Source organism: Cellulomonas sp. P4_A2 (assembly GCF_056402515.1).
Genome location: NZ_JBFUHG010000005.1, coordinates 119,767 through 235,109 on the forward strand (window position 1 = coordinate 119,767; position 115,343 = coordinate 235,109).

Annotated in this window: 105 protein-coding genes, 1 other RNA gene and 1 pseudogene (1 of these 107 running past the window's edge); 68 read left to right on the forward strand and 39 right to left on the reverse strand. The window is 70.4% G+C overall.

Annotation, left to right across the window (positions count from 1 at the left end):
• Positions 1–59: 59 nt before the first annotated feature.
• Positions 60–224, reverse strand: coding sequence for a hypothetical protein (locus tag AC1DUE_RS06835; protein WP_477038649.1), 165 nt, complete (start codon positions 222–224; stop codon positions 60–62).
• A 94-nt stretch (positions 225–318) separates the two neighbouring features.
• On the opposite strand from AC1DUE_RS06835, the gene AC1DUE_RS06840 reads away from it, so the two are divergent.
• Positions 319–1,275, forward strand: a complete 957-nt coding sequence (locus tag AC1DUE_RS06840) for a GlxA family transcriptional regulator (protein ID WP_477038650.1) — start codon at positions 319–321, stop codon at positions 1,273–1,275.
• A gap of 53 nt (positions 1,276–1,328) precedes the next feature.
• Here the strand turns inward: AC1DUE_RS06840 and AC1DUE_RS06845 are convergent, their stop codons facing one another.
• From AC1DUE_RS06845 to AC1DUE_RS06855, 3 genes are all read right to left on the reverse strand, one after another.
• Entirely contained in the window at positions 1,329–5,150 is a 3,822-nt protein-coding gene (locus AC1DUE_RS06845) for a multifunctional oxoglutarate decarboxylase/oxoglutarate dehydrogenase thiamine pyrophosphate-binding subunit/dihydrolipoyllysine-residue succinyltransferase subunit (RefSeq protein ID WP_477038651.1), read from the reverse strand.
• 258 nt (positions 5,151–5,408) lie between these two features.
• Positions 5,409–6,479, reverse strand: a complete 1,071-nt coding sequence (locus AC1DUE_RS06850) for a HAMP domain-containing sensor histidine kinase (protein WP_477038652.1) — start codon at positions 6,477–6,479, stop codon at positions 5,409–5,411.
• Positions 6,476–7,267 carry a response regulator transcription factor gene (locus AC1DUE_RS06855; protein ID WP_477038653.1) on the reverse strand — a complete coding sequence of 264 codons (792 nt, stop codon included), beginning with the start codon at positions 7,265–7,267 and terminating at the stop codon, positions 6,476–6,478. The genes AC1DUE_RS06850 and AC1DUE_RS06855 overlap by 4 nt, the downstream gene beginning before the upstream one ends.
• A gap of 235 nt (positions 7,268–7,502) precedes the next feature.
• Here AC1DUE_RS06855 and AC1DUE_RS06860 point away from each other — a divergent pair, with 235 nt between their 5' ends.
• The 3 genes from AC1DUE_RS06860 (at position 7,503) to AC1DUE_RS06870 (ending at position 11,884) form a co-directional block, all read left to right on the forward strand.
• A complete protein-coding gene (locus tag AC1DUE_RS06860) occupies positions 7,503–8,825 on the forward strand; it encodes a hemolysin family protein (RefSeq protein ID WP_477038654.1) in 1,323 nt (440 codons plus the stop codon).
• Positions 8,822–9,865, forward strand: coding sequence for a hemolysin family protein (locus tag AC1DUE_RS06865; RefSeq protein ID WP_477038655.1), 1,044 nt, complete (start codon positions 8,822–8,824; stop codon positions 9,863–9,865). Before AC1DUE_RS06860 ends, AC1DUE_RS06865 begins: the two co-directional genes overlap by 4 nt.
• A 177-nt stretch (positions 9,866–10,042) precedes the next feature.
• Positions 10,043–11,884 carry a M15 family metallopeptidase gene (locus AC1DUE_RS06870; protein WP_477038656.1) on the forward strand — a complete coding sequence of 614 codons (1,842 nt, stop codon included), beginning with the start codon at positions 10,043–10,045 and terminating at the stop codon, positions 11,882–11,884.
• Between the two features lie 35 nt (positions 11,885–11,919).
• Here AC1DUE_RS06870 and AC1DUE_RS06875 read toward each other — a convergent pair whose 3' ends face one another.
• Complete coding sequence (locus AC1DUE_RS06875) at positions 11,920–12,840, reverse strand: aldose 1-epimerase family protein (protein WP_477038657.1); 921 nt, start codon at positions 12,838–12,840, stop codon at positions 11,920–11,922.
• Positions 12,841–13,021: 181 nt separating this feature from the next.
• Here AC1DUE_RS06875 and AC1DUE_RS06880 point away from each other — a divergent pair, with 181 nt between their 5' ends.
• The 3 genes from AC1DUE_RS06880 to AC1DUE_RS06890 are packed head-to-tail and all read left to right on the forward strand — an operon-like array spanning position 13,022 to position 16,043.
• Positions 13,022–14,248, forward strand: a complete 1,227-nt coding sequence (locus tag AC1DUE_RS06880) for a CpaF family protein (RefSeq protein ID WP_477038658.1) — start codon at positions 13,022–13,024, stop codon at positions 14,246–14,248.
• Positions 14,248–15,114 carry a type II secretion system F family protein gene (locus AC1DUE_RS06885; protein ID WP_477038659.1) on the forward strand — a complete coding sequence of 289 codons (867 nt, stop codon included), beginning with the start codon at positions 14,248–14,250 and terminating at the stop codon, positions 15,112–15,114. Before AC1DUE_RS06880 ends, AC1DUE_RS06885 begins: the two co-directional genes overlap by 1 nt.
• Complete coding sequence (locus tag AC1DUE_RS06890) at positions 15,111–16,043, forward strand: type II secretion system F family protein (RefSeq protein WP_477038660.1); 933 nt, start codon at positions 15,111–15,113, stop codon at positions 16,041–16,043. Before AC1DUE_RS06885 ends, AC1DUE_RS06890 begins: the two co-directional genes overlap by 4 nt.
• 283 nt (positions 16,044–16,326) lie before the next feature.
• Here AC1DUE_RS06890 and AC1DUE_RS06895 read toward each other — a convergent pair whose 3' ends face one another.
• Positions 16,327–16,899: a hypothetical protein gene (locus AC1DUE_RS06895; protein ID WP_477038661.1), complete on the reverse strand. Its 573-nt coding sequence runs from the start codon at positions 16,897–16,899 to the stop codon at positions 16,327–16,329.
• 329 nt (positions 16,900–17,228) lie between these two features.
• Here AC1DUE_RS06895 and AC1DUE_RS06900 point away from each other — a divergent pair, with 329 nt between their 5' ends.
• Positions 17,229–17,519, forward strand: a complete 291-nt coding sequence (locus AC1DUE_RS06900) for a hypothetical protein (protein WP_477038662.1) — start codon at positions 17,229–17,231, stop codon at positions 17,517–17,519.
• Between the two features lie 9 nt (positions 17,520–17,528).
• Here AC1DUE_RS06900 and AC1DUE_RS06905 read toward each other — a convergent pair whose 3' ends face one another.
• The 3 genes from AC1DUE_RS06905 to AC1DUE_RS06915 are packed head-to-tail and all read right to left on the reverse strand — an operon-like array spanning position 17,529 to position 19,250.
• A complete protein-coding gene (locus AC1DUE_RS06905) occupies positions 17,529–18,464 on the reverse strand; it encodes a hypothetical protein (RefSeq protein ID WP_477038663.1) in 936 nt (311 codons plus the stop codon).
• The gene (locus AC1DUE_RS06910; RefSeq protein WP_477038664.1) at positions 18,461–18,847 is read right to left on the reverse strand and encodes a hypothetical protein; all 387 of its coding nucleotides are present in this window, start codon (positions 18,845–18,847) and stop codon (positions 18,461–18,463) included. Before AC1DUE_RS06910 ends, AC1DUE_RS06905 begins: the two co-directional genes overlap by 4 nt.
• A 13-nt stretch (positions 18,848–18,860) precedes the next feature.
• A complete protein-coding gene (locus AC1DUE_RS06915; protein WP_477038665.1) occupies positions 18,861–19,250 on the reverse strand; it encodes a hypothetical protein in 390 nt (129 codons plus the stop codon).
• Positions 19,251–19,485: 235 nt separating this feature from the next.
• On the opposite strand from AC1DUE_RS06915, the gene AC1DUE_RS06920 reads away from it, so the two are divergent.
• Together AC1DUE_RS06920 and AC1DUE_RS06925 are read left to right on the forward strand one after the other, a co-directional pair.
• On the forward strand, positions 19,486–19,725 hold the full coding sequence (locus AC1DUE_RS06920) for a hypothetical protein (RefSeq protein ID WP_477038666.1): 240 nt from the start codon (positions 19,486–19,488) through the stop codon (positions 19,723–19,725).
• A gap of 199 nt (positions 19,726–19,924) precedes the next feature.
• Positions 19,925–20,209, forward strand: coding sequence for a hypothetical protein (locus AC1DUE_RS06925; protein WP_477038667.1), 285 nt, complete (start codon positions 19,925–19,927; stop codon positions 20,207–20,209).
• 120 nt (positions 20,210–20,329) lie between these two features.
• On the opposite strand, the gene AC1DUE_RS06930 is transcribed toward AC1DUE_RS06925, so the two are convergent.
• The 5 genes from AC1DUE_RS06930 to AC1DUE_RS06950 form a co-directional block, all read right to left on the reverse strand.
• The gene (locus AC1DUE_RS06930) at positions 20,330–21,139 is read right to left on the reverse strand and encodes a hypothetical protein (protein ID WP_477038668.1); all 810 of its coding nucleotides are present in this window, start codon (positions 21,137–21,139) and stop codon (positions 20,330–20,332) included.
• A 260-nt stretch (positions 21,140–21,399) separates the two neighbouring features.
• Positions 21,400–21,585 carry a hypothetical protein gene (locus tag AC1DUE_RS06935; protein ID WP_477038669.1) on the reverse strand — a complete coding sequence of 62 codons (186 nt, stop codon included), beginning with the start codon at positions 21,583–21,585 and terminating at the stop codon, positions 21,400–21,402.
• Positions 21,582–21,845: a hypothetical protein gene (locus tag AC1DUE_RS06940; protein ID WP_477038670.1), complete on the reverse strand. Its 264-nt coding sequence runs from the start codon at positions 21,843–21,845 to the stop codon at positions 21,582–21,584. The genes AC1DUE_RS06935 and AC1DUE_RS06940 overlap by 4 nt, the downstream gene beginning before the upstream one ends.
• Positions 21,846–22,091: 246 nt before the next feature.
• Positions 22,092–22,298, reverse strand: coding sequence for a hypothetical protein (locus AC1DUE_RS06945; protein WP_477038671.1), 207 nt, complete (start codon positions 22,296–22,298; stop codon positions 22,092–22,094).
• Positions 22,298–23,698 carry a recombinase family protein gene (locus AC1DUE_RS06950; RefSeq protein WP_477038672.1) on the reverse strand — a complete coding sequence of 467 codons (1,401 nt, stop codon included), beginning with the start codon at positions 23,696–23,698 and terminating at the stop codon, positions 22,298–22,300. Before AC1DUE_RS06950 ends, AC1DUE_RS06945 begins: the two co-directional genes overlap by 1 nt.
• Before the next feature lie 238 nt (positions 23,699–23,936).
• Here AC1DUE_RS06950 and AC1DUE_RS06955 point away from each other — a divergent pair, with 238 nt between their 5' ends.
• From AC1DUE_RS06955 to AC1DUE_RS07025, 15 genes are all read left to right on the forward strand, one after another.
• On the forward strand, positions 23,937–24,287 hold the full coding sequence (locus AC1DUE_RS06955; RefSeq protein ID WP_477038830.1) for a TadE family protein: 351 nt from the start codon (positions 23,937–23,939) through the stop codon (positions 24,285–24,287).
• Positions 24,284–24,724 (forward strand): pilus assembly protein, encoded by a 441-nt coding sequence (locus tag AC1DUE_RS06960; RefSeq protein ID WP_477038673.1) that lies wholly within the window; start codon positions 24,284–24,286, stop codon positions 24,722–24,724. Before AC1DUE_RS06955 ends, AC1DUE_RS06960 begins: the two co-directional genes overlap by 4 nt.
• Entirely contained in the window at positions 24,721–25,167 is a 447-nt protein-coding gene (locus AC1DUE_RS06965) for a pilus assembly protein TadG-related protein (RefSeq protein WP_477038674.1), read from the forward strand. Before AC1DUE_RS06960 ends, AC1DUE_RS06965 begins: the two co-directional genes overlap by 4 nt.
• Positions 25,168–25,190: 23 nt before the next feature.
• Positions 25,191–26,306: a peptide chain release factor 2 gene (prfB, locus tag AC1DUE_RS06970; protein ID WP_477038675.1), complete on the forward strand. Its 1,116-nt coding sequence runs from the start codon at positions 25,191–25,193 to the stop codon at positions 26,304–26,306.
• 246 nt (positions 26,307–26,552) lie between these two features.
• Entirely contained in the window at positions 26,553–27,665 is a 1,113-nt protein-coding gene (locus AC1DUE_RS06975) for a sugar ABC transporter substrate-binding protein (protein WP_477038676.1), read from the forward strand.
• Positions 27,666–27,822: 157 nt separating this feature from the next.
• A complete protein-coding gene (locus AC1DUE_RS06980; RefSeq protein ID WP_477038677.1) occupies positions 27,823–28,659 on the forward strand; it encodes an ATP-binding cassette domain-containing protein in 837 nt (278 codons plus the stop codon).
• Positions 28,656–29,942 (forward strand): sugar ABC transporter permease, encoded by a 1,287-nt coding sequence (locus AC1DUE_RS06985; RefSeq protein ID WP_477038678.1) that lies wholly within the window; start codon positions 28,656–28,658, stop codon positions 29,940–29,942. Before AC1DUE_RS06980 ends, AC1DUE_RS06985 begins: the two co-directional genes overlap by 4 nt.
• Positions 29,943–29,968: 26 nt before the next feature.
• A complete protein-coding gene (locus AC1DUE_RS06990) occupies positions 29,969–31,246 on the forward strand; it encodes an ROK family protein (protein WP_477038679.1) in 1,278 nt (425 codons plus the stop codon).
• A gap of 164 nt (positions 31,247–31,410) precedes the next feature.
• Positions 31,411–32,100: a cell division ATP-binding protein FtsE gene (ftsE, locus tag AC1DUE_RS06995; RefSeq protein WP_477038680.1), complete on the forward strand. Its 690-nt coding sequence runs from the start codon at positions 31,411–31,413 to the stop codon at positions 32,098–32,100.
• Positions 32,100–33,014, forward strand: a complete 915-nt coding sequence (gene ftsX, locus AC1DUE_RS07000) for a permease-like cell division protein FtsX (RefSeq protein ID WP_477038681.1) — start codon at positions 32,100–32,102, stop codon at positions 33,012–33,014. Before ftsE ends, ftsX begins: the two co-directional genes overlap by 1 nt.
• Before the next feature lies 1 nt (position 33,015).
• On the forward strand, positions 33,016–34,311 hold the full coding sequence (locus AC1DUE_RS07005) for a peptidoglycan DD-metalloendopeptidase family protein (protein ID WP_477038682.1): 1,296 nt from the start codon (positions 33,016–33,018) through the stop codon (positions 34,309–34,311).
• A 17-nt stretch (positions 34,312–34,328) separates the two neighbouring features.
• The gene (locus AC1DUE_RS07010) at positions 34,329–35,030 is read left to right on the forward strand and encodes a phosphatase PAP2 family protein (RefSeq protein WP_477038683.1); all 702 of its coding nucleotides are present in this window, start codon (positions 34,329–34,331) and stop codon (positions 35,028–35,030) included.
• 59 nt (positions 35,031–35,089) lie between these two features.
• Positions 35,090–35,560, forward strand: coding sequence for an SsrA-binding protein SmpB (smpB, locus tag AC1DUE_RS07015; protein ID WP_028047638.1), 471 nt, complete (start codon positions 35,090–35,092; stop codon positions 35,558–35,560).
• The gene (locus AC1DUE_RS07020; RefSeq protein WP_477038684.1) at positions 35,557–37,410 is read left to right on the forward strand and encodes a DUF2207 domain-containing protein; all 1,854 of its coding nucleotides are present in this window, start codon (positions 35,557–35,559) and stop codon (positions 37,408–37,410) included. The genes smpB and AC1DUE_RS07020 overlap by 4 nt, the downstream gene beginning before the upstream one ends.
• Before the next feature lie 11 nt (positions 37,411–37,421).
• The gene (locus tag AC1DUE_RS07025; RefSeq protein WP_477038685.1) at positions 37,422–38,477 is read left to right on the forward strand and encodes an ATP-dependent DNA ligase; all 1,056 of its coding nucleotides are present in this window, start codon (positions 37,422–37,424) and stop codon (positions 38,475–38,477) included.
• Here the strand turns inward: AC1DUE_RS07025 and AC1DUE_RS07030 are convergent.
• A complete protein-coding gene (locus tag AC1DUE_RS07030; RefSeq protein WP_477038686.1) occupies positions 38,444–39,094 on the reverse strand; it encodes a TetR/AcrR family transcriptional regulator in 651 nt (216 codons plus the stop codon). The two genes, AC1DUE_RS07025 and AC1DUE_RS07030, sit on opposite strands and share 34 nt — an antisense overlap.
• Before the next feature lie 95 nt (positions 39,095–39,189).
• Between AC1DUE_RS07030 and AC1DUE_RS07035 the strand changes: the two genes are divergently transcribed.
• From AC1DUE_RS07035 to ssrA, 3 genes are all read left to right on the forward strand, one after another.
• Positions 39,190–39,768 carry a TIGR03086 family metal-binding protein gene (locus AC1DUE_RS07035; protein WP_477038687.1) on the forward strand — a complete coding sequence of 193 codons (579 nt, stop codon included), beginning with the start codon at positions 39,190–39,192 and terminating at the stop codon, positions 39,766–39,768.
• Positions 39,769–39,872: 104 nt separating this feature from the next.
• On the forward strand, positions 39,873–41,039 hold the full coding sequence (locus AC1DUE_RS07040) for a S1C family serine protease (RefSeq protein ID WP_477038688.1): 1,167 nt from the start codon (positions 39,873–39,875) through the stop codon (positions 41,037–41,039).
• 82 nt (positions 41,040–41,121) lie between these two features.
• Positions 41,122–41,489: a transfer-messenger RNA gene (gene ssrA / locus AC1DUE_RS07045) on the forward strand.
• Between the two features lie 158 nt (positions 41,490–41,647).
• On the opposite strand, the gene AC1DUE_RS07050 is transcribed toward ssrA, so the two are convergent.
• Entirely contained in the window at positions 41,648–42,487 is an 840-nt protein-coding gene (locus AC1DUE_RS07050) for a hypothetical protein (RefSeq protein ID WP_477038689.1), read from the reverse strand.
• Positions 42,488–43,084: 597 nt separating this feature from the next.
• Positions 43,085–43,513 carry a hypothetical protein gene (locus AC1DUE_RS07055; RefSeq protein WP_477038690.1) on the reverse strand — a complete coding sequence of 143 codons (429 nt, stop codon included), beginning with the start codon at positions 43,511–43,513 and terminating at the stop codon, positions 43,085–43,087.
• Positions 43,514–44,176: 663 nt separating this feature from the next.
• Between AC1DUE_RS07055 and AC1DUE_RS07060 the strand changes: the two genes are divergently transcribed.
• From AC1DUE_RS07060 to AC1DUE_RS07085, 6 genes are all read left to right on the forward strand, one after another.
• Complete coding sequence (locus AC1DUE_RS07060; RefSeq protein WP_477038691.1) at positions 44,177–44,494, forward strand: hypothetical protein; 318 nt, start codon at positions 44,177–44,179, stop codon at positions 44,492–44,494.
• Positions 44,495–44,608: 114 nt separating this feature from the next.
• The gene (locus tag AC1DUE_RS07065) at positions 44,609–44,737 is read left to right on the forward strand and encodes a zinc finger domain-containing protein (RefSeq protein WP_477038692.1); all 129 of its coding nucleotides are present in this window, start codon (positions 44,609–44,611) and stop codon (positions 44,735–44,737) included.
• 686 nt (positions 44,738–45,423) lie between these two features.
• A complete protein-coding gene (locus AC1DUE_RS07070) occupies positions 45,424–46,134 on the forward strand; it encodes a vWA domain-containing protein (protein ID WP_477038693.1) in 711 nt (236 codons plus the stop codon).
• Positions 46,135–46,148: 14 nt separating this feature from the next.
• Positions 46,149–47,174, forward strand: coding sequence for a PP2C family serine/threonine-protein phosphatase (locus AC1DUE_RS07075; RefSeq protein ID WP_477038694.1), 1,026 nt, complete (start codon positions 46,149–46,151; stop codon positions 47,172–47,174).
• 122 nt (positions 47,175–47,296) lie between these two features.
• The gene (locus tag AC1DUE_RS07080; protein ID WP_477038695.1) at positions 47,297–47,737 is read left to right on the forward strand and encodes a hypothetical protein; all 441 of its coding nucleotides are present in this window, start codon (positions 47,297–47,299) and stop codon (positions 47,735–47,737) included.
• A 3-nt stretch (positions 47,738–47,740) separates the two neighbouring features.
• Complete coding sequence (locus AC1DUE_RS07085) at positions 47,741–49,237, forward strand: type IV secretory system conjugative DNA transfer family protein (RefSeq protein WP_477038696.1); 1,497 nt, start codon at positions 47,741–47,743, stop codon at positions 49,235–49,237.
• A gap of 13 nt (positions 49,238–49,250) precedes the next feature.
• Here the strand turns inward: AC1DUE_RS07085 and AC1DUE_RS07090 are convergent, their stop codons facing one another.
• Entirely contained in the window at positions 49,251–50,525 is a 1,275-nt protein-coding gene (locus tag AC1DUE_RS07090) for a hypothetical protein (protein WP_477038697.1), read from the reverse strand.
• 64 nt (positions 50,526–50,589) lie between these two features.
• The gene (locus AC1DUE_RS07095; RefSeq protein ID WP_477038698.1) at positions 50,590–51,900 is read right to left on the reverse strand and encodes a hypothetical protein; all 1,311 of its coding nucleotides are present in this window, start codon (positions 51,898–51,900) and stop codon (positions 50,590–50,592) included.
• 229 nt (positions 51,901–52,129) lie between these two features.
• On the opposite strand from AC1DUE_RS07095, the gene AC1DUE_RS07100 reads away from it, so the two are divergent.
• From AC1DUE_RS07100 to AC1DUE_RS07115, 4 genes and pseudogenes are all read left to right on the forward strand, one after another.
• Positions 52,130–53,110 carry a hypothetical protein gene (locus AC1DUE_RS07100; protein ID WP_477038699.1) on the forward strand — a complete coding sequence of 327 codons (981 nt, stop codon included), beginning with the start codon at positions 52,130–52,132 and terminating at the stop codon, positions 53,108–53,110.
• Positions 53,111–53,288: 178 nt separating this feature from the next.
• Positions 53,289–53,516, forward strand: a pseudogene (locus AC1DUE_RS07105) (transposase); the annotation flags it as partial.
• Between the two features lie 821 nt (positions 53,517–54,337).
• Positions 54,338–55,090 carry a DUF2625 family protein gene (locus AC1DUE_RS07110; protein ID WP_477038700.1) on the forward strand — a complete coding sequence of 251 codons (753 nt, stop codon included), beginning with the start codon at positions 54,338–54,340 and terminating at the stop codon, positions 55,088–55,090.
• Between the two features lie 850 nt (positions 55,091–55,940).
• On the forward strand, positions 55,941–56,120 hold the full coding sequence (locus AC1DUE_RS07115; protein ID WP_477038701.1) for a hypothetical protein: 180 nt from the start codon (positions 55,941–55,943) through the stop codon (positions 56,118–56,120).
• Between the two features lie 522 nt (positions 56,121–56,642).
• Here AC1DUE_RS07115 and AC1DUE_RS07120 read toward each other — a convergent pair.
• A complete protein-coding gene (locus tag AC1DUE_RS07120; RefSeq protein ID WP_477038702.1) occupies positions 56,643–57,002 on the reverse strand; it encodes a hypothetical protein in 360 nt (119 codons plus the stop codon).
• 1,516 nt (positions 57,003–58,518) lie between these two features.
• Here AC1DUE_RS07120 and AC1DUE_RS07125 point away from each other — a divergent pair.
• On the forward strand, positions 58,519–59,292 hold the full coding sequence (locus AC1DUE_RS07125; RefSeq protein WP_477038703.1) for a hypothetical protein: 774 nt from the start codon (positions 58,519–58,521) through the stop codon (positions 59,290–59,292).
• A gap of 85 nt (positions 59,293–59,377) precedes the next feature.
• Positions 59,378–59,992: a hypothetical protein gene (locus tag AC1DUE_RS07130; protein ID WP_477038704.1), complete on the forward strand. Its 615-nt coding sequence runs from the start codon at positions 59,378–59,380 to the stop codon at positions 59,990–59,992.
• A 712-nt stretch (positions 59,993–60,704) separates the two neighbouring features.
• Here the strand turns inward: AC1DUE_RS07130 and AC1DUE_RS07135 are convergent.
• Both AC1DUE_RS07135 and AC1DUE_RS07140 read right to left on the reverse strand, forming a co-directional pair.
• Positions 60,705–61,937: a helix-turn-helix domain-containing protein gene (locus AC1DUE_RS07135; protein WP_477038705.1), complete on the reverse strand. Its 1,233-nt coding sequence runs from the start codon at positions 61,935–61,937 to the stop codon at positions 60,705–60,707.
• A gap of 1,185 nt (positions 61,938–63,122) precedes the next feature.
• Positions 63,123–64,061: a hypothetical protein gene (locus tag AC1DUE_RS07140; protein WP_477038706.1), complete on the reverse strand. Its 939-nt coding sequence runs from the start codon at positions 64,059–64,061 to the stop codon at positions 63,123–63,125.
• A 712-nt stretch (positions 64,062–64,773) separates the two neighbouring features.
• Here AC1DUE_RS07140 and AC1DUE_RS07145 point away from each other — a divergent pair.
• On the forward strand, positions 64,774–67,119 hold the full coding sequence (locus tag AC1DUE_RS07145) for an RICIN domain-containing protein (protein WP_477038707.1): 2,346 nt from the start codon (positions 64,774–64,776) through the stop codon (positions 67,117–67,119).
• Between the two features lie 693 nt (positions 67,120–67,812).
• On the opposite strand, the gene AC1DUE_RS07150 is transcribed toward AC1DUE_RS07145, so the two are convergent.
• The 4 genes from AC1DUE_RS07150 to AC1DUE_RS07165 form a co-directional block, all read right to left on the reverse strand.
• Positions 67,813–69,378, reverse strand: coding sequence for an HD domain-containing phosphohydrolase (locus tag AC1DUE_RS07150; protein ID WP_477038708.1), 1,566 nt, complete (start codon positions 69,376–69,378; stop codon positions 67,813–67,815).
• Positions 69,379–69,406: 28 nt separating this feature from the next.
• Positions 69,407–70,165, reverse strand: a complete 759-nt coding sequence (locus AC1DUE_RS07155) for a hypothetical protein (protein ID WP_477038709.1) — start codon at positions 70,163–70,165, stop codon at positions 69,407–69,409.
• Positions 70,165–70,419 (reverse strand): DUF4242 domain-containing protein, encoded by a 255-nt coding sequence (locus AC1DUE_RS07160; protein WP_477038710.1) that lies wholly within the window; start codon positions 70,417–70,419, stop codon positions 70,165–70,167. Before AC1DUE_RS07160 ends, AC1DUE_RS07155 begins: the two co-directional genes overlap by 1 nt.
• A gap of 216 nt (positions 70,420–70,635) precedes the next feature.
• Entirely contained in the window at positions 70,636–71,133 is a 498-nt protein-coding gene (locus AC1DUE_RS07165; protein WP_477038711.1) for a GNAT family N-acetyltransferase, read from the reverse strand.
• A 522-nt stretch (positions 71,134–71,655) separates the two neighbouring features.
• Between AC1DUE_RS07165 and AC1DUE_RS07170 the strand changes: the two genes are divergently transcribed.
• The 7 genes from AC1DUE_RS07170 (at position 71,656) to AC1DUE_RS07200 (ending at position 77,899) form a co-directional block, all read left to right on the forward strand.
• A complete protein-coding gene (locus tag AC1DUE_RS07170) occupies positions 71,656–72,846 on the forward strand; it encodes a family 1 glycosylhydrolase (protein WP_477038712.1) in 1,191 nt (396 codons plus the stop codon).
• A complete protein-coding gene (locus AC1DUE_RS07175) occupies positions 72,843–73,895 on the forward strand; it encodes an alpha/beta hydrolase (protein WP_477038713.1) in 1,053 nt (350 codons plus the stop codon). The genes AC1DUE_RS07170 and AC1DUE_RS07175 overlap by 4 nt, the downstream gene beginning before the upstream one ends.
• Before the next feature lie 100 nt (positions 73,896–73,995).
• Positions 73,996–74,784, forward strand: a complete 789-nt coding sequence (locus tag AC1DUE_RS07180; protein WP_477038714.1) for an SGNH/GDSL hydrolase family protein — start codon at positions 73,996–73,998, stop codon at positions 74,782–74,784.
• A gap of 134 nt (positions 74,785–74,918) precedes the next feature.
• A complete protein-coding gene (locus AC1DUE_RS07185; RefSeq protein ID WP_477038715.1) occupies positions 74,919–75,530 on the forward strand; it encodes a TetR/AcrR family transcriptional regulator in 612 nt (203 codons plus the stop codon).
• A gap of 26 nt (positions 75,531–75,556) precedes the next feature.
• On the forward strand, positions 75,557–76,414 hold the full coding sequence (locus AC1DUE_RS07190) for an alpha/beta fold hydrolase (RefSeq protein ID WP_477038716.1): 858 nt from the start codon (positions 75,557–75,559) through the stop codon (positions 76,412–76,414).
• A gap of 84 nt (positions 76,415–76,498) precedes the next feature.
• A complete protein-coding gene (locus AC1DUE_RS07195) occupies positions 76,499–77,353 on the forward strand; it encodes a helix-turn-helix domain-containing protein (RefSeq protein ID WP_477038717.1) in 855 nt (284 codons plus the stop codon).
• A 30-nt stretch (positions 77,354–77,383) separates the two neighbouring features.
• Entirely contained in the window at positions 77,384–77,899 is a 516-nt protein-coding gene (locus AC1DUE_RS07200; protein ID WP_477038718.1) for an MmyB family transcriptional regulator, read from the forward strand.
• A gap of 24 nt (positions 77,900–77,923) precedes the next feature.
• Here the strand turns inward: AC1DUE_RS07200 and AC1DUE_RS07205 are convergent, their stop codons facing one another.
• Positions 77,924–78,745: an alpha/beta fold hydrolase gene (locus AC1DUE_RS07205; protein ID WP_477038719.1), complete on the reverse strand. Its 822-nt coding sequence runs from the start codon at positions 78,743–78,745 to the stop codon at positions 77,924–77,926.
• A gap of 155 nt (positions 78,746–78,900) precedes the next feature.
• Between AC1DUE_RS07205 and AC1DUE_RS07210 the strand changes: the two genes are divergently transcribed.
• Together AC1DUE_RS07210 and AC1DUE_RS07215 are read left to right on the forward strand one after the other, a co-directional pair.
• A complete protein-coding gene (locus AC1DUE_RS07210; RefSeq protein ID WP_477038720.1) occupies positions 78,901–79,377 on the forward strand; it encodes a DUF6841 family protein in 477 nt (158 codons plus the stop codon).
• A gap of 402 nt (positions 79,378–79,779) precedes the next feature.
• On the forward strand, positions 79,780–80,187 hold the full coding sequence (locus AC1DUE_RS07215; RefSeq protein WP_477038721.1) for a VOC family protein: 408 nt from the start codon (positions 79,780–79,782) through the stop codon (positions 80,185–80,187).
• Between the two features lie 77 nt (positions 80,188–80,264).
• Here AC1DUE_RS07215 and AC1DUE_RS07220 read toward each other — a convergent pair whose 3' ends face one another.
• Complete coding sequence (locus AC1DUE_RS07220) at positions 80,265–80,741, reverse strand: winged helix-turn-helix transcriptional regulator (RefSeq protein WP_477038722.1); 477 nt, start codon at positions 80,739–80,741, stop codon at positions 80,265–80,267.
• An 85-nt stretch (positions 80,742–80,826) separates the two neighbouring features.
• On the opposite strand from AC1DUE_RS07220, the gene AC1DUE_RS07225 reads away from it, so the two are divergent.
• Both AC1DUE_RS07225 and AC1DUE_RS07230 read left to right on the forward strand, forming a co-directional pair.
• Positions 80,827–82,044 carry an MFS transporter gene (locus tag AC1DUE_RS07225; protein ID WP_477038723.1) on the forward strand — a complete coding sequence of 406 codons (1,218 nt, stop codon included), beginning with the start codon at positions 80,827–80,829 and terminating at the stop codon, positions 82,042–82,044.
• Positions 82,041–82,739, forward strand: coding sequence for an SDR family oxidoreductase (locus AC1DUE_RS07230; RefSeq protein WP_477038724.1), 699 nt, complete (start codon positions 82,041–82,043; stop codon positions 82,737–82,739). The genes AC1DUE_RS07225 and AC1DUE_RS07230 overlap by 4 nt, the downstream gene beginning before the upstream one ends.
• On the opposite strand, the gene AC1DUE_RS07235 is transcribed toward AC1DUE_RS07230, so the two are convergent.
• Positions 82,736–85,411: a galactose-binding domain-containing protein gene (locus AC1DUE_RS07235; RefSeq protein ID WP_477038725.1), complete on the reverse strand. Its 2,676-nt coding sequence runs from the start codon at positions 85,409–85,411 to the stop codon at positions 82,736–82,738. The genes AC1DUE_RS07230 and AC1DUE_RS07235 overlap by 4 nt on opposite strands.
• A gap of 282 nt (positions 85,412–85,693) precedes the next feature.
• Positions 85,694–86,155: a hypothetical protein gene (locus AC1DUE_RS07240; protein WP_477038726.1), complete on the reverse strand. Its 462-nt coding sequence runs from the start codon at positions 86,153–86,155 to the stop codon at positions 85,694–85,696.
• Between the two features lie 124 nt (positions 86,156–86,279).
• Between AC1DUE_RS07240 and AC1DUE_RS07245 the strand changes: the two genes are divergently transcribed.
• From AC1DUE_RS07245 to AC1DUE_RS07255, 3 genes are all read left to right on the forward strand, one after another.
• Positions 86,280–87,665, forward strand: coding sequence for a MoxR family ATPase (locus AC1DUE_RS07245; RefSeq protein WP_477038727.1), 1,386 nt, complete (start codon positions 86,280–86,282; stop codon positions 87,663–87,665).
• A complete protein-coding gene (locus AC1DUE_RS07250) occupies positions 87,658–89,667 on the forward strand; it encodes a vWA domain-containing protein (protein WP_477038728.1) in 2,010 nt (669 codons plus the stop codon). The genes AC1DUE_RS07245 and AC1DUE_RS07250 overlap by 8 nt, the downstream gene beginning before the upstream one ends.
• 66 nt (positions 89,668–89,733) lie before the next feature.
• Positions 89,734–90,630 carry an SDR family oxidoreductase gene (locus AC1DUE_RS07255; protein WP_477038729.1) on the forward strand — a complete coding sequence of 299 codons (897 nt, stop codon included), beginning with the start codon at positions 89,734–89,736 and terminating at the stop codon, positions 90,628–90,630.
• A gap of 15 nt (positions 90,631–90,645) precedes the next feature.
• Here AC1DUE_RS07255 and AC1DUE_RS07260 read toward each other — a convergent pair whose 3' ends face one another.
• Genes AC1DUE_RS07260 through AC1DUE_RS07280 form a run of 5 tightly spaced genes read right to left on the reverse strand, consistent with a single transcriptional unit; the run spans position 90,646 to position 93,940 of the window.
• Positions 90,646–91,419 (reverse strand): SCO1664 family protein, encoded by a 774-nt coding sequence (locus tag AC1DUE_RS07260; RefSeq protein WP_477038730.1) that lies wholly within the window; start codon positions 91,417–91,419, stop codon positions 90,646–90,648.
• Entirely contained in the window at positions 91,416–91,958 is a 543-nt protein-coding gene (locus AC1DUE_RS07265) for a DUF3090 domain-containing protein (RefSeq protein ID WP_477038731.1), read from the reverse strand. The genes AC1DUE_RS07260 and AC1DUE_RS07265 overlap by 4 nt, the downstream gene beginning before the upstream one ends.
• A gap of 1 nt (position 91,959) precedes the next feature.
• Complete coding sequence (locus AC1DUE_RS07270; RefSeq protein WP_477038732.1) at positions 91,960–92,649, reverse strand: histidine phosphatase family protein; 690 nt, start codon at positions 92,647–92,649, stop codon at positions 91,960–91,962.
• A gap of 50 nt (positions 92,650–92,699) precedes the next feature.
• Positions 92,700–93,164: a phage tail protein gene (locus AC1DUE_RS07275; protein ID WP_477038733.1), complete on the reverse strand. Its 465-nt coding sequence runs from the start codon at positions 93,162–93,164 to the stop codon at positions 92,700–92,702.
• 41 nt (positions 93,165–93,205) lie between these two features.
• Positions 93,206–93,940 carry an IclR family transcriptional regulator gene (locus tag AC1DUE_RS07280; protein ID WP_477038734.1) on the reverse strand — a complete coding sequence of 245 codons (735 nt, stop codon included), beginning with the start codon at positions 93,938–93,940 and terminating at the stop codon, positions 93,206–93,208.
• Between the two features lie 84 nt (positions 93,941–94,024).
• Here AC1DUE_RS07280 and hutH point away from each other — a divergent pair, with 84 nt between their 5' ends.
• From hutH to AC1DUE_RS07325, 9 genes are all read left to right on the forward strand, one after another.
• Positions 94,025–95,566, forward strand: coding sequence for a histidine ammonia-lyase (hutH, locus tag AC1DUE_RS07285; protein ID WP_477038735.1), 1,542 nt, complete (start codon positions 94,025–94,027; stop codon positions 95,564–95,566).
• Positions 95,563–97,227, forward strand: a complete 1,665-nt coding sequence (gene hutU, locus AC1DUE_RS07290) for a urocanate hydratase (RefSeq protein ID WP_477038736.1) — start codon at positions 95,563–95,565, stop codon at positions 97,225–97,227. The genes hutH and hutU overlap by 4 nt, the downstream gene beginning before the upstream one ends.
• Before the next feature lie 11 nt (positions 97,228–97,238).
• Positions 97,239–98,387 carry an allantoate amidohydrolase gene (locus AC1DUE_RS07295; RefSeq protein WP_477038831.1) on the forward strand — a complete coding sequence of 383 codons (1,149 nt, stop codon included), beginning with the start codon at positions 97,239–97,241 and terminating at the stop codon, positions 98,385–98,387.
• On the forward strand, positions 98,384–99,700 hold the full coding sequence (locus AC1DUE_RS07300; protein ID WP_477038737.1) for a formimidoylglutamate deiminase: 1,317 nt from the start codon (positions 98,384–98,386) through the stop codon (positions 99,698–99,700). The genes AC1DUE_RS07295 and AC1DUE_RS07300 overlap by 4 nt, the downstream gene beginning before the upstream one ends.
• Positions 99,697–100,839, forward strand: coding sequence for an imidazolonepropionase (gene hutI, locus AC1DUE_RS07305; RefSeq protein ID WP_477038738.1), 1,143 nt, complete (start codon positions 99,697–99,699; stop codon positions 100,837–100,839). Before AC1DUE_RS07300 ends, hutI begins: the two co-directional genes overlap by 4 nt.
• Before the next feature lie 24 nt (positions 100,840–100,863).
• A complete protein-coding gene (locus AC1DUE_RS07310) occupies positions 100,864–101,616 on the forward strand; it encodes a M15 family metallopeptidase (RefSeq protein WP_477038739.1) in 753 nt (250 codons plus the stop codon).
• A 112-nt stretch (positions 101,617–101,728) separates the two neighbouring features.
• Positions 101,729–103,153 carry a glycoside hydrolase family 18 protein gene (locus tag AC1DUE_RS07315; protein WP_477038740.1) on the forward strand — a complete coding sequence of 475 codons (1,425 nt, stop codon included), beginning with the start codon at positions 101,729–101,731 and terminating at the stop codon, positions 103,151–103,153.
• Between the two features lie 278 nt (positions 103,154–103,431).
• Complete coding sequence (locus tag AC1DUE_RS07320; RefSeq protein WP_477038741.1) at positions 103,432–104,262, forward strand: hypothetical protein; 831 nt, start codon at positions 103,432–103,434, stop codon at positions 104,260–104,262.
• 377 nt (positions 104,263–104,639) lie between these two features.
• On the forward strand, positions 104,640–106,319 hold the full coding sequence (locus tag AC1DUE_RS07325) for a hypothetical protein (protein ID WP_477038742.1): 1,680 nt from the start codon (positions 104,640–104,642) through the stop codon (positions 106,317–106,319).
• A gap of 115 nt (positions 106,320–106,434) precedes the next feature.
• On the opposite strand, the gene AC1DUE_RS07330 is transcribed toward AC1DUE_RS07325, so the two are convergent.
• Together AC1DUE_RS07330 and AC1DUE_RS07335 are read right to left on the reverse strand one after the other, a co-directional pair.
• Complete coding sequence (locus AC1DUE_RS07330) at positions 106,435–108,081, reverse strand: phospholipase D family protein (protein ID WP_477038743.1); 1,647 nt, start codon at positions 108,079–108,081, stop codon at positions 106,435–106,437.
• A gap of 80 nt (positions 108,082–108,161) precedes the next feature.
• Complete coding sequence (locus tag AC1DUE_RS07335) at positions 108,162–108,686, reverse strand: hypothetical protein (RefSeq protein ID WP_477038744.1); 525 nt, start codon at positions 108,684–108,686, stop codon at positions 108,162–108,164.
• A 239-nt stretch (positions 108,687–108,925) separates the two neighbouring features.
• On the opposite strand from AC1DUE_RS07335, the gene AC1DUE_RS07340 reads away from it, so the two are divergent.
• A complete protein-coding gene (locus AC1DUE_RS07340; protein WP_477038745.1) occupies positions 108,926–110,392 on the forward strand; it encodes an amino acid permease in 1,467 nt (488 codons plus the stop codon).
• Between the two features lie 2 nt (positions 110,393–110,394).
• On the opposite strand, the gene AC1DUE_RS07345 is transcribed toward AC1DUE_RS07340, so the two are convergent.
• Both AC1DUE_RS07345 and AC1DUE_RS07350 read right to left on the reverse strand, forming a co-directional pair.
• A complete protein-coding gene (locus tag AC1DUE_RS07345; RefSeq protein ID WP_477038746.1) occupies positions 110,395–110,832 on the reverse strand; it encodes a hypothetical protein in 438 nt (145 codons plus the stop codon).
• On the reverse strand, positions 110,829–111,971 hold the full coding sequence (locus AC1DUE_RS07350) for a serine/threonine-protein kinase (RefSeq protein WP_477038747.1): 1,143 nt from the start codon (positions 111,969–111,971) through the stop codon (positions 110,829–110,831). The genes AC1DUE_RS07345 and AC1DUE_RS07350 overlap by 4 nt, the downstream gene beginning before the upstream one ends.
• 173 nt (positions 111,972–112,144) lie before the next feature.
• Here AC1DUE_RS07350 and pdhA point away from each other — a divergent pair, with 173 nt between their 5' ends.
• The 3 genes in view from pdhA to AC1DUE_RS07365 are tightly spaced (each overlapping or abutting the next) and all read left to right on the forward strand, a layout consistent with a single transcriptional unit that may run on beyond the window.
• Positions 112,145–113,272, forward strand: a complete 1,128-nt coding sequence (gene pdhA / locus AC1DUE_RS07355; protein ID WP_477038748.1) for a pyruvate dehydrogenase (acetyl-transferring) E1 component subunit alpha — start codon at positions 112,145–112,147, stop codon at positions 113,270–113,272.
• Complete coding sequence (locus tag AC1DUE_RS07360) at positions 113,272–114,279, forward strand: alpha-ketoacid dehydrogenase subunit beta (RefSeq protein ID WP_477038749.1); 1,008 nt, start codon at positions 113,272–113,274, stop codon at positions 114,277–114,279. The genes pdhA and AC1DUE_RS07360 overlap by 1 nt, the downstream gene beginning before the upstream one ends.
• On the forward strand, positions 114,276–115,343 hold the 5' portion of the coding sequence (locus tag AC1DUE_RS07365; RefSeq protein ID WP_477038750.1) for a dihydrolipoamide acetyltransferase family protein. Its footprint extends 348 nt past the window's final position; only the first 1,068 of its 1,416 coding nucleotides appear in the window; the start codon lies at positions 114,276–114,278; its stop codon lies beyond the right edge, outside the window. The genes AC1DUE_RS07360 and AC1DUE_RS07365 overlap by 4 nt, the downstream gene beginning before the upstream one ends.

Consider the following 115,343-nt stretch of genomic DNA (forward strand, 5'->3'; position numbering starts at 1 on the left):
CCCCCTGCTACGGGCGCCGTCGCGGCGGCCGGGCGCCGTCGACGGTCGAGGCGACCGGGTCAGCCTGCGGTGCGGAACGGGTGGCTCGGGAGGTCCGTCGACCAGTCGGTGTGGGACGACGGCGGCGGGGTGGTGCCGAGGCCGTCGTGACGGAGGGCGACGACGAGGCGGGCGACCAGGACGGCCGCGACGGTGAGTGCGAGGACGATCCAGAAAGTGGTCATGGCAGAAAGTCTGCGCCCAGGCACATCGCGCCACGAGTGGCAGAAGTGCCGTAGACCGTTGACTTTCTGCCACGCGGCTCAGCATGCTGGGGACATGCTCCGATCCGTCGCCGCCATCGCCCTGCCCAACGTCGCACCGTTCGAGCTGGGCGTCGCCTGCGAGGTGTTCGGCATCGACCGTCGCGACACCGGCGGACCGGTCTTCGACTTCGTCGTCTGCGCCAACGAGCCCGGCATCATCCCCTCGAAGGGCAACGGCTACTCGATCGTCGTCGAGCACGGCCTGGAGGCCACGCAGGACGTCGACCTGGTCATCGTCCCGGCGTACGGCGACGTCGGACCCGTGCCGGAACCGGTGCTCGAGGCGCTGCGTGCGGCCCACGCGCGCGGCGCCTGGGTGCTGAGCATCTGCAGCGGCTCCTACGCGCTCGGCGAGGCCGGTCTGCTCGACGGGCGCCGCTGCACCACGCACTGGATGCACGCGAGCGGCCTGGCCCAGCGGTTCCCGGAGGCCCGCGTCGACCCGACCGTGCTCTACGTCGACGACGACCGCGTCATCACCAGCGCCGGCACGGCCGCCGGCATCGACGCGTGCCTGCACCTCGTGCGCCGCGAGCTCGGCGCCGCGATGGCCTCGGCGGTCGCCCGCCGGATGGTCGTCCCGCCGCACCGCGACGGCGGCCAGGCGCAGTTCGTCGACACCCCGCTGCCGTGCGACGCCGACACGCTCGCGCCGCTGCTCGCCTGGATGATGGACAACCTCGAGACCGACCTCACCGTGCCCGACCTGGCCGCCCGGGCGTTCGTCTCCGAGCGCACGTTCGCCCGCCGGTTCCGCGCGGAGACCGGTACGACGCCGGCCGCGTGGGTCACCCGGCAGCGCGTCGTGCGCGCGCAGGAGATGCTCGAGCGGTCCGACGCGAGCATCGAGGAGATCGCCCGGCTGTGCGGCTTCGGCACCGCGGCGGTGCTGCGGCACCACTTCGCCCGCACCCTGGGCACGAGCCCGCAGGCCTACCGGCGCACGTTCGCGCTGAGCCCGGTCGGCTGAGGCCCGCACGACGAAGGCCGCACCCCGAGGGGCGCGGCCTTCGTCGCAGGGCGTCAGCGCTGGAAGGCGGTCTCCACCAGGGAGGCCTGCTGCGCCTGGTGCTTCTTGGCGGACCCGATGGCCGGCGACGCGGACTCGGGGCGCGAGACGACCCGCAGCGTGCGGCCGAGCAGCTGCGGCAGGTGCATGGACAGGAACGTCCACGGCCCCTGGTTGCGCGGCTCGTCCTGCACCCAGAGCAGCTCGGCGCCGTCGAACGGTGCGATCGCCGCACGGGCGGCGTCGCCGTCGAGCGGGTAGAGCTGCTCGACCCGGACGATCGCCGTGCGCTCGTCGCCGGACTTCACGCGCTCGGCGAGCAGGTCCCAGTAGACCTTGCCCGAGCAGAGCAGCACGCGGTCGACCTGCCCGGCCTTCGCGGCGGCGAGGTCGTCGCCGATGACCGTCCGGAACGTCCCCGTGGTGAAGTCCTCGATCGCCGACGACGCGGCCTTGAGGCGCAGCATCGACTTGGGGGTGAACACCACCAGCGGCTTGCGGGGGCGGTCGTACGCCTGGCGGCGCAGCAGGTGGAAGTGCGACGCGGGCGTCGACGGCTGCGCGATCACCATGTTGTCCTCGGCCGCGAGCTGCAGGAACCGCTCGATACGGGCCGACGAGTGGTCGGGCCCCTGGCCCTCGTAGCCGTGCGGCAGGAGCAGGACGACCGACGAGCTCTGCGCCCACTTCTGCTCGGCCGCCGAGATGAACTCGTCGATGATCGTCTGGGCGCCGTTGACGAAGTCGCCGAACTGGGCCTCCCAGAGGACCAGCGCGTCGGGACGCTCGACCGAGTAGCCGTACTCGAAGCCGAGGCAGGCGTACTCGGACAGGGACGAGTCGTAGACCCAGAACTTGGCCTGGTCGGCCGAGAGGTAGAGCAGCGGCGTCCACTCGGCGCCCGTCTCGCGGTCGTGCATGACGGCGTGGCGCTGGACGAAGGTGCCGCGGCGCGAGTCCTGCCCGGCGAGCCGGACGGGCGTGCCCTCGACGAGGAGCGAGCCGAACGCGAGCAGCTCGCCGTAGCCCCAGTCGATGCCACCCTCGCGGGTCATCTGCTCGCGCTTGGCCAGCAGCTGCGCCAGCTTCGGGTGGACCGTGAAGCCCTCCGGCGGACGCACGTGCGCCCGGCCGATCTTCTCGAGCGTGCCGGCGTCGACGGCGGTCTTCCAGCCGACCATCACGCCAGCGTCCTCGAGCTGCGACTCCGGCCGCTCCAGACCCCTGACCGCCTCGGCGGGCGGGGCGTAGCCGTCGTCGCGGGTCTCGGCGAACACGCGCTCCAGCTGGTTCTGGTAGTCCTGCAGCGCCTGCTCGGCGTCGGAGATCGTGAGGTCCCCGCGCGCCACCAGCGTCTCGGTGTACAGCTTGCGCACCGACCGCTTCGCCTCGATCAGGTTGTACATGAGCGGCTGCGTCATCGAGGGGTCGTCGCCCTCGTTGTGACCGCGGCGGCGGTAGCAGACCATGTCGATGATGACATCGCGGTCGAACTGCTCGCGGTACTCGAACGCGAGCTCGGCCACGCGCACGCACGCCTCGGGGTCGTCGCCGTTCACGTGGAAGATCGGCACCTGCAGGCCCTTGGCCACGTCGGTCGCGTACTGCGAGGAGCGCGACGACGACGGACCGGTGGTGAAGCCGACCTGGTTGTTGATGATCACGTGGATGGTGCCGCCGGTGCGGTAGCCGCGCAGCTGCGCCAGGTTGAGCGTCTCGAACACGACGCCCTGGCCCGCGAAGGCCGCGTCGCCGTGGATGAGGATCGGCAGCACGGAGAAGCCGTCGCCGCCCAGGTCGATGCGGTCCTGCTTGGCGCGGACGATGCCCTCGAGCACCGGGTTCACGGCCTCGAGGTGCGACGGGTTCGCGGCCAGGTAGACCGAGGTCGTCGCGCCGGACTCGGCGGTGAACGTGCCCTCCGTGCCCAGGTGGTACTTCACGTCGCCCGAGCCCTGGACCGACTTGGGGTCCTGGTTGCCCTCGAACTCGCGGAAGATCTGCGCGTAGGACTTGCCGGCGATGTTGGCCAGCACGTTGAGCCGCCCGCGGTGGGCCATGCCGATGCCGACCTCGTCGAGACCGTTGTCGGCCGCCTTGGACAGGATCGCGTCGAGCAGGGCGATGACGGACTCGCCGCCCTCGAGGGAGAAGCGCTTCTGGCCGACGTACTTGGTCTGCAGGAACGTCTCGAACGCCTCGGCGGCGTTGAGGCGGCGCAGGATCCGCAGCTGGTCCTCACGCGGGGTGCGCGTGTACCCCGACTCCAGGCGCTCCTGCAGCCAGCGGCGCTGACGCGGGTCCTGCAGGTGCATGTACTCGCTGCCCACCGTCCGGCAGTAGGAGTCGCGCAGCAGGCCGAGCACCTCGCGGAGCTTGGCGCGGGGCTTGCCGCCGAAGCCTCCGACCGGGAACGTGCGGTCCAGGTCCCAGAGCGTCAGGCCGTGCGTCTGCACGTCCAGGTCCGGGTGCTTGCGCTGGCGGTAGGCCAGCGGGTCGGTGTCGGCCATGAGGTGGCCGCGCGAGCGGTAGGAGTGGATCAGCTCGGCGATGCGGGCGGGCTTGATGGCCTCCGCGTCGGGGTCGGCCGACTCGCGGACCCAGCGCACCGGCTCGTACGGCACGCGCAGGGCGGCGAACACGCGGTCGTAGAACCCGTCCTCGCCGAGCAGCTTGCGGCCGATGATCCGCAGGAAGTCGCCCGACTGCGCGCCCTGGATGATCCGGTGGTCGTACGTCGAGGTGAGCGTCAGCACCTTGGAGACGCCCATCTTGTTCAGCGCCTCCTCGGAGGTGCCCGCGAACTCCGCCGGGTAGTCCATGGCGCCGACGCCGACGATCGTGCCCTGGCCCTGCATCAGGCGGGGGACCGAGTGGACGGTGCCGATGGTGCCGGGGTTGGTCAGCGAGATCGTCGTGCCCGCGAAGTCGTCGACCGTCAGCTTGTTGCCGCGCGCACGGCGCACGACGTCCTCGTACGCGGTCCAGAAACCGGCGAAGTCGAGGGTCTCGCACTTCTTGATCGACGGGACGAGCAGCTGGCGCGTGCCGTCCGGCTTCGCCAGGTCGATCGCGATGCCGACGTTGACGTGCGCCGGCGTCAGGATGCTCGGCTTCTCGTCGGCCAGGATGTAGGACGCGTTCATCGCCGGCATCTCAGCCAGCGCCTCGACCATCGCGAACCCGATGAGGTGTGTGAAGGAGATCTTGCCGCCGCGCCCGCGAGCGAGGTGGTTGTTGATGACGATGCGGTTGTCGACCATCAGCTTGGCGGGCACGGCCCGCACGGAGGTGGCCGTCGGGACCTCGAGCGAGGCCTCCATGTTGGTGACGACGCGAGCGGCCGGGCCGCGCAGCTTCCGGATGTCGTCGGTGGCCTCGTCGGCCGCGTCCTCGTGCGGGGCGCGCTGGGCGACCTGCGCGTACGGCGCGGTCGAAGGCTGGGCGGTCGCGATCGGGGACGTCGTCGTGGGCGGCTCGACGAAGGTGGGTGCGGGGGCGACGTGCGCGCCCTGGGCCCGCACCGGCGGCGGGATCTGCGCGGGGGCGACGAGCGGCGTCGCCTTGGTGGTCGCGGGAGCCACGGCGGGGACAGCTGTGCCGTTGGTCGGAGGCGGTGCGCTCGTCGTGGTCGCCGCCGTGCCGTTCGAGCCGGACGAGGTGGTGGCCGCGCCGTTCGTGGTGGACTCCTCGGGCTTGTAGCCCTCGAAGAAGTCCCACCACGCGGGGTCCACCGCGTTCTTGTCCTTGAGGTACTGCTCGTACAGCTCGTCCACGAGCCACTCGTTCGCACCGAAGACGGCGCGCGCCGAGTCGGGATCGGCCTTCTGGGTCACGCTGGGATCGCCCACTTCCGCTGCGGTCCGAGACCGCGTCGCTGCTGGTTCTGTTGATGACAACACTACGGCCTGGACGCCTCCCGACCTGCCTCAGGACGCCTCATCGGACGGGATCCGCGCGTGTCTTCACCTTGCCGACACAGCCGGGTCAACGCGGGGCAACGGGGCAGTTCGGCGGACCTCAAGGCGAGGTTGTCGGCGGCCCTGCGAGGTCATGGTTGTGCACGATCGTGCGAAGGGGGTGAACCGGGCGATTCACCCCTGCTTGGCGGGCAGCGTGACGCGCATGATGCAGCCGACGTCGGAGTCCGCGACCTCGATGCGGCCGCCGTGCAGGTCGACCGCCCAGCGGACGATCGCGAGGCCCAGCCCGGTGCCCCCGGTAGACCCCTGGCCCGTAAGCGCGGGGCTGTTCCCGCGCACGAACCGCTCGAACACGTGCGCCCGCTGGTCGCGCGCGATGCCGGGCCCGTGGTCGACGACGTCGATCCGCACGTCACCGCCGACGACCGACGCCTCCAGGCGGACCTCGTCGTCGTCGGGGGAGTGCCGGACCGCGTTGTGCAACAGGTTGGCGATCACCTGGTGCAGCCGGTCGGGGTCGGCCGGCACCGTGAGGTCCTCGGGCACGACGACCACCGGGAACCGGAGGCGCTTGGCGGCGCCCACGAGCATCGCGCCCTCGGCGGCCTCCTCCAGGAAGTCGCTCAGGCGCAGGTCGCTGATCTCGAGGTTGACGTCGCCGGCCTCGAGGCGCGAGAGGTCGAGCAGGTACGTCACGAGCCGGCCCAGCCGCTCGGTCTGCGCGAGCGCGGCCTGCATGGTCACGGGGTCGGGCTCGCTGACCCCGTCGACGATGTTCTCCAGCTGGGCCTGCAGCGCGGTCACCGGCGTGCGCAGCTCGTGCGAGACGTTCGCGACGAGCTCGCGGCGGAACGTGTCCGCCTGCTCGAGGTCGTCGGCCATCGTGTTGAAGGCGCTGGCCAGCTGGCCGACCTCGTCGAGGCTCGTGGCCTGGACCCGCTGGCTGTAGTCGCCGGACGCCATCCGCCGCGCGGCGGACGTCATCTCTCGCAGCGGGGAGGTCATGCCGCGGGCCAGGACCTGGGTCACGACGAGGGACCCGATGATCGCGATCGGCAGCGTGCGCGTGGGACCGAGGTGGAAGTACGTCAGACCGATCCAGGTGATGAAGGCCGCGGCGACCACCGTGGCCGCCACCAGGATCCCGAGCTTGATCTTGATCGAGCGGAAGCGGTCGAGCGGTCGCACGTCCGGGATCCGCGGGCGGGCGAGCTCGCCACGGACGTGCCGGGGTGCGTTCACGCGCCCTGGGTCGCCGGGCCGTCGGAGACCGGGTCGCCGGATCCCTGCTCGATGGGCTCGAACGCGTAGCCCACGCCGTGCACCGTGCGGATCAGGTCGGGACCGAGCTTGCGACGCAGGGCCTTGATGTGCGAGTCGACCGTGCGGGTCCCGCTGGCGTCCACCCAGTCCCACACCTCGGCGAGAAGGCGCTCGCGCGTCAGGACGGTGCGCGGGGAGGCCGCCAGGGCGAGCAGGAGGTCGAACTCGGTCGGCGTCAGGTGGACCTCGGTGTCACCGCGCGTCACGCGGCGCTGCGCGCGGTCCACGGTGACGTCCCCGAACACCAGCGGCGGGTCGGGCTGCTCGGCGGCGGCCATCTCGACGGCGCGCGCGGCCCGCTCGGTGCGGCGCAGCAGAGCCTTGGTGCGCGCGACGAGCTCGCGCATGGAGAACGGCTTCGTCATGTAGTCGTCGGCGCCGACGCCCAGGCCGATCAGCATGTCGGTCTCGTCGTCGCGCGCCGTGAGCATAAGCACCGGGACGGGCCGCTCGGCCTGGATCCGCCGGCACACCTCGAGCCCGTCGATCCCGGGCAGCATCACGTCGAGCACCACCACGTCGGGGCGCAGCCGGCTCGCGGCCGCCACCCCCGCCAGCCCGTCGCCCGCAGACTCGACCGACCAGCCCTCCGCGGAGAGCCGGTGCACGATCGCCTGCGCGATCGCCGGCTCGTCCTCCACGACGAGGACGGTCGTGGAGCCGCCGGCTCCGGGTGCCGACGTCGGCCCACCGTTCACGTTCGCCATGCCGTCAGCGTGGCACACGGTGCGAGGAATGACGCTGCCACCTCGCCGTCAGACCCTGCGCCGCGACCGCGGGCCCCCGTATGATGTGGCGCACCATGAGCAGCTCAAGTAGCTGCCGGCGTCCCCATCGGTTCAGACCCGACGGAGGCAGTGCCGGCCACATCCAGTTCCTTCTTCGTGTTCCCTCCCACGCCGACCTGCGGGTCGGCGTCGCTCTTCGACCGAAGGCGACCGAGTGATCGCCGAGTGGCTCCTCGTCGCGCTGGGCGTCGTGCTCACGCTCGGTACGGCTGTGTTCGTCGCCAGTGAGTTCTCCCTGGTCACGCTCGACCCGGGCGTCGTCGAGAAGCAGACGTCGCCCGACGACCGCCGCAGCCAGTCCGTCCTCAAGGCGCTGCGGCGCCTGTCCACCGAGCTCTCGGGCGCCCAGGTCGGCATCACGCTGACCACCGTCCTGCTCGGCTACACCACCCAGCCCGCCGTCGTCCGGCTGCTGCGGATCCCCCTGGAGGACTCCGCGCTCGGACAGGTGGTGGGCGGCGTCGTCGCGGCGCTGATCGCGATCGTGCTGGTCAACGGCTTCTCGATGGTCGTCGGCGAGCTGATCCCCAAGAACCTCGCCATCAGCCGGCCGCTGGGCACCGCGCGCGCGGTCGCGCCGTTGCAGCGGGCGTTCACCACTGCGCTGCGGCCGCTGATCACCTTCTTCAACGGCAGCGCCAACGCCCTGCTGCGCCGCGTCGGCGTCGAGCCGCGCGAGGAGCTGTCCGGGGGCAGGTCGCCGCAGGAGCTCGCCGCCCTGGTCCGGCGCTCCGCGGAGGTCGGCACGCTCGACGAGTCGACCGCGACGCTGCTGACCAACTCCATCGACTTCACCGAGCTCACCGCGGTCGACGTGATGACCGACCGGCTGCGGCTGGTCGTCGTCGGTCGGGGCGACTCGGCCGCCGACGTGATCGCGCTGGCCCGCCAGACCGGCCACTCGCGCTTCCCGGTGATCGGCGACGACAGTGACGACATCGTCGGCCTGGTCCACCTGCGACGCGCGATCGGCGTGCCGTACGAGCGTCGTGCCGACGTGCCCGCGGGCGCGCTCATGGTCGAGGCGCCGCAGGTCCCGGAGACGGTGCACCTCGGCCCGCTGCTGGTGGGGCTGCGCGAGCAGGGCCTGCAGATGGCCGTCGTCGTCGACGAGTACGGCGGCACCTCGGGGGTCGTGACGCTCGAGGACGTCATCGAGGAGCTGGTCGGGGAGGTGTCCGACGAGCACGACCGACGCCGTGCGCCGGCCGCCCGCACCGAGGACGGCTCCTGGCTGCTGCCGGGCGTCCTGCGTCCCGACGAGCTCGCGGAGACCACCGGGCTGGAGGTCCCCTCGGACGGGCCGTACGAGACGCTCGGCGGGCTGCTGATGTTCGAGCTCGGCCGGATCCCCGTCGAGGGTGACGAGATCACCGTCGACCGGGTCCGGCTCCGGGTCGACGCGATGGACGGGCGCCGCGTCGAGCGGGTCGCCGTGTCCGAGGTCGCCGTGCCCGACGAGGAGGCCGACCGATGAGCGCGGGTCTCGCCTTCTCGCTCGCGGTCCTGCTGCTGGCCGCCAACGCGTTCTTCGTCGGCGCCGAGTTCGCGATCATCTCCGCGCGACGCTCGTCGATCGAGCCGCTCGCCCGTGCGGGTGACCGTCGGGCTGCCACCGTGCTGTGGGCGATGGAGCACGTGTCGCTCATGCTCGCGTGCGCCCAGCTCGGCATCACGGTCTGCTCGACGAGCCTCGGCGTGGTCGCCGAGCCGGCGATCGCGCACCTCATCGCTGACCCGCTCGAGTCGTGGGGCGTGAGCGAGCAGATGACGCACGTCATCGCGTTCGTCGTCGCGCTCGCGATCGTCGTCTACCTGCACGTGGTGCTCGGCGAGATGGTGCCCAAGAACCTCGCGGTCGCTGGCCCGGACCGTGCCGTGCTCATGTTCGGCCCGCCGCTGGTGTGGGTCGCCCGCCTGGTCCGGCCCGTGATCTCGGTGCTCAACTGGATCGCCAACCACACCCTGCGCGCGTTCGGCGTCGAGCCCAAGGACGAGGTCGCGTCCGCGTTCACCGCCCAGGAGGTGCACTCGATCGTCGAGCGGTCGCAGGCGGAGGGCCTTCTCGACGACGAGCAGGGTCTGCTCACGGGTGCGATCGAGTTCTCCGTCAAGACCGCCGCCGACGTGATGATCGCGCCCGACGAGCTGGTCACCGTCGGCGCCGGGAGCACGCCCGAGGACATCGAGCGCCTCGTCGCCAAGACCGGGTTCAGCCGGTTCCCGGTGCTCGACGACGCCGGCGTGCCCACCGGCTACCTGCACCTCAAGGACGTCCTGTACGCCGAGGCGGCCGACCGGTCCGAGCCCGTACCCGGGTGGCGTGTCCGGCGGCTGGCCGTGGTCGGTCCGGAGGATGAAGTCGAGGAGGCACTGGCCGCGATGCAGCGCTCCGGATCGCACCTCGCTCGGGTCGACTCCGAGGGTTCGACGGTGGGTGTCGTGTTCCTGGAGGACATCCTCGAGGAGCTCGTCGGAGAGGTCCGCGACGCCATGCAGCGGGAGCAGATGTCCTGATCGCGGGCATTTTCTGGCGTGTCGCGCAGCGTGTTGTCCGGGATTGTCCCGATCTCTGGACTGGACACCCGTCCAGGGACTTGGATGCCTCGCTCTCACCCGTTATGGTTTCGTGACCGCGGTCGCACTCACATTCTCGCGACACGGACAGACAACGCACGGTGGACGGGAGGTGTCGTGGGATCGCACAGCGTCGAGCCTGAATCCGCTCCGCTGACGCGCCGCCGCCTCCGAGAGGTCGAGCGCACCACAGATCCCACGCCCGAGGTCTCCGCCGCCTCCGGCCCGCGGACCGACCCGCACTCTCCGGTCTCCGTGCGCAGCGGCCCGACGCCGGCCGTCGCTCCCCGTACGCCCGCCCCGACGTCCCCGCGCAGCATCGCGGCCGGTCCGGACTCGACCTCCGCCTCCGGTGCCCGCGGCGTGCAGAACCCGCCCGCGCAGGTCACGCGGTACGTCTCGCGTCCGTCGGCCGAGCCCGCCGTCGCGACGACGGTGCGCCCGATGCTCTCCCAGCCGTCGCCCGTCGTGCAGGCGCCTCCTGCCGCGTCGCCCCAGCCCGCCGCGTCGGACGGTCCGGCGACGCCGCCGACCGGACGGCGTGCCGCCCGCGCCGCTGCCGCACCCTCGACCGAGGCCGACGCCCTCGCTCCGGTCACCACGTCGGCCCCCGTGTCGACCGCCGGCTCCCGTCGTGCGGCACGCGCCAGCACCCCCGCCGACGACTCGTCGGCGCCGGTGCGTCGTGCGCGGCCCCGGGCCCAGTCCTCCGTCGCGATCCCGGTCCTGCCGGACCGCGTGACGCCGACGACCGTGAGCGCTCCCGCGCGACCGCAGAGCGTCCTGGTGACGCAGCCCGCGGACGTCACGCAGGTCCTGCGGGCGACGCCGGCCGTGGACGCCACACAGACGATCGACGTCGTCCCCGCCGACCTCCTTCCGGGCCCGCACGCCCCGCTTCCGGCCCCGCACGTCTCGCTTCCATCCCCGCACGTCTCGCCGAACTCGGGCTCGGTGCCCGCCACGGACCCGGCTCCGGTCGCGGACCGGGCGCCCGCCACCGACTCGGCTCCCACCGCCGTCGTCGCGACGAAGCCCGAGGCGGCTGCGATCGTCGCGACGGACCCTGCGCCGCACCGGCCGAGCCGCGTGGTGCGGACCGCCAGCCCCGCCGAGGAGACCGCGATCGTCCCGGCGATCCTGGCGACCGAGCAGGAACCGTGGGAGCTCGCGGACACGGGCGAGGTCGCCACGACCCAGGCGCCCGAGGCGGCCCCTCACACGGTCACCCGCCGGTCGGGACGCTCGACCCGCGTGGCCGCGCGGCTGGGTGTGCTCAGCGTCCTCGCGGGCATCACGGTGATCATCCCCGTGAGCCAAGGCCTCGTTCCCGCACCCGTCGCCTTCGGGTCGGACGCGCTCGCGGACTCCACGCTGCCCAGCACGGTCACGGCGCTCGCCGGTTCACAGCTCTCCGACCTGCCGCCCGCGTCGCTGGTCTCGGCCGACGGGGCCCTCGCGAGCCGCGAGGTGACCGGTGCCAGCCGCAACGACATCCGCTCCAGCCTCCCGGGCTGCGAGGGCTCGGTGCGCGAGGCGGGTCAGAACGGCCTTCTCAAGGAGGCCGACCTCTGCACGCTCTGGGACAACCACACCCAGCTGCGCGCTGACGCCGCCGTCTCGCTCGCCGACTTCAACCAGGCGTTCGCGGCGCGGTTCGGGGCCGACCTGTGCCTCAGCTCCGGCTACCGGACGCTCGCCGAGCAGCGCGCGGTCAAGGCCCAGAAGGGCGGCCTCGCGGCGGCCCCGGGCAAGAGCAACCACGGCTGGGGCCTGGCCGTCGACCTCTGCCAGGACCAGACGTCCGGCGCCAAGTGGGCCTGGCTCAACGAGAACGGTCCGGCCTACGGCTGGGCCAACCCCGAGTGGGCGCAGCCCGGTGGCAGCGGCCCGCACGAGCGTTGGCACTGGGAGTACGTCAAGGGCGTCCAGGCCGACGGCGAGTACTACGACGGCTGACGGCCCGCTGCGCTGCGGACCGCCGCGCCTCGTCGTCAGAGGAGCTGGAGACCCCAGGTGAGCTCGCGGCTCTCGCCGGGCGCCAGCTCGATGAGGTTGTCGCCCGTGCGGAACGCGTCCGCGATGCAGGTCATCGGCTCCACGGCCACCCCGCGACGCTTGATCGCCGCGACGAAGTCTCCCGTGCACACCTGCCACGCCTGGAAGCTCGCGTCGGCCCACATCGCCACGGTGCGCCCGTCGGAGCCGCCGAAGCGGACCCAGGTGAGCGCGTCCTCGTCGCGGATCGGCTCCAGCCACGCGTCGTCGAGCGCGATCCCGCGCAGGTTCGTCTCGGCGCGCAGGTCGAAGCGACCCGTGAGGGCCTCGGTGCCGGTGGGCAGGAGCCGCGTGTCGACCGTGACGTGCCGCGCGGCGTCGACCTGCAGCGTCGCCTCGTCGACCGTGCCCTCGCCGGGGGAGAGCCACGGGTGGAAGCCGAGCCCGAACGGGGCGGTCGACGAGCCCAGGTTGGTCACGTCGGTGCGCACGGTCAGGCCGGCATCGGTGAGGCTGAACGTCACGACGAGGCGCACGGGCCACGGGTAGCCGTGCGTCGGCACCACGACGTGCTCGAGCGTCACCGAGTCGACGCTCTCGTCGAGGGTCGTGAACGTCGTGTAGGAGACGAACCCGTGCAGCGCGGTCTGCCGGTCGTGCTCGTTGAGCGGCACGTCGTAGTTGACGCCCTCGAACCGGTACAGGCCGTCGCGCAGGCGGTTCGGCCACGGCGCGAGCACAGTTCCGGAGAACGCCGGCGCCATCGCGTCCTCGGGATACGGCAGGACGACATCTCGTCCGCCGACCGTGTACTCGCGCAGGCTGGCACCGACGGCGGCCACGACGGCTCGCTGGTCACCGAGCTCGAGGATGTGCTGGCGACCAGTCGGCAAGGGGGTGGTCAGGTTCGAAGTCACCGGTCCACGCTAGTCCGCCCGGGCCTCGATCGGGGCAAGGTCCGCTCCCGGACGGGTGAACGGGTCTGGTCTGTGGACAACGGGCTGCGCGATGCGTGTCGCTTCCCCTATCGTTCCGCGGACACGTATTCGGACAATGACGGATGAATCGGGCACAGTGACTGGGGTCGAGGGGCGCACCGTGGACAGTGTGGCGATCCTTGAGACCGAGGTCCGGGAGCTGATCCGGCGCCGAGGGATGGACCCGGTCCGGGACCGGCCGGGGGTCGTGGCGCTGGTGGCGGACGTGATCGCCGACTACGACGAGCGGTCCGTGGTCGGTGCCGTGCCGCCGCTGATCGACCCTGCCGCGGCGCACAAGGCGGTGCTCGACGCGGTGGCCGGGCTGGGTCCGCTGCAGCGCTACCTCGACGATCCCGAGGTCGAGGAGATCTGGATCAACAGCCCCACCGAGGTCTTCGTCGCGCGGCGCGGGGAGCCCGAGCTCACCACGACGATCCTCACGGACGGGCAGGTGCGGGACCTGGTCGAGCAGATGCTCAAGGTCAGCGGTCGCCGGCTCGACCTCAGCAGCCCGTTCGTGGATGCGTCGCTGCCCGGCGGTGAGCGCCTGCACGCGGTGATCCCGGACGTCACGCGGCGGCACTGGTCGGTGAACATCCGCAAGTACGTGGTGCGCGCGACGAACCTCGACGACCTCGTCGCGCTGGGGTCGGTCACGCCGCACGCGGCCGCGTTCCTGCACGCAGCGGTCCGGGCAGGCCTGAACGTGCTGGTCTCGGGGGCGACGCAGGCGGGCAAGACGACGATGCTCAACGCGCTGGCCGGGGCGATCCCCGCGCGCGAGCGGATCATCACGTGCGAGGAGGTGTTCGAGCTGCGGCTCGTCGCCCGCGACTGGGTCGCCATGCAGTGTCGCCAGCCGAGCCTCGAGGGCACGGGCGAGATCCCACTGCGTCGGCTGGTCAAGGAGGCGCTGCGCATGCGGCCCAGCCGGCTGCTGGTCGGCGAGGTGCGCGAGGCCGAGGCGCTCGACCTGCTGATCGCCCTGAACGCGGGCGTGCCGGCGATGGCCACGATCCACGCCAACTCCGCGCGCGAGGCGCTGACCAAGCTCTGCACCCTTCCGCTGCTGGCGGGCGAGAACATCTCCGACCGGTTCGTCGTCCCGACGGTCGCGTCGGCGGTCGACCTCGTCGTGCACCTCGACATCGACGCGATCGGGCGGCGCGTGCTGCGCGAGGTCGTCGCGGTGCCCGGCCGGGTCGAGCAGGGGATCGTCGAGACGGCCGACATCTTCGCGACGCGCAACGGGCACCTGGTCCGCGGCGACGGGTTCCCGCCGCACGCCGAGCGGTTCGTCCGCACCGGCACCGACCTCGCGGCGCTGCTGCGCGGGCGCGGCTGATGGGCGTCGTCGTCGGGCTCCTGCTGGGTGCGGGCGTGGCGTGCGTCTGGTGGTCGTTCTGGGCGCAGCAGGCCGGTTCCGGGTCCGGACGCGGCCGCGACGGCTGGTACGCGCGGACCCAGGACATGCTCGTGCAGGCCGGCGTGACCGGTGCCACGCCCGGCGGGCTCGTCGCTGCGTGCGCGCTCGTCGGCCTGCTCGTCCTCGTCGCGGCGCTCGCACTCACGCGCACCCCGACGATCGCCGTCTGCTTCGCCGCGTTCGCGGCCGCCGGGCCGTGGGCACTGGTGCGCGGTCGCGCCCGGCGACGCCGCGCCCGGCTGCGACAGCTGTGGCCCGAGGTCGTCGATCACCTCGGCTCCGGCATCCGCGCCGGGCTCGCGCTGCCCGAGGCTGTCGCCCAGATCGGGGAGCGCGGCCCGGTCGAGCTGCGGCCGGCGTTCGCGGCCTTCGCGGAGGACTACCGCGCGACCGGGCGGTTCGGCGACTGCCTCGATGCCCTCAAGGCACGGCTCGCCGACCCCGTCGCGGACCGGATCATCGAGGCACTGCGGCTGACGCGGGACGTCGGCGGCACGGACCTGGGCAAGCTCCTGCGGACCCTGGCCAGCTTCCTGCGCGAGGACGTCCGCACCCGTGGCGAGCTGGAGGCGCGGCAGAGCTGGACCGTCAACGCCGCCCGGCTGGCCGTCGCCGCGCCGTGGATCGTGCTCGCGCTGCTGTCCACCCGCCCGGAGGCGGCCGCCGCCTACAACACGCCCGCCGGCTTCGCGGTCCTGCTCGGCGGTGCCGCGTGCACCGTCGTCGCCTATCTGCTCATGCTGCGGATCGCCCGGCTCCCCGACGACCCGCGGGTCCTGCGATGAGCCCGGTGCTGCAGGGCGCGCTGATCGGGCTCCTCGGCGGGCTCGGTCTGCTGCTCGTGCTCGTGCGGCTGCGCACGCGGCGCGTGAGCCTGGACGACCGGCTGGCGCCGTACCTGCGACCGCAGCGGACCTCGTCGGGGCTCCTGCGCTCGCCGACCGTCCGCGGGCCGTTCGCGACGATCGAGCGGCTCGTCGCGCCGCTGATGTCCGACGCCGTCCGGCTGGTGACCCGGCTCGGCTCGCCGACCGCCGAGCTGCGTCGACGACTCGTGCGCGCGGGCCGCTCCGAGTCCGTCGAGCAGTTCCGGGCCGGGCAGGTGGTCTGGGGTGTCCTGTCGCTCGCGGCCGGGCTGGCCCTGGCGCTCGTGGTCGCGACGACGCGCGGCGGGAGCCCGGTCGTGCTCGTCCTCCTGGTCGCGCTGTGCGGGCTGTCCGGCGTCCTGGTCCGCGACTGGTTGCTCTCGCGCGAGATCAGGGCACGCGAGTCCCGGATGATGGCCGAGCTGCCGACGGTCGCGGAGCTGCTGGCGCTCGCGGTCGGCGCGGGCGAGGGCGCGACCGGGGCGCTGGAGCGGGTCGTGCGCACCACCCGCGGGGAGCTGACCGGCGAGCTGGCGCAGACGCTCGCGGACGCCCGCGCCGGGATGCCCCTCACGATCGCGCTCGACGGGCTCGCGGACCGCACCGGCCTGACCGCCCTCGCACGGTTCGCGGAGGGCGTCGCCGTGGCGGTGGAACGGGGTACGCCGCTGGCCGACGTCCTGCGAGCGCAGGCGCAGGACGTGCGCGAGGAGGGGCGCCGCGAGCTGATGGAGACGGGCGGCCGGAAGGAGGTCGCGATGATGATTCCGGTGGTGTTCCTGCTGTTGCCGATCACCGTCGTCTTCGCCGTCTTCCCGAGCATGGTGGTGCTGCGGGTCGGCCTGTGAGCCGCTCGCACCGAGACATCCGCACGGAAGGGCCGGCGCGGACAGGAACCGACGAGAGGAACGCGGATGAGGACCATCGCAGGGGGCTGGCGGCATCGCGTCGTGGGGACGCTGCTGCAGCGGGTCGGGGACGACGACCGCGAGCGTGGGGACGTGCCGGGCTGGGTGCTGGTGACGCTGATGACGGCCGGGCTACTGACCGTATCGCTACGAGACTCACAGGTACGTCACCCCACGTCAGCCGCGTGAACTGACCGCGAGTCCGTGACGTGCCAGCCACGTCTCAGCGGCGGGATGCCGCGGTTGCGGGACCGCCCGCTCCAAGATCGGCGCGCAGGGCCACCAGAGCCGCGCTCAGCGCTGCGTCCGCCCTGTCGAACGCCTGGTCCCGCTCCTCGTCGTCTGCGTCGTCGATTGGGCCGAGCCTCTTGCGAAACGCCCACTCGAAGGTGGAGACGGCGTCGACCGCTCGGCCCACCACCTCGCGCACACCGTCGGGCGCGAGGAGGTCGAACTCGCCCAGCGTCTCCTCGATCTCCGCCCACTCGGCCTGGACCTGCGCCAGCCGCTCCGGCTCGGCGGGATCCGCGCGGCCGATCAGCGTCCGTGAGGCGCTGAGGCGCGCGAGGGCACGGCTCTGCGCGGTCAGCGCGCCGAGCACCTTCGCGTAGATCAGCCGCTTCTCGGCCAGCCACCGTCGGTCCAGGTCGTCGTCCCGCGCGCGATCCTCACGTGCTTTCGCGTCGGCGCGGTCCTGAGCGTTGCGCGCGTTCATGTCGCGGCGGTTCACGATGAACTGGGCGACGGCCGCGATGCCGAACGCCCACGCAGCCAACGTCCCTGCCTCTATCGCCATGCTCGGACCGTAGCGGCGCAGGTCAGCGCGGCGGGGGCACCTCGCCGCTCAGCGCTGCATCCGTGCTGAGACGGATTGAAACGGCAAAGCGGACGGCAGCCCCTGGCCGGTCCCACAGGCGTGGCACACTTCGGCCCGAGCCGTTTCAGATACCGATGCAGGAGTGCCCCCAGATGACCGACGCCAGCCCCGCCGCGAGCAAGCCCTGGTACATGAAGTGGTGGGTCTGGCTCATCGCAGCCGTCCTCGTGATCGGCGCGATTGGCAATGCTCTCGGCGGCGGTGACGACGACTCGACGGCCTCGCCCTCCGCTACCGAGACTGCGGCGGTGGTTGCGACCGAAGAGCCGACCGAGGAGGCCGAGACTCCGAGCCCGGAGCCCACCGAGCCAGCCGAGCCAGCAGCGCCCGCGCGGCACGAGGTTCCGTGGGGCGACTACTCGCCGACCGTGCAGACCGGCATCGACGACCTCACCGCTGCGGGCGACTGCGCCGGGCTCCAGGAGCAGTTCGACATCGCCGACGCCAACAACGAGGCGACGATGACCAGGACCGGCCACAACAACGCCGACCTCATGGCCTACATCGGCGAGTCCCTCGAACTGGCTGGCTGCTCCTAGGAGCCACCGCTACCGCAGCGCGTCGGCCGTGAGGGGACTCAGGTCGAGGTGGTCCCACGGCGTGCCCGAGGGAGCCGGTCGTCCGGGTGCGACGGCCCACGCCACGAGCCCCTCGATCTCCACCGGCGCGTAGCCGTCCGAGGTGAGGCCCACGTGCGCCAGCACGGCCCGCTCCATCGCGGTCCGGCCCACCGAGCCCACCGAGTCCACCGCGTCCGAGCAGAGCGGGCATAGGTAGCCGCTCACGCCGCCGGGGGACCGCCGTCCACCGATGCTGTACGGGTTCACGCCGGTGACCTGCCGCCACACGGCCCAAGCGGGCACGCCGACGGGCTCGACGCTCACCGAGCCCACGCCGCAGAACATGCAACCGCCACGGCCGGACGGCGGCCGGATCTCCCGAGGGTGCAGGGCGTGCACCTGGTCCGCGAGGACGGCCGCGTACCCCTCGCGGGCTGCCGCGACGTCGGAGGAGCCCAGGTGCGCCCAGGGCGAGGGAGTCGTGGCACCGGCCACCGCCCCTCGGGTCCACCCCGGCGCGTACCGGGCCGACCACCGCAGACCGGCACCAGCAGGGGCGAGGTGAGTCACGAGGGCGGGCAGCAGGTCCGGCGCGGGCTCGGCCGTCCGTCCGCTGCCGTCGAGCACGGCTAGCGCCGCGAGGGCGTCCAACGCGCAGCCGACGCGGTGCACGGCGATGGAGGGGGAGCCGATCCGGGCCACCAGCCGCGCGTGCGCGGGGTCGGCCACGAGGGCAGCAGCCCGGCGGCGGCGCTGCGAGCACGTCGCGCACAGAGCCATCGTCACGGTCCCGCCCTGGGCGGGCATGTCCGGGTGCGGCTGCGGCGTCCCCTCACGGCCGAGCACGGAGAGGGTCACCACGTCGGCGGGGTCCGGGTCCGGGCAGGCGATCCCGCAGGAGCCACACGCCAGGACGGCGCTCACCGCGCCACCGCAGCCATCGCTCGGCGCACCCGGCCGCGTCTGATGATCTGGCTCAGAGCAGCCACCTCGCGAGGGCTCAGGTCCGTCACGTCCGGCGTCGGCAGACCACGCGCGCTGGCGGTCAGCGCCGCCGCCGTGCTCGCCGCGCGAGCCCGGTCGGCGATCCACCTCGCGAGGGAGTCCGGGTCGTCGGGCGCGGCCGGCCGTGGCACAGCTGCAGTCGGTGGTCCTCCCGCGAGCAGCACCGTCGGGACCACGGCCGTCGTCTCGGTCCGCGCCGAGGCTCTCGCGGCGAGGGATGCGCGGATGCTCGCGGCGTCCCTCAGAGCGCGGGCTCGTCGGCGGGCGGCCAGTTCGTCAGGTGTCGGCTTGGTGTAGGTCATGCTGCTGCCTCCGTCATCGTCGGTCCCAGCCGTTCGAGGTCGAGCGGTACGCGGACGCGAGGCTGGTCCGGTCCGGGCGAGGGTGCCGGATGACGCGCTCGGCGGAGTGCGCGGCAGCCACCTCCGGGTCGAACAGGAGCCGCCGCGAGCGCTCCAGCCTCCACGCGCACAGGGCCGTGAGGCGCTTGCCGACCACCGTCGACGACTCCAGCAGCCAGCACGGCTCACCTCTCGCCGCGCCGTGCTGCGGGCACGGCACGGACTGGAGCGCGTGCAGCATCCGGCGCGTGAACGCGATGTCGCCGAGCAGGTCGTTGCGGCGGGCTCGCGCCACGGCGATGTCGAGGGGCGCGACCGGGACGGGCGGGCGGTGCTCCCCGGCTGGGCTGCTGGCGATGCCCACCGCCGGAGTCCAGCCGGGGAGCAGATGGAGGGAGCCTCGGTCGATGGGCCGTTCGCGGGCCTCCGGCGGACGGGCGGCGCGTCGTCGTGCGCGGCGGGAGATCGGGGGCGGCGTGGTGGGCATCGGGGGCCTCGGGCATGTGCCGAGCGGGCAACCCGGCGTGTGCCACGATCCTAGGAGGTTTCTGACAGCGAATCGAAATGTGTCACAAAAAGTAGCACCGGAGGTGGACGCGATGACGGACCCGTTCGAGGGCATCTCCTCCCGGGACCGACGCGAGCGCGCCCTGGCGAGGGCTCAGCGGATGTCCGCTGCTGCGGTCGAGCAGTACCGGGCAGAGCAGCGCGCCGACCGCCCTCCCGCCATCGAGCAGCCTGCGCCCGCGTCCGAGCCCACGATCACCGAGGCGGTCGCCACGGGCCCGGCCATCGGGACGCCGGAGTGGGCAGTCGCGGTGCGAGCCCAGCGGCCCTAGCCCGAGAGGTTGCAAGGGGTCGGCCGGTCGCATCGGGTCAACCTCAGCCGGTTCCATAGGTCGACCGGTTCGATAGGTCAGCCGGTGACATGGGTCCACCGGTGGCATGGGGTCCGTCCCGACCTCGTGGCCGGAGCCACACTCGTACTACACTTGCTGACAGATCACCGCGATCTGTCAGCATCACGAAGGAGCACCGATGAGCATCATGGCGACCGACACGACCACCGCTGCCACCTCCAGCCGGACCGGCACCCTCTGGCCCGAGCCCAGCCCGTACACCGCCGAGGCGATGGCCCGCGCTGTCGCCTCCAACGGGGACAACCCGCTGCGCAGTCGCCTCCGCGCGATGTACGAGGCGGACCCCTCCGCGCTCGACCCGGAGTTCGGCGGTGACGTGGACCTCGCCATCGAACTGGAGATCGCCCTCATGCGCCGCCCGCTGGTGTGCTCGCTGCACCGCCACCAGACCAGTCGGGCCTGAGCCTTAGCCCAGCGCGGACCACGGCACGTACTGCGTACCGCGTACCAGGGGGAGGGCCCCCTTTAGGGGGCCCCCTGGTACGGCGGTACGCGGTACGGGACGGGGGTCGCGCGGGCCCAGTCAGGACGGGTCGGCGGCAGCCTTGGCAGGGCCGAGCCACCGACGCGGCGGGTGGCCCTTCGCGATGGTCGGGTCGGCGTGCTCCTCCATCCAGCGCATCATCGGCTGGATCGCGAGGTCCATCGGGACGCCGTGCTCGACGAGCCACGCCCGAGTGCTGGCCGCGTCCCACTCGACCCTCGGCTCCGTCGCCTCCTTCGCAGGCCGCGACCCGGACGTGCCGCCTGGCCGACGCCCCCGCCGCTCTCCCGTCCTCTCGGCCCTGGCCCGGAACGCAGCCCTCGCCTTGTCGTCCAGAGCCGCCACAGCGCCGTACTTCGCGAGCAGGGTGGCGAGGCCGAGCGGGTACGAGTGCTTGGTGCAGGAGTCCTCAGTCACCTGTGGCACACCCTCGCCGACGATCAGAGCCTGCACCGACCACGACCCGTCGTCCTCGATGTGCCCGCACTCCCACCAGACCTTCGCCTGCTCAACCCTGACCCGCAGACCGGCCTCGGTCAGCACCTCGCGGACGACCTGCACGCGCTCGTGGTGGGTCAGCCGAGCAGCCGCCAGGCTGACCGCGCGGGCGGCTCGCTCGTACCGCTGCTGCGCCTCCCGACGGTCCTGCTGGATGGCGTAGAACTTGGCCCATTGGCTGTTCGCCTCGATCGCGCGAGCGACCCGTGCCGCCACGTCGGTCCGCCACTCCCAGCGGGCCAATGCGTCCCCGGCGTCGTGGCAGCAGCAGGCGACCTCGGCCTCGGCGAGCATCCGGTCGGCGTCGACCAGAGTCTCCCGGCCGCCGCTCACCGTCCACGTGATCGTCACCGCGCCCTCGTCCTTGCACCCACCGTCCTTCGGAGGTGCCCACCCGGGCCCGTAACTGACCAGGTTCACCGTCCGCCTCGGACCCCACTCCCCGTCCCCCACCTCCACCCCGTTCGGGTAGCACAGGACGCATCGGACGAAGGTCTGCTCTCCCAGCAAGGTCGTCAACGCCCGGAGTCCCTGGTCAGCAGCGGCCTGCTTCACCAGGTCGGTGACGACGCCCCTCGGCACGGGCCTCATCGCGCGACCTTCCAGCGCGCTCACCGGGTCAGCCCCGCCGCGTCCCAGCGCTTGCGAGGCGTGCGCGGGGTCCGCTTCACGGGCGGCGGCGGCGGGGTCGGCGGCTGCTTCCGCAGGATCGCCGCGAGGGTGTCGGCCTGGTCCTCAGTCAGCGGGGGAGCGGCGGCGACGATGCGGGCGACGGCCTCCGCGACGGCGGCGTTCACGCCTCGACCCTGACGGCGTGGTCGAGCACGCGGACCTCGGCCTTGCCGCCCGCGTAGAGCGGGGAGCGGGGCCCGATCCGGAGTCGCGCACCGGCGTCGGCGGTGACGGCCTCGGCTACCTCATCGAGGTCGAACACGAGTGCGCGGTGACCGGGTGCGCGGTACGCGGCGAACAGGTGCCGGTAGGTGGCGTTGCGGACGGACTTCACGGAGACGTCGAGGAACCGGGCCGTTGCGGCGACGGTGGCATAGCGAGGCATGGGAGCACTCCCGATGGTTCGGAGTGCACGCCCGCTGTTGGTTCGATGACGGGCCGCTGGGACGGTTTCCGGCCTCTCGTGCCGCCTGACGCCCTACGGACTCCCGGACGGCTCCCGTCTGTGGGGGCCATCAGCGCTCGCCTCGTGCAAGTCCCAGATTACCCCGGTATCCAGCTGCTCAGCCGCCCGTTCACGAGTCGAGATGGTGGCCGTGGCCCCGATCTCCGAGGGGTCAGGCGGCCGTTGTCACTCCTCGATCATCGAGTAGAACTCTCCCGGTCCGAGCGGGTGCCGGGCCATGCCCGCGAGGGTGTCGTCCCAGAACTCCCGGACGTCCTCGGGCGGGATCTTGCTGGTCACCGAGAGCGCCTGCTCCAACGTCCCGCCTCGGTACGCCACCGCGAGCACGCGGTTCATGTCGGGCGTGTCCATCGTCTCGTCGTAGTGCTTCATCAGGCGACCTCCTCCACGTCGGCCACGTCGGCGACGGGCTCCCAGTCCACCCGGATGCGCTCGATCTCGCGGCCCTTGTGGCCGCGTCCGAGCGGGTCGATGTAGACGGTCATCCCGAGTTCGACGATCACGCGGCGCTGGTCGACCAGGGGGAGGGCCTCCCACCGCTTCGGCACCGACCGCGAGAGGGCCAGGTCCGTCAGCGGCGACCGCGACCTCAGCACCGCGCGGCGCTTGCGCAGCGATTCGAGCCGGTCGGTCAGCCGCGTCGCCTGGTCACGTGCCGCGCGCCGGTCCAGCAGACCGTCCGCGACCATCGACACGATCGCGTTCCGGCGTCTGGACACGTCGGCGATCTCCTCGTCGAGCGGCGCGATGTCCGGTGCCTCGCGCAGCCGCCGCACCACCAGCGGGTCGGCGAGGCGGTCGAGCACGACTCCCACCACCACCTCGTCGACCGGCTCGGCCGCGATCACGGCGCACCAGTTGTCGTGGCAGGCGTAGGTGATGCGGTCCTTCTCCGGTCGGCCCGTGCGGTCCTTCTCCGGCCGGGCCAGCATCCGTGCCCCGCACCGGCCGCAGACCAGCAGCCCCGAGAGCAGGTGCTTGGTCCGAGTGGACCACCCACCGGGCCGGGCCCGCTCGTCGACCATCACCTCGAAGTCGTGGAACGTCGCCTTGTCGATCAGCGGCTCCCACTCGATCTGCTCGGGCTCGACGCGCCGACCCAGGTAGGCGGACAGGCCCGCGTAGTGCTCGTTGCGGAGCATCCGTCGAACGACGGTCATGGACCACGCCTTGCCCGCGTACGTCGTGATGCCGCGCGCGTTCCAGTCGTTCGCGAGGGCGTAGAACGACTCCCCGGCGAGGTAGCGCCGGTAGCCCTCGCGGATCAGGTCGGCCTCCTCCGGGACGATGACGACCTTGCCGTCGGTTCGCCGGTAGCCGTACGGCCGGTTCGAGAACTGCCACCGGCCGTTGTCGGCCGACTGCTTGTTGGACGACCGCTGCCGCGCGGCCTTCTGCTCGCCCTCGTAGGCGCTCCACGCGGCGATGGTGCGCGCGACGGCGCGGCCTGCGGGCGTGGCGAGGTCGAGGTCCGACGACGCCACGAAGTGCACCGGCAGGTCGAGGGCGATGACGCGCTCCAGGTCGGACGTCAGCCTCAGCAGGCGGTCCTGGTGCCAGGCGACGATCGGCTTGGGGTCGTCGGCGAGATCAGCCAGCATCCGCTCGAAGTCGGGCCGCGTCCGCCCGTTCGTCGCCGAGAAGTCGTTGTCGCGGTAGACGCGATCCACGACCAGCCCGAGGCGCGCGGCGAGCGCGCGGCTCTCCTTCTCCTGCCGCTCGACGGCGGTCCCCTCGCCGGTGCGGTCCTGCGACAGACGGAGGTAGATCACGCACGAATCGGGCCCTCCGAGGTCGAGATCGAAGGGGTCGTGGCGGCGGTTTCGGCGGGCTGTGGGCATACCCCAATTCTAACCCACCTAGTAGTACCGCGGTACTGGTCACCGCGCTCTGGCTCGTCGCGGGGCCGGCGCTCTCCAACGTGTTCGAGACGGCGATCGACGGGGTCACCGGGCCCTGAGCCGAGTCTGGCGGCCCTGGAACCCCAGCACGTCCGAGCACGGGTCGGCGATCGTCGACTTCGCGCTCGTCGGCGCGCTCGTCACCGTGCTGTTCGTCGGCGTGCTGCAGCTGACGATCGTGCTGCACGTGCGCAACACGCTCATCGACTCGGCCTCCGAGGGGGCGCGGTACGCCGCGCAGGCGGGACACCAGCCGGCGGACGGCGCGGCACGCACCCGCGAGCTCGTCGGGCAGTCGCTCGCCGACTCCTACGCGCAGGACGTCACCGCGACGACCACCCGCATCGACGGCCTGGACGAGATCGAGGTGGAGGTGGTCGCGCCGCTGCCGCTGGTCGGGCTGCTCGGCCCGGGGGGTTCGCTCACGGTCCACGGCCACGCCCTGGTGGAGACCCCGTGAGGTGGCACAGCGACGACTCCGGCAGCGCCGTCGTCGAGTTCCTCGGCCTGGCGCTCGTGCTCCTGGTGCCACTGATCTACCTGGTGCTGGTGCTCGGGCGGCTCGAGGCGGCGTCGTTCGCCGCCGAGGGTGCCGCGCGCGAGGCGGCCCGAACGTACGTCGTCGCCGACACGGCCGACCAGGGGGCGGCGAGGGCGGTCGCCGCGACCGGGATCGCGCTGCGGGACCAGGGCTTCGACGACGACCCGGTCGAGGCGCTGACCCTGAGCTGTTCGTCGACCCCCTGCCTGGAGCCCGGCAGCGACGTGGCCGCCCGCGTCGACCTGGTGGTGCCGCTGCCGTTCGTCCCGCAGTTCGTCCGCGACGTCGTCCCGCTGGAGGTCCCGGTCAGCGCGGAGCGGGTGGCACCGGTCGACGCCTACCGGGAGCACGGATGAAGCGGGACGACGAGGACGGCCAGATCATGATCCTGACGCTCGGGTTCGTCGTGATCGCGCTGCTCCTGATCACCGTGGTCGCGTCGGCCGCCCACGTGCACCTGGAGCGCAAGCGGCTGCTCGCGCTCGCGGACGTGCTGGCGCTGGAGGGGGCCGATGCCGTCGCGGGAGAGCGGTACTACGCGCCCGGGTCGGACCACGACCCGGGCCTGCCGCTGACCGACGGGGCCGTCCGGGACGAGGTCGAGCAGTACCTGCGCGACAACCCGGACGCCGCCGGGCAGTGGGACCAGTTCGTGGTACTCGACGCGTCGACCCCGGACGGCACGTCCGCTCACGTGCACCTCGGCGCGGTGACGCACCCGGTCGTGCTCAGCTGGGTGCTCGCGCCGTGGCAGGACGGGATCACGCTGGAGGCGGAGTCGTCGGCGCGTGCGTCGTAGCCGCTCCGGTAGCCTGGACGGTTGTGGCGACCACCGACTTCAGCACCGCGATCCATGACTTGCGCACCACCCTCGGCACCATCCAGGCGGTGAGCGACCCCACCGCGCTCGAGGCGAAGGTCGCGACGCTCTCGGAGCAGGCCTCGGCGCCGGACCTCTGGGACGACCCGGACGCCGCGCAGAAGATCACGAGCGCGCTGTCGGCCACGCAGGCCGAGCTGGACCGCATGAGCAAGCTGAGCGGCCGGATCGACGACCTCGAGACGCTGGTCGAGATGGCGGCCGAGGAGAACGACGAGGACACGCTCGCCGAGGCCGAGGCCGACCTGCTGAAGATCACGAAGGACCTGGGGGAGCTCGAGGTCCGCACGCTGCTGTCGGGGGAGTACGACCAGCGCGAGGCGGTCGTGACCATCCGCTCGGGCGCCGGCGGCGTGGACGCGGCGGACTTCGCCGAGATGCTGCTGCGCATGTACCTGCGCTGGGCGGAGCGCCACGGCTACCCGACGACGGTGCTCGACACCTCCTACGCGGAGGAGGCCGGCCTGAAGTCGGCGACCTTCGAGGTGAAGGTGCCCTACGCGTTCGGCAACCTGTCGGTCGAGGCCGGCACGCACCGCCTGGTCCGCATCTCGCCGTTCGACAACCAGGGCCGGCGCCAGACGAGCTTCGCGGCCGTCGAGGTGATCCCGCTCATCGAGTCGAACGACTCCATCGACATCCCCGAGTCGGAGATCAAGGTCGACGTCTTCCGCTCGAGCGGCCCGGGCGGGCAGTCCGTCAACACGACCGACTCCGCGGTGCGCATGACGCACATCCCGACCGGCATCGTCGTCTCGATGCAGAACGAGAAGTCCCAGATCCAGAACCGCGCCGCCGCGCTCCGCGTGCTGCAGTCGCGGCTGCTGCTGGTGAAGAAGGCCGAGCAGGACGCGAAGAAGAAGGAGCTCGCCGGCGACGTCAAGGCGAGCTGGGGCGACCAGATGCGCTCCTACGTCCTGCAGCCGTACCAGATGGTCAAGGACCTGCGGACCGAGCACGAGGTGGGAAACCCCGCCGCCGTGTTCGACGGTGACATCGACGACTTCATCGAGGCGGGCATCCGCTGGCGCCGCTCCGCGGAGAAGTCCGCGTCCTGACCTGCACTTCCGTCTTTGTTGCCCGGCCGAACATTCTCGGCGGACCCGTGCTTCGGGGAGGTCTCGGTCGGGTCACGTCTGGGTGACAACATCACGGTTTGACCACGAACTGCCCCCGTGACCTTGTGGTTCGTCGGGCGAGGGCCATATGTTGTCGCCCGCAACATAGTCCGAGCGCCCGTAAGCGCCGGGTGGAGACGAGCGCAACGAGGCGTCGTCACGAGAGGGAGCACAATGCGACGGAGCATGATTCTGGCGTCGGCGGCCGTGATGGCCACCGGACTCCTGTTGGCCGGTTGTGGCAGCAGCGACACGCCCAGCAGCGGTGACACGGCAAGCGGCGACTCCAGTGCAGCCGCGACCAAGGCGAAGGTCGGCGTGATCCTGCCCGACACGAAGTCCTCGGCGCGCTGGGAGACGGCGGACGCGAAGTACCTCGCGGAGGCCTTCGAGGCAGCCGGCGTGGACTACGACATCCAGAACGCGCAGGGCGACAAGAACCAGTTCCAGACGATCGCCGACGGCATGATCACGAGCGGCGTCAACGTCCTCATGATCGTCAACCTCGACTCGGGCTCCGGCAAGGCCGTGCTGCAGAAGGCACAGGCCCAGGGCATCGCGACGATCGACTACGACCGCCTGACGCTGGGCGGCGGGGCCGACTACTACGTCTCGTTCGACAACACCAAGGTCGGCCAGCTGCAGGGTGAGGGCCTCGAGAAGTGCCTCACCGACGCCGGCAAGACGTCGGCGAGCATCGCGTTCCTCAACGGCTCGCCGACGGACAACAACGCCACGCTGTTCAAGGCCGGCGCCGTCCAGGCGCTCAAGGCCAAGACGGACAGCGGCGACTACACCGTCGTCGCCGACCAGGCCGTTCCCGACTGGGACAACCAGCAGGCCGGCACGATCTTCGAGCAGATGTACACGGAGACCGGCGGCAAGATCGACGGTGTCCTGGCAGCCAACGACGGTCTCGGCAACGCCGCGATCGCCATCCTGAAGAAGAACGGCGTCAACGGCACCGTCCCGGTCACCGGCCAGGACGCGACCGACCAGGGCCTGCAGAACATCCTCGCGGGCGACCAGTGCATGACCGTCTACAAGGCCGTCAAGAAGGAGGCCGACGCCGCTGCGGCGCTGGCCATCGCGGCTGCGAACGGTGACGACACCTCGAGCCTCGCCACGGGCGAGGTCGAGGACTCCGAGACGCAGAAGAAGGTTGCGGCGGTCCTCCTGGACCCGCAGGCGATCTACTTCGACAACGTCAAGGACGTCATCGCGGACGGGTACACCACCAAGGAGAAGGTCTGCACCGCGGACTTCGCCGCCAAGTGCGCCGAGGCCGGCATCTCCTGATCACGACACCTGGGTGGCCGCGMCGCCGCGGCCACCCAGGTATCAGGCGGGGSCGGKCCGCGGGRGCGGCCGGCCCCGGCCTGGTGCCTGAGCACCACAGCACGACCGCACAGACCCGCAACGCCGCGGGGTGAACCGAGTGACGACGAGGTGGACGATGACCCAAGCAGCGCATGCCGCACCCGACCTGGCCCCGCCCCCGACGCTCGAGGTGCGTGGAGGCCGCAAGAACTTCGGCGCGGTCCACGCGCTGCGTGGAGTCGACCTGGTGGCTCGAGCCGGTGAGGTCACCGCGCTCGTCGGCGACAACGGTGCCGGCAAGTCGACCATGATCAAGGGCATCGCGGGGATCTTCCCGTTCGACGCCGGCGAGGTCTACTTCGAGGGCGAGCTCACGCACATCGCGTCCCCCGGCGACTCCAATGCGCTCGGCATCGAGGTCGTGTACCAGGACCTCGCGCTGTGCGACAACCTCGACATCGTCCACAACATGTTCCTGGGCCGGGAGATCAAGAAGGGCTTCCGGCTGGACGAGTCGGCCATGGAGACGCGTGCGGCGGAGGTGCTCGCCTCACTCTCGGTACGCACCGTGCGCTCCATCCGCCAGCACGTCGCAAGCCTGTCGGGCGGGCAACGGCAGACCGTCGCGATCGCCCGGGCCGTGCTCTGGAACTCCAAGCTGGTCATCCTGGACGAGCCGACCGCCGCTCTCGGCGTCGCGCAGACCGAGCAGGTGCTGCAGCTGGTCCGCCGACTCGCGGATGCCGGCCTCGCGGTGATCCTCGTGTCCCACAACATGAACGAGGTCCTCGAGGTCGCGGACTCCGTCAACGTCCTGTATCTCGGCCAGACGGCCGCGCAGGTGCGCGCCAAGGACACGTCGCGCAGCGAGATCATCGAGCTGATCACGAGCGGCTCGGCCGCTCTCGCGCCGACTCCCGCGGGCGCCGCCTCGACCATCAACGACGCACCGAACGGGAGCACCCCCGCATGAGCACGCCCACCGTCTCCCGTCCCGACCGCAACGACGCGGCGCCCTCGCTCCTGGCCGGCTCGGTGGAGCAGCCGACGTTCGGCGAGTCCGTCACCAACTACTGGAGCAAGGTGCGCGGCGGCGACATGGGGTCGCTGCCGGCCATCCTGGCGCTCCTGGTGCTGCTGGCGATCTTCGTGATCATGAAGCCGAACACCTTCCCGTCGACCCTGAACATCGCCAACCTGTTCCAGCAGGGCGCCGTCGTGGCGACGATCGCGATGGGGCTCGTCTTCGTCCTCCTGCTCGGCGAGATCGACCTGTCGGCCGGCTTCACGTCCGGCTTCTGCGGGGCGATCCTGGCCACCGCGCTCACCAAGAACGGCCTGCCCTGGTACGCGGCCGTCGGAGGCGCAATCGTCGCCGGTCTGGTCGTCGGCCTGATCAACGGCACGCTTGTCGCCCGGCTCGGCATCCCGTCGTTCATCGTCACGCTGGCGATGTTCCTGGCCCTGCAGGGCGCCGTGCTCCTCATCATCGGCTCCGGCGGCAACATCTCGATCAGCGACCCGGTGATCACCGCGATCCAGAACAAGAATGTCCCGCCGCTGATCGGCTGGGCGATCGGGATCCTCTCCGTCGTCGCGTACGGGGTGTCGAGCCTGCGCACGTGGCAGCTGCGTCGCAAGCGTGGCCTGCTCGCCGCGCCCGTCGGCATCATCGCGATCAAGATCGGCGCGATCGCCGTTCTCGTCCTGGGCATGGTCGCCGTCCTGAACCAGGAGCGGAGCCTGAACCCGTTGCGCACCTCGATCATCGGCGTGCCCATCGTGGTGCCGGTCATCGTGACGCTGGCGCTCGTGCTCGGATTCGTGCTCACCCGGACCGCGTTCGGCCGGCACATCTACGCGGTCGGTGGCAACGCGGAGGCGACGCGTCGTGCGGGCATCAAGGTCGCCAGCGTGCGCCTGGCGTGCTTCATGATCTGCTCCTCCATGGCTGCCGTGGCCGGCATCTTCGCCGCGTCGCGTGCCACGTCCGTGGACCCGAACGCCGGCGGCTCGAACGTGCTGCTGTACGCCGTCGGGGCGGCCGTCATCGGTGGCACGTCGCTCTTCGGCGGCAAGGGCCGGATCATCGATGCCCTCATCGGTGCCGCGGTCATCGCCGTGATCGACAACGGCATGGCCCTGCTCGGCTACTCCTCGGGCGTCAAGTACGTTGTCACCGGCGCCGTCCTGGCGGCGGCGGCAGCGGTGGACGCCATCTCCCGTCGACAGGCCCGGTCGACCGGCCGCGGCTAGCCTCGGAGAACGGAAGGGAGGCGCGCGTGCGGCTAGGTGCTGGTCCGCCCGTCCGGCGTGCGGACGCGTCGGCTCAGGACGACGTCCGGCGCGCCAACCTCTCGGCCGTCCTGCGGCTCCTGCACTTCAACGGCCCGGCCACACGGTCGGACCTCGTGGCCAGCACCGGCTTCAACCGCTCGACCGTCGGGTCGTTCACCTCTGAGCTCGTCAAGCTCGGGCTGGTGCGTGAGCGACCCGGCGTCGTGCGTGGCAAGGGCCGGCCGTCGAACGTCGTCGAGCCGGTCAGCACCAGCGCCCACGTGCTCGCGTTCGACATCACGACGTCGAGCGTGGGCGCGGCGCGGGTCGGCCTCGGCGGCTACCTGCTCCAGGTGCGGCGCAGGCTGCACAGCACCTCGACGCACGACGTGCCTGCCGTGGTCGACCTGATCGCGACGCTGGCCACAGAGATGCAGGGGCGCGCGACGCCGGGCTCGCTGTGCCTCGGGCTCGTGGTGTCCGTGCCGGGCAGCGTGCGGCAGCCGGACGGCCTCGTCCGGCGCTCGCCCCCGCTGGGCTGGCACGAGGTGCACCTCGCGGACATGCTCCGCGAGAAGCTGGGCGACGACTACCCGATCACCATCGGCAACGACGGCGACCTGGGCGTCGTGGCCGAGTACCTGCGCGGTGCCGCGCGCGGCTCGCAGGACGTCCTCTACGTCCGCGGCGAGGTCGGCGTCGGCGGCGGCGTGGTGGTCGACGGCGAGCTGCTCAAGGGCTCCGGCGGGTATGCCGGCGAAGTGGGGCACCTGCTGGTCAAGCCGGGCGGCCGGGTGTGCTCCTGCGGGTCGCGGGGCTGCTGGGAGGCCGAGATCGGCGACGCGGCGATCATCCGCGCGGTGGGCCGCGACCCCAGGGAGTCGGACATCGAGGACGTGATCAACGACGTCGCCGTCGGCAACCGGCGCGCGATCGCCGGGGTGCGCAGGACGGGGGAATGGGTCGGACTCGGGCTGGCCAGCCTGGTCAACCTGTTCAACCCGCGCGTGGTGGTGCTGGGCGGCACGCTGGGCGCGCTGTACCCGACGCTGGAGCCGACGCTCGTGCAGGCGTACGCGCGCACGCTGGGGCCCAACCGGGAGCAGGCCCAGCTGATCCGCTCCGAGCTGGCGTCCGACGCGCAGCTCGTCGGGGCCGCCGAGGTCGCCTTCGCCGACGTCCTCGAGGACCCTGCCGGGACTCTCGACGCGCGGCGCGAGCAGCTCGAGACCGGTGGCGAGGACCTCGGCGAGGTGCACCGACTCCGGGTGCGCGGGGCCTGACGACCGGACACAACGGGCATACCACCCCGCCGGCCCCGTTCTCACAGGCAACCGTCGGCGTGTCACCACCGGGTAGGGCAGTGCTCGCTGCCTACTCTCGACGAGGCCAGCGCTTGACCGCTTCAGTTCTCTCACCCCGTCCCCGAACACTGGCCACGAGCACAGTGATCAGATTCGAGAACGTCACCAAGGTCTACGCGCGAGGCGCCCGACCGGCCCTCGACCGTGTGTCCTTGGACGTCGAGCGCGGGGAGTTCGTCTTCCTCGTCGGCGCCTCCGGCTCCGGCAAGTCGACCTTCCTGCGCCTCGTGCTGCGCGAGGAGCGGGCCTCGGCGGGACGCGTGTTCGTCGCCGGCAAGGAGCTCGGCACGCTGTCGTCGTGGAAGGTCCCGCAGCTTCGTCGGCAGATCGGCGCGGTGTTCCAGGACTTCCGCCTGCTGCCCAACAAGACGGTGTTCGAGAACGTGGCGTTCGCGCTCCAGGTCATCGGCAAGCCGCGCCACCACATCCTGACCACGGTGCCGGACACGCTCGAGATGGTCGGCCTGGCCGGCAAGGAGAAGCGTCGCCCGCACGAGCTGTCCGGTGGTGAGCAGCAGCGCGTGGCCATCGCGCGCGCGTTCGTCAACCGGCCCAACATCCTGCTCTGCGACGAGCCGACGGGAAACCTCGACCCGACGACCTCCCTGGGGATCATGCGCCTGCTCGACCGCATCAACCGCACCGGCACCACCGTGGTCATGGCGACGCACGACGACGAGATCGTCGACCAGATGCGCAAGCGCGTGATCGAGCTGGCCACGGGTGAGCTCGTGCGCGACCAGTCCCGCGGCGTCTACGGCTCGGACCGCTGATGCGCCTGCAGTTCATCCTCTCGGAGATCGGCCTCGGTCTTCGTCGCAACCTGTCCATGACCATCTCGGTCATCCTCGTCACCTTCGTGTCGCTGACCTTCGTCGGCTCGGCCGCTCTGCTGCAGATCCAGATCGGCAAGATGAAGGACGACTGGTACGACAAGGTCGAGGTCTCGGTCTTCCTGTGCCCGCAGAACTCGTCGGTGCCCACGTGCGCGAGCGGCGAGGTGACCGACGACCAGCGCGCCGACATCGAGGCCGCGCTCGCGTCGCCGGAGATCAAGCCGTACATCGAGCACATCTACACGGAGACCAAGGAAGCGGCCTTCGCGTCGTTCCAGAAGCAGTTCAAGGACCAGGCCTGGACGGCGGCCGTGACGGTCGACGACATGAACTCGTCGTTCCGGATCAAGCTGACCGACCCGCAGAAGTACCAGCTCGTCGCGGACGTGGTGTCGGGCAGGGCGGGCGTCGAGGACGTCCAGGACCAGCAACGGCTGTTCGACAAGCTGTTCTCGGTGCTCAACCACGCGACCCTGCTGGCCGGTGGTCTGGCCGCGGTGATGCTGCTCGCGGCGGTCCTGCTGATCACGACGACGATCCGGCTCTCGGCGCTGAGCAGGCGGCGCGAGACCGGGATCATGCGGCTCGTCGGCGCCTCGACGTTCTTCATCCAGCTGCCGTTCATGCTCGAGGGCGCGATCGCCGCGACCGTGGGCGCGCTGCTCGCCGTGGCCGGGCTCTGGCTCGGCGTCGAGTACCTGGTCAGCGACTGGCTCTCGGAGTCCGTCAACTGGATCCCGTACGTGGACACGGCCGACGTGCTCACCGTGGCGCCGATCCTCATCATCATCGCCATCGTGCTGGCCGCGATCTCGTCGCTGGTCACCCTCTCCCGCTACACCAAGGTGTGACATGAGGACGAAGCGGCTCGCGATCCTGACGATCCTCGCCCTGCTGATCGGCGCGCTCGTCTCGAGCCCCGCGTCGGCGGACAGCATCGACGACCGTCGCAAGGCCGCCGAGGCCCACAAGGCCGCCGTGGCCAAGGCGCGCGACGACCTCGAGGCCGCGATGGAGGGCGCCGACGCCAGCCTGCAGGCGCTCGCGCTGCAGCTCGCCGACACCCAGGCCAAGATCGTGCCCGCGCAGGCCGCGGTCGACGCCGCCCAGGCCGCGCTCGAGAAGGCGCAGCGCGAGGCGGCGATCATCGCGGCCCGCCTGGCCGACGCGAAGGACCAGCAGGCGACGATCACGACGACGATCGCGACGGACGCAGCGAACGCGGACGCGATGCGTGCGGCGATCGGGCAGATGGCTCGCGAGGCCTACAAGGGCGGCGGCGGGAGCGTCTCGGGCTTCGACGTGATCCTGGACTCGCAGAGCACCGACGACTTCGTCCAGCGGTACGGCCTGCTGTCCACGGCGCTGCGGACGCAGTCGCAGATCCTCGACGCCCTCAAGGCGACCGACGCGCTGAACAAGAACGCCGAGGCGCGCCTGACCGCCGTGGGCGACAAGATCACCGAGCTGAAGGCGGACGCCGACCAGAAGGTGGTCGAGGCCGACCAGGCCAAGGCAGCCGCGACGGCCGCGAAGAAGTCCCTCGACGACCTCCTGGCCCAGCAGGTCGCCCAGCAGGCGCAGCTCGACGCGCAGAAGGCCTCCCTCGAGGCCCAGCTCGCCGCCGCGGACGCCGAGGCAGCGGCCGTGCAGAACGAGCTCGTCGCGGCGATCGAGGCGCAGAAGGCCCGGGACGCGGCCGCCGGCAACCCGCACGGGCCGGCCGGACCGATCGGCCGGGCGCTGTTCGCCAACCCGACGAGCGTCAACCCGATCTACGTGACCTCCGAGTACGGCATGCGCATGCACCCGACGCTGCACTACGTGCGGCTGCACGCCGGCATCGACCTGCGCACCTACTGCAACACGCCGATCTACGCGGGCCGCGCCGGCACGGTCACCTGGGCCAAGCAGCGCTTCGGGTTCGGCAACCAGGTCATGATCGACAGCGGCTTCGTCAACGGGAACGCGCTGTCGGCGTCGTACAACCACCTCACGAGCTTCGCGGTGAGCGCCGGCCAGCACGTCGAGCAGGGCCAGCTGATCGGGCGGTCGGGCAACACCGGGACGTCGGCCGCGTGCCACCTGCACTTCGAGGTGTACGTCAACGGCGCGACGACGAACCCGCGGCCGCTGCTCGGCCTCTGACCGTTACCGTGGCCCGCGTGGCCACGCCGCGCGCCCGTCCCGCCGTGCTCGTCGAGCTGGTCTTCCTGCTGCTCGTCTTCCTCGTCTTCGTGCGCCTGCACGCCGCGGCGGGCCACGACATCTCCGCCGCCGAGACGCACGCGTTGACTCTGCACGCGATCGAGCGCGCGCTCGGTCTGGACATCGAGCTGTCGCTCAACGGGTGGCTGGCCGGGCAGCCGGTGCTGATCACGCTCGCGGTGCTCGTCTACCGCTCGTACTACCTGGCCGTCGTCGGGACGCTGGTGTGGGTGTACGTGCGGCACGCCGAGGTCTACCTCGTCGTTCGTCGGACCCTCGTCGCGATGCTCGTCCTCATCCTGCCCGTGTACTGGGCGATGCCCATGTCGCCGCCGCGGTTCGCGCAGCCGGGTGTGGTCGACATCGTCGCGGAGCACGACATCGTCGACGGCGCCGACCCGCACGGCTACACGGCCATGCCCAGCAACCACGTGGCGCTGTCCGCGTGGTGCGCATACGCGGTCTGGCTCGCGCTGCGGCCTGCCCACCCGCGGCTGGCGCTGCTGGCGTGGCTGTTCCCGCTCGTCATGACCGCGGTCGTGCTCACCACGGGCAACCACTACGTGCTCGACGTCGTCGGCAGCGCGGTGCTCCTGGGGGCGTCGATCGGCGTCGCGACACTGTGGGGCCACCTCAAACCGTTGGCCACGCCCAGGTAGGCTCGGTCGGCGGCACACCAGGTGCGCGCGACCAAGACAGGGAACGGGGTTCGACGACGGTGGCCAAGGAGTCCGGGCGCAAGCTGATCGCCTCGAACCGCAAGGCCCGCCACGACTACGTCATCGAGGACGTGTTCGAGGCCGGGCTGGTGCTCGCGGGCACCGAGGTCAAGGCGCTGCGCATGGGCCGCGCTTCCCTCGTCGACGGCTGGTGCGAGGTGACCAACCACGAGCTGTGGCTCGAGGGCGTGCACATCCCCGAGTACAGCCAGGGCACCTGGACCAACCACGCGCCTCGTCGCAAGCGGAAGCTCCTGCTGCACCGCGACGAGATCGACCGCCTCGAGTCCAAGACGCGCGAGAAGGGGCAGACGATCATCCCGCTGTCCCTGTACTTTCTCGATGGACGCGCCAAGGTGGAGATCGCCCTGGCGCGCGGCAAGCGCGAGTACGACAAGCGCCAGGCGCTGCGGGAGAGGCAGGACAACATGGAGGCGACGCGGGCCATCCGCGAGAAGCGTGACCTGTGAGGGCGCGTCTCGCCGGCATCCTGCTGGCCCTCGGTCTTCTGCTCTCCGTGGGGGCGCCGGCGTTCGCCGCCGTCGACCAGACCTCCGGCCGGGAGATCACGCGGTACGACGTCACGACGGTCCTCGGGGCCGACGGCGTCGCGCGCGTGGACATCGACTTCGACTTCGACTTCGGTGACGACCCCGGGCACGGCCCGTACCTGACCTACCCGACGCGCGTCTACTACGACGACCAGCACGACCGGGAGTTCCACTACTCCGACATCTCGGCGTCGAGCTCGACGGGTGCGCCGGCGCAGGTCAACCAGGAGAACACCGACACGGCGCTGATCCTGCGCATCGGTGACCCGGGAATCGACAACGTCTCCGGCGTGCAGACCTACCACGTGTCGTACACCGTGGACGGCTGGCTCAACCCGGCGAACGCCCAGCACTCCGGCGACGAGCTGTACTGGAACGTCATCGGCGTCGGCTTCGAGGTGCCGGTCGGTGCGATCACCGCCGAGGTCACCGGCCCCGCCGCGGTCCAGGGCGCGGTCTGCTTCGCGGGCCCCGAGGGCTCCACGACGTCGTGCACGTCCGCGGCCGCCACGGGTGACACTGCGTCCTACACGCAGGACCTCCTGTCGCCGGGCGACCCGCTCACCACCGTCACCGGCTGGCCGGGCGGGACGTTCCCCGGGGTGGAGCCGATCCTCGTCGCGAAGCCCGACCCGCTCGCGCAGGTCCAGCCCGTCTCGCCGCTGGGTATCGCGGCCCTCGTCGTGCTCGTGGCCGGCACGTTCCTGGCGGTCCGACGAGTCCGCCGGTCCGGCCGGGACATCGCGTATCTCGGCCTCACGCCCGGCCTGCGCCCCGCCGACGGGCAGCCCGGCAACACCGGCTTCCGCGACAAGCGCGGGCCGGTGTCGGTGCAGTTCCAGCCGCCCACCGGGATGGTGCCCGGCGAGATGGGCACGCTCATCGACGAGAAGGCCGACCCCGTCGACGTCACCGCGACGCTCGTCGACCTGGCCGTGCGGGGGTGGCTGCGCATCGAGGAGGTGCCGCGGTCCAACCCGAACAAGAAGGCCAAGGACTGGACCCTGGTGCAGCTCAAGAACCGCGACGGCACGCTGCTGCCGTTCGAGGACACGCTGCTCATGGAGATCTTCTCCGGCCGCACGTCGGTGCAGCTGTCGGAGCTGCGCACCACGTTCGCCGCGTCGATGGCCAAGGTGCAGACCGGGCTCTACGACGAGGTCACGTCGCGCGGCTGGTTCCGCGCCAACCCGAAGTCGGTGCGGTCCGCCTGGAAGGCGGCGGGCATCGGCCTGATCGTCGTCGCCGGCATCCTGGGCTTCATCGCGTTCAACGTGCTCTCCGACGTCCGCGGCAGCCTGCTGATCCCCATCGCGATCGGGATCATCGGGATCGCGGTGTTCACGATGTCCAACGCCGCCCCCGCGCGCACCGCCGACGGCACCGCCGCCCTCGCGCAGTCGATGGGCTTCCGCCGGTACCTGGCCACCGCCGAGGCCAACCAGCTGAAGTTCGAGGAGGGCGAGGACATCTTCAGCCGGTACCTCCCGTACGCGATCGTCTTCGGCCTCGCCGACCGCTGGGCCCGCGTGTTCAGCGAGCTCGCCGCGCAGGGTCGCGCCGTCCCGCAGCCGGGCTGGTACGTGGGCGGCTACTACCCGGGCGCCAACATCTACTGGGCCTCGGCCTTCGCCTCGTCGCTCGACCGCTTCTCCAGCATCGCCACCGAGTCCATCTCCGCTCCCACGCCCGGCTCGTCCGGCGGCTCCGGGTTCAGCGGCGGGTTCTCCGGGGGCGGCGTCGGCGGCGGTGGGGGTGGGGGCTGGTAAGACTTGGTGTCATGACGCTTCCGGTGATGCCGCCCGTGGATCCCATGCTCGCCAAGTCCGTCCCGACGATCCCCGCGGGGAAGCTCTACGAGCCCAAGTGGGACGGGTTCCGGGCGATCGTGTTCCGCGACGGGGACTCCGTGGAGATCGGGTCGCGGAACACCAAGCCGATGCAGCGGTACTTCCCGGAGGTCGTCGCGGCGGTGCTGGAGCACCTGCCATCGCGATGCGTGGTCGATGGCGAGATCATCGTGCCGTCGTCGTCGCACACCGGGCTGGACTTCGAGGCGCTGCTGCAGCGGGTGCACCCCGCCGAGTCGCGGGTGCGGCTGCTGTCCGTCGAGACGCCCGCCCGGCTGGTCATCTTCGACCTTCTCGCCCTCGACGACGAGGACCTGACGGGCCTGCCATTCGCGGAACGCAGGGCGCGGTTGGAGACGATCGTCAGGGGCTCTGGTCCGGTCTCTGTGACCGCCCAGACGTCCGACCTCGACGTGGCGCAGCGGTGGTTCTCGCAGTTCGAGGGCGCGGGGCTGGACGGGATCGTCGCGAAGGATCCTGCGGGCCTGTACGAGCCCGGCAAGCGGACCATGCAGAAGATCAAGCACGAGCGGACCGCCGACTGCGTCGTCGCCGGCTACCGGCCGCACGCGTCCGGGCCGGACGCGGTGGGGTCGCTGCTGCTGGGGCTGTACACGTCCGAGGGTGTGCTGGCGTCGGTGGGGGTGGCGGCGTCGTTCCCGATGGCCCGTCGCAAGGAGCTGGTGACCGAGCTGGCGCCGCTGGTCACGTCGCTGGACGGCCACCCGTGGAACTACGCCTCGGAGGGGCGGACGCCACGCGAGGCCGAGGGCAGCCGATGGTCGCGGGGCAAGGACCTGTCGTTCGTGCCGCTGGAGCCGTCGCTGGTGGTCGAGGTCGCCTACGACCACATGGAGGGGGAGCGGTTCCGGCACACCGCCCAGTTCCGTCGCTGGCGCCCGGACCGCGACCCGTCGTCGTGCACCTACGCGCAGCTCGAGGAGCCGGTCAGCTACGACCTGGCCGACGTGCTCTCGGCGGGCTGACGCGGCACCCAGCGCGCGCCGAGCTCCTCGGGTGTCGGCGGCTGCTCCGGGAGCCTGTCGTGGCTGGGCCGTAGCCCCTGCAGCTGGAGCTCGACGTAGCGACGACGAAGCGCGGCCGTGCGCTCGGCGTCCCCGAGCCGGATGGCGGTCAGCTGCTCCCAGATCATCGGGAGGTCCTCCGGCTCGAGGTCGTCGCGGACGACGCGCTCGTTCTGGGCCGTCGTCAGGATCTCGACGGCTCGTCGGCTCGACTCCGCGGCCAGCCGGCGGTGCTCGTCGGACGGCACGAAGCTCCCCGCGAGGTGCACGGTCAGCCCGTGCACGTCGGCGGCGACGATGCCGCGCACGAAGGTGGCGAACGCGTCCCACGGATCGGGCCGTTGTTGGGCCTCGTCGGCGATCGCGAGGTACTCGCGCAGCCCGTCGAGGCACAGCTGCGCGAGAAGCGCCTCCTTGCTGGGGTAGCGGCGGTAGAGCGCGCTGATGCCGACGCCGGCGGCCTGCGCGACCGCGGAGACGGGAGCGGTGGGGTCGGCCGTCAGGACGGCGCGGGCCGCGTCGAGGATCGTGACGTCGTTGCGGGCCGCCTGCCCTCGTCGTCCGCTGAGTGCCTCCACGTTCTCGAGGCTAGCACTTGAACGGAACGGATCATTCCGCTACCGTTGAGCTAGAACGGAATGAAGTATTCCGTTCCCGATCTGGAGGTCTTCCCATGAGCACCGGCTTCGACGTCCTCGACCGCGCGCACGCCGCCCTGCGCACCGTCGCCTCGGCGGTCTCCGTCTCCGACCTGACGCGCACCACCCCGTGCGAGCAGTGGACCGTGGCGCAGGTGCTCCAGCACGCGGCGGGGGACCAGCGCGCGTACGCGTACTTCCTCACGGGTGCCGACGGCCCGGTGGGGGACCCGTTCGCTCCTGACGGGGTGCTCGACGTCTCGCCGCTCGAGCTCGTCGGCCCGGCCCTGGAGGCCAGCGGTCGCGCCTACGCCGACGTGAACCCGGACGGTGAGGCCCCGACGCCGCTGCCGCAGGGCGTCCTGCCGGCGCAGACCGCCGCTGGCGCCGCCGCCCTGGATGCCGCCGTGCACGCGTGGGACATCGCGATGGCGACCGGTCAGGACTCGCCGCTCGACGACGACCTCGCCGCGCTGATCCTGCCGACGGCGCACGCCCTCGTCGAGCCGCTGCGCCAGTGGGGCGCCTACGCCGCAATCGTGCCCGGGTCTGACGGCGGCGCCGCCGACGAGCTCCTGCGCTACCTCGGCCGCGACCCGCACTGGGCGCGCTGAGGTCCACAGGTTGCTCACGGGTGGAGTCCAAGGCCCTCCCCGCTTTGCCCGGTTTCCTGTTCTCAGTAGCCACCACCGAGGTGGCGTTCGGGAGGGCCAGGACCATGGACGAGATCACGACCGCCGCCGCAGGGGCTCCTGCCGCCACCACGTCGACCGGCCTTCGTCGCCACCGCCTGCTCCTGGGCCTCGCGGGCGGCACCCTCGTGCTCGGCCTCGCCGCCGGCGCGGGCACGGCCTACACCCTGGACGGGCGCAATTCCAGCGCGACCCCCGCCGCCGCAGGCGCCTCGTATGAGGGGACATCGTTCTATCCGCCGGGGTACGACCCGCGCACCTCTGGCTCGACTGCCACGGCTCAGGATCCCGCGGTCGCGGCGACGGCAGACCAGCAGGTCGGCATCGTCACGATCACCACGGTCCTGGGCTACCAGGGCGCACAGGCCGCCGGCACCGGCATGATCCTCACGTCGGACGGCCTGATCCTCACCAACAACCACGTGGTCGAGGGCTCGACGTCCATCCAGGTCACCGACGAGTCGACGGGCCAGACGTACGTCGCGAAGGTCGTCGGGACCGACGCCACCCACGACGTCGCCGTCCTGCAGCTCGTCGACGCCAGCGGCCTGACGCCGGTTGCGCTGGACGACGACACCGGCGTTGTCTCTGGGGACGCGGTGACCGCGATCGGCAACGCACAGGGCACCGGCACTCTGGTGGCCGCCGCAGGCTCGGTCCTGGCCACCGACCAGACGATGACCGCCTCCGACTCGTCCGGCTCCGACCCCGAGACACTCACCGGTCTCATCCAGTTCTCTGCGGCCGTCGTCGGCGGGGACTCTGGGGGGGCCCTGGTGGACGACGAGGGCGAGGTGGTCGGCATGACCACGGCGGCCTCGTCGGGGTCTAGTTCGGTGGTGGCCTACGCGATCAGCATCGAGGACGCCCTGGCCGTCGCCATCCAGATCGAGCAGGGCGTCGACAACGCCGACATCGTCCTGGGCTACCCACCGTTCCTGGGCGTGTCCCTCTCGCAGGACGGCTCCTCGACCCTGGCCGGCGTGGTCGACGGCACTCCCGCCGCGTCCGCAGGCCTGACCGCCGGCGACACGATCACATCGGTCGACGGCACGGCTCTGTCGACGTCCTCTGCGTTGTCCGCCGCGATCGCCGCCCACAACTCGGGCGACGACCTCGCACTGACCTGGACGTCTGTGGATGGAACGTCCCACTCCGCCACGGTCACCCTGATCGAGGGCCCGGCCGCCTGAGCGGGTATGTGCGCGACCTCCGGCCTCCTGGGGCAGTAGGCTGGGGGTTGTCGCCCTCGGGCGGCGCTTGATAACTGAACATGGGGGTGATCGGTTTCGACGGTGATCGTCGAACCAGGAGAAGCGGGTCGAGGACGCACGGTTATCTCGTCAACGCTCCGTGCAAAACCATAGGTGCCAATACAAACCGCACCGACTTCGCCCTCGCCGCCTGAGCGAGCCCCGAAGTCCGTTGGCCTGAGTACGCTCTCGACTCAGTAACCAGCGTCATCTAGAGAGCCACTGCTGGAAATCCTCGCCGGTGGGATTTCCGGGACTTTTAGCCGACTGAGCCCGTCCACGTACATGCCTGTGTGAGCGTGGGGGCCGAGAAAATCACAGCAGGCTGCACCCGGAGAATCCCTGGTACTGCGTCACCGGACGCGGGTTCGATTCCCGCCACCTCCACGAGTGCCATGGCTCTGACCTGCGTAAATGCGCATAACCGGCCGCAAATGGTTGACGCCGTCAACGGCGCGAGTCAACACCGCAGGGCGACGCAGTTTGATCTACGCGGGACGATCGCCTGATCGCCCGCGATAGCGCCCTCCCCAGTCGATGACCGGGTCTCAGCTGCGTTCAGGGCTGCAGGTCGAACCTGACCCGGCCCTCTCGAAGGGGCCGTTTGTCGCTGCCACGAAGGCGTTGAGCACAGATTGGTACAGCTCGCTCGAGACGGTTTCGTAGCGGGTCCGAGCGCCGACGTCCTCCAGCCAGACGTCGTTCCAAGATCCCATCCCGCCGAAGACCATGGACTCCGCCGCTGCCGCGAGAAGTTGGCTGGCCGCCCGCGTGACCGGCGGACGTGGCGCCAAGTCGGGGTGGTACGGAATATCGGGTTCGTCTGCCCCGGCCCGTTCAATCGCGTCTGCGAACCGAGCGGCCCAGAAATCAAGGCCCTGCTCACGTGCCAGCGATGCCGCCTGCTCCAGAGCGGTGGTTAGCCCCACAAGGGTGGAACCGATCGAGGGCTGCTGTGGTGTCACGCCGTCTGCCCAGGCGCCGACGAGTCGCACTTTCCATATGCGGTCGTCGGCGGCGTGTTGGTCGCCGACGTCCCAGTGCGGCACCCAGACGCTGGGCTTGCGCCCAGTCGCCAGAAGCGCCCACTGGCCACCGTTCGAGAAGGCGGCACTGATCCGGGGTGCCAGTGGTCCGGGCGCTTGAGCGGGGAGTACCAACCACAAGCGATCGACGCCGTGCCCGTTGAGCCAGTGAAGCCACGTGGAGCTGTCCATCGACGCTTCCGCGCGGCGCCATTGGCGCGGGGGAGGCTCCACATCGAAGGAGTTGACGTACTGAAACGTCGAGTTCGTGTGTTCAAGGTCTGGTGGCGGCGCGTTGGACTCTTCTAGCCAGGCCGTGCCGTACAGCGCCAGCGCGACGAGGTTTGCCAACTCACCATTCACGCGCCAGAGGGTATCGGGCTCGCGGGCATCCGTTCTTGCGATTCTCGTGCACGGGACGTCGGGGACACGTTGGGAGTTCTGGGTCGTAGGGGTGCGTGCGCCGCTTCCGCCGAGAAGCTCGATGCCTGTTGAACTGAACAAGAGGACGCCGTCCGCAGAGTCGGGGTGGAGTTTCGGCCGGGCGCCGCGGCTCGTAGTGCGGAGATGCATGCCGCGGCGTCCCAACCCGGTCGCTGGGCGATGAGGGCGGCCAGGCGCCGCTGCGCCCTGCGGCGGGCCACTGCCACCAGCACCCAGACGAGCACGGCGATGCCGGCGAACGAGCCGAGCACGATGGGCGCGACGTTCACGCCTTCGTCGCTTGCGAGCTTCAGCTGGAAATGAACGCGTCCACTGCACCCAGGAACGCGGCGATCCGGAAGGCCTTCACGGCGTGGGCGCTCCCGGAACCGCGTTTTACCGGTGGGCGGTTCGGGACTTCGACGTCGTCGGCGCCTCGGGGTCACCTTGCCCGAGTCCGGGTGCAGGTCTGGTCCTGTCCCGCCGGTGACTCGAGTCAGTTCAGCAGTCCGTGGGGGAACGTCGTAGGGGGCCGGCTCAATGGCCCGATTCACTGCTGAGGTAGATCGGATGAGATACGGGATGCCGAGTTCGTGTCGTCCGTGATTCGAACGCGTCGGCCGGCAACACCCGAGCTGTCGGCCGAGGGCCGTCGAGGTTGGCGGCGTGTTCAACAGCGACCAGCGTATTCATCAGGCGCGTTCGAATCGGATCGATGACCTCGTCGAGTTCGCGCTCGAGTGCGTCGACGAGGCCGAGGAAGGCGTGCACGTGCTCCGGCGGCATCGGGCTATTGATACTGGGCCCCATGACATCGAGGACCTCTTGTGTCTCGGCGTCGAGTACGGCGACCGCGTAGGTAACCGACAGGTCGGACTGCGAGTGCGCGATGGTGCGGTTGCGGTACATTGCCACAAGCTCATGCGTAGGGGCGAACGCGCGAGGGATCTCGACGAGTGTGGTCACCGGTCGGCGGACCCTTGAGGGGAAGAACGTGCGGCAGTAGGCCATCGCCGCGTTAGCCACCCAGCGATCGCTCGGCATCCCGAAGCGGCGAGTCCGGATCCTGCATGCTCCGCAGTGCCAGTTCGAGCGAGTCGCGGGCCTCCGCCAGGTCGGCCGCGTGGCTGCACAACTCCACGAATAGGCGGGCGTCATCCGACTCGTTCAACATTATGAGCTCGAATCGCCGCTCGTCAGGGTTCACCGCTCGAGTATGGCGGGCGCCGGTGCGCTGAAGTGCGCGCACCAGGGGCTGGAGTAGTGGAACACCCAGGCGCCGAGCGGAGCAGCCGCGCACGGGCAACGACGGCGTGCGGTCCGAAGCGGCCGGCTGAACCAGCCTGTCGGTGGCGGCCAGGACTTACGCCAGTTCGCAGACTGTGCCCGAGTCGACCCCTCCCGTTGACCACGTCAACGGATCGGCTCAATTTCGGCCGGAGGCGACGGATCGCGGTTCGCGAACACGCAGGTAGGGCGTTCGCGCACGTCCGCCGAGACCCACCGAATCGCTTTCGATTCCCGCCACCTCCACGATCACCATGGCTCTGACCTGCGCAAATGTGCACGACTAGCCTCCTCAATGGTTGACACTGTCAACGGGCGCGCGTCAACACCGGCCCTGCGACGATGAGCCTGGTTACCTACGCGGTCGCCGTGCTCGATGCCGGGGCACAAGAGGTGCTCGACGTCGTCGGGCCCAGTATCCAGAGCCTGATGCCGCCGGAGCATGTGCACGCCTTCCTCGGCCTCGTCGACGCAGTCGAGCACAAACTCGATGAGGTCATCGATCCGATTCGAACGCGCCTGATGGACCAACTGATCGCTGAACTCGACCGGCCCCCTCGACCGCCCGCGGCCAGTTCGGGCGATGCCGGCCGACTCCTTCGAATCACGGACCACGCGAACGCGGAATCTCGTATCCCAACCGATCTACCTAAGCCGTGAATCTGACCATTGAGCCGGCCCCCTACGACGTTCCCGACGGACTGCTGGGAGCGGTCTATCCGAGACGTACTCGTCTGGACGATTGTTCACGTTGGTGAGCTAGCGTCCCGTCGCATGAGCAGATCTGCGCTGGACGTCGAGTGCCCGAGATGCGGCGCCAAGCCGGGGAAGTCCTGTCGGACGGCAGACCGCGTAAAGCGTTCGCCCCACGACCGCCGGATCGAGGCAGCCAAGAATGCGTGAGTCGCGCCTCATCGGATAGCGTGCAATCGAGTAGCCATCGTTGTTCAAGGACTTGGACCTGTGACCAGACAAGTCGGACTGCGAGTGCGCGATGGTGCGGTTGCGGAACATCGAAACAAGCTCATGCGTCGCGGCAAACGCGCGTGGGACTTCGACGAGTGCGGTCACCGGCCGGCGGACCCTTGAGGGGGAGAAGGTGCGGCGCCTTCCTGCGTGCGCTCGTATGCCCAGGGCGGGGGCGCAACCGACACGCCTACCGGCGGTTGGCGTTCGTCTCGGTGGTGCACGTAGGACTCGGTCCAGTGGCAGGGACGGCTGCCCGACCCGAGCCGGGCTGCTCCCACGAGCTCACCGGCGTCGAGGACAAGGGTCCACGACGCTCGTGCGGCAACACCCCCACGCACTGGTGCCCTAGTACAGGCAGGGGCATGGGACCACCGCCATGGGACAGGACCGTCTGTGATGTCGGACAAGGCTCAAAACAGCGCCAACCGGGCCACCCAAGCCGCCACCAGCCGGGGGTACGCCGACGCGGAGCGCCTTAGGACCGTGTGGCTGGACAGGGTGCGCGCGACGCCTTTGCCGAGCGGCTGACCAGGACAATTCACCCACAAGGGACCAGAGCCGGACGGTACGTTGGCGCGGGGCCGTCGGCCCACGTGCACACCACCGAGGGGCGACGCGCCGTGACGACCAACGAGCTGGGCATTCCCGTCAACAACGCGAACCGTGACCCGCGGGTGGCGTGCGCCCTCGTGGTCGACACGTCGTACTCGATGATCGGCGCACCTATCGAGGCGCTCGAGGCAGGGTTCGAGCAGTTCCGCACCAACGTCCAGCAAGACCCGGTCGCTCGCAAGCGTGCGGAGATCACTGTGGTGACCTTCAACACGCACGCGGAGATCCTCGTCCCGTTTCAGGAGGCGCGCGCCCTGTCTCCGGTCCGGTTCACGGCCGACGGATCGACGAACATGGCCGAGGGAATCAACGTGGCCCTCGACGAGGTCGAGGACCGCAAACGGGCGTACCGAGCCGACGGGATCGAGACGTACAGGCCGTGGTTCTTTCTGTTGACCGACGGGGCACCGAACCCTGGCGACGAGATCGACGTGGCTCTGGCCCGGTTGAACGCGGCCGAGCGGGCCAAGAAGGTGACCGTGTTCCCGGTCGGTGTCGGTGAGCAGGTCGACTGGGCGATGCTCGCTCGCGCGAGCGCGGAGCGGACGCCGATCAAGCTCGCGGGCCTGGAGTCGTTCACCGCGATGTTCCTGTGGCTGTCGGCGTCACTGTCGACGGTGTCGAGCTCCGGTAACCACTCGGCAGACGACGCCGCAGCCGAGCAGATCACCGAGCAGATCGCGCTGCCGCCGATCTCCGGCTGGGCCACGGTCGTCTAGGGCCGTTCGAGACGATGGGTGAGGCTGACGTCGTCGTGCCGCCGTTGACGTGGCGGGTCGCTGGCGGGTCGGTCGCTGGCACGTCGCACATCAAGGACGGTCGTGGTGGCGATGATGCGTTCGCCTTCTGGGTCTCCCCGGACGGGTCCTGCGTGGTCGCGGCTGTCGCTGACGGTGCCGGCAGCCAGACTGGGACGTCCGCGTTGGGCTCGTTCGCTGCGTGCGGGGCAGTGATGGGCGCCGCGTCGGCGCTCGCGTCTGCGGTCCTTGACCCGGTTGCCATCGTCGAGCAGGTACGTGCGACGTTCGCGGCGGCGCGGTCGGCCGTCCAGGCGAGGGCAAGCGAGCTCGGGCTGCCCGATGGTGCCCTCGCGACGACGATGGCGGTCGCGGTACTGCGCGCGGACGGCGCGGTCGTCGCTCAAGTTGGGGACGGAGCAGTGGTCTGCGACATCGACGGGCACGCTCGTGCGCTGGTGAAGCCCACCAAGGGTGAGTACGCGAACGAGACCGACTTCCTGACCCGTGCGGGCGGCCTGGATGATGTTCTGCTCGTCGAGCACGTGCCCGGCGGGGTGCGCCGGTTCGCGTTGAGCACGGACGGGCTGCGGTACAAGATCTTGCGGATCCAGGAAGGGTACGAGCCGTTCGAGCCATTCTTCACAGCTACCTGGGACCACGTCGCCACGGGGGTCCTGACGTCGACCGGCGTGGAGGAGCTCCTGCCGACGCTCGCGGACGACCAGGCCGAGGACGACCTGACGCTCGTCGTGGGCGCTCTGGGGTACGCGGTAGAGCCCGTCGGTGCCGGCTGGCCGTCGCCGGTGGTGTTCAGCGCCGAGCCATGGGTCGTCGGGGTCGACGGGCTGGACGAGTCCGGGATGCCTGTTGAGCGCCCGCGCGTCGCCGTGTCGGGCCAGTGGGAGGAAGGTCAAGCCGCGTGGGCGGCCTTGGTCGGCCATACCGAGGCGCCTGCGGACGAGGAGCCGGAAGACATCCGGGTCGTGCCCGAGACGCGGGGCTGGGAAGAGCTGTTGTGAGCTGGCCGAGTCGGTTCCTGGCGGTGCCGACTTCGGCGCTGACCCTCGGGGGGGAGCGGGTCGCTGCTACGGACAAGGCGACCCCTGCCCAGCTGGCCGGGTACGTGGCCCAGGTCCCCGCCGTGTACGAACGGCTCGCGGCTGGCTTCACCGCGGCGGACTTCGAGAAGATGCGAACCGCGCCGTTGAACGACCAGGAGCGCGCCATCGGTGAGACGTACGCCCACCTGTACTCGCCGGCCCGCGCCGACTCCCGACTGGAGGCTGAGTTTCAGGACGGCGTAGGGCTGGTCGTGACCCGCGGCCGGCACCGGTTCGACGCGGCGCGACAGCTTGGTGTTGAGGTCCTACCTGTTCACGTGCGCGCGCCGGACCCTGCGACTCTGGACCGGATAAGTGCCCAGCTGGAGGCGGAGGTCGCGCGGACGGCACCGCAGGTCGTCGAGCAGCAGCGCGCGCTGGATGACGTGCGCCGAGCGGCCACGCAGGGGCGCCGGCCTTCGCCGGACGGTGAGCGGGTCCGCCAGGTCGAACCGGAGCGTCAGCACGGATGGGAACGGTAGGTCGTGGGGCAGGCGTGGAAGATCCTGTCGGCGCTGACCAGCGGCACAGCACAGGCGGCGAACGCGGTCGGTCGTGCGGTCGGTGGGCAGGTCGAGGCGGGGATGGCGACCCGCGGCGGACGGGTCTCGCGTGACGGTGTCCTGGGCCCGGGGGACCCGCCACCACCGCCGCACGCCGGTGGGCTGTACGACTACCGGGGACTGGTGCCGTCGAAGACGTTGCGGAAGGTCGACGGGGCGTTCCCGCTGGGGCGTCTCATCGACCCGCACCGGGGACCGATCTCACCCCTGGGTATCGACAGCTGGGTGCTCGAGCAGCACGCCGCGATCATCGGACCGACCGGAGCGGGCAAGACGAGCTCGCTGATCGTGCCGTGGATCGCTGCCGCGCTGCGCGCCGGGCACTGCGCGGTCGCGATCGACGTGACGGGCAACCTCGTGGACAAGGTCGTCGAGTACGCGCAGCGGACCGGCCCGCTGGGCGCGTACGTCGCGCAGTGGGACTTCACGCAGCCCTCGAGGTCGGCGTCGTGGAACTGGCTCGCTGACCTGGGCCCCGGAGATGACGGTGTGGTCGCCGCGGTAGAGGCACTCATCGGGCGGGACAACCCGAACGACCCGCAGCCGTTCTTCGCGCAGCGCGACAAGCGGGTCCTGCGCGGCTTGATCGAAGCTGTGATCGCCACCGGGCAGCCGTCGGTGAGCACCTTGGTCGCGGCAGCGAGTGACCAGTCGCTCGTGCGGCGCCTCGCCGCGCTCGGCGGCCCCGGTGTTCAGCGGCGACTGTCGGAGGTCGCGACACTGCCGGCTGCCGACTTCCCCCGGGCGATGAGCGGTGTCGTGAACGCCGTGGACATCTTCGAGCACGCCGGAGTGCGGGCGGTCACGAGCCGTCAGGAGATCACGCTGGCCGAACTGACGACGGCACCGGCGCTGCTGGTGATCGGTGCGCCGTTGAGCGGGTCACGTACGTCCGTCGCGCTGTCGTCGTTGATGCTGTCGGTCCTGACCCGGCAGATGTACACCCGGTTCGGGCAGGCGCACGAACGTCGGATGTTCTACTTCGTCGACGAGGCGGCCCGGTTGGCTGATCGAGTCAACTTCGAGGAGCTGCTGTCGGTGTCGCGCACGGCGGGCATCTCGGTGGTCCTAGCGGCGCAGAACGTGGCGCAGTTCGCGGACAAGAGCGAACGGGCGACGATCTTGGACAACTGCGCGACGTACGTGGCACTGCCGTCGGTGTCGGATGAGTCCGCGACGTACTTCGCCTCGAGGCTGGGGTCGCGTGATGTGCCGGTCGTCGCGCAGAACCGGACGGTCGGGTCGTTCTCGTCGGGTCCGACGACGCAGTTCTCGCACTCGCTGGCTAGCGTCCCGGTTCTGGGCAAGCGGGAGATCATGGATCCGCCGTGGGGACCACGCTCCGCGTTGGTGCACTGTTCGCCGCTGGTGGCGGGGCCGTTCGCGGTCGACCTGACCCGCCCGGACCTGTCGGCGTAGAGGGCTCTGCCCGTCAGCCGGTGTAGGCGTCGTCACGGGTGAGGGACCCGTCGTCGTTGACGATGAACCAGGGGCGCTGGTTCCCTTCGCATCGGACCCGGATGACGCCGTCGGGCTCCTGCGTCAGGTCAGTGGGGAGGGGGTTGTCCGCAGGGCAGCTGGCGCGCCACGCGGGCTGCCCTGTTGCCGTCACGAACGCTGCGACAGCTCCGGCGGGTTGGCCGGGCTGGTCGAGCGTGAACAGCAGGGCGCCGCGGCCGGCGATGTGGACGTCCTGGCTGTAGTTGTTCTCCGGGGTGAGCTTGGTGTTGACGGTCCACGCTGGCGTCCCGGTGGTCGACGTCAGCGGGAATGCGCCCAGGATGTCGTACTGGGTCAGGCACTGCTGGCCGCTGCACGTGTCGGTTGCTGGGCCGCGGGCGGCGAAGGAGACCCACGTGTCGGCAGGGGTGGCGCCGGGGTGGACGTGGACGCTGTTCCGGTAGAGCTCGGGTGTGGTCGTGGTGGCGACGTAGGTGATGCCGTCCCAGACTTCGATACTGGTACACGGGCCGGAGCTCCCGAACGAACGGGGGCCGAAGGACGCTGCGGTCCACGTGTGGCCCATGCCTTCGTCGCCGACAAAGTCGGCGGTCGGCGCACCGTTGGGGCTGTCGTCGCAGACCGGGTCACGCACGGTCGTGTTGTTTCGTGCGGCGGTCGCAAGTTCCGCACCGCGCCACTGCGGGCCGACCTCGGGGATGATCGCGAAGGTCGCGAGAGCCGCGAGCGCGATTGCGGTGATGAGCCTGCCTGCTCGTCGGCGGGGGTTACGCAGGCCGGACACGAGCAGGACTACGGCGGCGAGCAGGGTGATTACCGTCAGGCCGGCCAGGTAGTCGTTCGTGAAGTAGTCGCCCGGCTCCCGTGTTGAGGTGTTGGTGAGCCAGGTGCCTTGAGGTCTCCAGAGGGTGTCGCGGAGCATCTTGGAACCGATGAGCCACGGGACCAGGACTGTCACCGATGTGACGAGCCAGACGACGAAGGTGCGGTTCGCGAACCTGCGGGTTGGTTTGGGCACGTACGGGATGGGAGCCGGTGCGGCTTGGGCGGCCCGCTTGGCTGCCTGTGTCGTGAACGGGTGCGGTGTCGGTGCCTTCGGCGGTGCGGTGGACTTCATCGCGGGTGGTGCGGGGATGGGTGGCAGCGCCGTCTGCTGCGTGGCCGCCGTTGCCGTTTGAGCGCACCAGGGGCAGCTCTTGTTGTGGTCGGGGTAGATGTGGCCCGGGTTGCGGGTGCAGGTGGCCATCACACGGTCCGCGGGGTGTCACGAGTTCGGGGGGTCCCGGCGCTCGGGGGGCTCATGGCTCGAGTCACGGTGCTGGGGGCCGCAGCGTCAGGGTTCCGTCGGTGTTGACGGTGTAGTGGTCGGTGGGGTTGCCGCCCTTGTCGAAACCGTTGGGGACGAAGCACAGCACCACGGGTCCCTGGTCGTCGACGTAGAACTGGCCGGCACGAGGCGCCTCGGCGGGGCACCTGGCCTGGAACGCGACCTGCCCGGTCGCCGCGGACAGCGCGGTGACGACGGACGCGTCCGTCAGGGCATGCTCGAGGGCCATGAGGTAAGGGCCGCTCGGGTAGACGTACTCGTACCCGAGGCCGCCGGTCGAGTCGGTCGAGGAGAAGAGAGTTGCGGTCCATCCGACAGCGTTGCCGGTCAGGGGGAACCCGTTGATGACGACGTACTGCATGGCGCACGTCTCGCTGCCACAGTCGTACGGCGGTCCCGGGGTCAGGAACGTTCCCCACGTGTCCGCGGGCGTTGCTCCTGGGTTGAGGGTGAGACTCTTCGTGAGAATCTGCGGCGCGGGGATCGAGGTGACAAGGACGTTGCCGTCCCAGACCTCGATCGTGTCGCAGACGGAGGGGGTCGAGTCGAACAGACCGCCGCCGCGGCCGCTGGTGTCGGGGACGACGGCGGTCCAGTTGTGCGGGATGCCGGCTTCGCCGGCGAAGTACGTGGAGCTTTCAGTGCTGCATCCGCCGTAGTGGGTGGTGGTCGCGAGGTCCTGTGCTGTGGCGAGTTCCGCGTCGTGCCAGGTTGTGACAGCTACGGGTGCAAGACCTGCGATCGCGCCTGCGGCGAGTACGGCGCCGACGAACAGGCGTCCGATGCGGCGTCGGGGGTTGGCCATCGCGGACACGATCAGCAGCGCGCCTGCGAGTGCGGTGGTGAGGGTCAGGCCGGCGAGGTAGTCGGTTCCGAAGTACGTCCCGTTGGCTCGGGCTGTTGTGTCGTTGACGAGGGCGTCGTGCGGGCGTCCGAACGAGTCCCGCAGGACGAAGGCGCCCAGGAGCCAAGGGATCACGACGGTCAGTGCGGTGGCGAGCCAGACGATGAAGGTGCCGTTCGCGAACGCGCGATGTGAGTCCGGGGGCGCCTTCGGGACCAGGAGCGACCCGGAAACCGGCGCCGGCGGCTGGGCGGCCGCGGGCCGCTGAGTGAACGACTGAGGAACTGGTCGTGGTGCCGGGGCCGGGTCCGGGGACCGCGGCACTGGTGGCGCGGAGATGGGTGGCAGCGCGGTCTGGTGCGTGGCCGCCGTGGCCGTTTGGAGGCACCACGGGCAGTGCGCGTTGTGGTCGGGGTAGACGTGGTTCGGGTTGCGCGTGCAGGTGGCCATCACAGGGTCCGCGGGGAGTCAGGACACATCCAGACTGTCCGACCTTCCGTGCTCGGCGGGCGCGACGTCGGGGCCGCGCTACAAGCCCGCGAGTGGTGCCTACAGTACGCAGCCGCGCCTGGGCTGCGCCTGCCCCTTTGGGGGTGAATTGCCCGGTCAGGTGCCAGGCGCTCCTCTACTGTGGCCCAGGATGTGGGAGGCAGGCGTGCTGGCAGCGGCGGGAGGTCACGTGGAGCAGTTCCGACTGGGCGCCGGTCCGCGTGTCAGCCTCGGTCTTGAGCTCAAGAGCGCCGGCGAGGGCCGCATCACTGAGGTCGCGGGTCATCCGGAGTGGGTCGCGAAGATCTTCCACACGACGTTCACTGGGGTGGCCAACGACCGTGATCTGCACGAGAAGCGTGAGCGGCTGAACCGGAAGCGCGAGAAGGTTCCGGTCTTGGTGGCGAACCGTCCACCGGGTTGGCGAGACGCGAGCGGGCACGTCGTGCTGGCGTGGCCGTCGGAGGTCCTTCTCGAGGGTCGCACGGTCGTTGGTTTCGTGATGCCGAAGGTTGACCTGTCCGATGCGGTCGAGCTTCACCAGGTGTCGAACACTTCGGACCGGGCTGACCCGATGCCCTTGGGGCCGCAGTGGGTCCGCAATGTGAACTTCAGGCACCTGGTCTACATCGCCCGGAACCTGTCTGCGGCGGTCGGCGCTGCGCACCTGACGGGCGCGGTCATTGGGGACTTCAACGAGCGCAACGTGCTGGTCGCGCCGACCACCCAGGTCTCCTTGGTCGACTGCGACTCGATGCAGATTCGCAAGGGAAGCACGATCTACCCGTGCGAGCTGGCCCGCCCGGAGTACACGGCGCCGGAGCTGCAGCGAACCAAGACGCCGGTGATGACACCTGAGTCGGACTTCTTCGCGTTGGCGGTGCACATCTACAGCTTGCTGATGGACGGCGCCCACCCGTTCCAGGGCGGCACGTGGAGCGGGGCGGGTGAGCGCCCCGGCGCTGTGGAGCGCATCAAGTTGGGTTACTACTCCGGTGGACCGAACTCGCCGGTGTCGCCGATGCCTTCCGCGTTGCCGATGAGCTTCCTGCCGCCGTTCGTGCTCGACCTGTTCGAGCGGGCATTCGCCGGCGGCATGCGGACCCCGTCGCGGCGCCCGTCGACTCTCGAGTGGGGTGATGCGCTGACCCGTCTCCTCAAGACGCTTTAGGTCGTTGGGATCGCAGCGTCAGGGAGCGCTGACGAGGTCAGGGGTCGAGTAGCGCTCTAGCGCGTTCCGCGTGGCGTCCAGCCGGAACTGCGCGAAGCCTCGGGCACCCGAAGCCGACCAACGGGATGAACCGCCCCGGGATTGATGGAGGCTCTCAACCCCCCGGAGGATGAGAGTCATGGCAGCACCGAGGAAGTACCCGGACGAGCTCCGGGAGCGGGCGATCCGCCTCGTGTTGGACAGTCGGGCTGAGGGATCGGTCACGGGTGAGTGCACCCGGATCGGCCGGCAGCTGGGGATCAACCCCGAGACGTTGCTTGGGTGGGTGCAGCGTGCCGAGATCGATGCCGGGCAGCGGCCCGGCACGACGAGCTCGGATGCGGAGCGGATCGCGGCGTTGGAGCGGGCGGAGCACGGACCGAGTGACCTCGACAAGCGCCCGCGCAAAGCCCCTTTCCCCGGACACCTAGCCGTCGCGAGGTGACGCCATTCTGCAGTTGCTGTACCGGCTCGTCGGGCGACGGCAGTACGCCCGGCAGTACCGAGAGTTGTTCCCCGGGCAGCGGTCCCCGCGACGACCGGCGCAGCTCACGACCCGGTCGGGGTGAGCATGCAGTTTCGGTGCCGGAGGGGACGTGTTGACCACGTCAAGGGGTCGGCCCGATTCGGGTCTGGAACGACAGATCCGTGATCGCGGACGTGCAGATCAGACGTTCGTCATCGTGCGCCGAGTCCTGCCGAAGCGCCTTCGATTCCCGCCACCTCCACCCCTTTTAGGGCGCTGACCTGCACAAACGCGCGGATCGGAGCTGCAAATGGTTGACGCCGTCAACATCTGCGTCAACATGGCGGGCAGCCTGTGAGTCGACTTGCCGGCCGGCTCTGCGGCGCCGTTTGGCGACAAGCACGCCGCCACGACGAGCGCGAAGGGATCGACACCAGCGCTTGACGATGTGAGAACAGCGCTGTGCCCCCGGGGCTTGGGAGTGCAGCGCAGTTCGGTCTTGGCCAGTTACGCCAGGCGGACGTAGTGCCGCAAATTGCGGAAGCCGTTGGTGCCCTGCCGCTTGTGCTCCAAAGGGATCTGTTGCCCAGACGGGCAGTTGTCGTGATCGAGGTAAACGTCAGGGTCCGTCGGATCGGTCTGCGACACGATACGTTGCCAGCGACGGTGTAAGCCGGGCTCGTGCACATCACCCGGGGACGCACGACGGGATGGGGGCCCAAGTGGCCAGGTGGGGCAAGAAGGCAACGACGCTGACGCCGTCGGCCGTGCCGCGTTCGATAGAACAGTTGCACGACGTCGATCAGCCCGCCTGGCAAGCGCTTCGGGAGGCAATCGAGGCCGCGCAGGTGTCCGTCGTCCTGCTTCCCGCCGATGCAGAGCGCGCCGGCATCGTCCTCCACCGGCTCCAGGTCAGCACCGCATCGACGCTCGGCGCACTGGCCGCGCATTGCGGCGGCCTCCTAGTGGATCACGGTTGGCTGCGCATCCTGGGTGGAGGCTGCGGCGAGTTGCCGGATCTGGCCGAGGCCAACCTCCTGCCGCGGGCAGAGCAGGCCGGCGCACCGCCACAGCTCGTCGTGGCCTACGACGTGCTCGGTGGAGTCTTCACGATCGACGGTGGTGGCCTGGGTGTCGCGGCCGGCGAAGTCTGCTATTGCGGACCGGACACGTTGTCGTGGGAGGCACTTGGGACCGGCCACTCGGGCTTCGTGTACAGCGCTCTTGCCGGCGACTTGGGCGACTTCTTCGGCACGCAGCGTTGGCCCGGCTGGGAACGGGACGTTGAGGCTTTGACCCCTGGCCTGGGTCTGTCGTTGTATCCGCCACCGTTCACTCGGCAGGGCCAGGACATTGCGGCCGTGTCGCGTCGTCCTGTCCCGTTCAGCGAACTCCTCGACTTCTACGGGGAGATGGCCGCTCAGCTCGCCGGAATTCCGGACGGACAGTCGGTCTCGTTCCGCGTGACTGAGTAGGCCGTGCGGTCGGGCGGACCCGGCACTGCCGCGCAGGAGGCCTTCCTTCAGGTAGGCGGATTCGGCCGGATGGGCGGGCTCGGCGGCGCGCGCGCATTGACTGAACTCCTGTCGACCACGTCAACGAAACGGCTCCGGATCTTCGGACGCGTCGGAGGGGGCCTCTCAGCGGAGTCGCAGGTCAGACGTCCGCCGGCTCGTGGCAACAAGAGTCGTATCGTCTTGATTCCCGCCACCTCCACCAATCTTGCCTCTCTGACCTGCGCAAACGTTCAGACCGGCGGCGAAGTCTGTTGACGCCGTCAACTGGCCATGCCCCTCCCGGCGGAGACGACACCGGCTGTCGGCGCGTTCCTCCGCCGCGACACTGCCGTCGGCGACCAGCACGGACTCATCGACGACATACCCCTGGGCGGCGTCGCTGGCGACCGCGGGGCTTGACGAAGCTGCCGACACGTCGCCCGACCCTGCCACTGCGCGCACGTCCCTCACGCTCGCGCGACGATCCCTTGAACGCTGCCCAGATGCTCGACGCGGCCGAAGCGGTGGCTGCTTGAGGAGACCGCAAACCTCGGTGGGTGAGGGCGAACCGGAGTGCGCCACAGCGCCCCTTCGACGTCGACATCCGCTGTTTCGCGGGCCGCGTCGTGAAATCCTCACCAGATGACACAGGAACGCTCCACGTGCAACGGGCAGACGTGACGGCAGCGGCGCGGGAACTAACGTGTAGTCGCTGCGGTATGGAGCGCGCCGAGTGGTTGGTGACCGGCAGTGAGCAGTCGGGTGCCCCCCCGGGCGTGTCCTGCTCTATTGCGACGCATGCCGAGCCGAATGCTCCGGGAGCCTTGCTGTGGCTATCCCGCTGGCGCTGGTCCTATCTGATGTACCGCGCGTGATGCGGTTCCTGTACGACAAGCACCTGACTGCGAGCGACCCCGCGACGGCAGCGGAGGTCCTCGAGTTCGACCCGTCGGGCTGGGTCGAGCATGGGCAGGCCGCCCTTCGCCGACGCCGCGCCAACGGCGAGTAGCGGACAGCCCATTTTCGGTCGTGACACCTGAGTTGCCGTATGAGGACCGTTGCCCGCAGCGCATGCAGCAACCCGTCGATGTGCGCGGCGACTGTAGCCGTCCAGCCGAGTACATCTAGTCCAACGTCACAAGTGGATGCCGAATCGGACTGTCGAGCTACGGCGCCAGCCGGGTAGCCGACGAGCCGCGCGCCAGCGAACGTCCGAGCGCGGCATTCCCTATCGGCGACGATCGAGATCCGACCACTGCACCGAGGTTCTCGTGCCTGACCTGGACGTCGGCGCCGAAGGTGTCAGCGAAGATCTCGCCGAGTCAATCGGCGCGCGGTACGTCACCGAACCAGCCAAGCACTGGGCGTAGCAGGCGTATGGCGGGTATCCGGGATCGGCGGGCACCGAAGTGGTACCGCAGGACCGCTCGGACGTAACTAAGTCGCTCGTTGAGGTTCGGCAGCAGATCGATCAACTCGTCGTACGAGCGGAGTGTGCGGATCCAGGCTTTGAGCAGAGTCGCCGCGAGGTTCAATGTGGATTCGGCAGAAGGACGGCTAGAAGCTCGATCAACGCCCTGGCCTCGCGTTTCCCTGTGCCCTGGAGAGGAGACCTTTGCGGTGGGTCACCGCGCAGCAGCAGCCCTGTGACCTCCTCGGCGACGACCACCGCTCGATCGGTGGTACCGCGAGCATACGCACGGCCGTCGATCGCTCGAACAGCGGCAGCCAGAACGATGAACTCTGCAACGGCCGCCTCGGCCAAACTCGGCAGTCCGGTGATTGGACGGCCACCTTCGAGCGCGATCGGCAGTCTCGATGCGGCGCGCGCTGCCGCCGCCTCGTTCACAGCATTCGCGAGCTCGTGTGAGCCGGCAAGCTCGATTGCCATGGTGGCAATCGCCTGCTCCCGCTTGATGGCCGGGGCGGCACAGCCTGCGCTCGAAAGTCGTGGACGGCGAAGACCTCCGGTCGTGGAGTGGGACTGCTAAAGGTCCGCTACGACCAGGAGGTCGGGACTTCTGACAGACCGAGGCGTGCCGGGAAGTCGCCCGACGGGACCGACCACCTCGTCCGCATCGGGCGCAAGCTAGACGGCACGCCGCGCGGTCCCGGAGTGCAGCGACGGGCCCATCGTGCTCACCGTGTTCATGCAACTGCTCGGCGCATGGCAGCTGGGCGGCAGTGTGACGGCGACGCCCGCGACGACGGGCCGCAGACGGGAGCGACTTCGGGCCCGGCAGGCGACGCCGCACACGCGTTTGGCCCGTCGCGCGACCAAGAGAGTTCGGATGCGTCTCATTGCGAGGCTTGCTGTCGCCGATCGTGCGGCGCTCGTGAATGGCGGTCCGCGGCCGACGACTCGCATGCTGCCCACAGAGGAGTTCGGATCTCAGAAGACCCGTTCGCCGTATCCCACGTCGCATCCGTTGTACCTGCGGATGGAACCGGCCGTGGACCCACAGGCCACGACGCCGGCAGTTGGGCCCATCGACTTCACCCTTAGCGGGAAAGCCGCGTCCGAGTCGCTTGTGCTTCGATTCCAACATGTTGCTGTCGCGAGCTAGGTCGATAGCTCTGTTGTGCGCTGTCGCCGTGACGTGCACCGCGTGCGGCTCGGCCCCTAGCGGGGCGCCGGAGACCAGCGCGAGCACACCGTCCGCGATTGATCTGGTCTTGCTCGCGGCATGCGGAGACTCGGGCTATGCCGAGTGGACCGCCCCAGCGAACGCCGTCGGCTACAAGTGCAATGGAACATCTGACGGATATGACGGCTTCGTTAAGTTTTTCCCGAACGACGCGGCCGAGGCTGATTTTCTCAACGACTTGCAGTGTGTCGGAGCTGTAGTTGCTGGTCCCGGCTGGGTCGTTCATCAACTCGGGTCCGCGACGGCGAAGGCCGACCTCCTGATGCTCAATGGTGCCCAGTCATTGTGCTGACAATGGGTTAATACCGCCAGCCCAGACGAATTGACCGATGCCGACCTCGGGACCATCCAGGAAAGTCTCAACGGGCGCCTTCGTCAGACCTTTGACTGGATGGCACCGTCAAAACGGTCCACACAGCTCGTTGCGACCACCACACGCGCCGGACGTTTTGCACCGGACGGCAACGACCGCGCCCAGAACTCGTACGCCGCGACGGCCAGCTGGTCGATCGCGCGCCTCTGGGCGACGGGGCCACCTGGTCCGCCTGTACTCGTGCCTCAATTCATCCTGACCCGAAGGGCCGGGCAGTTGGTGCTAGCGACCTGTTCGTCCCGGGCGATTCGGTCCCTCGGGTCGTGTTGCATCGGCACTTTTCACCCTGGCCAAAGACTGGCAAAGCACCCGAGACCTACGAGAGCCGTTCCCCCGTAAGGGTCAACAATCGCCCCGTGTCAGTGCTAGATGCCAGCCTGGGAGCCATGCACCCTCGCAAACCGATCCTCGCCCTTGCCGCCGTGGCTGTTGTTCTCGTGCTTCTCGAGGCGTGCTCAGCTCCGCCTGAGAAGGCGGACACCGTGGGCGGCCCGGCGGTGACCTCCAGCGTCACCCCGACCAGCGAGCCCAGCACCGCACCGGTCGTTGAAGCCAAGACCTTGAATCAGGCGCAGATCGATGCGGCACTGCTGACGCAGGCAGACATGCCGAGCGGCTGGACGGAAGACACCACGACACCAACTGCTGAAGACGACAGCGCCGACGCGGCCGATGGCGCTGAGGACGTATACGCGCCGGCGGAGTGCAAGGCCATTACGGAGAACATGCGCGGGGACACAGTCGACAAGGAACCCGTCGCATCTGGCAAGGCGTCATTCAGTACCGTCGACTACCAGTTCCTAGCGGAGAACATCGAGACGTGGGAGTCCACTCTCAACCAGTCGGCGCTCGAGACGCTCACGACGGCCCTCTCGGCATGCCCGTCGTACACAACGACAGCAGCGGACGGGACCGTGACGCAGTACACGATCACTGCACTCGACATGCCGAACTACGGCGACCGCACTTTGGCAGTCCGACTCGCGATCGGTGGTGACGCTGGCATGTTGGGGACGATCACGCTCACGCTCGACGTTGTTGTCGTCGCGTCCGGGAACGTGTCGGTCAGCATCCTCGCTGGAGGCTTCACCCCGGTCGACCCTGCCATCACCCAGCAGGCCGCCTCGAGCGCTATGGCGAAGGTGAATGCGGCCTCGTGAGCGGAGAGGTCGAGTGTCGGGCTCAACCACCTACCCGCAAAGACCGATGGCCAATACAGGGCCCATACGGCCCACCCACGCGAGAGTGAGCACGCTCATGCATGCCCGTACCCACGTTGCTGCCATCTCCAGCGCCGCTGTTGCGCTCGTCCTTACTCTGGCAGCCTGTTCCCCGACGACCCCTATCGTCGACGATGAGGCGAAGGCACCCGCCGTGGTTCAAACTCCGGACAAGCCTTTGGAGACACCCCCGGCCAAACAGTCCGCGACCCCAACGCCCGCCGGACCGTCGGTCCAGGTCTGGGGGCAGGGCATCACCTATGCCGACGGCCTGGCCGTCACGATCGCCCAGCCCACCGGTTTCGCCCCGACGGAATACGCCGCCGGCACCGAGGGCTTCTCGTCGTTCGTCACCTTCACGATCACGGTGACGAACGGGACCTCCGATGCGTGGGATCCGTCGATGTTCAACGTCGAAGGCACCAGCGGCGGCGCACCGATGTCTGAGGTGTACGACAGCGGGAACGCCGTGGCCATGGGTGGGGCACCGTCGGCGTCGATCTTGCCCGGGCAGTCCGTGACCTGGCCCGTCGCCTTCGGGGTGGCGAACACCGCGGACATCACTCTGGACGTCATGCCGGGATACGACCCGGACTTCACCGCGTATGCCGATGCGTTCTGGCAGGGTGCCGCGGCCTGATCGTCGGCCGGTGTCCGGGCCGCAGGCTACCCATCGCAGCGAGTGACGCCGCGACGCCCCCGTCATGTTTCTTGAGCAGCACTTGCAGGCGTGGAGGTGCAAGCGCTTCGCCGGCCGTTGCCGTCATGGTCGTCTCGGACGCGCGGGCTGCGAGTCTGCCCGGAACACGGTCATACCCGACGCGTTGACCGGAGGCTGGATGGTGCGTCGGCCTCGCCGCCGACCATCGAGCTCTGGGTGAGATCGTGTTGACCATGTCAACGGATCGGCGCGGATCGGGTCGGGAGCCGAGGATCGGCGATCGCAGACGTGCAGATCAGCGGCCCGCTGGTGGCCGGCGGGACCCGTCGAATCGCCTTCGATTCCCTAGCGACCGGCCGACCAGCCCGGTGACTTCTACGTCGCCGTGTGCGGCGAACCCACGGCCTGGTCTACCAAGGTGTCACGAACGAGGGGTATTGGGCCGGCCCCGTACGGACCCTGTTCGAGGAAGCGCAGACGGACCGGTCGGGCCACGAGCGCGCGCAGGCGTTCGTTGCCTTCTGCTCACCGTCACTGGTGATCTGCGGACCAGTCGAAGCCGCGCAGTAGGGGTCGGCGTCCCATCCGCCGCCCCGTTGGTGTCAGTGGCGAGTGGCATGGTTGCGTTGCAGCGTTCGAAACGGTCGCCTCGGACACGTGCGAGTAGGCCCAAACAGCGGGTCCGCGCTTGCTAAGGCTGGGTGAGGTCGCGGCCGTGCTGCAAGACGGCCGCGATCCAGTCGGCGTTCGTCTCCTTGACACCCAGGGCAGGCTCAGCTTCCGTCGTCGACATCATCGACCAGACCGACAGCGCGTCGATCGCCCAGACCGCCGAGACAAGTGCTAGCGCCCGCTGCAGACGCTGCTGGGTGGCGTAATCAAGGGACGCCCACTCGACGATCTCTGCGCCCGGGAGCCGGTGGTCGAGGTCCTCGAGCAGACCGGCGCCTTGTGTGGCGAGCTCGGTCAGGATGTCGGCCTGTTCGTCGGCCCATGCCCACGCCTGCGAAAGCTCGTCGCGTTGTGCAGCCTGAGTTCGCTCTGCCTCCGTGAGTCGGGCGGCGTCGTCCTTGACCTGAGCTCGCAGCTGCATCGTCTTGAAGACCAGCAGCCCACCAGTAGCGATCAGCACTGGAAGAGCGACGATTCCCTTCAAGACGAGCTCTCCACCGGCAATGCCACGGCCATTGGTCGCCAAGGAGCCGCCTCCGAGCCATGCCAACGTGGCTTTCTGCTTCGCGGCGCCGTTCAGGCCCGCGATCGCCGCGCCGGTCGAAGCTCTCGCGTACGCGCCGACGGCACCGTAAACGGCGTGGCCGCTCGCTACGCCGATCTGGTGCGAGGCTTGGACGACCCTGATGCCGGTGGCCATGCTCATGGAGACCTCACCAAGCTCGCGGACCGACTCCCGCACTCGCGCGTCCAGGGTGAGGGCCGGCCCAGGGGGACGCGGCTGACCGGCCGGGGAGCTAAGCCCGGGTACCCGTGCCGCGAGCTCCATGAACGGGTCTACGAGCCTGTCGCGAGCGTTCTCCGACGCGATCATGGACACCTCGAACCGAGCGTGTGTCTCGCGTTGCAGATACTCGGCTTCCTCGGCGACAGCCCGCTGCCGGTGGACGTTGTCGACTGCCTCGGGACCGCCAGCGGCTCGCAAGAACAGGTCCGGGACCGTTGACGAGCTGGCACCTCGCTGGCGGGACTCTTCCAAGAGCAACGCGGCCGCGGCTCGGTCCAAGCCATCCTGGGAGACGTTCAGCGTCTCGCAGATGCCAGCCAGACGATCAGCAGTCGGCTCGGCGCGCCCGTGCTCGACCTTCGCCAGGGCGACGCGCCCTCCGGCGCCGTAGCCGGCCTTGTCGGCGAGTTCCTTTTGAGTCAGCTTGGCGGCCTCACGGAGACGACGGATCGTGCGTCCACGCACGACTGCGAATGTCGAGGGACCCACGAGACGACCCTTCCGCTACACGGACCATTGTCGTGTTTCACGCTACAAGGTATGTAGCGTCAAACGCTACAGCGGCAAGGGGTGAACCAGAACCACCTGCGATCGACGCAGGGCCACGGGAATGGAACCCCCCTGGCGCCAAGCGCGAACTGTCAGCGAACTACCAGCAGCTCCCAGGCTGAAGGTGCGCGCATCGAGGGTGCTGAGGACGGCACCTGCTTCTCTCCGCGAGTTCAAAGGACGTACCGCGTGACGATGGCATCTACCGGTGTTCACCCGCGACAGTGACCCCGCGAGAGGGGGCGCCGCGGGACGATGATGCTCGTGACCAGCGCAGCATGCTTTGTGAAATGGAGCACCCGAGGCGCTGGGCACGTCCACCATTGCAATCAGCCTGGCGTCGGGCACCCACCGATGCACGAGTGCGACTGCGGATCCCTCTTTCCCGTCCGGGACTACAACCGAGCCGCCCAGGCGCAGCCGATCCCAGCCAGGACGAGCCCGCCAGCGGTGCCTGCGTCCAGCGCCGCGGCGCGGCCTCTCGCGCCGCTCAGTGACGAAGAACGTGCAGCTGGCCGGCGGTTCTACAAGAGGCTCGTTTGGTCGATCATCGTTGCCGGGACAATCGGGTTCGTAGCCCTGCAGGTCGCAGCGAGCAACGAGAAGCCCGAACCTGTCGGATGTATTTACTACCCTGGCGACGACGGCATCTACGGCACCGCAGACGACACAAGTACGTCCTGGAACAAGGTGCCCTGTCCATAGGGCAGGGCATGTCGACGCCGGGCGAAAGCTGACCCCCTGGTGCTGAACCCGCCCGTCGCGAAGGGGTTCACCTTCAGGCGTCGTTGACAGGCCGGCCAGCCGCCGCGAAAGCCGCGCCGTGGACAAGCTGGCGAGCGGCAGCTGCGGCATCGACGAGGGGCTCGCTCGATCTGTAGTCGGGTGCGCTTGATCGGTGGTGAGCCTCCACGAGATCCGGCCGAATAGGCGGGCTCGGCCGGGCATGCGCAATTGATGAGCTCCCGTTGACCATGTCAACGAAGCGGGTCCTGATCTGAGGATAGCGTCGAACGGGCGTGGGCGAAGCTGCAGATCAGGCGCCCGCGGGTTCGTGTCAACGGACGCCGAATCGTCTTCGATTCCTGCCACCCTCCTCAACTATGACTGCTCCCGCGAGTGTCCATCGGCTGTTAGGCGCAGGATCTCGCCGATCTCGTGCCCTCGGTCGGTCGCCGGGCCGACGCTGTCGAGCAGGCCTTGGAGGGCCCTTCGATCGTTGTGGTTTAGGTTTCCAGCGATCTCTGCATGTCGGCGTAACGCACGAAGGGCCCAGTACTGGTCGAAGGGTCGGTTGTCCCGTCGAAGGGCGGAGTGCGCGAGAGGGTCGATGAGGGCCACGTCCGGAAGGGTGTGGAGAAAGACGTAGCTTGCGAGCCGGATGCCGCGATCTTGGTCACCGAGCCACGCCGCGGCATCAAGTGCCTGCGAGTTTCGGTTTGCCGCGAAGAGGGAGATCATCTCGCTAACGACACCCGTCATCTCTTCGGTCCGCTCGCTCCCAGATCGTTTCTCGGCACGAATGTCGTTGTACTTCGAGGCCAATTTGCGAGCCTCGCGCTCAACATCGACTCCTGGCGGAGTCGACTTTCGTTCGGGAACTCGATTTACGGAGATGCGCACCAGCTCTTCGAGTTTGGCTGCGCTGGCCTCAGCGCCCCGAGCATGGTTCTCAGCGGATCTGGCAGCGTCGGCCGCTTCGGTCACCCTCAAGCCAGCTGCCTCTGCACCTTCGAGGGAGAGCGCAGCACTCTTCGCTGACTCTTGAGCGCCAGACAGGGCCCGCTCGGCGCTCAGCGCCGCATCTTGAGCGCTTTCTGCTGCTGCCTTCGCGTCAGCCACGTTTCTCTTCATCGAGACGCCGAGCATGGCCACCTCGTTGAGGTCGAAGAGCAGCGTGGCAACCAACAGCAGAAGGACCGCCGAAACCAGGACGGGCGGATCGGCGGCTTGGAGGTGCCGACACGTCTCGACGACTTTGCCGGCGCCCGTCAGCTGCTGATCGCAGACCCTTACCGTCTGGAAGAGCGTTGCAGTCACGACGAAGATAATCACTAGCAGAACGACGGCGCGCCGAGATCGAGGACGGGCCGGCGTGTTTGGTGATGCCATCGCACCCGTTGTGCCTGCCATTCGGCCATCATCTCGGTCCAGGGGCAATCTGGATACCCAAAGGACGAGCGCCGACCGTCCAGTCTCGCTAGACGCCGAAGCACCGGCTATGCATCTAGCGCATCCGGGTTCACGCCGGCACGGGTCTCCGGGGTTTGCACCTGATCGCCATTGGTCAGCCCTACGAGTACGGCCAAATCGGCTCGTGAGCGGGGGCGCAAACCGATCACCGTTCCTGACGTCACGGAACCTTCGCCGTCCCGCATGCTCAGCAGCGCCACGGCCCGCTCGGTGGTGGACAAGCGAGCCGGTGGACCCATCACCGAGCACCCGGGAACCAGACTCACGAAGGGCGCCCCCTTGCGGTCGAGCGTAGGTAACCACACCTCTTGACGGCCATGTCTGGCTCCAGGGCCGCGACGGCTGAGATCACCGACGGTGTCGGCCGACGAGCGACAGACCATACATCACATGTAGTATGTGTCCCGAATCTGTGCGACTTACTTCGCCTAGTGCGAGTGCGCAGAGCCGGCACCGGCACCCCCAGAACAACGATGTTCGGAGGACTCAGATGAATCGCACGTCTCGGCGTCTGGCGGCCGCACTCGCGGCCGCAACGCTGGTAGCGGGATCGGCGCTCTTGAGCGCGACTCCCGCCTTCGCCGCCACCACCACCTACTACGCCTCGCCCAGCGGCAATGGAACCGGTTGCACCTCGAGCTCGCCGTGCTCGATCTCGCAGGTGAAGACCACGGTCCGGCAGAACCAGGCCTCAGCGTCGCCGACCGACGTCGTGGTCGTGCTCAGCGGCGGCCGCTACCAGCTCTCCTCGCCGCTGAGCTTCACCGCCGCCGACGGTGGGCGCACCACGACGACGGTGCGCTGGACGGCCGCCCCGGGCGCGACGCCCGTCCTGACGGGCTCGACGCCCGTGACCGGGTGGAGCTCGTACGACTCGGCGAAGAACATCTGGGTCGCCTCGACGCCCGTCGGGGTCGACACCCGGGATCTCTTCGTCAACGGTGTCCCGTCGCCGCGCGCGTCGGTGACCATCGCCCGCAGCGACATCCAGATGACCGCCACCGGATTCTCCATCTCGAACCCGGCGCTCAACTACCTTGCGGGTCTGCCACAGAAGAACCGACTTGAGCTGCGCTCCATCGGGCACTTCACCGACCGCTACTCGCCGGTCTCGACCATCGTCGGCAACACGGCGACGATGACGCAGCCCGCGTGGAACAACAACCTCTGGGGGTACGACACCATGCAGGCGCCGATCTTCGGCGGACACGGGCTGAGCATCGAGAACTCTCTCTCGTTCATCTCCCAGGCGGGCCACTGGTACATCGATCCCTCGGCCGGACGTCTGCATCTCAAGCCGGCGAACGGCGTGAACCCGTCGTCGCTGGATGTGCAGCTGCCGCGCCTCGAGAGGCTCATCGACATCAGCGGCAGCTACACCGCCCCGGTGCGCAACCTCAGCTTCGAGGGCCTCCAGTTCTCGGGAACCAGCTGGTTGGCGCCCTCGGGACCGAATGGCTACGCCGTGCAGCAGACCGGGGCATACCTCGCCGGGTCCTACTCGTACTACCCCTCCAACGCCATCACGAGCTGCAGCCAGGGCTGCGCCGCCTTCGAGCGGGCCCGGACCACGTGGAACCAGTCGCCGGCGGCCGTCCAGGTCTCTGCGGCAACGGGGATCTCGTTCATCCGCAACACGTTCGTGAACCTCGGTCAGACCGCGCTCGGGATCGGCAACGACGCCAACGCGAACGCGAGCGGCGTGGGTCTGGGCGCGTCCAACATCGACGTCGTCGGGAACGTGTTCACCCAGCTGGGGGGAGGAGCGGTCGTCGCGGGCGGCGTCCGGGCCGACGCCCACCACCCCAGCATCCCGGCCATGACCAACTCGGACGTGCTCATCCAGGGCAACACCGTCACGAAGACCTCCTTCAGCTACCGGGAGAACTCCGGCATCCTGTCGACCTACGTCGACTCTGCTCGCATCCTGCAGAACGAGGTGTTCGGCCTGCCGTACGACGCGATCGACATCGGGTTCGGCTGGGGCACGAACGACGCCGGCGGAGCCCAGGACTACGTCGACCGCGGGTACTACCAGTACAACCCCAAGTACTCGACCCCGACGACGTTCCGGAACAACCTCGTGGCGAACAACCTGGTGCACGACACCAAGCAGATCTTCAGCGACGGTGGCGGCATCTACTCGCTCTCCGCGTCGCCGGGCACGGTGATCCGCGAGAACTACATGTACAACCTGCGGAACACGGTCGGGCTGTACCTGGACGAAGGATCGCGCTACATCACGGCGACGAACAACGTGATCCGCAACTCCAGCCCCTGGGTCTTCGCCAACACGGGCGGGACGCGCAACACGAAGGACAACACGGTCGACAACACCTGGCACATGGGTGGGGCCGTGCAGGGGGACTTCTCCGCGGGAACGAACAACCGCATCACGAACGACCACCCCGTGACGGGTTCGACCTGGCCGGCGGCGGCGCAGACGATCATCTGCAACGCCGGCGTGCCCGCGCAGTACCGCACGTCGCTCAACGCACCTGGGTGCGGGACGCAGGGCGCCGCCACGCAGGTCGTCGGGGTCGCGTCCGGGCGCTGCATGGATGTGCCGGCCGCCAGCACCAGCAACGGCACTCAGACCGCACTGTGGGACTGCCACGGCGGGACGAACCAGAGCTGGACCTACACCGCGAGCAAGGAGCTAGTGGTGTACGGCAACAAGTGCCTCGACGCGAACAACCAGGGCACCAGCAACGGCACCGCCGCGATCATCTGGGACTGCAGCGGCCAGACCAACCAGCAGTGGAACGTCAACGCGAACGGCACGATCACCGGCGTCCAGTCCGGACTGTGCCTCGACGTCAGCGCCCTCGGCACCGCCAACGGCACCAAGATCCAGCTATGGGCCTGCACCGGCGGAACCAATCAGCAGTGGACCCGCAGCTGAGCCCGTCCTGAGCTCGTCCGCGTCGCAGTCGGGTCGTCTCGTCCGGCCCGGCTGCGACGCGCCCAGCGTTGCCTCGCAGCACCACAGGTCGGGTGTCACGTCGCCATGCAGACCCAGGCTTCCGAGCCTGGCTGTACGTCGGCTTGGGAGTGCGGCCTGCTCCGACGACGACCAGACTCGGCTCTGGCAGTTCCATACGTGGGCCGACGAGCTCGCTGCGGCAGCGCCACGACGAGGAGTGTGCGGCCTTGTGTCAGGCCGGTCTGGCTCGAGGCGGAGATGGGGGACTGGTCGGGGGCCGGCACCCGTCGCCGGCGCCCTCGTTCCTGGCGGTCGATGAATGTCATGTATTCGAAAGCATCTTCGGCAGGTCCAAACGGGCGGCTGAGGGCCGCGTTGACTCTGTCAACGAGCGAGCCCGAATCGAGGAGATCTGCCACAGTCGGTCGAGAGCATGCGCGCAGATGGCAACCCCGGACCACCATGTTCCGACGACTCCAAGATGCTTTCGACTCCCGCCACGTGCGCGATGTGTACCCGTTGACCTGCTTAAATGCGAGCGATGGGGGCGTCGATGGTTGAGCCGCCGTCGGAAGATCCGCACCGCAGGCCGACGAGTTGCGCTGCGCGCGACGGCCGCCCGATCGCTCGCCGATTGGCGACACGACCGCGACAGCCGCGGGACGGCTTCGATCAGTCAGGCGGTGGCGCCGGGACGAGCCCATGGTCCAGCGCGTACAGGCTGGCCCCGATGCGGTTGTTCACACCGAGCTTGGCGTAGATCCGCTCCACGTGGTTGCGCACCGTCTTCTCCGAGAGCGTGAACCGCTGGGCGATCCGCCGGTTCGACTCGCCCTGCGAGACGCGTACGAGGATCTCGACCTCGCGCGGCGTGAGCCGGTCCTCGCGCGGTGTGCGCTTCGCGCGAGGATGCCCCGCCGCAGCGAGCACCGCGCGGACCGCGGAGTCGTCCAGCGCACCGGCGGAGGCCCGGCTTCGCAGTCGCTCCGCGGCCTGGGCGGTCGACTGCGCCGCGCGGTACGGGCGCGGCTCCAGCGCCGATTCGTAGGCCACCGCCGCGGCGAGGACCCGGTCGGGCGCCGGCAGTGACGCGGCGGCCAGTGCGCGCGGGTAGCCACCACCGTCTGGCTGTTCGTGATGGTTCGCCGCGATGCGTGCGACATTGCCGAGACCGCTGACCCTGTCGAGGATCCTCGCGGTCAGGTACGGGTGCAGGCGGACGCGTTCCCTCTGCTCCGCCGAGAGGTTCGCCGCGCTCTCCCATATGCGGTTGGAGACCCCGATCCGGCCGATGTCGTGCACGTGACCGGCCCGGCGCAGAGCGAGTTGGTCGGCGGCGTCCAGTCCGAGTAGCCCGCCGGCGCGCGCGGAGAGGTCGGCGACGGCTCGTGAGTGGCCGAGAGTGAACGGGCACTTGAGGTCGACGAAATCGCCGAGCGCGATCAGGATCCGGTCCAGCTCGACAGCCGTCAGCGCGGACTTGTCAGGGGCCTCCGCGAGGGCGGCGTCCCAATAGCTGCCGAGGTCCGGCGCGGCCAGCAGGGCTGTCGGATCGGAGAGGAACGCATCAGCGACCGCGGGGTCGAACTGGCCTCCACGTCGAGATCGCACCATGTGCTCGGCGCCGCCGGGTCCGTAGGTGCGGTCGTGCACCTCGACGAGATCGGCCAGCTGCGCCACCCGCATCTCGATCGGCAGGTGGTCGCCCGCCAGGGCGTGCGGGGCGCCCGTCCCGTCGTACCGCTCGAACGTCGCGGCCAGCACGGCCTGGACGCGCGGCGACAGCCCGATCTCGGCGGCAAGCAGCGACGCAGAGGCGCAGTGCGAATGCACCAGCTCACCCAGCTGCCCTCTGGGGCCGCGCATCAGCTGCCCGATCACCTTGATCCGTTGCGGCAGCGGCGCGCCGCGGGCGACGTTGCCCATCAGGAACCGCATGTACGGCAGGCCAGCCCAGTCGACCAGGTACGCCGCTTGTTTGACGGCGATGTCGTCACCGAACCATCGGACGTACTCGTGCGAGTCGGCGTGGCAGCCGATCCACATGACGAGCGTGGTGTGGAACGTCGTGTCCCGTTGTGTGCGGGTCAGCCCGAGCCTGTCGGCGAGCCTGGTGGCGATGACCGCCGACCGAAGCACGTGCTCAGCCGGCTGTCCCAGCCCCAGGTCGATCGCGATCGACAGTGCGGCGAGCAGCTCGGTCAGGCGGGTCGCGCCCGCGCCCTCGGGACCAGACACGCTCTCATCGTCCACCCTGGCCGAGCGCTCACGCGGCCGAGTCGAGCAGTTCGCGCTGACGTTCGGCCGCCGAGACGTGTCGTGCAGCGTCGAAGGCGTCGAACTGACCGAAGCCGTACATGAAGATGCCGTGCTGAGGCAGCCAGAAGCCGCCGATGCGCGCCTGCGCGCGCAGGGGGAGCGGAGTGCCGAGGTCTTGACCGGCGAACGTTGCCCGGCTGTCCCGGATCGCCCAGATGCGCACCGGTGCCGCCGTGAAGCGCTGCCGGTTCGGCATCTCGCCGGCGAGGCGCACCTTGCCCACGCCAAGCATCAGGCCTGCCATCGGGCCCAGGAGCGCGAGAACGGCCGAGCTGGTCCACATCGCCAACGGCATCGCCCGGCCCATCGTCGTCATCATCCGGGTGACGACGCTGCGTCCGAGGGCCACCGTCCACTCCAGGGTGTCACCGACGCGCACGTGGAACGTCACGTCGTCGAGCCACTCCACGGCGATGTCGGCGCGCACCGACGGATGGCTGCACGCCGCGCCGATGTAGCGTTCGCAGCTGTGCTCGGGATCGGCCGTCGAGTACACGGTCCAGTCGCCCTCGGGACTCCGGTGCCACAACGCGCGGTAGCCGGCGCCGAAGCTGGCGGCTGTCATGCAGCGCAGCACCAGGTAGTCGCCCGAGGCGAAGGACAGACCCATCACGCCGTAGCCGCTGATCCACTCGCCGTCACCTGCCGGGAGCCACGGGGCCGCCTCCGCGTCCTCGGCGACGGCCCGCGGCGTGCTGGCGGACATCACTGCCCCTCCACCACGGGGAACAGCCGGTCAGCGACCAACCCGTGGGCCTCCCGGTGAACAGCCGCCGCCGACTCGGCATCCGGCGCCTCGACGAGGCACCAGGCCCTGCCGTTGGCTTCGTCAACCCAGTAGCTGCGGTAGGTCACGGCGTACTTCGCCTGGACCAGCAGGTCCTGCGCGTGCGCGCTGGCCACGTCCGCGGCCGTGGTGCCCTCCGGGAGGGTTTCGTGCACGTCCATGTAGAGAGTCATCAGTGCCTCCATCGCCGGTTCGGGGCACTAGATTCCCGCCGGCGTCGCACAACGTCATGGGGCATCTGCCTCAACCGGAGGGACGAATCAGCCGGTCGTGAGACCGACGCGAGGTGGACGTGCTCAGTGCCCATGTCTGTGGTTGCGGCAGCGACACTCCCGTGCTCGGTGACTGAAGGCTGGGAGGACCGCAGACCCGTGCCCGACGCAGCTGCGTCACCTTGTGGCCGCGTACAGCAGCATGTCTCGCCGGCTGTCCCCGATCAGCTGGTGCGACCGGAGCAGGCCTTCCTTCAGGAAGCCGGCCGATTCGGCGACGTGGCCAGAGGCCAGGTTCCACGGCTCGATGTAGAGCTCGATCCGGTGCAGATCGGCGATCGTCCACGCGAAGTCCGTGAGCGCGATGAGGGCGTTCTTGGCGACGCCGATGCCGCGGTGCGCGGGCGAGACCGCGTAGCCCATCGTCGCCCGGCCGGAGGAGAGGTCCTGCAACCACAGCCCGATGGCACCGAGTGCGACATCCGTCTGAGCGTCGGCGATAGCGAAGGACAGTCCCTTGCCCTCAGCGAGCCGACCGCGCTGGCGGTGGATCCAGGCCAGGGCCTCGCGAGCATCGGGGTGCGAGGGCACGCTGCCGATCAACGGGATGTAGGGGTCCTGACCAAGTTCGACGGCCAGGTGCGCGTCCCCGTCCCTGAACTCGCGCAGCAGCACGCCGCCGTGCGCGGGTGGTCGGGTCGGCCAGGGCGGAAGTGGTGAGGTCACGGGTCGATTGTCGCGAGTCGCGTGCGCTAAAGCCTGTCGAGCGCTAGACGGTCACCCAGTACTTGCTTCGCCGCTCACCAGCGCCGGCTCGTCCACAGGGCCGGGCCCGCCTGCGTTACCAGCGCCTCCCGTTGACCATGTCAACGAAACGACTCCAAATTGTTTCGGTCGCGAAGACGAGCGTTGGCGAAGCTGCAGGTCACGCGCCCGCGGGTTCGTGTCAACAGACGCCGAATCGCTTTTCCCGCCACTCGACTCTTGCAATGCCTCTGACCTGCGCTAAGGCACAGCGGGCATCGCTGGTCGACGCCGTCAACAGATCCGGTGCGTACCGGGCCGTGAGGCCGGCTTGGCTCTCTGCGGGCACCGAATGCTTCGCAGAAGGAGGTCCCCCTAGGGACACGCACGGCGCTGGCGCACGGGGTCGAATGACTCCGTGCGCAAGCGTGCGGCCGGAGGGAGTGATGTTCGATGAGCGACACACTGACGCATCTGACGTTTCCTCCCGGCTTCCTCTGGGGAGTGTCCGTCGGAGCGCACCAGTCCGAGGGCAACAATCTCGCGAGTGACTGGTGGTACCGAGAGAACCAGCCTGATACGACGGTGCCGGAGCGTTCGGGTGACGCGATCGACAGCTACCACCGCTGGCCGGAGGACCTCGACCTGGCAGCGGGCGCCGGATTCAGGGATTACCGGTTCGGCGTCGAGTGGGCTCGGATCGAACCCTCGGACGGTCATACCTCGTCGGCCGCGGTCGACCACTACCGACGGATCGTCTCCGGGGCCCTCGATCGCGGGCTCCGACCGATGCTGACCCTCCACCACTTCACGGCGCCGCTGTGGTTCGCAGCTTCCGGCAGTTGGACTCGTCCTGACGCGACGGCGCGCTTCCTCCGCTACGTCGACGCGATCGCTCCGATCATCGACGAGGGAGTCCTGAGCGTGATGACGAGCAACGAGCCGAACATCCTCGCCACGTTCCCCAAAATCGTCGCAGGCATAGGAGCACTGAGCAGCGGCCTTCCTGTGCCGGATGAGGCATGGGCGACGACCCTGATCGACACGCATCACGCCGCCGTAGCGCGGATTCGGGATCGACATCCGGGTATTAGCGTCGGCTGGGGAGTGTCGGTCCAGGACTATCGCCCGGCGCCCGGCGCTGAATGCGCTACGAACGCCTACAGCGAGGTCCGGGACCAGGTGTTCCTCCGCGCTGCCGGTGGCGATGACTTCATCGGCGTGCAGACCTACACGGGAGGGACGATCGGTGTCGACGGCCGGCCGATGGCACCCGAGCGTCCCGATCCGACACTGACGAGTTGGCAATACCTGCCGGACGCGCTCGGCGGAGCCGTCCGTCGCGTAGCGCGCGTGCTGCCCGAGGTGCCCATCATCGTCACGGAGAACGGCGTCGCTGTCGCCGACGACGAGCGTCGCATCGCTTTCACCCGAACCGCGCTGCTTTCGCTTCGTGCCGCGATGGACGACGGCGTCGACGTCCGCGGATACCTCCATTGGAGCCTGCTCGACAGCTGGGAGTGGGGCACGTGGGCGCCCACGTTCGGCCTCGTGGCCGTCGACCAACCGGGCTTCATCAGACGGCCGAAGCCGTCACTGCGATGGCTCGGATCACTCGCACCTCGTGAAGGAGATCGCGGATGAACGACTACGACGCCGCGCTCCCCGGCGAGGACTACGGGTCCGCCTTCGGCCGCGAGCATCTCGGGGGCTCGCGAGGCCTCCGTCGCGCGTTAGTCGTTCTCGTGGCGATCGCCGTCGGAGCACTGACCGGTGCTGGCGTCTACCAGGTCTCGCTGCAGCCAGGGGCGGCGATCATCAAGTCGGTGTTCGAGGCGAACCCGCTCGTCACACCGCCCGCCGGTTTCGCCACCGACCGAAGAGCCGTGGCGCCGATGCACCGCGTCACCCTCGGTGCCTCCGGGGCGCACCTCGATCTCTACGAACCTGCGAGCCCGTCCGCTGTTCGCCGTCCGATGATCCTCTGGGTGCACGGCGGCGGGTTCGTGTCGAGCTCGTCGGCAACCGTCGCCGACTACGCGATCCTCCTGGCATCAGCCGGCTTCGTCGTCGGGAACCTCGACTACACGCTCGCGCCGACCGCGAAGCACCCGGTGCAGGTACAGCAAGCGGCCGCGGCCCTCGACTACCTCCGCGCGCACGCCGATAGCCTCGACGGCAATCCGCTGGCGCTCACGATCGGCGGCGATTCCGCTGGCGCGCAGATCGCGAGCGAGACTGCCGCCGCGGAATCCGACCCCGCGCTTGCGAGCGCCATCGGCATCGCCATTCCCGCCGCGAACGAGCGGCTGCGCGGAGTCGTGCTGTTCTGCGGTCTGTACGACATGCAGACCGTGGGCAAGACCGGTTTCCCCGGTCTCCGCACCTACCTCTGGGCCTATACCGGTCATCGGGACTGGCTGCAGGACCCGCGAGCGGCCGAGCTCTCCTCCGCGACGAAGGCGACCTCCGCTTATCCGCCGACATTCGTGTCGGTCGGCGACGCGGACCCGTTCCGGACGCAGGCGACCGAGCTCGCTGCAGCTCTGCGGGGGAGGGCCGTGCCCACCACCACACTGTTCTGGCCGAAGGGGACTGGCCTGGGCCATGAATACCAGTTCGACTTCAGCACACCGCAGGCGCGCTCCGCTCTCACTGCCACGCTCGCGTTCCTCGCGCAGGTGACGCGATGAGTGCGCGAGCGTGGCGTCGCGCGGCCTGGGTCGCCGTACTCGTGGCCCTCGGGCTGCTGTCCGCGTCCGTGGCCTACGTGCTGCTGGTGGTGATTGGCCGATGAACCTCGAAGGACGACGCTTCGTCGCTCTCGGCAGCTCTTACGGCGCCGGACCGGGGCTGCGTCCGCGGGTGATGGGCAGCCCTGTCGCCGCGGGCCGCTCAGCGACCAACTATGCGCACCTCGTCGCCCGGAGCCTCGGGATGGACCTCACGGACGTCACGTTCTCCGGAGCGACGGTCGCGCAGCTGCGCCACGGCGGCCCGGCCGGCCGGCCGGCTCAGCAGACGGCGGTCACGCCGGACACCGCGGTGGTCACGATCACCGGCGGCGGCAACGACGTCGGATATCTCCCCGCGCTGACGCTTTCGAGCCTCCCCTCCCCGCTCGCCGAACTCCTTCGGACGCCCTCTCGCGTCCGGGAGTTCACGAGCCAGACCGAGAGCGACCGACGGTTCGCCGATCTGAAAGCCGAGCTCGTCGGGCTGCTCGCAGACGTCCGCACGACCGCGCCGGACGCCAGGATCTTGACGGTCGGCTACCTCACCCTCCTACCGCCCCGCGATACGGACACGGGAGTACTGCCCGCACCAGTCGCCGAGTGGGGACGAGGGATCGCTCAGCGGCTCACCGATGTGATGCGGACTGCGGCACGGGCGACCGGTACGGAGTTCGTCGATGTGTCGTCGGCGTCGGCGGAGCACCATGCGTGGTCGGCGCACCCGTGGACGCGCCGGTTCCATCTGACGTTGCGCGGCGGCGCCGCGTACCACCCGAACCTCGCAGGCATGCACGCGGTGGCCGGGATGGTCGCGGAACGCCTCAGCGCCGAACCTCGATCCGACTGAGCCGCTCAGATCCGACCGGCCGCTCGGACCATGGGATCGAGCAGACCTTCCAACGACTGCCGAGACCCGATCCCGCCGCGGCCACGCGCGGCCGGGAGGACTCCTCGATCGACGACGGAGAGAGTCTTGCCTTGATGAATATGAACGCTTATATTACTCAAATGCCACGGGTCAGTATGAAAGAGACGCTGCTGGATTCCGCCGTCGGAACCTTCCGGCGGCATGGTGTGCGCGGCGCGAGCGTCGGCCAGATTGCGTCGGACGCGGCGGTACCGGTCGGCTCGGTGTACAACCACTTCGACGGCAAGGAAGGCCTCGCGATCGAGGTGCTGCGGCGGTACGCCGCGGCGACCGACATGTCGATGCTGGAGCGCGACGGCAGCGCGATCGAGCGCCTGCACGAGCACCTCGAGCGCCAGATCGCCCGCACCGCGTCGACCGGCACCTCGCACGGGTGCATGCTGGCCAACTTTGCCGGCGAGCTGAGCGACGGAGAGTACCCGCGGCTCCGGCTCGAGGTGCAGGCGGTCCTGACCGAGTGGTCCGCCGCGCTCGCCGACGTCGTCCGCCAGGGGCAGGAGACCGGCGAGATCCGCTCCTCCTACGACCCGACGCAGATCGGGACGTGGCTCGTCACCTCGCTGGAGGGTGCCACCACGCACGCGAAGGCGGTGGGGTCACGCGAGGCCGTCGACGCCTTCCTTTCCATCACTTTCGACACCGTCCTGGCGCCGAACCCGAGCTGAGTCCCCAACCACCGAAGGCAGCCACCATGACCACCGGCACGACCACGAGCATCGTCACGACCCCGCTGCAGCACATCGCAGCCTCGAACAGCGTCACCTACGCCTACAAGCGCCTGGGTACCACCACCGGCACACCGGTCGTGTTCCTGCAGCACTTCCGCGGGAACATCGACAACTGGGACCCGCGGCTGATCGACGCCATCGCCGCGGAACGCGACGTGATCCTGTTCGACAACGTTGGCATCGGCGGCACCGATGGCACGACGCCAAACACAGTCAGCGCGATGGCGGAGGACGCGGTCGCGTTCATCGATGCTCTCGGCCTGACCGGCATCGACCTGTTCGGATACTCCCTCGGCGGCTTCGTCGCGCAGGAGGTCGCGCTGTCCCGCCCGGCACTCGTGCACCGGCTGATCCTCGCCGGCACAGGACCCAAGGGAGCGCCCGGCATGGAGCGCTGGTCCGAGGACGTCGTCAATGCCGTCGTGGTCGACGAGACCGGCCCGGCAGGTGTGCTCTACGTCTTCTACGCGCCGACCGAGACGAGCCAGGCAGCCGGCCAGGCCTCGCTCGGTCGGATCTACGGCTGGCAGGGCGGCCGCGACGAGCAGCCGTCACTCGAGGCGAAGAACGCCCAGTACACCGCGGTGCTCGACTGGGGCGTGCAGGACTGGGCTGCCGTCCAGCGCCTCCGCAGCATCACACAGCCGACCCTCATCCTGCAGGGCGACGACGACATCATGATCCCCACCAAGGCGAGCCACACGATGGCCGGCCTGATCCCGAACGCGCGCATCCGGATCTTCTCGAACGCCTCACACGGATCGATCTTCCAGTACGCCGACGAGGCCGCCGCAGAGACGATCGCGTTCCTGACCGACTGACGAGCTGCGGTCCGTGCGGAGTTACCGCCCGCACGCACCGTGCTGCGTGTCAGCCCTCAGCGGCGACGCAGATCGGAGGGTGAGATGACCACCATGCAGGGCGCCCGCGGTCCAACGCGGACGAGATCGCTGCTCGGCGACTACCTGCGAGCACGCCGCGGCGTGCTCCAGCCTGAGGACGTCGGACTGTTCCGGTACGGCGCTCGCCGCGTCGGCGGTCTCCGTCGCCAGGAGGTCGCCGACCTGGCGGGGGTGAGCACGGACTACTACCTGCGGCTCGAGCAGGGACGGGATCGCCAGCCGTCCGACCAGGTCATCGGCGCACTGGCCCGAGCACTCCAGGTGGGCGACTTCGGCCTGCGGCACATGCGGCGCCTCGTTCAACTGCAGAATCGGGGTGCCGCACCGATCCGCAGGACGGACATCGATGGCGCTGTGGGGCCGCTCATGGACTTTTGGCAGCTCACCCCAGTCGCCGTGGTCGACTCCAATCTCGACATCGTGGCCGCGAACGACATTGCGCAGGTACTGGACGACGGGCTGCTCTCGCCGAGATCGAACCTGTTGCTCGGGCTGTTCGAACGGCAGGACCACACAGCCGATGGCTGGCTCGAGATGGCCGAGCGGGTGGTTGCCGACCTGCGGTTCCGTTGCGATCCCGACGACGTCCGCTTGCAGGAGATCGTCGGCCGGCTGTCCATCCGTGAGCCCGTCTTTCGGCGCCTCTGGGCCAGCCATGACAGCCGGCCGTTTGCCGAGGGTCTCATTCGCTCGACGCTCGAGGGGCTGGGCCGATTCACCTTCCGTTTCCAGCTGCTCGACGTTCCCTCCATCGACGGCTGCTCGGTCATCGCTTTCCACCCCGCTGACGAGGCGGCACAGGCCGCGATCTCCTCGATCGCCCCACACTTCGACCACGTCACGTCGGCAAGTGCTTGATCGGGTCGTGTCGGCGCGCCGGCGGGCGCGATGACCGGCCCGGACGAAGTAGACGGGGCGCTCGGTTCGATCCGTCGGTTCGTCGAAAACATGTCCGGCCTGCCGGCCGTGCTGCTCGACCGTCATCTTGACGTCCTTGCGGCCAGTCCCATGGCCCGGGCGATCGAACCCGGCCTGACGACCGGCGCGAATGTCGTCCGCATCGGCGTGGTCGCCAATGATCGCGGCGCCGGATCGATCGGGTCACACGTCGACCTCGCCGGGCTGATGCGCGAAGGGCTGGCCCGGTTCCGGGAGGACGACCGGTACGTGGCTCTGATCGGTGAGCTCGTCGCGACGAGCCGGGGCTTCGCCCGCGCGTGGGACGGCGACCAGCAGCCCCGTCGAGTCGGCGTGCTCGCGCTGCAGCACGAGGTCGCCGGCTTGTTGCGCGTCGAGTACGTGCGGCTTCCGGTCGAGGGGACCGCCGGAGCGACGCTGGTGCTGGCCCGCCCGTCGGACGAGGAGGCGGCGGATCGTCTCCGCCTCCTCGACGGGACCCGCTGATCCGGCGGGCGGGCGCAGGCCCGGCTAGCTACGGACGAAGTCGAGGATGTCCTGATCGAGCTCCGTCTGGAAGCTGCCGGCGATGCCGTGCGGCCGACCGGGGTACAGCTTGAGGGAGCCGTGCTTCAGCAGGCCGATCGCCTTCTGCGAGGCCGCCTGCACGGGGACGATCTGATCGTCATCACCGTGCAGGAGGAGTACGGGCACGTCCAGCGCGACGAGGTCCTCGGTTTGATCGGTCTCCGAGAAGGCCTTGATGCAGTCGTACATGGCAGCGAGGTCACCCGCCAGCCCCTGCCGCACGAAGTCGCGACGGACCCCCTCCGAGATGTCGGAGCCCTCACGATTCGTCCCGTAGAAGGCGGCGGAGAGCTCCCAGAAGTACTGCGCTCGATCGCTCGCCGTTCCCTGGCGGATGCCGTCAAACACCTCGATCGGAGCCCCCTCGGGGTTGGCCTCGGTCTGCAGCATGAGCGGTGGGATCCCGCCTGCGGTGACGACCTTGACCACGCGGCCCTGCCCGTACTTCGCGGCGTACTTGATCACCTCGCCGCCGCCGGTCGAGTGCCCGACCACGGTCAGGTCGTGCAGGTCCAGCGCCTCCACGAGCTCCGCGAGATCCTTCGCGTAGGTCTCGATGTCGTTGCCGGAGTACGTGGGCGTCGAGCGCCCGTGACCTCGCCGGTCGTGCGCGATGACGCGGTATCCGGCGTCGGCGAACAGCTTGCGCTCGAGCTGCCAGGCGTCCGAGTTGAGGGGCCAACCGTGGCTCAGCAGGATCGGTGTCCCCGTGCCGTGCTCGGTGTAGTAGAGCTCCACACCGTCTGATGTCGTGAAGAAGGACATCGGACTTCCCTTTCGTCGTGTGCGATGCGAGGCGACCGAACGGCGGCCCCGCGTGACCGTAAGCACCGCAGTCCGCGCCGAAGAAGGTCCTTCGGGGGACACCCTCGACCGCACGAGACCGACTGGAATGGGAGGACGACCGAAGGGGACGGATCATGACCGACGCACGAAGAAGCCCGGAGCTGGATGAGGCGTACACCGAGCTCAGCTCGTGGTTCGAGGACCGATACATGCCCGCGTTCATTCACGGAGTCGGCGGCGGGGGCGACCCCCGATTCATCTCCGAGTACTGGGGCTCGCCGCTGTGGGTCGGGAACGATCTGGGCCCGGCGACGCTGGCGGAGACCGAGCAGGATGTCGTGCGCGCCTTCGCAGCTATGACCGATCGGCTTCATGCCGACGGCTACAGCGACAGCGTCGTGCTCGACCGCCGGACGGTCGTCTTCAACCGGGACGGCGCGGCGATCGACTCGCTCTGGTCTCGTCGACGTGGCGACGGTTCCGAGATCGAGCGTGTCGCCGTCCACTTCGTGGTGGCGCGCCGACTCGACGGCATCCGCGTCGTCGCATTCGAGACCCACGGCACGGATGCGGACACCCTCGACAAGGTCTGGCCGGTCGTGCGCGGTTGACGGGGAATGACGCTCCGCGCTACGCCCGATCGTCAGGCGGCCTCGGTCAGGCCGTGAGGGCCGCTAGGTCAACTGAGGACATGGAAGCCCCGCTCTGGCTCCACGGATCAACGTCACATGGGGCATTGGCGCAAGGCGGCTCATCGCAGTGGAGGGTGTAGTTGCCGTGTGAAGCCGCCGGTCTCGAGTAGGAACGTCCGGAGGCCTTGGGTCGAGCGAGCGCGTCCGGTGTCTACGTCAACGAGAGGGCCCAGATTGCTTGGGAGCCGTCGGTCCGGATCGAGCGAAGGTGCAGGTGCTAACAGACACCGAATCGTCTTCGAATCCCGCCACTTGCACGATTGCCGGCCGAGGAACGGTCGAGCCTTGCCCCGCCTTCGAGCGGGTGCCACGGTGGGGGACATGCCCGACGTCCCGGTCGTCTCGGTGATGCTGGCCGTCCCTGACGCGGGCGCGGCCGCCCGCTGGTATGCCGAGGCGCTGGGCGCGACGGAGCTGTGGAACCTCGGGAGCGTGGTCGGGCTCAGCCTCGCCGGCGCTGCGTTCTTCCTGGGCGAGCCGGCGTCGAACGGCTGGCAGACCCCGCATGCCGCGGGCACCAGGACCGTGCGAGTCGAGCTGTTCGTCGACGACCCGGACGCCGTCGTCGCGCGGGCCGTCGCCGCGGGGGCGGACGGCAACGGCAGGGAGATCCAGGACTACGACACCCCCTGGGGCGTGCATCGACAAGGGGGCTTCATCGACCCGTTCGGGCACCTGTGGCTCGTCGGCGATCGCTCGCCGCTCTCGCCGCACCCTGCCGTCGACTGACGCCCGATCGTCCGCCGGCAGGATCGACGCCGTCGGCGACGGACGACGTGTGGATGGCCAGCACGATGCCGCCCGCGCTATCGCAAGGACGAGCGAGCACCGTCCGGTACGGCGCCTGGGCCCGGCAGGGTCGCGACGTCATCGGCCGGGACGACCCGATCCGACGCGGTCACGAAGGCGAGCCGGACCGGCTCGCCCGTCGCGTCGTCCACGTACGTCGCCGCGGGGCCGAACTCCGTCGGCCGGTACTCGTCGCCCCACTGGACGAACGCGGCCAGGACGGGGCGCAGCGCGTGACCGGCGGGGGTGAGCAGGTACTCCTCCCGTTCGCGCGCACCGTCGTCGCGGTAGGTGCTGCGCGTCAGGACGCCGGCCTCGACCAGGCGCGCGAGCCGGTCGGTCAGCACGTCGGGTGCGACTCCGAGCTGCTCGCGGAACTGCGAGAAGCGGGTGCGGCCCCACATCGCCTCACGGACGATCAGCAGCGACCACTTCTGTCCGAGCACGTCGAGGCTGTTGGCGATCGAGCATCGAGACGTCGGAGGTGCAATCACGAAGCTAGCGTACCGTCCTGAGTTGGAAACTCCAAGTGAGCGTGCTAACTTGGCGTCTCCTACACAGCTTCGGAAGGTGGCCGCCGTGCCCCAGCTCGCCCGCCGCGGGTCGTTCGCCGCAGCGGCCACCGTCGCCGGCATCGCCCTGTGGGCCAGCGCCGCACCGACGATGGTCTACCCGCAGTACGCCGACGCGTGGGGACTGTCGACGGCGACGACCTCGGCCCTGTTCGCCGTCTATCCGTTGGCCCTCGTCCCGACGCTCGTGATCTTCGGGAACCTGTCCGACTCGATCGGGCGCCGCGCCACGATCCTGGTCGGCCTGGCAGCACTCGTGGCCGGTTCGGTCGCGTTCGGGCTCGCCCAGGACGTCAGCGGGGCGTTCGTCGGGCGCGCCCTGATGGGCATCGGCGTCGGCTTCGCGTTCAGCCCGGCCACCGCCGCGATGGTCGAGAACGCCCTGCGCCCGGAGCGCGCAGGTTCGGCGACCACGGCGGCGACCGCCGGCGGACTCGTCGTCGCCACCCTGGTCGGCGGCGCGCTCGTCCAGTACGCACCCGATGCCCTCCACCTCACCTTCTGGGTGCTCGCCGTGGCGACGGCGGCAGCGTTCGCGCTGTCCTGGTTCCTGCCACGCCACCAGCGCGACCCTGACCAGCCACCGTGGAGGCCCCGGCGGCCGATGATCCCCGCCGCTGCTCGCACGCGGTTCACGGCCGGCGCGCTCGGCATCGCCGCCGCCTACTCCATGGGCGCGATCTACCTGGCGCTCGGCGCCCAGATCGCCCGCGACCTGCTGCACTCGGGCAACACCCTCGTCGACGGCGCGCTGATCGCACTGTCAGCGATCGCCATCGGGGCCGTCGCCATCGCCGCGCGCCGCCTTCCGGCACGGACGGCGCTCCTCGCAGGGCCGATCCTGGCGACCGTGGGCCTCGGTGCGTTGATCGCCGCCGGGTCGCAACAGTCGATTGCGCTGTTCGTGCTGTCGTCCGTGGTCGGCGGCGCCGGCTACGCCCTGCTGTTCTCCGGCGGCCTCGGCGCGGTCAACCAGAGCGCGGCGCCCGACCACCGCGCCATGGTCCTGTCCGCGGCCTACGTCGTCGGCTACGTGCTGCAGGCCGGCACCGCCCTGGGCCTCGGCGAGCTGACCCGGCGTGCCGACCTGGAGTCCGCACTCGTGGTCGGCGTCCCCGTCGTCCTCGCGATCGGGTACGCCGCCGCGCTACTCGTCCGGCACCCGTCCGCGGTCGCCGGCGCTGTCACCACGCACCACCCGGTTCTCGAAGGGAACACCCCATGACCACCCTGCACAACGCCGTCGTCCTCGTCACCGGCGCGAACGGCGGCCTCGGCCGCGAGTTCGTCGACCAGGCCCTCGCCCGGGGGGCCGCGAAGGTCTACGCCAGTGCCCGCAGCCCGCAGACCTGGACCGATCCCCGAGTCGTCCCGCTGACCCTCGACATCACCGACGCGGACTCGATCGCGGCCGCCGCGGCGGTCGCTAGCGACACCACCGTGCTGATCAACAATGCGGGAATCACGGGTCCCGGCGCCGTCCTGACGTCGAGCCTGCAGGACCTGCGGGCGCTGTTCGAGACGAACGTCTTCGGGCAGGTCGCACTCGTGCAGGCTCTCGCCCCGGCGCTCGCCGCGAACGGGGGCGGAGCCATCGTCGACGTGCACTCGGCGCTCAGCTGGCTGGCCGTCGGTGGGACCTACTCGGCGTCGAAGGCCGCCTTCTGGTCACTCACCAACAGCCTGCGCCTCGAGCTGCAGGGACAAGGCACGCAGGTGGTCGGCGCCCACCTCGGGTACACGGACACCCCGATGACCGTGAACGTCACCGCGCCCAAGGGCGACCCTGCCGACGTCGTCGCGGCCATCTACGACGGCCTGGAGTCGGGAGCCCACGAGGTTCTGGCCGACGAGACGTCCCGGCAGGTCCGCGGGGCCCTGTCCGCGCCGCTGGAGGCGCTCTACCCCAGCCTCGCCTAGCGTCGCCTGACCACGCGTGGTGACGAGAAGACACGCCGGGGGGGGCGGGGGGGGCGCCCCGGGCCGGTCCCGTTGATGACGTGGGACATGCTGCCGACGCCTCCGAGGGACACGATGGCCATGTTCTGGAAGCGCACGTTCGCGTTCACGGGCGCCTCGAAGGTGTTGAACAGGTTGACCGACGGGTCCGCCTGGAAGAACACGTAGCTGCCGAGGCCCTGGCCCAGGAACGAGGTCACGGTGTTCGCGACCTTGATCGACGGGTAGCCCTGGGTCGAGCCGTTCATCCACGCGGCCTGGTTCGGGGGGTCGTAGGGCTTCTCGTTCTGGAAGAAGATGACCCGTCCGCCCTGGCCGTTCCAGATGACCTCGCTCTTCTGGTAGTGCTCGACGAACAGGCCGATCGCCAGGACGTTGTTGCCGTTGACGACGAGCCCGGTGTCGGCCGTGTTGATCGTCCAGCCGATGGTGCCCGCGTTGCCGTGGTCGCCTCGCCACATCCAGGTGTGGTCGACGATCGTGTTGCTGCTGTTGACGACCAGGGAATTGGTCGCCTTTCCGGCCACGCGGCCGCCGATGCGGAAGAAGACGTCCTGCACGGTGACGGGGTTGGCGGCACGGTTGGTGCCGACGCCCGCGGTGGTGCCGACCGTCATCAGGGAGTTGCTGTTGGTGGTGCCGGCGTCGATGAACAGGCCCTTGACGCGGACGCCGTCGACATCGCCGACCGAGATGGCCGTGACACCGCCCTGGGGGACCAGCGTGGCGTAGCCCATGCCCAGCAGGACCGTGTCGGCCCGGTTCACGACGATCGGGGCGTCGAGGTTGTAGATGCCCGGCGTGAACACGACGTGGCAGCCACCGGCGATGCGCTGGTTGATCGTTGCGGCGCTGTCCGACGGACGTGCCACGAACACCTGGCTGAAGCTGACGGACGTGCCGGGGGTCGGCGCGCCGACGGCCCAGCTGGGACCGGTCGCGTTCGTGCGCAGGCTCGGCAGGAACAGGCGGTACTCGTTGTTGGCGAAGTAGATGTACGGGACGTCACGCGAGGCCGGTGTGGCGCCGACGTTCGTGTGGTGCACGCCGCTCGGCGCGGTGGAGAAGTTCGTCGCCGGTGCGCCGTTCACCCCGGAGAAGACCATGTTCCAGTTGGAACCGCTCCAGCTGCCGAACGTGCTGTCCTTGCTGTACCACTGCTGCTGCGACGCCGACTCGACGGAGCCTGTGACGCGGGTGTCGGAGATGTAGCCACCCGAGGACCAGCCGTACGACGCCGGGAACAGGTCGAGACCACCGTTGACGTTCATCCGGCGGAAGGGTGCGGCCTGGGACACGCCCCAGCGGTTGCGCCCACCGTTCGTGTTGATCGTCATGTTCTCGGCGCTGCGCCAGAAGTTCTGCGTCGCGTTGCCGGCGTCGCTCGCGTTGAACGCGTCGACCGTGACGGCACCGTTGATGGTCACGCCGTCGGGGTTCTGCGCGAGCCCCTGGATCGAGGTGTTGAAGCCGATGTTCGCGTACACGTTGTAGGAGCCGGGCTTGAACAGGAGCGCGTCACGCCGGTCGTGGAACTGGTCGGTCTGCGTGTCCTTCTGGGCCTCGAACACCTCGTTCAGCGACGTCTGGATCGTGGCGTCCGGCGTGCTGTCCTCGAAGATGCGGACGTTCGAGCCGAAGTCGGGGACCGTCGGCTGGGCGGCGCAGGTGGTGGGAGGCGGGGTGCCGCCGACGTTGACCGTGAAGTCCCACAGCGAGTAGCCGTAGCCCGTGGCCCGGACGGTGCCGGTCATGCGGACGTACCGCCCGCTGCCGTTGACGGTCAGGGTGTCGATGCCGCCGTCACCGGTCGTCGTCGTGAAGAGGTTCGTCCACGGTCCTGTGGGCGAGTCGCTCGACTGGACCTGGTAGGAGCGGCCGTACGCCGCCTCCCAGCTGAGCACCACGCGGCAGATGCTCTGCGTGCTGCCGAGGTCGACCTGGACCCACTGCGGGTCGGAAGCCGCACTGGACCAGCGGGTGGTGGTGCTGGCGTCGAAGGCGCTGGAGGCGGGGTTGCCACCGTTCTCCGTCGACGACGCGGACGAGGGCTTGTTCAGCGCTGCGTTCACCGAGGTGTTGCAGGTGGTGGGCGGCGGGTCGCCGGCGCCGAAGACCTGGAACTCCCACAGCGAGTAGCCGTATCCCGTCGCGCGCTGCGTGCCGTTCATGCGGACGTAGCGGCCCGAGCCGGCCAGGGTGAGCGTGTCGACGCCGCCGTCACCCGTCGTCGTCGAGTAGACGGTCGTCCACGGTCCGGTCGCCGAGGTGGAGACCTGGATCTGGTAGGCGCGTGCGTACGCGGCCTCCCAGTTGAGGACCACCTGGTCGATGGCGACCGTCGCGCCCAGGTCGATCTGGATCCACTGCGGATCGGAGGCGGCGCTCGACCAGCGGGTGCCCGCGTTGCCGTCGACCGCGTTCCCCGCGGCGGTTCCTCCGTTCTCGACCGAGGACGCCGTCACGGGCTTCCCCTGCGAGATCAGTGGGCCCGCGGCGTGCGCTGTCGAGACGAGCGGCGAGACGGTCGCGTACGACAGGAGCATCGCCACCGCGGTCAAGAAGACGATGAGGAGACGTCGTGTCAGCGGCTTGGCCGCTATGAGAGTGGCGGGTCCAGCAGATCGGGTCATGGTGATGCTCCTTGGGAGCTCGCAGAAGGCAGGCGGATGCACCGTCGCGCTAGCGACGGGGAGGGGAACGCGGGCAGGGGTCAACCTGCGCGCGAGGGACGATCACGACCTTGTGAGTCCGGTTCCATGCATCAGGCGAGAGGCTCCGCTGCCTCGTCCTGGTTGACTTACTAACAGGACAGTAAGTGTTTTCACCCGCCCGCGCCAGAGGCGAGACGGTCCTTCCCTGTCCACGAGGAGCCAGTCGTCGCCGACTGCGCACGTCTGGCGAGAGACGACCAGCTACAGCTGCGCGCCTTCGACCTGGCCCGCCGGCTCCTCGGCCGCGCCATCGTCGATGAGCGACGTCAGCACCTCGGCTACGAGCGCGTCCGCCCTCGCCGCGATGCGGGGGAGCTGCGACTTCCGCACCGCACGAGGCTGGTGCTGCAGGATCTGGAGCGCCTGGTCGACCTGGTCGGCGCGCTGCTTCCAGCCCACGGCCTGGGCGAACTCGGCGGACTCGGCGGTGCTCGTCCCCGCACCCAGGACGACGTCGGCCTGCTCGCGGACCGCGGTCATGGCCCGCGTGATCTTGGCCTCCGGCGTGCGCGCGCGTCGGACGTCGGCGACCTTCGCCCCCCAGCCCTCGAGACGCTTCTGGATGTCGGGGTTGTTCGCGACGAACACGCTGAGCTGGGTTGCCGCCTTCTTGGCCAGGGGCCACGCGACCGCCAGGGCGACGGCCTGCTTCTTCTTCGCCATCTCGCTCCCGCCATGGTCCGGACCTGCTCTGACCCGACCATGCCCCGGCGACCGAGGGTCGGCAACTGTTCGCCGCCGGAGAACGCCGGGTGCGTCCGGCGAACCCGGACGTACGCTCGACTCGATGACACGCCCAGCTGCAGCAACGGTCGGCGAGCTCCGCGCCTCCGGCCACGTCCACACGTCGGTGCGGGTCGAGATCCGCACCAACCTCCTCGCGGCCCTGAAAGACGGGCGAGACCCCTGGCCCGGCATCCACGGGTTCGACGAGACGGTCGTCCCGCAGCTCGAGCGGGCGCTGATCGCCGGGCACGACATCGTGCTGCTCGGCGAGCGCGGGCAGGGCAAGACGCGGATCCTGCGCACCCTGGTCGGGCTGCTCGACGAGTGGTCGCCGGTGATCGAGGGTTCGGAGCTCGGGGAGCACCCGTACGAGCCGATCACGGCCGCCAGCCAAAGGCGGGCGGCCCACGAAGGCGACGACCTTCCGATCGTGTGGCGGCACCGGGACGAGCGGTACGTCGAGAAGCTCGCGACGCCGGACACGAGCGTCGCGGACCTCATCGGCGACGTGGACCCGATGAAGGTCGCCGAGGGGCGGGCTCTCGGGGACCCCGAGACGATCCACTTCGGGCTCGTGCCGCGGGGGCATCGGGGGATCGTCGCCATCAACGAGCTGCCCGACCTCGCCGAGCGCATCCAGGTCGCGATGCTCAACGTGATGGAGGAGCGGGACATCCAGATCCGCGGCTACGTGCTGCGGCTGCCGCTCGACGTGCTCGTCGTGGCCACCGCGAACCCCGAGGACTACACGAACCGTGGGCGGATCATCACGCCGCTCAAGGACCGGTTCGGGGCGGAGATCCGGACGCACTACCCGGCCGAGCTTGACGACGAGATCGCGGTCATCCGGCAGGAGGCGACCCTCCAGGCCGAGGTGCCCGACCACATCATCGAGATCCTGGCCCGGTTCACGCGGGCACTGCGGGAGTCGAGCGCGGTCGACCAGCGCAGCGGCGTGAGCGCGCGGTTCGCGATCGCGGGCGCGGAGACCGTTGCTGCCTCGGCGTTGCACCGGGCGGCGCGGCAGGGCGAGGAGCAGGCGGTCGCGCGGCCGGTCGACCTCGAGACCGCGGTCGACGTGCTCGCGGGCAAGATCGAGTTCGAGTCCGGCGAGGAGGGGCGCGAGGACGAGATCCTCGACCACCTGCTGCGGACGGCGACGGCGGAGACCGTTCGCGCGCACCTGCGAGGCATCGACTTCGGCGTGCTTGTGGAGGCCATCGCGGGCGGCGCGATCATCACGACGGGGGAGCAGGTCACCGCACGCGACGTGCTGACGGGCCTGCCCGCGATCGGGGAGTCCGAGCTCTACGACGAGATCTGCGCGCGGCTCGGAGCGACGAACGACGGCGAGCGGGCCGCCGCCATCGAGCTCGCGCTCGAGGGGCTGTATCTGTCTCGTCGGATCAGCAAGGAGTCTGGGGGCGGCGAGACGATCTATGGCTAGGGCCAACCGCCGCCTCTCGAGGCGATCCCGGTACACCCCGTACGTCGACGGACCCGACCCGCTCGCGCCGCCGGTCGACCTCACCGAGGCGCTGGACGCGATCGGCGAGGACGTGATGGCCGGCTACTCGCCCGAGCGGGCGATGCGCGAGTTCCTGCGGCGCGGGGGGCGGGACCAGGCAGGGCTGGACGAGCTGGCGCGGCGCGTCGCCGAGAGGCGCAGGGATCTGACCCAGAAGAACAACCTCGACGGCACCCTGCAGGAGGTCAAGGAGCTCCTCGACCGGGCGGTCCTGGCCGAGCGCAAGCAGCTGGCGCGCGACGTCGACATGGACGAGGGCGACCGTGCCCTGGCGCAGATGCAGCTCGACAACCTCCCGTCCTCTCCGGCGGCCGCGGTCGACGAGCTCAACGGGTACGACTGGCGCAGTGCCGAGGCGCGGCAGGAGTTCGAGAAGATCAAGGACCTGCTGGGCCGGGAGATCCTCGACCAGCGGTTCGCCGGCATGAAGCAGGCGCTGGAGAACGCGAGCGACGAGGACCGGGCCGCGCTGAACGAGATGCTGGCCGACCTCAACGGGCTGCTCAACGCGCGCAAGCAGGGCGCCGACACCCAGGAGCAGTTCGACGACTTCATGGCCAAGCACGGCGAGTACTTCCCCGAGCAGCCGCAGAACCTCGACGAGCTCCTCGACGCCCTGGCCCAGCGGGCCGCCGCCGCGCAGCGCATGCGCAACTCCATGACGCAGGAGCAGCGCGACGAGCTGGACGCGCTCGCCCAGCAGGCGTTCGGCTCGTCGGAGCTCCTGGACGCCCTGAGCGAGATGGACCAGTCGCTGCGGGCCCTGAGGCCCGGCGAGGACTGGGGGAGCTCGGAGCGGATGGACGGCGAGAACGGGCTCGGGCTCGGCGACGGGACCGGCGTCTTCCAGGACCTCGCCGACCTCGACGCGCTGGCCGACCAGCTCGCGCAGTCCTACCAGGGCTCCCAGCTGGACGACATCGACCTCGACAAGCTGGCCCGCCAGCTCGGGTCCGACGCGGCGGTGGACGCCCGCACCCTGCAGCGGCTGGAGCAGGCGCTGCGGGACAACGGCACGATCCGACGAGGCTCCGACGGGCAGCTCGCGCTGACGCCGAAGGCGATGCGGCAGCTCGGCAAGTCCGTGCTGCGCGCCGTCGCGGACACGATGTCGGGGCGCACCGGAGGCCATGAGGTCCGTCGCTCGGGTGCCGCGGGCGAGCCGTCCGGGTCGACCCGCGCGTGGGCGTTCGGCGACACCGAGCCGTGGGACGTGACGCGGACGATCACCAACGCGCTCACCAGGCGGCCGGCCGACGACGGTCGCGTCACCCTCCAGATCGACGACGTCGAGATCCAGGAGACCGAGGCACGGACGCAGGCGTGCGTCGCGTTGCTCGTCGACACCTCGTTCTCGATGGCGATGGACGGCCGCTGGGTGCCGATGAAGCGCACCGCGCTGGCGCTCCACACCCTGGTCACCAGCCGGTTCCGCGGCGACGACCTGCAGCTGATCGGCTTCGGGCGTGCGGCCAAGGTCCTGCAGGTCGAGGAGCTCGTCGGGCTCGAGGAGAAGTGGGAGAAGGGCACGAACCTGCACCACGCGCTCCTGCTCGCCAACCGGCACTTCCGCAAGCACCCCAACGCCCAGCCCGTGCTCCTCATCGTCACCGACGGCGAGCCGACCTCCCACCTGGAGTCCAGCGGTGAGGTCTTCTTCGACTACCCGCCGAACCCGCTGACGATCGCGCTCGCGGTGCGCGAGCTCGACACCTCGACGCGGCTCGGCGCGCGCACCACGATCTTCCGGCTCGGCGACGACCCCGGCCTCGCACGTTTCGTCGACGCCATCGCGAAGCGAGCCGGCGGCACCGTCGTCACGCCCGAGTCCGACGACCTGGGCGCCGCGGTCATCGGCTCCTACCTCAGCTCACGCCGCAACGGCGCCTTCGGCGGCTGGGGTCGCGACGAGGAGTGGTGACCGGCTCGCGCCGATATCGTTATCGAAGCACTCGGCGCCGTGCCGGCTGCGGCGAAGGAGATGACGATGTCCCCTGACCAGCTCACGTTCGACAACCCCGTCGAGCGCCACTCGCACATCCGGCCGCACGCCTCGTGGCAGCCGGTTCCCGGCCTCGACGCCGAGCTGGACCCGAAGGCCGACCATGGCGAGACCAGCTACCGCGGCACGGGCCGCCTTCCCGGCCGCAAGGCACTCATCACCGGCGGGGACTCGGGCATCGGCGCAGCCGTGGCCATCGCGTTCGCACGCGAGGGGGCCGACGTGGCCCTCAGCTACCTCCCGGAGGAGCAGGTCGACGCCGAGGCCATCGCCGGTCACGTGCGCGCGGCTGGCCGCCAGGCGATCCTGCTTCCCGGCGACATCCGGGACCGCGAGTTCTGCCGCACCCTGGTGGCCGACGCGGTCGCGGGCCTGGGCGGGCTGGACATCCTGGTCAACAACGCGGCTCACCAGGTGTACCACCAGTCGTTCGACCAGCTGGACGAGGCGGACCTGGACCGCACGATCCAGACGAACCTGTACGCGATGTTCTGGATCACCCGGGACGCCCTGCCGCACCTCGGGCCTGGCTCGACCATCATCAACAGCACGTCGATCCAGGGGTACAACCCCTCGCCGATGATCATCAACTACGCGTCGACGAAGTTCGGGATCATCGGGTTCACCAAGGCGCTCGCCGCCGACCTCGCGCCGCGGGGCGTCCGCGTGAACGCCGTCGCACCCGGGCCGGTGTGGACGCCGCTGCAGGTGTCTGACGGGCAACCGCCGGAGAAGCTCGAGGGCTTCGGGGACTCGTGCTGGCTCGGCCGGACCAGCCAGCCGGTCGAGCAGGCTCCGGCCTACGTGTTCCTCGCCTCGCCGGAGTCCAGCTTCGTGGTGGGGGAGGTCATCAACGTCAACGGTGGGGCGAACGTGCCCTGAGCTGCGGTGGGGCGCTCAGAAGAACGGCCACGGGAACGCGGGCATGTCGCCCTCGGGGCCGGGGAACCTGTTCTCCAGGAGCAGCCGGTCGCAGCGGGCGCCCAGGGCCCACAGCTCCTCGTCGGTGAGGAGCTCGGACAGGCGTTGACCGAGATCGCCGTCCAGGGCCGCGCGCACGCGTTCGACACCGGCCGCTTCGTCGGGCTGCAGCGACTCGCCCCGCCAGCCCCACAGGACCGTCCGCAGCTTCGGCTCGACGTGGAAGCTGACGCCGTGGTCGACGCCGAACCGATGACCCTCGAGCGTCGGGAGGATGTGGCCGCCCTTGCGGTCGGCGTTGTTGACGACCACGTCGAACACGGCCATGCGACGCAGCGCGGGGGAGTCCTCGTGGATGAGGATCAGCGGCCGGTCCTCGTCGTCGATGCCCTGGAAGACCGCGCGCCACCCCTGTGCCGGAACCGCTCTCTTCGCGACGACGTCGACGGGGTCCTGCGCGGGGTCGGGCTCCTGCCAGCGCTGGACCATGCCCGGCCCGAGCGGACCGTCGCGCAGGAAGGTGAGGGGCACGATCTGCCACCCGAACGCCTCCGAGACCAGGTGGGCGGCCACCTCGCGATTCGCCAGCGTCCCGTCCGGGAAGTCCCACAGCGGCTTCTCGCCGGCGACGGGCTTGTAGACGACCTGGATGCCGCCGATCGTCGCGAGGAACGTGGCGTTCGAGGCGACCGTAATGCGCCCGACGAGCTCGAGCTCACCGGCGGCGAGGTCGACCTCGTCGCCGATCACAGCTGCGTCGCGCCGCACACGTGGCTGTCGTCGTCCATCGGCTGGCCGCAGAGCGGGCACAGCGGCCGGCCCGACCGGACGACCTGCCGCGTGCGCTGGACGAACGCCCGCGCCGTCCCCACCGGCATGCGGACCAGGAGCATCTCGCTGGGTTCGGGCTCGGAGTCCTCCTCACTGGTCTCGTCGAGCGGGAACGCCTCGAGGACCACCTGCGCAGTGGAGGGATCCCAGCCCAGGCGCATGAGCCCCGCACGGAACTGCTCCTCGACGGGCTGGTCGAGCGGATCGTTGTCGACGAGCTCGGCGGGCGTGTCAGCAGGGACGCTGAACCGATTCCCCTCGTCGGTCATGAGCGCGTCCAGGATCTCGTCGATCTTCTCGGCGAGCACGGCCGACTGCTCCTTCTCCAGCCCGACGCTCGTGCTGCGGGCGCCGTCGCGCACCTGGAGGTAGAAGGATCGAGAACCCGGGCTTCCGACGGTGCCGACGACGACTCGGTCGGGCCAGTCGAACTGGTGGACAAGGGGCACGTCGTCCATTTTACGAGGTGGTCTGCGGGCCCGCTCCGCCACCGACCTGCGCGTCGCCGACCGGGGCCGCGGCGCGCAGCCAGGAGAGGTCGCCCGAGTCGGTGTTCGTCGCCACGACCTCCGGGCGTGTGGTCCCGTACCGGATGATCGAGCCCGATCCCGGGTTGACCGTGATGCGCTGGAAGAGGTCGAGGTGCATGCCCAGCGCGTCCGCGAGGACGGACTTGATGATGTCGCCGTGGCTCACGGCTACCCACACCGCGCCGGCGCCGTGCTCCTGTTCGAGTGCCGCATCGTGCCGCCGGATCGCCGCCACCGACCGTTCCTGCATCCCCGCCATCGACTCACCGCCGGGAAACACCGCCTCCGACGGCTTCGTCTGCACGACGGACCACAACGGCTCCTTCGCGAGCTCCTGGAGCGGTCGCCCCTGCCACTCGCCGTAGTCGCACTCGACGATGCCGTGCTCGAGCTCGGTCGGCAGGTCGTGAGGCTTCGCGATGATCCGCGCGGTCTGCCGGCAGCGCGCCAGCGGGCTCGAGACCACGGCGACCAGCGGCACTGCGGCGAGTCGTTCGGCCGTGCGCGCGGCCTGGCTGCGACCGACCGCATCGAGATCGACGCCCGACGCCCGCCCGGTCAGGATCCCCGCGACGTTCGCCGTGCTCCGACCGTGCCGGACGAGGATGACGGTGGCCATGCGAGGAGCCTAGGTGGCCGAGTCGCTATCGACCTGCTGCCTCTGACCGCCTAGTGCTCGTGCTTGATCACGAAGTACGAGCCGCGGATCGTGCCGGCGAGCTTGGACTTCTGACGGGCGAACTTGAAGGTCGCCGCGAGCTCCTCGGGGACGTCCATGCCGTCGGACAGCTTAAAGCCGACCGCGCGCTTCCCGTCGTCGGCGAGCGTGTACATGACGTTGATCGACAGGCCCGACTCGTAGAACACGTAGGCGATCTTGATGCCCTCGACCTCGAACGACGTCGCCTCGACGGGGCGGGACGCGATCACGAGGTCGCGCTCGTCCTCGAGGATCCCGTGCACCCAGTCGACCACCTCGGAGGCGTCGCTGGCAGGCTCGACGGTGAACACGTGGTCGTACTTGTTCTTGAAGTAGCGCGCCTCGTTGGCGCGCAGGCCGGCGAGCGCGGGAGCGACCGGGGAGGACTCCAGCCCGACGGTGGACACATCGGTGAAGTCGACGACGTACGACACGAGAACCCTCCAAGGCGCGGACCGGACACTGCGGAGACTATCTAGACGCGTCGCGCCAGCTCCACAGCGGCGCCGCGGATCGCGCGGACGAAGGCGGCGGGGTCCTGGCCCTGGGCGAACGTCACGGCGAGGCCGGCGAGCGGGTGGCCGGTGTGGTCGCGCACGGCGACCGCGACCGACGCGAAGCCGGGGGTCACGTCGCCGTCCTCGGAGGCCCAGCCGGTTCGCCGGACCTCGGTGAGGACCGTCCGGAGCTCGGAGAGCCGGCGCGGGCCGACGCCCGTGCGGTCGACGAACGCGTCGCGGCTCGGGAAGAGTGCGCGGACCTGGGCGGGCGGGAGGTCGGCCAGGATCGCGCGACCGCTCGCGGTGAGGTGGGCGGGCAGGCGCACGCCGACGTCGGTGACCAGGACCGAGCGGCCGGCGGCGCGCTCCTCGACCACGTAGAGGACGTCGCGGCCGTGCAGCACGGCCAGGTGGGCGCTCTCGCCGACCTGGTCGACGAGCCGCGCGAGGACGGGTCGGGCTGCGCGGGCCAACGGCGCCTGGCGCGAGTAGGCGGAGCCGAGCTCGAAAGCGGCGAGACCGAGCCCGTAGCGGCGCTCCTCGGGCAGGTGGACGACGAACCCGTGATCGGTGAGGACCGTGAGCAGGTGATAGGTCGTCGAACGGGGGAGCTCGAGCGCCGCGGCGAGCGAGGCTGCGGGCAGCGGGCCGGTGCGCGACAGGTGCTGCAGCAGCCGGAGGGTGGCATCGGCTGCGGGGACGCTGCTCATGATCGCCTCGAAGTGTCTGGGGTACCAGACACTATCCGCTCGCCGGATCTGTGGCAGGGCACCGGCGCGCGGTGTCATGAACCCATGAGCACTGACACTGCCCTCGACATCGTCGTCGTCGGCACCGGGCCGGTCACCATCGACCAGGTGGTCGCGGTCGCGCGGCACGGCGCGGGGGTGCGGCTTTCCGACGAGGCGCTCGACGCGATCGCGCGCGGCCGCGCGGTGGTCGACCGGCTGGCCGCCGACACGCAGCCGCACTACGGCATCTCGACGGGCTTCGGCGCGCTGGCCACCATGTCCATCCCGCAGGAGCGGCGACGCGACCTCCAGCGCAGCCTGGTCCGCTCGCACGCCGCGAGCACCGGACCGGAGGTCGAGCGCGAGGTGGTCCGCGCACTCATGCTGCTGCGGCTCTCGACGCTCGCGACGGGGAGGACGGGCGTGCGGCCCGAGGTCGCGACGGCGTACGCCGCGATGATCGACGCCGGCGTCACGCCGGTGGTCCGCGAGTACGGCTCGCTCGGGTGCTCGGGCGACCTGGCCCCGCTCGCGCACTGCGCGCTCGCACTCATGGGCGAGGGGGAGGTGCGCGACGCCGCGCGGACGCCGATGCCGGCCGCGCAGGCCGGGCTCACGCCGGTGACCCTCACCGAGAAGGAGGGGCTCGCGCTCATCAACGGGACCGACGGCATGCTCGGCATGCTGGCGCTCGCTCTGCACGACCTCGACATGCTCCTGACCAGCGCCGACGTCGCTGCCGCGATGTCCGTCGAGTCGCTGCTGGGCACGGACGCGGTCTTCGCGAACGACCTCCAGGGGCTGCGACCGCACCCCGGCCAGGCGGTCTCGGCCGCGAACATCCGGGCCGTGCTGCACGGCTCCGGGATCATGGCGAGCCACAAGACGCCGGACTGCACGCGCGTGCAGGACGCCTACTCGCTGCGCTGCGCTCCGCAGGTCCACGGCGCCGCCCGCGACACCCTCGCGCATGCGCGGGCCGTCGCCGAGCGCGAGCTCGTCGCCGCCGTCGACAACCCCGTCATCACGCCCGACGGCCGCGTCGAGTCCAACGGGAACTTCCACGGCGCACCGGTCGCGTACGTGCTCGACTTCCTCGCGATCGCCGTCGCCGACGTCGCCAGCATGTCCGAGCGCCGCACCGACCGGTTCCTCGACGTCAGCCGCAACCACGGCCTGCCGCCGTTCCTCGCGCACGACCCGGGCGTCGACTCCGGTCTGATGATCGCGCAGTACACCGCGGCCGGCCTCGTCTCCGAGCTGAAGCGGCTCGCCGTTCCCGCGAGCGTCGACTCGATCCCGTCGTCGGCCATGCAGGAGGACCACGTGTCGATGGGCTGGCACGCGGCCCGCAAGCTGCGCCGGTCGATCGACGCCCTGACCCGCGTGATCGGCATCGAGGTCCTCACGGCCGCCCGCGCGATCGACCTGCGGGCTCCGCTGACGCCGTCACCGGCCACCGGCGCGGTCAGGGACCTGCTCCGAGGGCTTGGCATCCCCGGACCCGGACCCGACACCTACCTCTCCCCAGACCTCGAGACGGCGGCCGCCGCGGTCCGTGACGGAGCCGTCGAGAAGGCCGCCATGCAAGGAGCTCGCTCATGACCGCCGGCGCCCGACCCGTCCGCGCACCTCGCGGCACCACGCTCACCGCCCGCAGCTGGCAGACCGAGGCACCGCTGCGCATGCTCATGAACAACCTCGACGCCGAGGTGGCCGAGCGCCCCGACGATCTCGTCGTCTACGGCGGGACGGGCAAGGCGGCGCGGTCCTGGGAGGCGTACGACGCGATCGTCCGCACGCTCACCACCCTCGGCGACGACGAGACGCTGCTGGTCCAGTCCGGCAAGCCGGTCGGCGTCCTCACCACGCACGAGTGGGCGCCGCGCGTACTCATCGCGAACTCGAACCTCGTCGGCGACTGGGCGAACTGGCCCGAGTTCCGCCGGCTCGAACAGCTCGGGCTGACGATGTACGGGCAGATGACGGCCGGCTCGTGGATCTACATCGGCACGCAGGGCATCCTCCAGGGCACGTACGAGACCCTGGCGGCGGTCGCGGCGAGCAAGTTCGGCGGGACGCTCGCCGGCACGCTGACCGTGACCGGCGGCTGCGGCGGGATGGGCGGCGCGCAGCCGCTCGCGGTGACGCTGAACGGCGGCGTCTGCCTCATCGTCGACGTCGACGGCGAGCGCCTGCACCGGCGGGTCCGCGAGCGCTACCTCGATGTCGTCGCGACGGGCCTGGACGAGGCGATCGCGCAGGTCACGGCCGCCAAGAAGGCGAAGCGGGCGCTCTCCGTGGGTGTCGTCGGGAACTCCGCCGAGGTGCTGCCCGAGCTGCTGCGCCGCGGCGTCGACGTCGACGTCGTGACCGACCAGACGTCCGCCCACGACCCGCTGTCCTACCTGCCGGTCGGGATCGAGGTGGCCGACTGGGCGGACTACGCCGCGGCCAAGCCCGAAGAGTTCACCGACCGCGCGCGCGAGTCGATGGCCCGGCACGTCGAGGCGATGGTCGGCTTCCAGGACGCCGGAGCCGAGGTCTTCGACTACGGCAACTCGATCCGCGACGAGGCCCGCCAGGGCGGCTACGACCGCGCCTTCGACTTCCCCGGCTTCGTGCCGGCCTACATCCGGCCGCTGTTCGCCGAGGGCAAGGGCCCGTTCCGGTGGGCGGCGCTCTCGGGCGACCCGCGGGACATCGCCACCACCGACCAGGCCGTGCTCGACCTCTTTCCCGACGACGACCACCTGCACCGCTGGATCCGCGCGGCCCAGGAGCGCGTCGCGTTCCAGGGGCTGCCGGCGCGCATCTGCTGGCTGGGGCACGGCGAGCGCGACAGGGCGGGGCTGCGGTTCAACGAGCTCGTCGCGGACGGTTCGGTGACCGCCCCGCTCGTCATCGGCCGCGACCACCTCGACGCCGGCTCCGTGGCGTCGCCGTACCGCGAGACCGAGGGCATGGCCGACGGGTCCGACGCGATCGCCGACTGGCCGCTGCTCAACGCCCTCGTCGCCGCCTCGTCGGGCGCCACCTGGGTGTCCATCCACCACGGCGGCGGCGTCGGCATGGGCCGCTCGATCCACGCCGGTCAGGTCTCGGTGGCCGACGGCACCGAGCTCGCCGCCCGCAAGCTCGCGCGGGTGCTGTCCAACGACCCCGGCATGGGCGTGCTGCGGCACGTCGACGCCGGGTACCCGCGGGCCGACGAGGTCGCGACGGCCCACGGCCTGCGTGTGCCGATGCGGGAGCGTGACGCGTGACGTTCGCCCGGATGTGGTCGGACCTGTCGCCCGTCGGCCGGGCCGACGACGGTGGCTACCGCCGGTTCGCGTGGACGGCGCAGGACCATGTGCTGCGCGAGTGGTTCGCGGGGGAGGCGGCGATTCGCGGCCTGGACCTGGTGACCGACCGCGCCGGCAACCAGTGGGCGTGGTGGGGCGACCCGGACGCGACGCCCGGCGTCGTCAGCGGCAGCCATCTCGACTCGGTGCCCGGCGGTGGCGCGTTCGACGGGCCGCTCGGTGTGGTCAGCGCGTTCGCAGCGCTCGACATCCTCCGTGACCAGGGCTTCTCGTCTTCGCGGCCCCTGGGCATCGCGAACTTCGTCGACGAGGAGGGCGCCAGGTTCGGCGTCGCCTGCGCCGGGTCCCGCCTGATCACCGGGGCGCTCGACGCCGACAAGGCCCGCAGCCTGCGCGACGCCGACGGGGTCACGATGGCCGACGCCCTGACCAAGGCCGGCCGCGACCCCGGCACGCTCGGTCGCGACGACGAGGCCCTCGGGCGGATCGCGTCGTTCGTCGAGCTGCACGTCGAGCAGGGCCGTGGGCTCGTGCACAGCGGCGACGCCGTCGGTGTCGGCCGGATGATCTGGCCGCACGGCCGCTGGCGGGTCGAGCTGCGCGGCGAGGCCAACCACGCGGGCACCACGCCGCTGGCCGACCGGCGCGACCCGATGCTCGACCTGGCGGCGCTCATCGCGCACGTCCGGTCGGCCGCGCTCGACAACGGCGCGCTCGCGACCGTCGGCAAGCTGCGCGTCGACCCGAACGGCGTCAACGCGATCCCGTCGCAGGTCACGGCCTGGCTCGACGTCCGGGCGGAGTCCGAGGACGCCGTCACCGCGGTCCTCGCCGACCTGTCCCGGTACGCCCCGGCGCAGGAGTCCTGGACCCCGGTCACCGTGCTCGACGCCGATCTCGCGGACACCGTCGTCGACGCGCTCGGCGGCTCCCCGCGGCTGAGCACGGGCGCGGGCCACGACGCCGGCATCCTCGCCGCCGCCGGGATCCCGACGGCGATGCTCTTCGTGCGCAACCCGTCGGGGATCTCGCACGCACCCGCGGAGGACGCCGACGAGGCCGACTGCCTCGCGGGCATCGACGCGCTGACGACGACGCTGGAACGGTTGCTCGCGTGACGAGCTACTGGGCTGCGCAGGCCTGGCTCCCGGACGGCCTGGCCGCCGACGTCCGCCTCACGGAGGCGGACGGACGATTCACGACGGTCACCGCCGGCACCGCCCCGGACCCGACCGACCATCGCCTGCCCGGCGTCGTCCTGCCCGGGTTCGCCAACACCCACTCGCACGCGTTCCACCGGGCGCTGCGCGGCCGGACGCACGACCACGGCGGCACGTTCTGGACCTGGCGCGAGCAGATGTACGCGCTCGCGGCGACGCTCACACCGGACGCCTACCTCGACCTTGCGCGCGCGACGTACGCCGAGATGGTGCTCGCCGGGGTCACGGCGGTGGGGGAGTTCCACTACCTGCACCACGGCCCCGGCGGAGCGCCCTACGACGACCCGAACGTCATGGCTGAGGCTCTGCGCACGGCCGCGCGCGACGCGGGACTGCGGATCACCCTGCTCGACACCGCCTACCTGACCGGCGGGATCGACGCACCGCTCGAGGGCGCCCAGCTGCGGTACGGGGACCACGACGCCGACGCGTGGGCCGCCCGCGTGGCGGCGATCCGGCCCGACGACACCCTCACGGTCGGCGCCGCGATCCACTCCGTCCGCGCCGTCCCGCTCGACGATCTCCCGACGATCGCCGCGCACGCGACGGGCCGCCCGCTGCACGTCCACCTCTCCGAGCAGCGCCTGGAGAACGAGCAGGCCCTGGGCACGTTCGGCGCGACCCCGACCCGCGTCCTGGCCGACGCCGGCGCCCTCGGTCCGGCCACGACCGCGGTCCACGCAGTCCACCTGACCGCGCAGGACGTCGCCACGCTCGGCTCGACGCGCACCGGGGTGTGCCTGTGCCCGTCGACCGAGCAGGACCTCGGCGACGGGATCGCCCCGGGGGCCGCGCTGCACGCCGCCGGCGCACGGCTCTCGGTCGGGAGCGACCAGCACGTCCGCACGGACCTGCTCGCCGAGGCCCGGTCGGTCGAGCTCCACGAGCGCCTCGCCGCCGAGACGCGGGGCGTGCTGACCCCGGCCGACCTCATGAGGGTCCTGACGACCGGTGGCCACACGAGCCTGGGCGACCCGACGGGCGGGCGGCTCGCAGCGGGTTCTGTCGCCGACCTCGTCGCCGTCCGCACCGACACCCCGCGGACCGCCGGCGCCGACCCGGCACAGCTCGTCCTCGTCGCCGGCAGCGCCGACGTCGACACGGTCGTGGTGGGCGGCGTCGTGCGTGTCGAGGCAGGGCGGCACGTCCTGGGCGACGTCGGCGCGATGCTGGGCACGGCGATCCGTGCCGCGTGGGAGGAGACCCGATGACGTCGCACCTGGTCACGGGCATCGGCGAGCTGGTCACCCACGACCCGCGGTTCGACGGCCCGCTGCTCGACGCCGCGCTCGTCACGCAGGACGGTCGCGTCGCCTGGGTGGGACGGGCCGCGGACGCCCCAGCCGCCGACCGTCGCACCGATGTGCAAGGCGCGGCCGTGGTCCCCGGCTTCGTCGACTCGCACACGCACCTCGTCTTCGCGGGCGACCGGGCCGCGGAGTTCGAGGCCCGCATGGCGGGGGTCCCGTACACCGGCGGCGGGATCGCGACGACGGTCGCGGCGACCCGGGCGGCGTCCGACGACGAGCTGCGCGGGCGCCTCCGACGGCTCGTCGACGAGGCCGGCGCCCAGGGCACGACGACGATCGAGATCAAGAGCGGCTACGGCCTCGACGTCGCGACCGAGGAGCGCCTGCTCCGGCTGGCCCGCGAGGTCACCGACGAGACCACGTACCTCGGCGCGCACATCGTCCCGCCCGGGATCGACCGGGCCGACTACGTCGCGCTGGTCACGGGACCGATGCTCGCCGCCTGCGCGCCGCACGCCCGGTGGGCCGACGTCTTCTGCGAGCCCGCGAGCCCCGTCGCCTTCGACGGCCACGAGGCCCGCGCGGTGCTGCTCGCCGCGGCGGCGGCCGGCCTCGGGCTGCGCGTGCACGGCAACCAGCTGGGTCACGGCCCGGGCGTCCGGCTCGCCGTGGAGCTCAAGGCCGCGAGCGTCGACCACTGCACGTTCCTGTCGGCAGCCGACGTCGCGGACCTGGCCGACGGCGACACGGTTGCGACCCTGCTGCCGGGCGTCGAGTTCTCGACCCGGTCCCCGTACCCCGACGCGCGTCGGCTGCTCGACGCGGGCGTCGAGGTCGCGCTGGCCAGCGACTGCAACCCCGGGACGTGCTTCTCGACGTCGATGCCGCTGATGATCGCGCTCGCCGTCCGCGAGATGCGGATGACGATCGAGGAGGCCCTGCGAGCGGCGACCCTCGGGGGCGCGCACGCCCTGCGCCGGGACGACGTCGGGCACCTCGCCATGGGTGCCCGCGCCGACCTGGCCGTGCTCGACGCCCCGAGCTACCGGCACCTCGCCTACCGGCCGGGCGTCCCCATCGCGCGAGGTCTGACGCTGTAGGTCCGGTCGCGAGAGAGTGTCCCGGTGAGCGGGCTCGGGCGCGGTGCAGCGACGGTGGTACTGGCCGCCGGGCTGCTGGTCGGGTGCAGTCCGGGGGACGGTGGGCAGCGGCCGAGCGCACCCGCGGTCATGAGCGTGCCGCCGGACATCAAGCCCTCCAAGGCCACTGCGCCCAGCCCGGCCCCGCCGACGCCGGAGGCCCCGGCGTTCGCGTCCTCCATCAGCCCGATCACGCCCGAGCTCGCCGCCCGGATGTCGTCGTCGTGGCGCCCGGGGTGTCCCGTCGACCTGGCCGACCTGCGGTACGTGACGGTCACCCACCACGGCTTCGCGACGGACGAGATCGCCCAGGGTGAGCTCGTCGTGCACGCCGACGTGGCGGACGGCGTGGTGGCCGTGTTCCGCACCCTGTTCGAGGAGGGCTACCCGATCCGGTCCATGAGGCTGGTCGACGACTTCGGCGCCGACGACGACGCGTCGATGGCAGCGGACAACACCTCCGCGTTCAACTGCCGCGCGATCACGGGCGGCACCGAGTGGTCGCAGCACGCGTACGGCCGGGCGATCGACCTCAACCCGATCGAGAACCCCTACGTGCTGGGCGGGTCGGTGTACCCCCGCGACGGTCGCGCGTTCGCGGACCGGTCGGTCGGCGGCGCCGGGGTGGTCCAGCCAGGGGACGGCGTGGTGCAGGCGTTCGAGGCGATCGGCTGGTCCTGGGGCGGCGCGTGGTCGGGCCCCATCGACTACCAGCACTTCTCGTTGACAGGAGACTGAGGACGAAACGGACTCTTGACGCGGATCGCACGCCGGGTCATAGGGTGGGGGTACTGCCATTTGGTAGGAGTACTTACAAACTCTGACTTCCCCCAGTGTCGAGGAGAGCCTCATGCGCCGGTCCCGTCGGTTGTCCGTCTCCGTTGCCGTGGCCGTCGGCGTGAGCGCCGCACTCGTCGCGACCCCCGCCGCCGCGAAGGCCCCCTCGCCCGACGCGCCGAGCAAGGTCGTCACGGCCTACTTCGCCGACTGGGACGTCTACGGCCGCGGGTACTTCGTCAAGGACATCCCGGTCACCCAGCTCAACGTCATCCAGTACGCGTTCGGCGTGCCGGGGTACGACCCCGCGACGGGCGCGGCGAGCTGCAACGTCCTCGACCCGTGGGCCGACTACCAGCAGGTCTACTGGAGCGGCGACAACACGGTCGACGGCGCCGCGGACGACCCGAGCAACCCGGACCAGCACCTGTTCGGCAACTTCAACCAGCTGCAGAAGCTCAAGGCCGCCAACCCGAACCTCAAGGTCGAGATCTCGCTCGGCGGCTGGACCAAGTCGACGTGGTTCTCCACGCTCGCCTCCACCCCCGAGCTGCGGCAGTCGTTCGTGGCGTCCTGCATCGACACCTTCATCAAGGGCAACCTCCCCGGCGGCGGCTGGCCCGAGGGCGCCGGTGGCGCCGGCGCGGCGGCCGGCCTGTTCGACGGCATCGACATCGACTGGGAGTACCCGACGCAGGTGGCCGGCGGGAACGTGAACGTCGGCCCGGCCGACCGCCACAACGCCACGCTGCTGGCGGCCGAGTTCCGCAAGCAGCTCGACGCGTACGGCGCCACGACCGGCAAGCACTACCTGCTCACTGCGGCGCTGCCGGCGGCGAAGAGCTCGACGAAGTACTACGAGCTGAGGGAGATCACGAAGTACCTCGACTGGGACAACGTGATGACGTACGACTTCAACGTGCCGAGCGGGCCGAAGGCGTCGCCGAACACCCTGTTCACCCCGGACCCGCGCGACCCCAACGCCAAGGACCTCACCTGGAACACGAGCGGCACCGTCGCCTGGTACCTGCTCAACGGGGTGCCGGCCAGCAAGATCGTCGTCGGGGTGCCGTTCTACGCCCAGCAGTACCTGCGCACCGGGACCGCGAACCATGGCCTCTACACGGCGTTCGACAACACCGGCACGGACTCGAACTCGCTGACGGTCGACGTCACGCCGCAGCCGAGCTACCACGCGCTCGTCGACGAGGGCGGCTACGTGGATGCCGCTGGAGTCACGGGCGGCGCCGGCTACACCGCGTACTGGAACCCGCTGGCAGGGGAGCCGTACCTCGTCAACCCGGCGGCGGCCCACCCGAACCTCACCACCGGCCCGGCGACGGTCCCGACGGTGATCGTCTACTCCAGCCCCAGGTCCGTCGGTGAGCGGACGAAGCTCATCAAGGCGCTGCACCTGCGTGGCGCGATGGCGTGGGAGCTCAGCCAGGACTCGGACAGCCACGCCCTGATCGCCGCGCTCGGGCCCGTGCTGCAGTAGCCGGGACGCTGTCGCCCGTTCGGCGCAGTCGAGTCACTCGAACGCCGCGACCGGCCGGGCGGGCGCGAGCATGGTCGCGAGCCGAGCGGAACGCCCTTTTGTGCCTTTCGCGCGGCGGCCCGTTGCTGTGACCTGCGTCATGTGATGCGCGATTTGTCCTTGCATTTCCTGCCGCGTTGTCCGGTTCTTCCGACGACGCATTACCTAAGTCCTGCATGGGCTCACGGAGGTGGCCGCACACTGAGCCGAAATCAAAAGATCACTCATTTGGAGTCAATGTGAGAAAGACCATCGTCGGCGGCATCGCCGCCATCGCCCTCGCGGGCGCGGCGCTCGTCGGCCTGTCCTCTGCGGCCGGCGCCGCGGACATCGTCACCGTCCCGGTCCCGGCCAACCCGCTCGTCGGTAGCTGCATCGACCCGGCCACCCTGGCCCTGCCTTCGGTGACCGGTGTCACGTGGGGTGCCTTCGTGGACCACAAGGACCTCAACGGCAAGGTCGGCATCTCGGCGACGGCCGCTGACGGGTACCAGTTCGCGAACGGTGCGACCAGCAAGGCGTACGCCGCCGTGCAGTCGTGCCCGGTCACCCTGCCGCAGTTCGACACCACCAACGTGTGCCAGGTCCCGCTGGCCAACGTCACCGTCCCGTACACGCCGCACGTCAAGACCTACCTGTACGGCGTGACCGGGTACGACCAGAACGTCGCGATCACCGGCCCGGTCAACGTGACCCGAGCCATGGCGGGCCAGTTCTGGGTCTCGTACACGACCAACCCGGGCTTCGTCGCGGCGAACGCCGGGCAGTGGCACATCGACTTCGGCTTCGCGTGCGACTTCGCCGCTCCCGACGTGCTCGGTGTGGGCGCCAAGGCCACGCCGCAGTACGGAGACTTCCACAACGGCACGTGGAAGGTCTCCTCGGTCACCACGCTCGCCGACGGCACCGGCTTCACCACCCACGGCGGCACGCCGCTGACCGGCCCGGTCGTGCGCTACCGCCTGGTGTTCACCCCGAACACCGGCTACGTGCTCCCGGCCACGCTGCCTGGCGACGGTTTCAAGGTCGGCACCGCGGCCGTGTTCCTGGTCTACGTCCCGGCCGTCTGACAGACGTTTCGCCCAGGGGGCGAGCCGCAACCGCGGCTCACCCCCTGGGCAGCGCCGGACACCAGTGGAGAAATCTCCGCAGAATGCCCCCGGTCGTGTCCGATTTCCCTCGGTGGAATTGTCCGCCGAATTGTCCGCTCTGCGCGCGGCAGCCCGGTCCCGAGTCGGTTCGTCCCGGCGATCGGGCAGGCCGCGAAGCGTGATTCCCGACGCGTACCCGACCTTCACGGTCGGCGCGAGCGCGTCATGCCGCGCGACGCGTCGTCGCTGCCCACCCCGGGCGCTGTCTCTCGATCAATTCTCTCGCCCGACCACGGCCCGCCCTGGTCCGGGCGGGTGACCACCGTGCGCCAACGCACCCCTGATGAAGGAACTCCGTGAACTCGATACAACGACGCCTGGCGTCGTTCGCGGCCATCGCCGCCCTCGGCACCGCCATGCTGGCGATCGCCGGCCCCGCCAGCGCCAGCACCGCCGACGCCACCGCCGCGGTCACCACGACGGCACCGACGTGCTCCACGGGAGCCCACGTCTCGCTCGGCGACATCGCCAACGCGACCTGGGGCACCCCGGTCGAGACCAAGACCACCTACTCGGTCGTCGCGACCGCCGCCGCCGGGTTCACCTTCGCCGGCGGGAAGGCCACGCAGACGTTCACCGGCGCACTGGGCCCCAAGCTCTCCGCGGACTCCTGCCGGACCGTCGTCACGATCGCCTGGCCGCAGGCCACGGCCGCGACGTGCATCGGCCCGGGAGGGATCTCGCCGGACTTCACCACGTGGTCGCCGGCGGAGAACCCGAACGGGTACGAGGGCCCCGGGTACCACCTGTACGTCTCGCCCGCCTACGCGGGGCCGGGCACCTACACGCTGACGGCGTTGCGCATCGGTGACGCGGGTACGGGCGACTACCCGTTCGGCACCTGGTTCGACGGCTCCGGCTCCCCGACGAAGACCGCCCAGACGCGCACGGTGACCGTGGCTCCGCAGATGTCGGGCTCGTCGTGCCTCACCACCGTCACCCCGCCCGCCCCGGTCTGGGTCGACGCGTGCGGGATCGACGGCAACGGCGCGTGGCAGTTCACGAGCACCGCCCGATACACGTACGCGGTGACGACGTCCGCGACGGGTGAGGCCACGGTCGTCGCGACCCCGGGGTCCGGCTACCAGTTCCCCGCCTCCGACCCGGCGCCGCAGTGGACGCACGTGCAGGACGACTCCCGCTGCCCCGTCGCGCCGCCTGCACTGACGGTCACGAACCAGACCTGCACTCCGGCCGGTGACGGTGCGACCTTCACGCCCGGGGCGGTCGCCGTCGCCTCCGGCGCCGGCGTCTCGACCGTCTACGTCTACCTGAACGGCACCAAGGTCGCGAACAAGGGCTCCCTGGCGCCCGGCACGTACTCGGTCATCGCCAACGCGACGGCGGGATACGAGTTCGCCCCGCCGCTCGCCGGCTGGGCCTGGTCCGTAGGCCCCGCCGGCAAGGCCAAGGTCAGCACGTCGTTCACGGTCACGTCCGCCGCCGACTGCACCGTCGCCCCGACGACCCCGGCAGCCCCGACCGCTCCGGTGACCCCGACGGTGCCCGCGGTTCCGGCCGAGGACGACCTGACGCCCGAGACCCAGGGCAACATCACCGTGACCGACGGTGCGACGCCCGGCGGCCAGATCGGCGTGACGGTCGACGGGTTCGCCGGTCAGCAGGTCGACCTGGTGCTGTTCTCCGCCCCGACGTCGCTGGGTCGGGTCACCCTCTCGTCGGCAGGTTTCGCCATCGTGACGATCCCGGCCGACGCGACGCCCGGTGCGCACCGGATGGCCGCCTACGACACGTCCGGCACCCTCATCGGCTGGGTCCCGTTCACCGTGACACAGCCGTTCGTGGCCGCGTTGAGCTCGGGCGGTGCCGCGCCGTCGACGGCGAGCACCGTCATGGCGGACGAGCCCGTGCTTGCGGCGACAGGCTCGTCGTCCGCGCTGGTGGCCGGCCTCGCCACGCTGATCCTGGCGGGCGGGCTCGTGCTGGTCTGGCTGCGCAGGCGCGCTCGCGCCTGACCGGAGCACCATCGACGGGRCGCGGGGCCGACAGCCGGCACCGCGYCCCGTCGGTCGTTGCGGCGACGGACGGCCCACCAGGACCAGCGACTCGAGCGGGGTCGGCCGGTGCACGTCAGTGCTGGCTGCGCAGCTTCATCCACCCTGGCCGTCCGTCGGGGTCGACGATCGCGTGGTAGGCGGGTGTCGCCAGCAGCCGCTCCCAGAGCGGCAGGTGCACCTGCGGGTGCGTCCGCAGCCGGCCGGGCGGACGTGGACCCGTCCGCCCGCCGTCGTGCCACCGGTCGACGGCGGCCGCGCTCGAGCGCACGGCCTCGATGGCGTCGGCGAGGTCGATCAGCCCCTCGTCGTCGTCACGGTCGAGGTGCTCACGCAGGAGCTCGAGCCGCAGCTCGCGCGCGAAGCGTCGCGCGCCGTCGCCCAGGCCCGCCGGGTCGCGCGGCTCGCGACCGTCCTGCTGCCGGTCCAGGATCGCCGCGGTGAGCTCGGAGTCGTGGGTCCAGGAGCGACGGTTGAGGTTGTCGCTGCCGACCGTGGCCCACACGTCGTCGATCACGCAGACCTTGGCGTGCACGTAGACGGGGCAGCCGTCGCGGTTCTCGACGTCGAAGACCTGGACGCGGTCGCCGCCCGCGGCGCGCACGATCTGCAGGGCCCGGGCGTGGCCGAGCCGCACGGGCGGCAGGCCCAGGCGGCCGTCCTGGTCCGGGTAGCGAGGGACGACAGCGACCAGGTGCAGACGAGGCTCGCGGCGCAGAGCGGCGGCGAAGACCTGCGCCACGTCGGCCGACCACAGGTACTGGTCCTCGACGTAGACCAGGCGCCGGGCGCGGCGCAGGGCCTTGGCGTACCCCCTCGCGGCGCTGCGCTCCCCGTCGGGCGCGAACGGGTAGCCGGGGCGGCGCTTCGGGTAGGTGCGCAGGAGCTGGACCGCACAGGTCCCGGCGTCGGGCGGGTCCGGCGCCGCCGGCGGAAGGCGGCTGGGGTCTCTGTCCTCCCGCCGCACGAGGTCGGGCACCGCCTGCCAGGGCAACCGGGACAGCGCGGCGGGATCCTCCCAGCGCTCCCGGAACACGTCCTCGACGTCCCGGACGGCCGGGCCGCGGATAGCGACCTGGACGTCGTGCCACGGCGGGCGCGGCCCGTACTGGTGCGCGAACGGCTGGCCCTGCGGATCGCCCTGGTGGTCGGTGTCGTCGCGGCGCCCGTGCGCCAGGTCGATGCCGCCGAGCAGGGCGACGTCGTCCCCCGGACGGTCCGGGTGGCGGATGACGACGAACTTCTGGTGGTGGCTGCCGACCGAGCGCACGCGCTGGTCGAGCAGCGCCTCGCCGCCGCCGTCGTTGACGGCCTCGGCCAGGTTGCGGTTCTCCTCGCTCGAGAACCGCAGCCGGTCCAGGTGCGAGCGCCAGATCAGGCCCTTCACCAGCGCGCCGCGCGACACGGCTGCCTCGAGCGCCTCGGCGACGGTCGGGCCGTCGTCGGTCAGCCGCTCGTCGGGATCTCCGCGCCAGTCGCTGAAGAGCACGAGGTCGCCGTCGCCCGCGTCGGCCAGCGCTGCGGCGAGGGCGGCGAAGTACGTGGCGCCGTGCACGAGCGGGCGCACCGCGTTGCCCTCGGTCCACGGCCGGATCCGGGTCGCATCGTTGCCGCGCTGGTCGCCGGTGAGCAGCCACCCGAGCTCGGTGCGGCCCGCCGCGACCGCCGGCAGCCGAACTCCGGCCGACCTGGGACGAATTGGCTGGAGCGCGTGGCGGTGCACCTGCCCAACCTCGCACAGGTGGCCGGTCCGGGCCACGCGCGAAATCGCGGAGCCCCGCGTAGCCGCCTCGTCGTCGACAGCTACCGGGCCGCGTCAGGCCGCGGTGATGCCGTTCGGGGAACGGCCAGGAATCCGGCGAGGGGTGACGCGTCCAGGGGCGCTCCCGTCGAGGCGTACGCGACGTGGTCGCGAAGCGTCGCGACCACGGCGTGGTGGACTGCCTCCGGCGTGTGCCGGATGAGCGCCTCGACGATCGCCTCCAGGGTGGCCACCGGCTGCGCGAGGACGGGTCGACGAGGGCGAACGAGTAGGAGGGGCAACGGCACCATGCGGTCGGTCTGACGCCACAGCATCACGAAGGACTTTTGCCGCCCGATGCTCAGAGCGGTGACGGAGGACAAGGGGAATCGCATCCGCACGAACGGCAGGATCCGATGCACGAACGCGCCGTTCTCGACGTCGACCCAGACCCTCGACGAGACGAGGATCCCACCGATGCCGGCGGCGATCGCGAGGCCACCGACCGTCGTGCCGAGGTCGTGGTTCGCGATGCCGCCCAGCGCGTAGACCACCCCGAGCGTCACGAGGAGCAACCACCACAGCACGCCTCGGGTCTTTCTGAACGTCCTGATCCGGACCACGCCATCCCCTGTTCTTCATGCACGTCTTCGACCTGGTCATCGACCGCGCGGGTGGCGGTGTTGAGTCGGATGTCCACCAGCAGTGACGGGGGCCTCGCGCACGGCCTCGGCTGATGGATCCGGGCCCCTCGGTACGCCGCGCGTGATGTCGGAGGTTCCGACAGACTTTCCTGACCATCTGGGCGACGTCGGGGGACCCGGTCATGAGCGTGTTGCGCATCAAGTCCGTCGAGCAGTCGATCGCGGACTCCGAGGAGCCGGAGTACCAGCTCAAGCGCTCGCTGAGCGCGCTCGACCTCATCGTGTTCGGCGTCGGCGTGGTGATCGGCGCGGGCATCTTCACGCTCACCGGGCGGGCGGCGCACGACGTCGCCGGGCCGGGGATCGTCCTGTCGTTCGTGTTCGCGGGCATCTGCTGCGCGCTCGCGGCGATGTGCTACGCCGAGTTCGCCTCGACCGTCCCGGTCTCGGGGTCGGCGTACACGTTCAGCTACTCGAGCCTCGGCGAGATCTTCGCGTGGATCATCGGCTGGGACCTGATCCTCGAGATGTTCCTGGGCGCCAGCGTCGTCGCGCAGGGCTGGAGCGCGTACCTGGGCGTGCTGTGCGAGAACCTCGGCTTCTCGATCCCCGAGTCGATCGGCTACGGCGGTGTCGTCGATGTCCCGGCGATCTTGCTCGTCGTCGTGCTCGGGGTGCTCATCACGATCGGGATCAAGGAGTCGTTGCGGGTCAACCTCGTGCTCGTCGCGCTCAAGCTGTTCGTGGTCCTGTTCGTCATCATCGCCGGCATCCAGTTCATCTCCACCGACAACTGGAGCCCGTTCATCCCGCCCGCCCAGGCCACCGAGAAGACGACCGGGCTGACCCAGCCGCTGCTGCAGGCGCTCGCGGGGGTCGAGCCGTCGACATTCGGCTGGGGCGGCGTCGTCGCGGGCGCCGCGCTCGTGTTCTTCGCGTTCATCGGATTCGACGTCGTCGCGACGACCGCCGAGGAGACCCGCAACCCGAGGCGCGACCTGCCCATCGGGATCATCGGCTCGCTGATCATCTGCACGGTGCTGTACTGCGCCGTCTCGATCGTCGTGACGGGGATGGTGAGCTACGACAAGCTCGATCCCGAGGCCGCGCTGGCCAACGCGTTCACGGCGCACGGCGAGGACTGGATGGCGACGGTCATCTCGGCGGGCGCGGTCGCGGGCCTGACGACGGTCGTGCTGACCCTGATGATCGGCGGCAGCCGCGTCATCTTCGCGATGAGCCGTGACCACCTCCTGCCCGTCGGTCTGGCCAAGGTGCACCCGACGTTCCGCACGCCGTGGGTGATCACCGCCGTCGTGACGGTCATCGTGGCGCTCGTCGCCGGCCTGACGCCCGTCGGGGTGCTCGAGGAGATGGTCAACATCGGCACCCTGAGCGCGTTCGTCATGGTCAGCCTCGGTGTGCTGGTGCTGCGTCGCAAGCGTCCCGACCTGCCGCGTTCCTTCGAGGTGCCGTGGGTGCCGGTCCTGCCCCTGCTGTCGGCCGCGATCTGCCTGTACCTGGCGCTGAACCTCTCGGTCGAGACGTGGCTGCGGTTCGTCATCTGGCTGGTGTTGGGGTTCATCGTGTACTTCGGGTACTCCATGCGGCGCTCGCGGCTGGCGGGGGAGGTACCCCAGCGGGCGTAGCGCTACTTGCCGCCCTTGCCCTTCCCGGGGCCCTTGCCCTTGTCCTTGCCCTTCGGGGTCGTCGCGGGCGTGTCGACGACGGCCGGGGCCGGGCTGACCGCGGCGGGCGACGGCTCAGGCACGGCCGCGGCTGCCGCGGCGGCGCGCTCCTGCTCGGCGGCCAGCTGGCTCTCGACCTCGTCGAGGGCCGTGTCGATCTGGCGGTACCGCGCGGTGGACACCTCACCGAGGTCCGCGCCCGCGTCGAGATCCGCCCGCGTCGTCGCGAGGAGCGCCTGCGCGTCCGCCCATCGCCCCTCGGCCGCTGCCTGCGTGACCCCGAGCACCGATTGCTGGAGGGTGTGCGCCCGGTCGGCGTCGAGCTCGGGCGTGCTGCCGCAACCCGCCACGGCGAGCGCCAGCCCCAGCACGAGCCCGGCGCAGCCGACCCGCCGCCTCACGGTTCCACGCTCCGCTGGAGCTGGTCGAGCGAGTCCCCGAGCGTCCCCTGGACCGTCGGGTAGGCGGGTGCGTCGGGCGGCGGATCGGTTGCCGACACGCGCTGGCCGATCAGCAGGGCACCCGTCGCCAGCAGCGCGATCGCGCCCGCGGCGAGCAGCGCACGGGAGGTGCGAAGGCGGTGCCACCGGCTTTCCGTGACTGCTGCGACGGGTTCGGGCGTGTGCGCCAGGGCCAGGGTCCGGTCCGTCGCGACGAGGGCCGCGAACCCCGCGGCGACCTCCGCCGCCGCGGGCCGGTCCTCCGGCGCCATCCGGGTCATCCGTTCCAGCAGCCCGCCCAGCTCCGGGCCGAGCTCGGCCGGCACGTCCGGTGGCGCCGCCAGCCGAGCCAGCGCCACCTCGGCCGTCGTCCCGGAGAACGCCGGGCGTCCGGTGACGCACTCGAGCAGGACGAGACCGAGGGCGTAGATGTCGCTCGGCGGGCCCAGCGCGACGCCGGTGGCCTGCTCCGGGCTCAGGTAGCGCACCGTGCCGAGCGTGATCCCGGTCATCGTGAGCCTCGTGGAGTCGGCCAGGCGCGCGATGCCGAAGTCGGCGAGCTTGACGGTCGGTCCACCGTCCCGACCGGGGACGTCGAGGGCGTGCGGGCTCGTCAGCAGGATGTTCGCCGGCTTGATGTCGCGGTGGATGATGTCGCGCTCGTGGACCTGCGCGAGCGCCTCGGCGATCTCGCGGCCGACGCGGGCCGTCTGCTCGGCGTCGAGCTGCTCGCCGCGCAGACGCTCCGCGAGCGTCGGCCCGTCCACCAGCTCCATGACGAGGTACACCTGCTGGGAGCCGTCGGGATGCTCGACGGAGCCGGCGTCGTAGAGAGTGACCAGGCCGGGGTGGTGCAGGCTGGCGAGCGCCTTGATCTCGGCGCGGTTGCGCATCAGGTCGTCGGTGTCCTCGTGGACCGCCGGGAAGACCTTGACGGCCACGTCCCGCCCGAGCAGGACGTCGCGAGCGCGGTGCACCGACGCCATCGCGCCGCGACCCAGCACGCTGTCGAGGAGGTAGCGACCGTCGAGGAGCATGGGCTCCGGGGCGCCGTCGTCCGACGGTGCCTCCGGGCGCGACCCGTCGACATGTCCCAGCATGTCGGCAGACGCTAGGCCGTCCGGATGAGGGACGCACGTCGGGACCGGGTGAGAAGGGTTCGCCCGTGTCGAGGCTCGCGTCGGGAGTGGTGCGGACATACATTGGCAGGACATCAGGCAATGGGGCCTAGCTTCACAAGAGCGACGGTTCCGCCACCCAAACGGAGCGAAACATGTTGCGTGCAGATGTGTCCCTCAGCCGTGCGCTGCGCAGGAACCCGACCAAGGGTCAGAGCCAGTCAGGCGAGCTCGTCCAGCTCGTGACGCCCGAGGGCGTCCGTCGCGAAGACCCCGTGTACGACCCGGTGGTCGCCGACGTCGACAACGAGCTGCTGACCCGCCTCTACGAGGACATGGTCGTCGTCCGCCGCTTCGACACCGAAGCCGTCGCGCTCCAGCGCCAGGGGCAGCTCGGCCTGTGGCCACCGCTGCTGGGCCAGGAGGCCGCGCAGATCGGCTCCGCGCGAGCGCTCCGCGAGGACGACTTCGCCTTCACGAGCTACCGCGAGAACGGCGTCGCGTACTGCCGCGGCGCGCAGCCGGCGGACCTCGTGCGCGTATGGCGCGGGACCGCGCTCGCCGGCTGGGACCCGAAGAGCATCGGCATGGCGACGCCGCAGGTGATGATCGGCTCGCAGACCCTGCACGCCACCGGGTACGCGCTCGGCTGCGTGAAGGACGGGGTCGACTCCGCGGTCGTCGCGTACTTCGGCGACGGAGCCACGAGCAAGGGCGACGTGCACGAGGCGATGGTGTTCGCCGCGAGCTTCCAGGCGCCGGTGGTCTTCTTCTGCCAGAACAACCAGTGGGCCATCTCCGAGCCGGTGGGCCTGCAGGCGCAGCGCCCGATCGCGGAGCGCGCCGCCGGGTACGGCATCCCCGGCATCCGGGTCGACGGCAACGACGTCCTCGCGGTCCTGGCCGCCACCCGCGTCGCGCTGGAGCGGGCGCGGCGAGGCGAGGGCCCCACGTTCATCGAGGCCGTCACGTACCGGATGGGCCCGCACACGACGTCGGACGACCCGACGCGCTACGTCGACCCGTCGGACAAGGCCGAGTGGGCCGCGAAGGACCCGATCGCGCGGCTCGAGCGCTTCCTGACGATCCCCGACGACCGCGCCGCGGCGATCAAGACGAAGGCGGACGCGTTCGCGACGGCCATGCGGGAGGCCTGCTACGGCCTGCCCGACCCCGTGCCGCTGAGCGTCTTCGACCATGTCCTGGTCGAACCGACACCGTCGTTGCAGCGGCAGCGCAGCCAGTACGCCGCGTACCTGGCGATGTTCGGTGAGGACGACTGATGGCCACGATGACCATGGCCGCCGCCCTGAACGACGGCCTGCGGCACGCGCTCGACGACGACCCCACCGTGGTGCTGCTCGGCGAGGACATCGGGCGGCTCGGGGGAGTGTTCCGGGTGACCGACGGGCTGCAGCGCGACTTCGGCGCCGACCGCGTCATGGACGCCCCGCTCGCCGAGGCCGGGATGATGGGCGTCGCCGTCGGCCTCGCCTACCGGGGGTACCGGCCCGTCGTGGAGATCCAGTTCGACGGATTCGTCTACCCGGCGATCGACCAGCTGGTCACCCAGGTGGCGCGCATCCACTACCGGACCGGCGGTGCGGTGCGCATGCCCATCACCGTCCGCATCCCGTACGGCGGCGGCATCGGCGCGGTCGAGCACCACTCGGAGTCGCCCGAGGCGTACTTCGCCCACACGCCCGGCCTACGGGTGGTGACCTGCGCGAACCCGCAGGACGCGCACACGATGATCCGGCAGGCGATCGCGTCCGACGACCCCGTGGTCTTCTTCGAGCCGAAGCGCCGGTACTGGGTCAAGGGCGAGGTCACCGACGACCTCGCAGGCGCCCTGCCGCTCGACCGGGCGCGCGTCGTGGTCGAGGGATCCGACGTCACGCTGGCCGCCTACGGCCCCCTCGTCGTGACCGCCCGGGACGCCGCGCTGGCCGCGCTGGACGACGGGCTGTCCGTCGAGGTCGTCGACCTGCGCTCCCTGTCGCCGCTGGACCTCGACACGCTCGAGGTGTCCGTGCGCAAGACCGGTCGGTTGGTGATCACGCACGAGGCGCAGCAGAACGGCGGGCTCGGTGCGGAGATCGCGGCGAGCATCACCGACCGGTGCTTCGACGTGCTCAAGGCGGCGCCCGTGCGCGTCACCGGGTTCGACACCCCGTACCCCGCGGCGAAGGTCGAGGACCACTTCCTGCCCGACCTGGACCGGCTGCTCGATGCCGTCGACCGTGTGATGGGCAGAGCGCACTCGCTGACCGGCTGGAGGGCGTCATGATCCGCACCATCACCCTGCCCGACCTCGGTGAGGGCCTGACCGAGTCCGACCTGGTCGAGTGGACGGTGGCGGTGGGCGACACCGTCGAGCTCAACCAGGTGGTCGCCGAGGTGGAGACCGCCAAGGCGCTGGTCCAGCTGCCGTCGCCGTACGCCGGGGTGGTCGCCGAGCTGCTCGTCGAGGCGGGCGCGACCGTCCCGGTCGGGACACCGCTCCTGACAATCACGGTCGACGAGCCCGCCGTGGTCGAGACGGTCTCCGAGCCGCCGGTCGACGCGCAGGACGCGGCCGCCGACGAGACCCCGGAGATCGTCGCGCCGGTGCGGACCTCGGTGCTCGTCGGGTACGGGCCGCTCGCCGAGACCTCAGCCCGGCCGCGTCGGCGGTCGCGGTCGGAGGCCTGGGTGGCGGCGCACGCGATCGCCGACGACGCCGCGGCCGTGGTGCTCGCGGCCCGTCGCGTCGGTCCGAAGGTGCTGCCGCCTGTGCGCAAGCTCGCGCACGATCTGGGCGTCGACCTCAACAAGGTGGAGGGCACCGGCAAGGACGGCTTGATCACGCGCGAGGACGTCCTGCACGTGGTCTCGGGCGCGGCGTCCGCACCCGCGGTCGACCGGTCCCGTCCGTCGGCACCGAGCCGGCCGGTCCGCACGCGGGTCGCAGCGAGCCCGTCGCCGAGCCCGGCCCAGTCGGTCGCGTCGGGCGGCCCGGCGCGCGAGGTGCGGACCCCGGTCACGGGCGTCCGCAAGCAGACCGCCGCGGCGATGGTGGCGAGCGCGTTCACCGCCCCGCACGCGTCGACGTCGTTGACGATCGACGTCACGCCGACGCTCGAGCTGCTCGAGCAGTTCCGCGACGACCGCGCGCTGGCGGGTCACCGCATCTCGATCCTGACCCTCGTCGCCAAGGCCGTGACGATCGCGCTGCGCCGCAACCCGACGCTCAACGCGCACTGGGACGACGCCGCGGGGGAGATCGTCGAGTACGGGTACGTGAACCTCGGCATCGCGGCGGCGACGCCCCGCGGGCTGCTGGTGCCGTGCGTCAAGGACGCCGACGGGCTG

Coding starts and splice junctions, on each gene's coding strand:
- AC1DUE_RS06920 (WP_477038666.1), top strand. CDS start 19,486: ATGACGGACCCGTTCGAGGGCATCTCCTCCCGGGACCGACGCGAGCGC.
- pdhA (WP_477038748.1), top strand. CDS start 112,145: ATGTTGCGTGCAGATGTGTCCCTCAGCCGTGCGCTGCGCAGGAACCCG.
- AC1DUE_RS07255 (WP_477038729.1), top strand. CDS start 89,734: ATGTCCCCTGACCAGCTCACGTTCGACAACCCCGTCGAGCGCCACTCG.
- AC1DUE_RS07175 (WP_477038713.1), top strand. CDS start 72,843: ATGAACGACTACGACGCCGCGCTCCCCGGCGAGGACTACGGGTCCGCC.
- AC1DUE_RS07180 (WP_477038714.1), top strand. CDS start 73,996: ATGAACCTCGAAGGACGACGCTTCGTCGCTCTCGGCAGCTCTTACGGC.
- AC1DUE_RS07005 (WP_477038682.1), top strand. CDS start 33,016: ATGAGGACGAAGCGGCTCGCGATCCTGACGATCCTCGCCCTGCTGATC.
- AC1DUE_RS06975 (WP_477038676.1), top strand. CDS start 26,553: ATGATTCTGGCGTCGGCGGCCGTGATGGCCACCGGACTCCTGTTGGCC.
- AC1DUE_RS06885 (WP_477038659.1), top strand. CDS start 14,248: ATGGGCGTCGTCGTCGGGCTCCTGCTGGGTGCGGGCGTGGCGTGCGTC.
- hutU (WP_477038736.1), top strand. CDS start 95,563: ATGACCGCCGGCGCCCGACCCGTCCGCGCACCTCGCGGCACCACGCTC.
- AC1DUE_RS07170 (WP_477038712.1), top strand. CDS start 71,656: ATGAGCGACACACTGACGCATCTGACGTTTCCTCCCGGCTTCCTCTGG.
- AC1DUE_RS07205 (WP_477038719.1), bottom strand. CDS start 78,745: ATGTCCTTCTTCACGACATCAGACGGTGTGGAGCTCTACTACACCGAG.
- AC1DUE_RS07090 (WP_477038697.1), bottom strand. CDS start 50,525: ATGGCCACCTGCACCCGCAACCCGGGCCACATCTACCCCGACCACAAC.
- AC1DUE_RS07065 (WP_477038692.1), top strand. CDS start 44,609: ATGAGCAGATCTGCGCTGGACGTCGAGTGCCCGAGATGCGGCGCCAAG.
- AC1DUE_RS07235 (WP_477038725.1), bottom strand. CDS start 85,411: ATGACCCGATCTGCTGGACCCGCCACTCTCATAGCGGCCAAGCCGCTG.
- AC1DUE_RS06855 (WP_477038653.1), bottom strand. CDS start 7,267: ATGGCGAACGTGAACGGTGGGCCGACGTCGGCACCCGGAGCCGGCGGC.
- AC1DUE_RS07195 (WP_477038717.1), top strand. CDS start 76,499: ATGACCACCATGCAGGGCGCCCGCGGTCCAACGCGGACGAGATCGCTG.
- AC1DUE_RS06925 (WP_477038667.1), top strand. CDS start 19,925: ATGAGCATCATGGCGACCGACACGACCACCGCTGCCACCTCCAGCCGG.
- AC1DUE_RS07125 (WP_477038703.1), top strand. CDS start 58,519: ATGCACCCTCGCAAACCGATCCTCGCCCTTGCCGCCGTGGCTGTTGTT.
- AC1DUE_RS06890 (WP_477038660.1), top strand. CDS start 15,111: ATGAGCCCGGTGCTGCAGGGCGCGCTGATCGGGCTCCTCGGCGGGCTC.
- AC1DUE_RS07040 (WP_477038688.1), top strand. CDS start 39,873: ATGGACGAGATCACGACCGCCGCCGCAGGGGCTCCTGCCGCCACCACG.
- hutH (WP_477038735.1), top strand. CDS start 94,025: ATGAGCACTGACACTGCCCTCGACATCGTCGTCGTCGGCACCGGGCCG.
- AC1DUE_RS06985 (WP_477038678.1), top strand. CDS start 28,656: ATGAGCACGCCCACCGTCTCCCGTCCCGACCGCAACGACGCGGCGCCC.
- AC1DUE_RS06945 (WP_477038671.1), bottom strand. CDS start 22,298: ATGAAGCACTACGACGAGACGATGGACACGCCCGACATGAACCGCGTG.
- AC1DUE_RS07155 (WP_477038709.1), bottom strand. CDS start 70,165: ATGTCCGCCAGCACGCCGCGGGCCGTCGCCGAGGACGCGGAGGCGGCC.
- AC1DUE_RS07210 (WP_477038720.1), top strand. CDS start 78,901: ATGACCGACGCACGAAGAAGCCCGGAGCTGGATGAGGCGTACACCGAG.
- hutI (WP_477038738.1), top strand. CDS start 99,697: ATGACGTCGCACCTGGTCACGGGCATCGGCGAGCTGGTCACCCACGAC.
- AC1DUE_RS07230 (WP_477038724.1), top strand. CDS start 82,041: ATGACCACCCTGCACAACGCCGTCGTCCTCGTCACCGGCGCGAACGGC.
- AC1DUE_RS07120 (WP_477038702.1), bottom strand. CDS start 57,002: ATGGCAATCGAGCTTGCCGGCTCACACGAGCTCGCGAATGCTGTGAAC.
- AC1DUE_RS07265 (WP_477038731.1), bottom strand. CDS start 91,958: ATGGACGACGTGCCCCTTGTCCACCAGTTCGACTGGCCCGACCGAGTC.
- AC1DUE_RS06910 (WP_477038664.1), bottom strand. CDS start 18,847: ATGACCTACACCAAGCCGACACCTGACGAACTGGCCGCCCGCCGACGA.
- AC1DUE_RS06980 (WP_477038677.1), top strand. CDS start 27,823: ATGACCCAAGCAGCGCATGCCGCACCCGACCTGGCCCCGCCCCCGACG.
- AC1DUE_RS07360 (WP_477038749.1), top strand. CDS start 113,272: ATGGCCACGATGACCATGGCCGCCGCCCTGAACGACGGCCTGCGGCAC.
- AC1DUE_RS07025 (WP_477038685.1), top strand. CDS start 37,422: ATGACGCTTCCGGTGATGCCGCCCGTGGATCCCATGCTCGCCAAGTCC.
- AC1DUE_RS07350 (WP_477038747.1), bottom strand. CDS start 111,971: ATGCTGGGACATGTCGACGGGTCGCGCCCGGAGGCACCGTCGGACGAC.
- AC1DUE_RS06840 (WP_477038650.1), top strand. CDS start 319: ATGCTCCGATCCGTCGCCGCCATCGCCCTGCCCAACGTCGCACCGTTC.
- AC1DUE_RS07215 (WP_477038721.1), top strand. CDS start 79,780: ATGCCCGACGTCCCGGTCGTCTCGGTGATGCTGGCCGTCCCTGACGCG.
- AC1DUE_RS06835 (WP_477038649.1), bottom strand. CDS start 224: ATGACCACTTTCTGGATCGTCCTCGCACTCACCGTCGCGGCCGTCCTG.
- AC1DUE_RS07035 (WP_477038687.1), top strand. CDS start 39,190: ATGAGCACCGGCTTCGACGTCCTCGACCGCGCGCACGCCGCCCTGCGC.
- AC1DUE_RS07200 (WP_477038718.1), top strand. CDS start 77,384: ATGACCGGCCCGGACGAAGTAGACGGGGCGCTCGGTTCGATCCGTCGG.
- AC1DUE_RS07250 (WP_477038728.1), top strand. CDS start 87,658: ATGGCTAGGGCCAACCGCCGCCTCTCGAGGCGATCCCGGTACACCCCG.
- AC1DUE_RS07060 (WP_477038691.1), top strand. CDS start 44,177: ATGAGCCTGGTTACCTACGCGGTCGCCGTGCTCGATGCCGGGGCACAA.
- AC1DUE_RS06895 (WP_477038661.1), bottom strand. CDS start 16,899: ATGGCGATAGAGGCAGGGACGTTGGCTGCGTGGGCGTTCGGCATCGCG.
- AC1DUE_RS07315 (WP_477038740.1), top strand. CDS start 101,729: ATGCGCCGGTCCCGTCGGTTGTCCGTCTCCGTTGCCGTGGCCGTCGGC.
- AC1DUE_RS07245 (WP_477038727.1), top strand. CDS start 86,280: ATGACACGCCCAGCTGCAGCAACGGTCGGCGAGCTCCGCGCCTCCGGC.
- AC1DUE_RS07240 (WP_477038726.1), bottom strand. CDS start 86,155: ATGGCGAAGAAGAAGCAGGCCGTCGCCCTGGCGGTCGCGTGGCCCCTG.
- AC1DUE_RS06965 (WP_477038674.1), top strand. CDS start 24,721: ATGAAGCGGGACGACGAGGACGGCCAGATCATGATCCTGACGCTCGGG.
- AC1DUE_RS07295 (WP_477038831.1), top strand. CDS start 97,239: ATGTGGTCGGACCTGTCGCCCGTCGGCCGGGCCGACGACGGTGGCTAC.
- AC1DUE_RS07075 (WP_477038694.1), top strand. CDS start 46,149: ATGGGTGAGGCTGACGTCGTCGTGCCGCCGTTGACGTGGCGGGTCGCT.
- AC1DUE_RS07190 (WP_477038716.1), top strand. CDS start 75,557: ATGACCACCGGCACGACCACGAGCATCGTCACGACCCCGCTGCAGCAC.
- AC1DUE_RS07340 (WP_477038745.1), top strand. CDS start 108,926: ATGAGCGTGTTGCGCATCAAGTCCGTCGAGCAGTCGATCGCGGACTCC.
- AC1DUE_RS07270 (WP_477038732.1), bottom strand. CDS start 92,649: ATGGCCACCGTCATCCTCGTCCGGCACGGTCGGAGCACGGCGAACGTC.
- AC1DUE_RS07095 (WP_477038698.1), bottom strand. CDS start 51,900: ATGGCCACCTGCACGCGCAACCCGAACCACGTCTACCCCGACCACAAC.
- AC1DUE_RS07280 (WP_477038734.1), bottom strand. CDS start 93,940: ATGAGCAGCGTCCCCGCAGCCGATGCCACCCTCCGGCTGCTGCAGCAC.
- AC1DUE_RS06865 (WP_477038655.1), top strand. CDS start 8,822: ATGAGCGCGGGTCTCGCCTTCTCGCTCGCGGTCCTGCTGCTGGCCGCC.
- AC1DUE_RS07160 (WP_477038710.1), bottom strand. CDS start 70,419: ATGACTCTCTACATGGACGTGCACGAAACCCTCCCGGAGGGCACCACG.
- AC1DUE_RS07185 (WP_477038715.1), top strand. CDS start 74,919: ATGAATATGAACGCTTATATTACTCAAATGCCACGGGTCAGTATGAAA.
- ftsX (WP_477038681.1), top strand. CDS start 32,100: ATGCGCCTGCAGTTCATCCTCTCGGAGATCGGCCTCGGTCTTCGTCGC.
- AC1DUE_RS06940 (WP_477038670.1), bottom strand. CDS start 21,845: ATGCCTCGCTATGCCACCGTCGCCGCAACGGCCCGGTTCCTCGACGTC.